Raw genomic sequence first — 112567 nt, 5'->3', positions numbered from 1 at the left:
CACCTCCGGCGATATCAGGATCGACGGGCGCGACATTGCCGGCCTGCATCCCTCCAAGCGCGACATCGCCATGGTGTTCCAGTCCTATGCGCTCTATCCGAACATGACGGTGGCGGGCAACATCGCCTTCGGCATGGAGATCCGCGGCGTACCCAAGGAGGAGCGTGCCAAGGCGATCGCCCAGGTCTCCGACATGCTGCAGATCGGGCATCTGCTCGACCGCAAGCCGAGCCAGCTGTCCGGCGGCCAGCGCCAGCGTGTCGCCATGGGCCGGGCGCTGGTGCGCAATCCGCAGGTCTTCCTGTTCGACGAGCCGCTCTCCAATCTCGATGCCAAGCTGCGGGTCGACATGCGCACCGAGATCAAGCGGCTGCATCAGCGCATGGGCACCACCTTCGTCTACGTCACCCACGACCAGATCGAAGCGATGACGCTGGCGACCAAGATCGCCGTGCTCAAGGACGGCGTGCTGCAGCAGTTCGGCACGCCGGCCGAGATCTATAACAGCCCTTCCAACATCTTCGTCGCCGACTTCATGGGATCGCCGGCGATGAACCTGCTCAACGCCACCGTCGAGAACGGCGCCGGCGGCCTGGAAGTCTCGCTGGAGCGGCCGAATGCCGCCCCGCTCCGATTGCCTGTCATCTCGGGCAATGACGGCCTGACCGCCTATACCGGCAGACAGGTGATCTTCGGCATCCGGCCGGAAGCGCTGACCGATCCCGATGGCGCCGACCGCAAGGCGCGTTCGCTGACCGAAGGCGATTGCCTGATCGAGGTGGTCGAACCCGCCGGCTCCGACACCTTCGCCGTCACCAAGCTCGGCGGCAAATCCGTCGTCGCCCGCCTGCGCGCCGATACCGGCATCGCTCCAGGAAAAAACACCCGCCTGGCCTTCAATCTCGATAAGGCCGTGTTCTTCGATCCCGAAACACAGGCGCGCATCGCGTGAGGGCCAGGTGCTAACATGAGCGGTTCACCTGACATCGTCATCATCGGTTCAGGCGTCGGCGGCGCCACGGTTGCGGCCGGCCTGGCCGTGACCGGCGCGCAGATATTGATCCTCGAAGCCGGCGATCAGATTGCCGACCTTCCGGTCAATCGCGACCAACGCGCGATCTTCCAGCGGGGACATTTTCGACCGAAGGAAACCTGGTACGAGGCGAGCGGCAAGGGGTTCAATCCCGGCAACTACTACAATGTCGGCGGGAATTCGAAGTTCTATGGCGCCGTGCTGTCTCGCTATCGCAGCCAAGATTTCGCAGTCATCGAACACCGCGAGGGAGTGTCGCCGGCCTGGCCGTTTCCGTATGAAGTGCTGGAGCCGTGGTACTGCCAGGCCGAACGCATGTATCAGGTTCGCGGCCGCCTGGGGGAAGATCCCACCGAACCGCACCACTCGGCTTCCTACGAGTACCCGCCCGTCCCGGACGAGGCGCCGATTGCCGATATCAGGGCGCGCCTCAAGCAGAAAGGCCTGCATCCTTTTTCCCTGCCGCTCGGCCTGGATCTTGACGCCTGGCTCTCCAAAGCACGCACGCCATGGGATGCGCATCCAAACGCCCGCGACGGCAAGATGGATGCCGAAACTGCAGCACTCGCAGTAGCGCTGAGACACGAGAACGTGCGGCTCGAAACCAATGCGCGTGTGACGAGGCTCGACACGGGAGCGGGGAGCCGGATCGACCGGGTGACGTACATCAAGGACGGGGAGACGCTGACTGTTTCGCCTGAGATCGTGATCCTTTCTGCCGGGGCGGTGCAGTCGTCAGTGCTTTTGCTGCGCTCGAAAAACGACCGCTTCCCAAGGGGTCTGGCGAATTCTTCCGACCAGGTCGGCCGCAACTTCATGAACCACAATGCCTCCGCGGTGATAGCGGTCTCGCCGCGGTTCAGGAACACCTCCATCTACCAGAAGACGTTTGCCTTCAACGACTTCTACCTTTCCGACGGGGAGGGAGGGCCGCCCCTCGGCAACGTCCAGCTCCTGGGGCGCATCTCCGAGAGAGTTCTCAAGGGCTCTCTGCCCCAGGCTCCGGAATGGCTTCTGCGCTTCATCACCGGCCATGCAATCGACTTCTATGCGATGAGCGAGGACGTTCCCAATCCCGAAAGCCGAGTCATGGTGGATGGAGATCGGATTATTCTCCAATGGCAACGAACCAACTGGGACGCCCATCTCGCACTTGTCGCCAAGCTGAAGGGGATTCTGAAGTCGATCGGATTTCCGATCGTGCTGGCGAGGCCGTTCGACAAACGTACGCCCTCGCATCAGTGCGGAACGATCCGCATCGGAAACGATCCCGCGACTGCGCCGCTGAACGCGTACTGCCGTTCGTATGATCATGAAAATCTCTTCGTCGTCGACGCCAGTTTCCTCCCGACCTCGGCCGCGGTGAATCCTGCGCTCACCATCGCCGCCCAAGCGCTGAGGGTGGCAGATCATATCGCGTCAAGGGACTTTGCAGGCATGACACAGGCGCTGGCGGTCGCCAGGCCGGATGCAACAGGACAGTAAAATGGGTTTCGACTATATCATCACCGGCGCCGGCCCTGCAGGATGCGTGCTTGCAAATCGGCTGAGCGAAGATCCTGATGTCAGCGTACTCCTGCTCGAAGCGGGTGGAGGCGACTGGAACCCTCTTTTTCACATGCCCGCGGGCTTCGCCAAGATGACCAAAGGCGTCGCCAGCTGGGGATGGGAAACCGTTCCCCAGAAACACATGAAAGGCCGGGTGCTTCGCTATACGCAGGCGAAAGTCATTGGTGGCGGCTCGTCCATCAACGCACAGCTCTACACGCGTGGAAACGCGGTGGATTATGACCTTTGGGCTCGTGAAGACGGCTGTGAGGGCTGGGACTATCGTTCGATCCTTCCTTATTTCAAACGTGCGGAGGACAACCAGCGCTTCGCCGACGACTACCACTCCTATGGCGGTCCGCTCGGCGTCTCGATGCCGGCTGCGCCGCTGCCGATCTGCGACGCCTATATCCGTGCAGGGCAGGAGCTCGGCATTCCCTACAATCACGACTTCAACGGACGCCAACAGGCAGGCGTGGGATTTTATCAGCTGACGCAGCGCAACCGCCGCCGGTCGTCGGCATCGCTCGCCTATCTCTCGCCGATCAAGGACCGGAAGAACCTGACGGTCCGAACGAGCACGCGCGTCGCGCGTATTATCGTGGAGGGAGCCCGTGCGACAGGCGTCGAGATCGTGACCTCGCACGGCCAGGAGATCGTGCGCGCCGACCGCGAAGTATTGGTTTCCTCCGGCGCCATCGGATCACCGAAGCTGCTTTTGCAGTCCGGCATAGGACCGGCCGACCATCTCAAGTCGGTGGGCGTCAAGGTGCTCCACGATCTGCCGGGTGTCGGCGGCAACCTCCAGGATCACCTGGATCTTTTCGTCATTGCCGAATGCACGGGCGATCACACTTATGATGGCGTCGCAAAATTCCACCGGACACTTTGGGCCGGGATCCAATATGTCCTGTTCCGCACCGGTCCTGTCGCCTCGTCGCTCTTCGAGACCGGCGGCTTCTGGTATGCCGATCCTGAAGCCCGTTCTCCTGATATCCAGTTTCACCTCGGCCTGGGTTCGGGCATCGAAGCCGGCGTCGAACGGCTCAAGAATGCGGGCGTGACGCTTAACTCCGCCTATCTGCATCCGCGCTCGCGGGGCACGGTACGTCTGTCATCCTCGGACCCAGCTGCCGCTCCATTGATCGACCCCAACTACTGGTCCGATCCCCACGACAGGACGATGTCCCTGGAAGGGCTGAAGCTCGCTCGCGAGATCATGCAGCAGGCGGCGCTGAAGCCCTATGTCATGGCCGAAAGGCTTCCCGGACCGAAGATCATGACCGACGAACAGCTTTTCGACTACGGCTGCGCCAACGCAAAGACCGACCATCATCCGGTCGGCACCTGCAAGATGGGGAGAGGACCCGACGCGGTTGTCGGGCTTGATCTCAAAGTCCATGGCTTGGAAGGCCTCAGGGTCTGCGACTCATCCGTCATGCCGCGCGTGCCGTCATGCAATACCAACGCGCCGACGATCATGGTCGGCGAAAAAGGCTCGGACCTCATTCGGGGCTTGCCGGCACTTTCCCCCACCATCTTCGCCTACGAACGTAACGATGCGAGGCCTCGGGCCCGCGTCGAAATCCGGTAAGCCGTATCGAGAGGAGAGACGACAATGTCTGAAGTCAGAGTTGCAGTGCTTGGCGCCTCGGGCTGGATGGGAAAGGTCCACACGATGGCCTATCAGACCTTTCCGTACTTCTTCGGAGTGTCGGACGGAACGGCACGGATCGTCGCTCTCGTCGAAGGTCCCTCGAAGGCAGGCGGGGATCTTTCCCACAGGGCGCCGGGTGCAAGAATTCTTCAGGATTGGAATCTCGCGGTCGCTGATCCGGATGTCGATCTGATCGATATCTGCCTGCCTGACCACCTTCACTATCAGGTGGCCAAGGCGGCCTTGCTGGCCGGCAAACATGTCTATTGCGAGAAGCCATTGGCAAACACCGCCGCCGAGGCGCGGGAACTGGCCGACATCGCCCGGGCGAAGGGTGTCATTACCCGCGTCGGACACGCCTTTCCTCGAAATCCCGTCCATGATCTGGCGAAAGACATCATTCAATCCGGCGAAATCGGCGAGATCAAGCTGTTCCGCGGCTGCCAGCACGTCGACATGTATGGCGATCCGAGCGCGCCCTTCATGTGGCGCGCCGATGGAAAGCTTGCACCGACCGGGATCGTCGGTGATACCGGCTCGCACATCTTCAGCTTCATGGATTTCCTGGTCGGCCGCGTCAGTTCCCTGATCGCCGACAATCTCATCGTGACGCCGCGCCGGCCTGTCGTTGAGGGCCTTGCCTATGGCGAGCAGGTGAAACTGACAGGCAACGAGGCCTGGGCTGATATCACCAATCCCGATGCGACGAACCTGCTATGCCGGTTCGAGAACGGCGCCGGCGGGATCGTCGATTTCAGCCGTGTCGCGACCGGCCGCAAGTTCATGCAGACCTACGAAATTTATGGAACGAAAGGCAGCATAGCCTATAACTATGACGAGATAAACCGGCTGCGCTTCTACTCCAACGAAGACCGGACGGGGCGGCGCGGCTTTCGCGAGATCGACGTGGGTCCTGAGAACCCCACCTTCCGGGCTTTCCTTCCTCTGCCGAATTTCGGCCTGGGCTACAATGAAAGCAAGATCATCGAGGTGGCCGAGGTGATCCGCTCGATCGTTGCAAACAGGCCGATGTGGCCGACATTCGATACAGGCCATCACATCTGCCAGATTGTCGACGCATGCATGGAGTCCTCCCGGCAAAGGCGCTGGGTCGACATCCCGCTGGGTTGAACGCCGATGACCATAGACGTTCCGCAGGAAATTCTTGACGCACTGACCGATGTCGACATGCCGCGGCTCCCAACCGAGCCCGGCCCTTCGGACGTGGTCCGGCTCGCCGGCGTCGAGGCGCCGATCTATCGAGCCGGTTGCGTCGTCGTCGGATCCGGCGCGGCGGGTCTGCGTGCGGCGGTGGAAATGAAGCGGCGTGGCGACGACGTCATCATTATCAGCCAAAGCGCGTGGGGTGGAACCTCGGCCTGTTCTGGATCGGACAAGCAGACCCTTCACACGGCAAATACGGCGGACCAGGGCGACAACTACAGGGCAATGGCCCGAGCCATCCGCAGCGGCGGCGCCATGGATGAGGACACGGCCTATGTCGAGGCGGTGGGCTCGTCCCGGATGATGGCGTCGCTCCAGTTCTTAGGTCTGCCGCTGCCTCAGGATCCGCTTGGCGGGACGCTCAGATATCAGACCGACCATGACGAGGTCGGCCGCGCCACCAGTTGCGGTCCGCGCACCTCGCGCCTGATGGTTAAGGTGTTGGCCGAGGAGGCGATCCGGCTCGGAGTGCCGTTTTACAACCAGACCACCGCGGTAAAGATCCTCACCGAGGGCGCTGGCGCTGACCGCCACGTCGTCGGCATTCTCGCCATGCGCGCTACCGACCGTACGGAGGAGAACCCGCTCGGCATCGCGCTGTTCGTCACCGGCGTGATCGTGCTCGCCGCCGGCGGCCCGGGCGAACTCTACCGCGACAGCGTTTATCCCAACGGTTGCTTCGGCTCTCTCGGATTGGCGCTGGAGGCAGGCGTCGAGCTCGTCAACCTGACCGAAAGTCAGTTTGGCATCGGAACACGCAGGGAAGGGTTTCCCTGGAACCTGTCCGGCACCTACGTTCAAGCGATCCCGCATATCTACTCGGTCGATTCCGAAGGCGCCGAACACCATTTCCTGGCAGAATACTATCGCAGCACCCAGGAGCTGGCGTCGAACATCTTCCGCAAGGGCTATCAGTGGCCATTTCACGCGACGCGCATGCTCGACTTCGGCTCAAGCCTGGTCGACCTTGCCATCTCCCGCGAAACCGCCGCAGGGCGGCGCGTCTTCATGGACTTCAATCGCAATCCCCTATCCGTGCCGGGCGACCTGCCGTTCAGCCTGGAAAGACTGGATGAAGACGTCCGCGACTATCTCGGCAAGGCCGGCGCCGACCAGGACATGCCGATCGATCGATTGAAGCATATGAACCCGCTCGCGATCGAACTCTATCGCCGCTACAAGATCGACATTGCCGAGGAGCCGCTGGAATTCGCCGTCAACAACCAGCACATGAACGGCGGCATCATGGTCGACACCTGGGGCCGCAGCAGTCTCGGCGGCTGTTACGCGGTCGGAGAGGCAGCGGGCACACACGGCGTGACGAGGCCGGGTGGAGCAGCGCTCAATGCCGGGCAGGTCTTCGGTACCCGCGCGGCAGAGCACATCAGCGCGACCTGCAGGGCAAAGCGGTACCCCACGGGGGACATAACCGGTACAGCAGAGGCAGGTATCGCCGACCTCCTTGCCGTCCTTCGGACCGAGAGCCCGCTCACCGTCAAATCGATCCGTTCGCAAGTGCAGGCACGAATGAGCGACAAGGCCGGCATCCTCTGCGATCAGGAAAGTGTCAGCGGTGCCCTGATTGAAGCACGCAAGCTGAATGCTGAAATTCGCGCTAACGGCGTCGCCTACGGTCGAGCAGCGGAGGCGGTTCGCGGCGTGCAATGGCGGCATATGGCGCTTGCTTCGGAAGCCGTGCTCAGCGCGCTTGATTTCTTCATTCGCAACGGCGGCGGCAGCCGTGGCGCGCGAGCGATATGCCATGCGGAGGGCGAATCTCTTCCGCTGGCGAACTCAGGGCCGTTACAGGACTATCGCTTCCGAAAGGAACGCCAAGCGCACCGGGAACAGCAGATTATCGTGCGGCTCGATGGCAATGAGATCACGCTTTCCACACGTCCGAACCGCAGCTTTGACGAGAGCGCCAGATCCTTCTTCGAGCGGGACTGGCCGGCCTGGTTGACCGGCCGCATCTACGACCGCGGCACGGATGGATAAGGCTCCGCATCGCCCTCGCGGCGTGTGTTGATCAATCGGGATTCGGCACCGGCGGCGGAACACGGATGCGTTCGGTCTCGTCAGAACCTTCGGCGACGGCTTCCTCGCTTTTGCGCACGTTTCGCGGCGGGTTCTTTCCTTCGACCGGCTTCGGCGACAACTGGTCGTCGGCCTGGATTTCGTCGGTGTTCAGGTAGTTCTTGCTTTCGCCCATAGCGGTTACTTCCGGTTGGAGAATTGCGGGGCAGGGATGCGGTCCTTCCGGTCGGCGCGGCCTGTTTCCGGATCGGTATCGGTGACACCGTCGCCCGCCTCGCGGCTGCTGCCCATGCTGATTGGCGGCTTACGCTGGTCATCGACATTGGCCTCGGGCAATTCGTCGTCCTGAGTGTCCTCATTCAGTGACTTCGGCGGAAGCTTTGCGGAATTGGGGATGGAATTCGTAGGCATTGGACAATCTCCTTTACCAGCTAACTCCGACCGACATTGCAGGTTCCCTGGTTCCTCTGAGATCGACATCGCGGCTTACAGATCTGCTCCAGCTGCGGAAAAGTCGAGCTCGATCATGACGGGCGCGTGGTCGCTCGTATGCGCCCAGCTGCGGGGCTTTCTCCTGACGGTTGCCGATCGAAGCAACGGCGCGACTGCCGGACTGAGCAGGAAGTGGTCGATCCGAAGCCCTGCATCCCGTTCGAAGCTGTTCCGCCAGTATTTCCAGAAGGTGTAGATGTGCTCTCCCGGATGCAGATGTCTGACGGCATCGGTCCAGCCCTGAGCGACGAGATGAGCATAGGCTTTGCGCACTTCCGGCCTGAAGAGGGCGTCGTCCAACCAGCGCTCAGGCTTGTAGACGTCGATCTCCGTCGGCATGACGTTGAAATCGCCGGCCAGGATCGAAGGTACATCGAGCTCCAGGAGTTCGGCGGCGTACTCCTGCAGACGGCGGAACCAGCGCAGCTTGTAATCGAACTTTGCGCCCGGAAACGGATTGCCGTTGGGAAGATACAGGCATCCGATCAGGATGCCGTCGACGGCAGCTTCGACATACCGGCTGTGGGTATCGTCAGGATCACCAGGAAGACCGCGACGCGTCAGTATCGGTGTCTTACCCTTCGCCAGGATGGCCACCCCGTTCCAGGATCTCTGTCCGTGCCAGATGGCGCCGTAACCGGCTCGTTCGATCTCCTTTCGCGGAAACCTGGCATCGTCTGTCTTCAGTTCCTGGAGGCAGACCACATCAGGGGCGTCCTCCTTGAGCCAGCGCAGCAGGATTTCCAGCCGCCCGTTGATGCCGTTGACATTGTAGGTTGCGATTTTCATGAGCCCCCCGGAAGCCCGGGCGATGCCGGGCAACATCTAAAAGCGCTCCTGAGTTTCCTCCTCAGGGAGTCCCCGTCCGCAATCGGCCCATTTTAGGCGGCTCTCCACACCATAGTGTCCCGCCGGGTTGATTTTCTCCGGGCGGTCGAGCGAGCCGACGGTCACCCGGATCAGTTCGTCGCCATCGTACTGAAGATAGAGTGGTGTTCCGCACTTGCCGCAGAAGCCGCGCGTGGCGATCGGCGACGATCGGTACGATTTGGGCGTACCGGCCGTCCAGGCAAGGTCGTCGATCCTCGCCTGGACCAGGACCGCGAAAGGGCCTCCGGTCGCCTTCTTGCACATGTCACAGTGGCAGTAACCCGAATGCGGCGGATCACCGGCGAATTCGTACCGGCAGGATCCGCAAAGACAGCCGCCAGTCCATCGCGCTGCCATGGCTGGCTCCTCAACGCGTCGCGCCAAAGACGAAGGCGATACCGGCGACGATCGCCGCGGCCGTCAGCGGCTGCCGGCGTATGCGATCCTCGAGATCATGGACGAATGTGCGGGCTTCGGCCTTTGCCAGGCGAGCCGATCCAGACGCAAGTTCCGATGCGGACTCAGCGACGCGGCTTGCTTCTCTCTGAAGAGATCGCATTCCTTGGCGATCGACACCGGAGGCGTCGGAGGAGCGGGCAGTGTCGCCCGTCGAGTTCAGAGCTTGATCGACAAATGGATATTGCTCGTCCAGTCTGGCGGGATCCGGCTCCCGCTTCACACGCTCAGCCGCTTCGACGTCGCTGCGGCCGGCGGGAATAGAAGTGTGAGTGGCAGACACCGGGTCGGACGCAGGAAAAGTATCCTCAATTGCTTTGTCGAGTTCGCCTTTTCGCGCCTGCTTCCGCTGCTCTGCCTGTTCTTTTCGCATGGACTGGACTGCGGGGGATTCGTTCGGGTTTGCCATGGAAGTTTCCTCTGTTGCACCTTGAACAAACAAAGCGGCGAAAAGCGGAGAAGTTCCATAGAATGCTTCCGCGCTTAACAGCGATGCACGAACAGCCCCTCGCCGAGGTGCGCTTGAGGTGCCACCATGCGACATTTTTCCGATGACAAGCATTACAATCGGCGAGCGGCGGACCAAAGTCTTGCCGCACCTACTACCTAGGTCGGTTGCATTCTTTACTCGGAACAGCGAAAAGTCTCATACGTCGTATTGCATGGGAAGCGGCAACGAACGGACGAACGAGGCTATGGCATGAGTATCCGGAAACGCGATTTTCTGAGATTGGGCGGCAGTGCGGCCGTCGCTCTCATCGCTGTTGCATCACCAGTCAGTTTGAATTTCGGCGGTTCCCTTCCTGTTCTGGCGGCGGACTTTGCGCAGGCAAAGGACGGCAACAACGGGAATGGCAACGGTAATGGTGGAGGGAATGGCAACGGCGGCGGTAATGGCAATGGCAACGGGGGAGGGAATGGCAATGGTGGCGGCAGCGGCAATAGTGGTTCCGGGAACGGCAATGGTGGAAATTCCGCCGGTGGTGGATCGTCTTCCTCTAGCACAGGATCGTCAGCAAGATCGGGCGCGAGAGCGACAGCGGCGTCCGATGGCTCCATCGACGTCCGCCATTCGAACGGCATCACTGAAACCCTGCAACGCGGTCGCTACGTTATGAAGGACTCGAAGGGCCGGACGATCATCAGTCGACAAGCAACGGCAAACGATGCCCGCCGGATGAGCCGCTTTCTTCGCTGACGCCTGATAGGCGGGTGATAATCCGTCTCAGCGCCGTTCGCGCCACTGTAGAGCCGCTTCGGTCCGGTTTGAGGCGCCGAGCTTGCTCAGAATTTGGGTCATATGGTGCTTCACAGTCTTTTCCTGCAGGTTGAGACGCAAGCCGATATGCTTGTTTGACAGGCCTTGAGCGACAAGATCCATCACTTCGCGTTCCCGTGGCGTCAGGCTGCTTTTGTCGGAGGTTCCGCCATTCAAGGAATTCTCCATGACTTTCGCCGACATCGTCGGCGAGATATATCGCGAGCCACGCAGGACGGTTTGGATTGCTTCGGCCAGGCCACGTGAACCAACACCTTTCAGAACATAGCCCATCGCGCCCCGTTGCAGAGCTCCCAGTAAAGTGTCCACCTCCTCGGATACAGTCAACATCAGCACTTTCGTTGTGGGGCTACGCGCCAGGACGTCACTGATTGCAGAAAGCCCGCCGCCGGGCATCGAGACATCGAGGAGCATAATGTCGGGGTGGTTGTCTGAAGCGATCATCGCCGCATCATCGCTGCTGGCCCCCTCGCCAACGACGATAAAGCCGCTGATTTCGGATAGGCTGCGCGTTACACCCTCGCGAAAAAGCGGATGATCATCCACGACGCCGATGGTGATTGATGTCATTCCTACTCTCCCACTTCCATTGGCTCAAAGATCATGGTCACGGTCGTTCCTCCTTCGCCTGTCTTGATGTCGAAGGAACCTCCCAGGCTGTCGACGCGCTCGCGCAAACCCACGAGGCCGAGGCTCGTTGGCCTCACCTCGGTCGGATCGAAGCCGTCGCCGTGATCGCTGACCTCGACACGGACATGACCCTTGTGCGAGACGGCTCTGACAGCCTGCTGAACGCCGCCGCCGTGGCGATAGGCGTTGTTCAAGGCTTCCTGAACGAAGCGATAGATACAGATCTTCACCGCTGGAGGAAGTTCCGGTCCGTCCTCCTCGATAACAGTTTCGACAGGTGTTTCGGTCTTGTGTTGATGCGCTTCGACGACCCGCGTGACGATCTCGGTGATCGAGGATTTTTCGATGTGCGGAAGCACCAGTCCTCTGCAGATATTGCGGATCTCCGTCATCGCTTCGGCAAGGCTCGAGCGTATCCAGGCAAGTTCCTTCTCACGCGTTTCGGGCTGGGTGGACGCATTGATCAACACGTCGCTGTCCAGGCGCAATGAGGCATAGGCTATGTGCTGGGCCGGACCGTCATGCAGATCGGCACCGATGCTGCGCAAGTATGTTTCGTTCAGCGCTGCCGCACGCTGGGAGGCGCGCTGCAGGCGCCGCTGAAGTCCGCGGTTTTCCGCCAGCAGCGCAGACAGTTCGGTGACCCGTTCTTTGAGATCTTTGCGCTGCGCCTCGATCGTGCGGCTACCCCGGAACACCAGAACGGAGAGAACAAGGAAAAAGGTCGCCGTGAGGGCGGCGACGGCGCCCCAGCTCCGGAGCCTTGCACGCGCCAGACTATCGCCCAGGCCTTCGGCTGTCTCGTAGAACTCAAGAACGGCGACCGCCTGTCCGGACCACGGCTGAAGCACCGGGTTATAGATCTCCATCAGCGGCTTGCCGAGCGCGCGCTCTGTGTCGCTTTCCGGATCGCTGGCGATTTCATAACGCGCGACGAGAGACCCTGCGAATGCCCTCTGCAGCTTGTCGCTGACCGCAAACTTCCTGCCCACCAGCTCCTTCTCGTTCGAATAGAGGATGGTGCCGTCGCTCCGCCACAGCTTGAACGAAACAAGGCGTTTGCCGAGTGCACCCTGACCGAGCGTCTCATCCAGAGCCTGAGCACTCGCTTCATCAAGCAATGACTCGGTTTGCATATCGGGAAGGAGCGGCGCGATCACGCTGTCCACATAAAGCGCTGTCGCCGCGCCCGAATTGTGGATGACGGTCTCCTCTATGAGGTGGCTCACGAAAAAGCCCACCACGAACATGGCGGCAATCGAAATGAGCCCACCCGCGATGAAGAACTGGGAGGCGAGTGAGCGGGCATTCCAGCGGCGAAGCCAATTCATTTTGATACCGATAATAGACTTGCCGATGAACCTACCGCGTCTTCAGAGTTTTCCAAACAGCGTCAGGGCAAATTCCTCGTGTCGAACACCTCGGCGCCTCTTATGCTCTGGGTCAACCCGACGGTATCGCCGGACATGGCTGCGCCGAAAACGTAGAGAAGGGCAGCCAGAACGACAACAAGTGCGAAGACGGACGCGTTGCAAGCGTCATTCACTCGGGATCTATGACTCTGGGGCATGTCGGATCTCCTTGGTCTCTTTCGAAACGGAGCGATCCCGATGCGCGTTCCACTCCAGGGACTTCGGTCGGACAGGGCTGGGACCAAGGTCTGACGCCCATAGACATCAACGGATTCAGTCATATTTCACGATCGACAGACCAAGGTTTGGAGGCTTGTACGTGACGATTTCCGCAGATATCGAAGGCGGCATCAGCGCCGAATCTGCCGTTTTTCCCGCGCCGTTCGAGGAAGACGTTGCCGACTTTTACCAGGCCTTTCTCGTGCCCATACTCTTCGAGCCTTATGCGTCGGAGATGGCGATCGTCGCTGAACGATTGAAACCATGCAGCGTTCTCGAGGTTGCTGCGGGGACCGGCGCCTTGACACGCGCTTTGCGGGCGACACTCGATCATGCAACGGAACTCGTTGCCACCGACCTCAGCCAGGCGATGATCGACGTCGGCGCACCATCGTTGACGATGTCGCGGACTCACTGGATGCACGCCGACGCGCAAAATCTCCCTTTCGCGCCTTCGATGTTCGATCTCGTCGTCTGCCAGTTCGGGGTGATGTTCTTTCCGGATAAGCTGAAGGCCTATGGTGAGGCTGCAAGAGTGTTGCGGAGCGGCGGTCGTTTCCTGTTTGCGACCTGGGATTCGCTTTCTGCTAACGACTTCGCGAGATATGTGGACGAGTGCCTGGCAGGCCTATTTCGGTCTGACCCGCCGGACTTTTTAAGTCGCCTGCCATATTCCTATTTCGACCCTCATACGATCAAGGCGCATATGTCTTCGGCTGGATTTGATTCGGTTTCCTGCGATCGGATCGAGTTGACCTCCGTCGCGGCCGCGCACGACGTCGCTGCAGCCTTCTGTCAAGGCACTCCGCTCAGGGGAGAGATCGAAAAGCGGGCGCCGGGGCGCATTCTGGAGATCGTCGACGAAGTGGCCGAGCAACTGGAATCGCGCCACGGAGTGCGTCCGTGCGGCGGCATGAGTGCATTGGTTGTCGTCGGCCGTGTGTCATAATTCTCGTCAGCGTACGGCGGCAATCATGCGGTTCCTCCATATTTGAATGTCCAAAAGTTCCTGCCCACCGAGATATGACGGCTCACCGCGGTCAGCTTGTGCGTTGCGCGTAGGAAGGCTCGCGCATGGCTCGGATGACGTGCCGTTCTATCTCCGAGCAGGTCTCGTCATATTCCCGCACCAGGTTCGAATTGAACCGATGCCGTCGAACTGCGTCACGCGCTTCGACGGCCATCTGGTAGGCTTCGAAGAGCTCGAGCTGCCACGGGTCGCGGGTTTCCATGATCAGCTTGCGCATCTGCGGCAGGCGCATCGCCAGGCGCCTGCGTCCCGCCTCCCGACGGTTGGATCGTGCCATCTCCTTCAGTCTCCTCAATGCCCGCGACGACAGGGCCTTCGATCCGCAATTAGCGCCGGCGACCGATATTGAAATGGGTTTTAGGACCAAAGGCCGAGGCCATCGGACTGAGGTCCGGGGCGTGGAACGACCCTGCCTCCAGCTAGTTGGTTTTGCAGCGGTCACGAAGGCCGCCTCGAAACAGAAGGAGGAGAAAATGCTCTCCAAGCTTATCGTCGGTGCGGCCACTGCCGCGAGCCTCATGTCGGGCGTCGCATTCGCCCAGTCCTCGACCGTTAATGGTGCGGCGGGTGGCGCGGTTACCGGTGCGATCGTCGGTGGCCCCGTCGGTGCTGCTGTCGGTGGCGTTGCCGGCGCCGTTGTTGGCACGGCGATCGATCCGCCGCCGCAAAAGGTCGTCACCTATGTCCGCGAGGCTCCAGCACCATCGGCGCGCGTGGTCGTGAAGGAGAAGATTGTCGTCGGCCAGCCCCTGCCGGAGACGGTCGTCGTGACGCCTATTCCGGATGACCCGACCTATGCTTATGCGGTGGTCAATGATGAACGTGTCATCGTCGAACCGTCGTCCCGCAAGGTGATCCAGGTCATCAAGTGACCTGATGCGACGCAGCCACTGCCGCGTCATTGCTCCGCAAATCATCTTAAAACCTGAGAAGCGCCGCACGACAGACGGAAGCGCCGTCGTGCGGCCAAAAAAGCAGAGAGATTGTTATGAAGACCAAGACACTCGCAGTGCTGATGACGGCACTCTCGATCGGCGTTTCGCCGGTCGGTATCATGGCCGCCTCGGCGCAGGATGCACCAATCCTTCCCAAGAAGGGTGCTGCCCAAAACAACCAGTCCAGCGGTGGTGCGACCCAGCAACCGGATGCGGGGGGCGCCACCTCCTCGGGTGGCGCAGGAGCATCGAGTAGCCAGGATGCGCAGCAGCAACCTTCCGGCTCCGACGGAAACTCGTCGGGGGCGTCGACCGGAACCTCCACGGATGGCTCCTCGGGTCAGACGACAACTCAGCCCGGTGCCAAGACGCAGTCCGGAAGCTCGACCGAAACCGGCTCCGGTGCCGCAGGCACGGACACCTCCGACGGAAGCCCGGATGCTTCGACGTCTTCCAAGTCGGGGCAGTCCTCGACGGAAAGCCAGAAGCCTGCCGGCAGCGAGGACACCGGCACATCGACCGGCTCCAGCGAGACCCAGAAGTCTGGCGACGCGAAGTCTTCCAGCGGCTCGACTGAGACCCAGTCGAACAGCAAGACCAACAACACATCCGTCGACAGCAGCACTCAGAAAACCACGAAGACCGAGACGAACAACACGACCAACGTGAACATCTCCGTCGAGCAGCAGACGGAAATCCGTACCGTTGTGAAAGAAGTTCACGTCGAGCCGGTTCGGGAGGTGGACTTCACGGTTTCGGTCGGCACGACCATTCCGAAGAAGATCAGGCTCGAGCCGCTGCCGCCGCGGATCGTGGAGATCGTACCGCAGTACAAGGCCTACCGCTTCTTCCTCCTCGCGGACGGCCGGATCGTCATCGTCGATCCCTCTGCATTCACAATCGTCTACATCATCTCGGCATAACGGCCGGTGCCCGGCAGCGACCGCCGCCGCCGGGGCCGAGGAGAGGGAACATGATCTATTCCGAAGAGAAATCTGCAGGTTTGGCCGTGCCGCTGATCGCCATCCTGCTGGCGATCGCCGGCATTGTCGCTGTGCTTGTCGCCACCGGCGGCCGACATGATAGCACCGCCGGCCGCGTCTGGGTCCCGCAGGCTCAACAGCAGGGGTCAGGACAATGAAAGCCATCGCATCCGTCGTCTTTGGAATCTTGAGCTCGGTCGGGGCCTGCATGGCTGCCGCATCTGTCGCGTCCTACGTCGTCGCGGACTCAGAACCTCATGCCTTCAAAGACCTGACGTCGCGCGATCTGTGGACGACGACACCGGTGAAAATCGATATCCGGCAGCAGCACTACGAGCGAATTCCGCCTCTCTACTCCAGCTACGTCACCGAGGCGCCTGCTATCACGACCTCCAGGGCGAAGCCGGTTTCCGATCGCCCGTCAACAGCCGAACTCCAGACACCGCAGCCAAAGCTTTCCGCCGAGCACCTTGCCTGGTGCGCGCAACGCTACCGTTCCTTCGACCCTGCGACCAATAGCTATCGATCCTATAGCGGCGGGATCCGCGAGTGCTCTTCGCCGTTCCAGAAGATCGTCGCCGAAGCCGATGAGGGCGTCGCCACGAAGGTGAATGCACAGGCGGCGGCTCGGTGCGCTGCTCGCTACAGGTCGTATCGTCCGCAGGACAATACTTATCAACCATGGGAAGGACCAAGGCGCAGCTGCGGCACTTCAGATCTCGTCGCAACGAGCGACTAACCGATCGGCTGTGGTGGCGAAGAAAGTACTGAACCGCACCGATATGGTCACTCAGACCAAAGTCCATGTTGGAAACGCTGTGGTTGTGATAACGGGTTGCATTCGAACGTCGGAGATCGGGGATGGCGACGACGCTGATAACGGAAATCCAGCAGGCGCAGACAAGGCTTCCGTTCTTGAGCAGGGCGGACCGTGGCGCTCTTATCGTTCGCATCCTGCGCGAGCTGAAGACGCATAGGCAGCAGGTCCTCGGTCATGTCCCGGCCGAGCGCTGCGTTTGGATCGACACGCTGATTGAGTCCGTGTCCTTGACGATATCGGAAATCGCCGCCATGCAGGACGCCGAGTTCAATCGAGTCTTGAGCGAGTTCGAAAAGCTTATGGCGACGCTCGATGGAATTTCGCATGCGGAGAAGCGGTCAAAGATAATTCATTGAGAGGGTCACCGATGGGCGTTCAATTTAACGCCCCACCGAAAGCGATCCCTGCGCGTCAGCGTTCCCTGCTCAAAGGGCGCCCAAGAAAAGCAAGATGGCTATCAAGCTCGATGGCGCAGGGCGTCCACGAGCGCCACGAAAGCCGGAGAGGACTGCCTTCTGCTGGGGTAGTATAGATGGTAGCCATCCCAGTGTGGGGAAAAGGCCTCCAGCACGCGTCTCAGACGGCCTTCCGCAATATGAGGTAGCGCGACGTCTTCCGGTACGTATGCCAGGCCAAGTCCGTCCAGCGCCGCTTCCACACTCTGATAGGAGTTATTGAAGGCAAGCTGTCCCTCCACCCTGATCCTGATCTCTTTCCCGTTGTCTTCGAACTCCCATGCCCAGAAGCCGCCATATGTGGGCAGGCGCTCGTTGATACAGTTATGGCGGACGAGGTCCTGCGGATGCTCCGGAACCCCATTGCCGTCGAAATATGAGGGCGTGCCGACGACGGCAAAAGGGAAATCAGGCCCGATACGTGTTGAGATCATGTCTTTCGCCACCTGCTCTCCCATCCGGACGCCGCCGTCGAAGCGCTCGGTCACGATGTCAGACAGCCCGTTCTCGCGTATCAGCTCCACCTTGATGTCAGGGTTGTTCGGTAGGAAGCGCTGGAGTTTCGGCCAGATGATCCATTTGATCGCGTGATCGGATGCCGTGATGCGAATGTTCCCCGCGGGCCTGTCCCGGAGCTCTGTGAGAGCGTCGAGTTGAGCATCGATCTCGTCGAAATGCGGTCCCACGCCTTGGAACAACCGCTCCCCGGCCTCGGTGAGCGAAACGGCCCGCGTGGTACGGGTCAGCAGCCGGATTCCAAGCCGCGTCTCGAGCTGGCGGACAACGTGGCTGAGCGCCGATTGAGACACGCCCAATTTCGCAGCCGCTCGCGTAAAGTTCTTCTCTCGGGCGACCGCCAGAAAAGCCAGCAGGTCATTGACGCTCTCGCGCGGCATTCACGAGCTCCTTCGGATCAAATGGCCGTTGTACTGAATTTGCTGAGGCTGGACATTGAAATCATCGTGAACACCCGCCTGGCTCTGTTCGCACTGGAACAAGTTGCGCCGCTGGCCATTTGTCGTCCATGAAAACAGCCCTGCCGATGTCGCTGCTCGCTCTGGCCTTCTCCGTTGGCGGTGCCGCCGCGCGGGAACTCCGACCCGAAGAAATCAATACTGCGTCGATTGCGTCCATCGGGACTGAGAAATCTGGGCCGGGAGATCCAGACCCGGCGATCGTTCGCCTTCAAGTCCTGCTCGACCGTGCAGGCTCATCTCCCGGCGTGATCGATGGCCTCTCGGGCGAAAACGTCGACAAGGCCGTGGCCGGCTTCGAGGCGATGAACAATCTTCCTGTCGATGGGAGGCTGGATCCAGAGGTCGCCTCCCGCCTGGAAGGCAATGCCCCGATCGTTGAGAGTTATGTCGTCTCGGCCGAGGATGCCGCGGGTCTCGTTGACAAGATCCCTGAAGATTATGGCGAGAAGGCAAAGATGCAAAGCTTGGGATATACGAGCGTTGCCGAGAAACTGTCCGAGCGGTTCCACATGGGTATCGATCTCGTGCATGCGCTCAACCCGGCTTCGCAGTTTGCTCCTGGCGACACGGTGTGGGTGGTGAACCCGGGTCTTCCAAAGGAAGGAAAGGTCAAGAGGATCGAGGCTGACAGGAAGACGGGGCAGGTGCTCGCCTATGCCGCGGATGGATCGCTGCTTGCAGTCTATCCCGCAACGATCGGAAGCGAAGACAATCCGGCGCCGTCAGGCAAGCACAAGGTCAAGGGCGTCGCGAGAATGCCAGTCTACAGATATGATCCGAAGCGCAACTTCAAGCAGGGAAAGAACAACAAGGTCCTGACGATCCCGAAAGGGCCGAACGGTCCTGTCGGGACGGTCTGGATCGACCTGACCGAACCGACCTATGGAATACATGGGACACCGGAGCCGAAGCTTATCGACAAGGTGGGATCGCATGGCTGCGTGCGGCTGACGAATTGGGATGTCGAAGAGCTGGCTAGCATGGTCAAGCCAGGCGTCATGGTGGACTTCGTCAAAGGCAGTTCCGCGGCTCCGAAGTGAACGGAATATATTTCTATTCCGATCCCTTCTCGGGTTTGCTGCCGATTGGATGTCGGGCTCTTCCCGGCATCCCGGCCGTCTGTCAGACCACAAACTAATGCAGAGATCCCACGCCGATATCGAGCTTCGCCGCCATGTTCACCAGATGCGGTAACGTTCGGGCGTTCATCTTCCTCATGACCTGACCGCGATGAGCCTTCACTGTGATCTCGCTGATGTTCAATTTGAACGCCACCTGCTTGTTCAGTAGCCCCTCGGCGACGAACTTCATGACTTCCCGCTCTCGCGGCGTAAGCGTCCGGTAGTTTCCCTCGAGGCGACCTATCTCCATGGTGGCTTGAATGGCCGCATCAATCTTTTCCGTGAGAGCGTTCAAGTCGAACGGCTGTGGTATGAAGCTGACATGAAATTTCGTTGCATTCACGGTCATCGCCTGACCGCCATGGCCGGTGAGGACGATCACCGGGCAACGGGTTGCATGCGCACATATTAGATGTGTCAGATCAGACGCGGTGAGGTCAGGCAGCCTCGCGTCAAGAACAACGCAACCTAGAAAGTCCGCCTCTGGGCATGTCAGAAATTCCGTTCCTGATTTATAAAGGTGCGGCCGCCAACCCTGTAAGCAGATGTTTGCGTTCAAAGCCGAAGAGATAGTATCGTCGTCACTCAAGATGACGACGATTGCGTCTTCCGGTGAGAATTTCTGCGCTTTGCGCGTTGTGGCATGCGGGTGGTTACCAGTGTACATTGCCATTCTCCTTTAAATTGTATCGAGAATCTGTGGGCAAAGATCATTAGAAATGAATTGTACTTGCGTCCGACTGTTGATTGTCGCGATCGCTGCTGAGATTTCTTTTAGTGGATAGCGATTCAAAATGGCACTTAAGTGCTATGAGAGATTCTGAAAAAATCTGAATCGCTGCTTTGGTACGCGGCCCCGTGCCCTTGGAATAAGGGGCGTTTCTATGGTTTTATGGTCCTAAATACCATTGCCTGGAGAGAGTGCTTTGGGACAGATCGAGCTAGGCCTTTTCGAGTTCTGCGGTTGGGAGCTTGACCTCGCTAAGCGAGAGCTGCGTGCCATGGGAGCGCCAGTACCCATCGGCAGTCGGGCCTTTGAAATTCTGGAAACACTCGTGGTTTCGGAAGGCGATATCGTATCCAAAGACGACCTTATGAAGCGCGTTTGGCCCGGACTCGTCGTCGAAGACAATACGATCCAAGTTCACATATCGGCAATTCGTAAGGCGCTCGGAAAAGATAGGAATTTGCTGAAGACCATTTCTGGTCGAGGCTATCGTATCCTCGGCGAGTGGACGTGCCATCGTAAATCAGCACACGCGCCGGCGCCGACGCCTCCCATCCACCCGCGATCAACTCGGAATTCGTTTTTTACAAATATTCCGGCCTCGATGTCTGATTTGGTAGGCCGCGAGACGACGATTACCCAAGTCCTGAACCTGACTTCTGCCTACCGAGTTGTTACGCTGACCGGTCCCGGCGGTATCGGAAAGACCGTGCTTGCGTCAGAAATCGCCCGCCGTTTGCTGCCATCGCTGGATGGCGACGCCTTCTTCGTAGAACTTGTATCCCTGTCGGATCCAAGCCTTGTTCCCACAACGCTAGCTCAAACCCTCGATTTGCATCTTCAGGGAGACGACATTTCCGCAGAGCTGGTGGCGCGCGCCATCGGAACGAGGAAGATGTTGTTGGTGATCGACAACTGCGAACACGTCATCGACGCAGCCGCCTCAATGGTCGAGGCGATCGTGCGCGCTTGCCAAAACGTATCGGTGCTCGCGACAAGCCGAGAGCTTCTCCGTATCGAGGGTGAATTCGCTTACCGCGTGCCCCCGCTCGAGGTTCCGGCGAGCGAGGATCTCGGCAACGCTCTGGAACATAGTGCAGTCCAGCTCTTCATCGCCCGCACCCGGGCCTTGCTATGGGATTTTTCGCCAAGCGAGGAAAGGCTGTCTGCCATCGCGACGATATGTCGGCATCTCGATGGAATTCCGCTCGCCATCGAATTTGCCGCCGCCCGCGCTGCGACCCTCGGTCTCCAACAGATCGCCGGCCGACTGGACGATCGCTTTGTCCTGCTGACCGGCGGACGTAGGACAGCTCTGCCTCGTCATCAGACACTCCGCGCGGCGCTGGACTGGAGCTATGAATTGCTGCCGGAAGCCGAACGCCAGCTGCTTTGCAGTTTGGCGATCTTCCCGGCCGGCTTTACGCTAGATGCCGCCGTGGCGGTGAGTGGGGAAACCGAGGCGGAAACGGCTCTCGCTATTTCTAATCTCGTCTCGAAGTCGCTGGTGACATTCGAAGGGGCCGAAACAGGTCCTCGTTGGCGTCTCCTCGAAACCGTGCGCGTCTACGCGCGCGAAAAACTCGGGGTCCGCGACCACTACCAACGCGCCATGCGTCGGCTGGCGAAGTACTTTCTGTCGTTCTTTCGGCCGTTTTCAGAGGAGCGCCATCTTCAGGCTGCGATCGAAGAAATTGGTCGCTATCGCCGGGAGATCGACAATCTGCGTGCCGCGTTGAGATGGGCTCTCTCGCCCGATGGGGACGGAATTCTGGGCGTAGGCTCGCCGCCGCCGCGAGCGACTTCTGGACTGCCATGTCGCTGGTTTCCGAGGCGGGCGACTGGGCGGAAAAGGCGCTCGAACAGATCGGCGAGGAGAGCGGAAGCCGCACGGAGATGGTCTTGCGATGCGCTCTCGGATTCGCGCTGATTTACACCCAAGGCATGAGCCATCGCGGCAGGGACCTGCTGACCGGTGCCTTGTCGCTGGCAAAGGCATTCGATGACTTTGATTACCAGCAGCGCGTGACATGCGCACTTTGGCTGTTCTCCGCCCGATCGATGGAATTGGAAGACGCGCTGGTGTTTGCGCGTGAATACGAGCAAGTCGTCAAGGGACGAGACATACAGTCCCGGGCTACGGCCGCATGGCTCGTGGGAATCCCTCAAACCTATCAGGCGGAGCACCAGGAAGCTGGCGAGCGGCTTGATTGGGCGGCGAGGCATTTCCCCTTCGACAATCGCCGCAAAAATATGCTGAGGCTCGGGGCCGACGTTCGGACGTCCTCCATGGCCCATAACACGGTGAACCTGATCTCACGCGGTCAGTTGGACGCGGCGGTTCGAACGGCTGAGGAGTCGATCCGGGAAGCACGCGAAACAAGGCAGCCATTCGTCTTATGTGTTGCTCTCGCATGGTCGGCTGCCTTCGTTTCACTAAGCCTTGACGAAGTGCATCGAGCCAAGGAATACGGCGAAGAGTTGCTCGACCATGCATTGCAGCATGGCCTGCGTCCTTTTCACGCGGTTGGCCTATGCGTGAAGGGAAGCCTGGCGGTTCGATCGGGCGATCCAAGGAGTGGCATCGACGCGATTCGATCCGGCATTGGTGAAATGCGTGAAGCCGCGTACCTGCTCTTTTATCCCTTTTTCTTATGCGAGCTTGCGTCTGCGTTGCAGACGGCCGGTCGTTTTAATGAGGCGCTTCAGGAAATCGGAAATGCCCTGCATTTTTCAGAGCAAAAAGGCTACCGGTGGATGGTGCCCGAGATTTTGAGAAGGAAGGGCGAGATATTAGCCGCCCAGAACATCAGCGACGCCTCTGATGTCCAAAACTTGTACCAACAGGCAATGCAGCAGGCCTCCGCGCAAGGCGGAATTTACTGGCAAATTTCGGCAGGCATCAGCCTGGTCGAATTCCTTGATCGCAATGATGGACGCGGATCGGCTCGCAATATCCTCCTTCCGATCTACCAGCAGTTCACGGAAGGATTTTCCAGCGTCAAACTGTCACGAGCAAAGATGCTGATCGACGGTCTGGGCTGAAACGAAGGCCGAAAATCGCTGCACGGCAGTCCCTACGTCGCAACCGAAATCAAATGTGGCCCACGTCCACGTTCAACACATGGAGCAAGGCCGCCGGAAAACCGGCGACCAGGCACGCGTCTGAAATGCCTTTACGTTCTGACTGAACGGAACGCAGTCCGGAGCTCTTCGCAGAACACCGTCGTCTGCTCCCAAGCTGCGAAGTGCCCGCCCTTCGCGAGCCTGTTGTAGTGTATCAGGTTCGGGTAGGCCCGCTCCGTCCAGCTCCGGGGCGCCGCATAGATTTCGTCGGGAAATACGCTGACCGCCACCGGAATCTTGACATTCTTCACAGCGAAGAATTCAAGCTTGTTCTCCCAGTAAAGGCGTGCCGACGAGACGGCCGTGTTCGTGAGCCAGTAGAGGGTCACATTGTCAAGGATATCCTCTCGTGTCAGGCCTTCCGTCTCGCCGTCGAAGACGCGGGCAATCAGCTCGTAGCTCCGGATGTCGTGATCGATCATCCACGCGGCAAGGCCAACGGGTGAATCCGCAATGCCGACCAAGGTCTGCGGGCGGTTTGCCATTTCGATCGCGTAGCCGAGGCCATGCTTGTAGAAGTCATCGAGCTGGTTGTAGGCGTGTTCCTCGTCGGCCGACAGTCCTGCAGGCTTGGTGCCTCCCGGCCGCAGCGCGGCGGCGATGTCGTCCGGAACGGTGGCCGGCATATTGACGTGGATCCCGGCCAGTTCCGGCGGGGCGATCAATGCCATCTGCTCAGTCACGGCGTCGCCCCAGTCGCCGCCCTGAGCGACATATTTCGAGTAGCCGAGGCGTTTCATGAGTTCGATCCAGGCATGCGCGATCCGGATGGGATCCCAGCCTTTCTCGGTTGGCCTTCCGGAGAAGCCATAGCCAGGGATCGAAGGAATGACGACGTCGAAAGCATCTGACGCGGAGCCGCCGTGTGCAGTCGGATTGGTAAGGGGTTCGATAATCTTCATCTGCTCGATGATCGACCCCGGCCATCCATGTGTCACGATGATGGGCAGGGCGCCGTCGCGCTTGGCTTTCACATGGATGAAGTGGATGTCGACGCCGTCGATCTTGGTCGTGAACTGGGGCAGGGCGTTCAGCCTCGCCTCGACCTTTCGCCAGTCATAGTCCTTTGCCCAATACCTTGCGAGCTTTTCGATGGTCGCGGATTGAACGCCCTGGGTATTGTCATCGACGATCTCGCGATCCGGAAAGCGCGTTGCTTCGATGCGGCGGCGGAGATCGTCGAGTTGGGCATCGGTCGCCTTGTATTTGAAGGGACGAATTTCCTCGCCACCGGCTTTGGCCAGGGCGATCGAGGCTGGAAGGACGCTGAGCGCGCCGGCGGCAGCGGCGGTTGCCAAAAGAGTGCGGCGAGTGACTGAGGATGAGATGGATGACATGGGTGTCTCCTGGGTTCAGAATTTCGACGCGCCAAAGCTCTCATGTGCGGAGGCGAGGTTCTATTGCACCAAGGTGTCGCCGATACCATGGGATCGGTTCCGCATGTGGATGGCAAACGCCTCTTAGAGATTGTCGAACAGGTCGATATTGACGAGAGCAATCAGGCCCGCTCGCTTGAAGCAGCAGGGTCTCCCTTGTCTCTAGGTGCAAAGGTGATCAGGGGTGTCGTGGCTTCAGGGCCTGCTCGCTCTGTCGAGCCAAACCAAATCGACTGATCGAGGTCGCAGAGTTGATGTTCCCTTGGAATTTGCAGAACGGGCCGCCATCATCGAAGATGGCGGCCCGGTCAGGATTCGATCGCGACAGCTGAATGCGGCCGGCGGCCTTTCCTGTGCGCAGCGCCGGAAGCTCTCTTCATGGCACATGCCGGCCGTGCAAAATGGAGCCGTCAATCGGGCAGCGGCCGTCCTGAGCGCTCGGCGATCATGTATTGCGCATACCAGTCCGGCCAGTTCTCATCATGATTGCCGCCGGTGCGTTTCTCATGTTCGCCATGGGCAGCAGCGGCGCGGCGCAAGGCGCTCGCAAGGTCGCTCTCCGATGAAAATGCCGCGCCGGTGGCGGCGATGCGGCCCGGCAGCCTGGCCGTCACCTCCTGGAAGAGCCAGCCGTTTCCATCGGGGTCGCTGAACGATGCAAAAGATGAGTAACTGCCGCGAGTTGGATGCGGTCCGGCAAGACGACCCTCGTCGTCCTGATGATGGAAAACGCCGCCGACATCATGAAAGATACCGCTCATTGCAGCGCCTCGGGCGGCCAGCGCCGCATGAGCCGTCTCAATGTCGGAAACGATGAGATGAAGGCCTTGCGCTGAACCCGGCTTGGCGGAGGTGACGCCACTGCCGAAGATGACAGAGCACGGGGAGCCAGGCGGTGTCACCTGAACCACCCGGAAACCGTTCGCGCCGGAAACGTCGGCGTCCAGCCTCCAGCCAAGCCCGGTGTAGAAGGCCTTTGCTCGATCGACGTCGGAAACCGGAATAACCACGACTTCGAGCTTCATGTCGACGTCATGCACCTTCTCTGCGGCAGTCCTATTGCGTTCCTGGATAGACATTTTCAATTTCCCGTAATGAGCGTGATGGGCATTGCCCGTGACGCTGCGGACGATGCGCCAGCCCCGTGCGGCCGTCCATTGTCCCATGGTGTCGGTTCGATTGTTGCGGCGATAATCCGCGATGGTCGATGAAGACCGCGCCGGACGCCTGTGACGCCCGCACGCAAAAACGCCTCCGTTTGTCCGACAGAGCAGACCAAGACCCTTTGTTCACCCCTAAGGCGTGCGCTCGCCCCCGGCGGAATGTGTCCGCAGAGGGCCGCTTTGGCGCCTCGCAACGCGCTTGTTACGCTGCAAGCGCTTCAACAAGATCGCTCGTATTCACGATGGCGCTGGCGTAATTGGGCATGTTGATTTCCAACGCCGCATGCATCATCTCGTCCGAGTAGTCCGCAACGGCGTCCCTCACCACCGTGACGTCGTAGCCGAGTTCGGCGGCAAAGCGGACCGTGGCTTCGATGCAGGTGTGAGCAACCAGTCCGATGACGATGATCCTCTCGATCCCGTGCCGCTTCAGCTGCAAATCGAGATCGGTGTTGGCAAATCCGCTTGAGCACCAGTGTTCGGACGCAACGATCTCGCCTTTGGCCGGAACGAATTCGGCACGGAATTCTCCGCCCCAGGTCCCGGATTCGAAACTTCGGCGGTGCCACGCCGCGCGCTGGATCGGCGCCACGAATTTCCAGTTCTCATAATCGCCTTCTCGGTACCGGTGATGCATGGCGAAAAAGATGGGAAGCTTTGCAGCGCGCGCTGCGGTCAAGACCTCCTGCATATGTGGCACGCAGTTGTTCGCTTCCGCCACCTCCTTGATCCGAGGCCAGATCTTTCCGCCCTCAGAGATAAAGTCGTTATAGGGGTCGACCACCACCAGGCCGGTGTTGTTTGGATCGTATGACAGGGATTTCATGGTGCTCTCCGTGCGGCAACTAGATTTAGACGGTCAGCTATTGCGGAGCGCGGCGCGCTCGATATTCGCGGCGAAGAGCGGCGTCTCGCCCTTATTGTGAGCGATGGACATCGGCTGGCGCTGCGTCCGGAAGATGTCGAATGGAATCCCCTGGCGGTCGAGGAAGGTGAGCATCTCGTCCGTCGCATAGGACCTGACGCGGTTGGTGAGCTCGCATCTCGCCTCGTCGATCCGCTTGGCGCTCAACTCCCAGGTCACGTGGATGGTCGTGCGCCCCGACGGGGTGAAAACGTCCGAGTGGGAGTCGAGGATCAGGTGATCCTTCTCACCGAGCGTCTCGACGTAATGCTGGACCATCAGGCTGCCGCCGATGGTCTCGACATTGATCGACATCCGTCTGCCGTCCGGCGCCGTGGTGAAGCCGGCGGCGATGTGGGCTGGAGAGCATTCCTGGTAGTCCTTCTCGGGCAATGTGAAGCACCAACGGGGGATGTCGATCTTCTCGATCGGCGCATTGATGATGGCGGAAAAGCTTGAATCGACGATCTGGTTCTCAACGCTGTGCATGTCATCTCTCCATTGTTCATCGTGATGGGCGGGCTGGCACGACAAGGCGTGCAATCCCGCGTAGTGGATTCTGTGTCGTCACAGGGAAACCGTTACCGAATATTGTGGTAGGCGCCGTGCGACTTGCTGGTTCACACGGGGCGCCTCTTCAGCCTACTTATCGGCCAAAGTCTGCGTGTAATGGCCGAGCCTCGACTCGATGTCTGGGTTCGTCTGCAGGCCCATCTCCATCAACCGGCCGATGTTCTTTTGCGCCACGGGACGCTGGACCGAGGAAATGAAGGCGTCCCAGCCGGCACCGATTTCCGGGTCGGTCGGCAGGCTGGCGAAATCGACCAGCCGTTTCGTATCCGCGATGGCTCCCCGGTCAAATCCGGAGATGCGCGCTGCAAGCGAGTCGACGAAGGGATCGAGCTTGTCGTCTGCGAACGAACGGTTCACGTAACCATATTGCTCGGCCAGTTCGCCGTTGATGTCGTCGGATCCGAGCAGGACTTCAAGCGCGCGCCCTCGGCCCATCAGCCTGGGAAGCCGTGCCATAGGACCGCCGCCCGGCACGAAGCCGGCGCCGACCTCCCATTGTGACAGAATGGCCTTTTCCCGGCTCGCAAAACGCATGTCGCTTGCCAGGGCGAGCTCGCTTCCGACCCCGGTGGCGCGCCCACGGATCAAGGCGATCGATACGACCGGCGCCTTGCTCAATCGCACCAGCATGTCGGGAAGCGGATGAAGACCCGTGCGCCCTGAGGGAAGGCTCGTCGACTCCTCCAGAGGCGGCGTGAAATTGTAGTGAGTCAGAAAGAAGCCCGGCACGTTGCTGTCGAACACGACGACCCTGAGGTTCGGATCAGTCTCGATGTCGGCGATAATCTTCTCGAGCTGCGGAATGGTCTCCGGACCGAAAATATTGAACGGAGGGTTGTCGAATGTCACCCGCCAATAGGCCGGCGTCCGCTTGTCCACTTTGATCTGGGATTCGTGTGCCGTTTCGGACCCGGGCTTTGATTGTACCGTGCTGTCCGGCTTGACCGGCGACTGGCCGGAGAGCGCAAGTGCTGGCAGCATCGGGACCGCAGCGGCTGTCAGAAACGTGGATGACGCGGCGACGACGGCGAGAGCAAGCCGGGACCGCAACCTTTTCGATGATGTGGGTGTCATGATTGTCTCCATGTCTGGGCTTGGTCAGCGAAATCCTTCGCTAGGGCTCGATTTCAAGAATGAGTTCGATTTCGACGGGCATTCCGAGCGGGATGCTGGGGACGCCCAGAACGATGCGCGGCGGAATCCTTTCCGCTCCGAAGATGTCGAGCAGAAGCTCGGAGGCGCCGTCTGCCACCTTCGGATGTTCGCGGAACGTGTCGGATGTCGCGATATAGACGCCGAGCTTGGAAATGCGACGAACGGAGTTCAACGATCCCAGCTGCGACCTCGCGGCCGCGATACCGCTGAGGCAGGCGGTGCGCGCGGCATCATAGCCTTGCAGGGTCGACAGCTCCTCGCCGACCCGCCCGAAGTAGACGGGATCATGGCCAATCACCGGAAGCATGCCGCTCAGGAACAGCAGCGGCCCTGACTGGATCGCCTCGACATAGGCGCCGAAAGGCGTCGGCGGGGGAGGCAGCACGATCCCCAGTTCCAGCAGGCGCTCCTCCGGGTCGCGGCCTACCATTTTCCCAAATGTGCGCCGTTGTCGACGTGCAGCACCTCCCCGGTGATATTCGCTGACTCGGTCAGATACACGACGCCGTCGACGATCTCCTGGACGGCCGTGATCTTTCCCATCGGCGAAAGCGACTTGAGATAATCTTTTGGGTTCGTCGCATGCAGCGGCGTATCGACCACACCTGGCGACACCGCATTGATCCGGATGTTATCCCTGGCGAATTCGAGCGCCAGGCTCTTGGTGATGGCATTGAGGCCGCCTTTCGTGATCATAGGCACGGACGCCGTCACACCGGCGATGGGATGATCCGTCAGCGACGACGTGATGGTGACGACGCTTCCTCCCGACTTCTGACGAAGCATCTGCCTGACAGCGCACTTGGTGAAGTGAAGGAAGCCTTCGACATTGGTGGCTGTGAGGCGCCGAAAGTCATCGATCGTGTAGTCGAGGAAGGGCTTGGTGACGAAGATGCCGGCGTTGTTGACCAGCGCGTCGATCGACCCGAATCGCTCGACGGCCCGCTGCGCCACACGCTCGGCGGTCTCCGGATCGGCGACATCGCCGTCGATCAACGCCAGCCTGTCATTGCGCTCGAACGCGGTCGTCTCGCTGACGCGTCTCGATGTCCCGACGACATTGTATCCCTTATCGAGGAAGGTCTTCACGAGGCCGGCGCCAATCCCTTGGGATGCGCCGGTGATCACCACTGTCTTGTGCAGGCTCATTTCCGCCTCCGTTATTGGTACGCACCGACCAGCCGCCCACCACCAATGGCCGGGCGCTACCTCGATCGCGAATTGTGTGTTGATCCGGCCTTCAGCCGGGAACGGTTTCGACATCTCCGTTGCCGTTCTGTCAGGAACATCTCGCCAAAAACGGTTGCCGCCTATTGTACGAAGGTGTCGCCGATACCTTTGGGTCGGATGGCGGGACCGAGCGTTGATCACCGGAGGAAGCCGAATCCGCGCGTTGGCGACACCATCGTCTAATGGAATCCGCTTTTTCCTTTCCGCATCCTCAGCAAGCCGGCTCGAGCCGGCGCTTCTTTAAAACCAAGCGGAAAGAGGTTCTGACATGCAGACGCATCTCCGAGAGATAACGGGAAACGAGGCGAAGACCGGCGACGGTCCTCTAGACGCGCTGATCGAGTTCTACAGGGCGTTCAACGCTGCCGACATGACGGCGCTGGAAGCCGTCTGGGTCGAGGGCGACGCTCCGAGCATGGACAATCCCATCGGCGGAATCCGACGTGGCTGGGGCGCGATTGCCGAGGGGTATTCCAGGCTTTTCGAAGGTCAGGCGAAGGTGCAGGTGGTATTCCACGACTTCACCAGCCAGGGCGGAGAAGACTGGCACCTCTTTGTCGGCCGCGAAAGAGGCCGATGCGAGACACCCGAGGAGAGGCTCGATGTCGCCTTTCGCACGACACGCTGGTTCGTTCGAACGAACGACGCCTGGCGACAACTCCACCACCACGGTTCCGTCGAAGACCCCGAGATGCTTGCAGACTACCAACGTTTGATTTTTGGGGGCAGGGCGAAAGGCAGCCAATACCAAGGTATCGCCGATACCAAGGTGTAACTGTGGTGCGAGCGGAAACTTGCCATACTTCTCCTCACGCAGCCGGTTCCGACTGCAGTCGAACAAGAAGGAGCGACAGATGAAGATCCTGATGGTGTTTACGTCCCATGACATTCTTGGCAGCACCGGCCGAAAGACGGGCTTCTGGCTCGAAGAAGGAGCTGCGCCCTATTATGTCTTTCGCGATGCCGGCGTTGAACTCGTCCTCGCCTCGCCCAAGGGCGGCCAGCCGCCGGTCGACCCGAAGAGCGATCTGCCGGAAAACCAGACGGAGGCGATGACTCGCTTCAAGCAGGACGCAGCGGCGCAGAAGGATTTCGCCAGCACCTTGAAGCTGGCGGACATGCGCTCGGAGGATTTCGACGCGGTGTTCTATCCGGGCGGCCACGGACCGATGTGGGATCTGGTCGACAACCCGGATTCGATCTCCCTGATCGAATCCTTCTACAATTCCGGCAAGCCGGTTGCCGCCGTCTGTCATGCACCTGCCGTGCTGCATCGGGTGACATATAAGGGCGCGCCGATCGTCAAGGGAAAACGCGTCACAGGGTTTGCGAACAGCGAAGAGGAAGAGGTTCAGCTCACCGACGTCGTGCCGTTCCTGGTCGAAGATGAATTGAAACGGCTCGGCGGACTTTATGAAAAAGCGCCGAACTGGCAGAGCTTTGCTATCACGGACGGGCGGTTGATCACCGGACAGAACCCGGCTTCTTCAACTGCCGGTGCGCAAGCCCTGGTCAAACTGCTTGCGGACCGGCCTGCTGTCGATTCGAGCGCCGCATAAGTCACAGCCGGGTGGCCAGCTGACAAACTCAGTATGCGTGGTCGCAAACGGGAGCGCCTGCGGATAGGCCGTGCCGCCCGCATGATCAGTTCGCTTGAGTCTTGTATGCGGCATCTTGCCGAACTGAAGCGACTCCCTTTACCGCACGAAGCGCATCGAGCGCGTCAGGATTGACACTACCGTTGACAATCATGAAGCGCTCGTGGCTTTGCACCTGTTCGAGGCCTTGCGACTTCAAGTCGCCGACGACCTCTCCCAAACTGCGGGCCTCGTTTTTGTCGATCCGAATGGTAACTTCAATCTTATCGGTCGTCATACCTCGCCGCTTCCTCTTGCCTGGAGCAGACCCTTGCCAACATCCCTAGCACGCGAAGATAGAGGCTTTGTAAGCTGAATCAAGCGCGCCCATAGCGCCCATCCGCGAAACTTCGGATCGGACTGAGCAATAAGAGCCGCAACGCCGGCGACATGTGGGGTCGCCATGCTGGTACCATCCCATCGGTCATACTTGTCATCGGGCAAGCTCGAAAATATATCGACGCCAGGAGCGGCAATGTCCACTTCCTGACCAGGATTCAAACCGCCGCATGAGAACGACGCCGGCGCGAAGGAGCGATCCACGGCGCCAACTCCGAGGATCGTGGACGCGTTCGCCGGAGAACCAACTGGGTTAATCTGTTGAGGACGGGAACTTTCGTTCCCGGCAGCGGCAACAACTAAGGTTCCTGCGTCTAAACATACCTGCCCAATTTGCTCGTAGTCGTCACTCGGCGCATCTCCAATTTGCGTTGCAGCGCCTAACGACATCGAAATAACATGGCAACCTTCATCCAGCGCCCATTCCATGCCGGCAATGATCGACCGGTCAGTACCGAAGCCGTCGTCGCCCAGCACCTTTCCAGCGTAGATTTCCGCCTCATGGGCGATACCGTAGCGTGGGCCGCTGGTCGGTCGCAACGGACCGCATGCCGTGCCGATGCAATGCGTTCCGTGACCGTGAACGTCGCCATCGGAACTACGTGTCGCAAAGAGTTTCTTGGTGACGGAACGGCCGACAAAATCCTGATGAGTTTCGTCAAATCCGGTATCCAGTACCGCCACCTTGATGCCGGCCCCGCTCAGCTCACCTTCGATAGCCCTGACAGCCTGCAGTCCCCAGGTGTTGCTGGTCTCTTCAAAGGCTGCCCGGGCCACAAGCCCCTCTGCTCCCTGCCTGCCCAATAAGCGATCGACCAGTTCGTTCACAGCGTCACGATAGCCGAGCAGGTAGTCACGGTCCAAATGGGTTGCAACGCCGCCCACCGTTGCCTGTGCGAGGCCTGGCCGCTTCGTCAGCGGGCCGCCGAGGGCGCGATAGGATCGCTCCGGCCGAGCAGCGCTGACGACCTTCCGCTGCATGGCATTTTGCAACATGGGCTTCAGTCTCTCGCCGTCCCGGCGCACAATTGCGATTCCGAAACGTTCAAAGTACTGAACATCAGCGCCATCGAAATCATTTGGCACCGCCACGGCGCTGCGAAAATCCTTGGACGACGCGACGCGGAAGCCGCCTTTTTCGAGTTGCTGTACACCCTCGCTCCTTGCTTTGGGTGTAAATCGCACCACCATGCCAAGACCCGATGTGCCGTCGCCCGGTGCGTTGACCCTGCCTCGCGTTGATTTCGCCATGATACCAACTCTCCCCCATCTTTCACGGTTTCAAAGCAATACAAAAGCCGCAAGATTGACGCGGCATACCCGTTAATCGAGCCGACACTCGCGTTCGGGACAGGTAGATCAATGCGGATTGACCAGATGTTTTTTCCGCTGTTTTGCCGCGAGAACACAAAGCTTCGCCGACTGAAAATTGGAGCGTTCGGCAAGCAAGCATAATAAATTGTACCTTGTAGGTCGATTTCGGGATGTACTTCCCCTGGCCGAAATCTCGGCGGCAAATATACATCTTATTGTTGAGTTGGCAAATGAAAATTCTAGTGGTCGTTCGTCAGTGTTTCATTGCTTTTCAGGTGGCCTATACTTCTGCATCTCCTCCCCATTGGTTTTCTTCGTTATTTTTGTGCCTGACAATACAAGGTGCGCTGAATCCGCACAGATATCGACTGGGTTTACGGGTAATTTACCAACTTTAAGATGAATAATAGCCCAATATGATTAGTTGACTTCGCGTTCTAGGTGTATGAATTATCCCGCGGGCTGGAAAACGGAGGGTGTTGCTAATGGCAATCGTTTTTCAATCGCACGGGGGTGCGGAGAAAAAACGTGCGGCTCCAGGGCCGAGCGTTCGGGCCGGGCGGCCAGCGACGGGTGACGTCGCGGTCGATGAAGAAGCTGACTTCGGTTATTTCGTACCGCCATTGGATGCGCCAGAGAATTACCTTCCCAACACGGCGGAGACGCTTGGGGAGCTCGATGAACTCGGCGAAATGATGATCGATGTTGTCGCGACGCCGACGAGCGAGGATCCGACGGAAGATTCCACGCTCCCGCCTGTGTTCACATATTGGGGACAATTCCTGGATCACGAGCTAACGGCCCGAACTGATCGCGAAGGGGCGATCTCGAGCATGGTCAACGCTCACCCGCCTGTCGCCTCGTCGACAGTGGAGAGCCAGTTCAGGAATGCTCGCTCGCCCCGCTTCGATCTGGATAGTGTCTACGGCGGATCGGCCGTCGGCGAGGGGATCGATGCAGATGTTGTCAAAGTGATCTCCGGCCTTCGCCACCCCACGCTGAAAAACAAAATGCGGGTCGGGACAGCCGTCGATCCGGGGCCGCTTCCAGACAACCTCGACGAACATCGCGACCTTCCTCGTTATGGCCAGGTCCAGTCCTCTGTCCGGGAGGCGGCTTTACGTCTGGCTGAGGCCGCCATGACTCCCGAGGCGTTTCATAAATTCTCTGATACCTTGCCCCAGCGGGCGATAATCGGGGACAATCGCAACGATGAAAATCTCGTCGTCGCGCAGTTCCATCTGAGCTTTCTCCGGTTCCATAATAAGGCCGTCGACTATCTCGCATCGCATGACACGGGCTGGATCGCCGATTTCAGCTCAGCCCAGGCTCTGACAAGACTTCATTACCAATGGTTGATTGTAGAAGGATACCTCAAAGGCGTTTGCGATCCGGTTGTAGTGGACCGCGTCGTCGAGGATCGGGCATCTCATTTCTTCAAATTCAGAGCCGAGTTCGATGCCCGGAGGCAGAATACCCGGCTCGGCAATGCTCTGCCGTTGGAGTTCTCCACCGCAGCCTATCGGTTCGGTCATTCCATGGTCAGAGCCTTCTATGACTACAACAAGAACTTTGGGCGGCCGGGCACCGGTTTTCTGAAGCGCGCCACCTTGCAGTTGCTATTCGAATTCACTGGCGGCGGCGGCAGGCTGGATGACGAGAAGAAGCTGCCTAAGAACTGGATAATCGACTGGACGCGCTTTACCGGAGCTGATCCCCATGATGCGGGCGATGGGGAGCCGGCCCGTCTTGCCAGGAGGATCGATACGGAACTTGCTCCGCCATTGCATACGCTGTTCAAGGAGGGGGAGGACCAGGCCGACCAACAGCTTAAGGAGTTGTTCAAGAACCTGGCAAGGCGGAACCTTCGTCGGGGCTACAATCTCAGGCTCCCGACGGGTCAGGCTTTACACAAGCATCTCAAACAAATTGGCGCGGTGCAGTCCTCGCCGATCCAAGATGTCTCAGCGCTGTTTGCCGCGAAGCCCGATCTGAAGAACTTCCTCGCCGGTACTGCATCGCGTTTCCACGAGCGTACACCGCTCTGGTTCTACATTCTGGCTGAAGCCGAGGCTGCAGGCGGAAACCGGTTGGGCGAAGTCGGGAGCTGTCTCGTGGCGTCGACCTTCGTGGGCGTGCTGCTGGCGGATCCGGACTCGGCTCTTTCGCGTGGGTTCACGCCCAATCAGAGCCCTCTCAAGATGCCGGACAACTCGCCGATCGACTCGATCGTCAAGTGGATGCGGTTCGCGGCGGTCATGCAGTAGTACTCGCAAGGCTGTTGCCTCGCCGCACCGCGGCGAGGCAAACCACCCTATCATCGGCGATTTACGAAGCCTTGGCTTCGAAAGCGGGGGCGAAATCACCCAGCGATTTTGCCTTGAGGATGGTGGCCTCGATATCCTGCTCCACGATCGCTTCAAGATCGGCGAAGCTGTCGATGACATAGTAGATCGGCTGGAGGATATCGATCCGGTAGGGCGTCCGGAGCACGCTCAGCAGATCGAACGGCCGGAATTCGCAAGCCTTGCCTTCCATCGCCGCCTTCGCTTCGCTGGGCGATGAGACGATGCCCGCGCCGAAGCAGCGGCGTCCCTGCGGCGTATTGATCAGGCCGAATTCGACGGTGAACCAGAAGATCCGGAACAGGTGCCATGAATAGCCCTTGCCGAGGCGGACGGCGGTTTCGCCGAAATGCCGGACGAAATTGGCATAGCTCTGGTTGGTGAGCATGGGGCAATGGCCGAAGACCTCGTGGAACAGGTCCGGTTCCTCGATATAGTCGATATGCTCGCGACGGCGCAGGAAGGTTGCGAGCGGGAATTTGCCTTGCGACAGAAGTTCATAAAAGCGCGAGGGCGGAATGAGCGCCGGCACCCCTTCGACGCCAAAGCCGGTGGTCTCGTTCAGGCGTCTGTTCACATCGAGAAGCTGAGGCACTTTGTCGGGCTTGAGCCCCAGCATTTTGACGCCGTCCAGATATTCGCGGCAGGCCATGTCGGAAAGCAGCGTCATCTGACGCCGGTAGAGTTCACCCCAGATCGCATCTTCATCCGGGGTGTAGTCGTACAAACCATCCGGGCCGGGCAGTTTGGCGGTGTAGCTGCTTTCCTTGGTCATGTGCTGATCCTCCCGAGCAGGGCGCTTTTCCTGCCATTATGATCCGAGTTTGGAGGATTTTCTTTTCTTTCATGCTGGCTGTCGCCATAATGGTGGCAAATCTTCCCGAAAGTAGCGCCAAAAATGAAAGAACCTGAGAATTTTCGCCGCAAGCTTCTGCAGCTCGTCCAGGCCGACGGCAGCCTGTCGCTGGCCGACCTGGCGGAAAAGGCCGGCATGTCGCAGAGCTCGGCCTGGCGGAAAATCCAGGAGCTGGAAGCCGACGGCGTCATTCGCAAGCGTGTGACATTGCTCGATCCTGGAAAACTCGATCTCAAGCTCTGCGTGATCGCGCATGTGACGCTGGAGGATCACCACGAAGAGGCGGTCGCGTCTTTCGCTTCGATGGTGCTGGAGCGGCCGGAGATCATGGAGTGCTACGCCTTGTCCGGCGCCTTCGACTACATGCTGAAGATAAGGGCAAGCGACGTGGAAAGCTACGAAGCCTTCATGACCCGCTATCTCATGCGCAACCCGCATGTGCGCACCGTCGTCTCGAGCTTTGTGCTGCGCGAGCTGAAATTCTCGACCGAACTGCCGATCTAAAGCAATTCCAGGAAAAGTGTGAAGCGGTTTTCCGTCCGGAACTGCGTAAAAGGGTGATGTGACGTTTATCGCCGAACGAGGCAGCGGAATCATCGCGTTCTGTCGCCATGTCAGTGACCCGGCATCAGCACTGGAAAGCCTTCAAATGTCTTCAGCGTATCGAGAACGATCGACGTCTTCACGTGCTGCACCGACTCGTGCGGCAACAGAACGTCGTTGACGAATTTGGAGAGGTCGGCGAGCCCGCGGGTCGCCACCGTCAGGTGATAATCCATTTCACCGGTTAGCGCATAGGCTTCGAGAACTTCCGGCAGTCCGTTGATCAGCTGGGAAAATCGGCGGGCGTTGTCTCTGTTGTGGGTCGCAAGCGTCACGGAAATGACCACCAGCATATCGAGACCCAGCTTCTGCCGATCGAGGTAAGCCCGGTAGCTGCGGATATATCCTTCAGCCTCCAGTCTCGTTCGCCGGCGCGAGCATTGCGACGGTGAAAGCGCGATCCGTTCGCCCAGCTCGTTGTTCGTCAGCCTGCCGTCTTTTTGAAGTTCCTGAAGCAGGCGCAAATCCAATTTGTCGAGCGGCTCATCCATTGCACGAAATCTCCAAAACACTCACGGATCGTGCATAATCTCTTCCTGAAGCATAAAGAATGCAAGAACTTTGCACGCGTTTTGGGCCACACTTTGCATATCAAATGCAATCTCCTCTGGAGGAAAGAAAATGGGTCCTTTTCCGCATGATGCGCCGCCCTCGGAAATCACCGCCGACAATCCGGCCGGCACCGACGGCTTCGAATTCGTCGAATTCGCCCATCCCGAGCCCGAGACGCTGCGCGAGCTCTTCACGCGCATGGGCTATGTTGCCGTCGCCAGGCACAAGACGAAAGACATCACCGTCTGGCGCCAGGGTGACATCAACTACGTCCTCAACGCCGAACCCGGCAGTCATGCCGCGCGTTTCGTCGCAAATCATGGTCCCTGCGCCCCGTCGATGGCATGGCGCGTCGTCGACGCCCAGCACGCCTTCGACCACGCCGTGTCAAAAGGCGCTGTTCCCTATGAAGGGGACGACAAGATGCTCGACGTCCAGGCGATTGTCGGCATTGGCGGCTCGCTGCTCTATTTCGTCGAGACCTATGGTGCCAAGGGATCGGCTTACGATGCCGAGTTCGATTGGCTCGGCGAGCGCAACCCGCATCCCCAGGGGATCGGCTTCTATTATCTCGACCATCTGACGCACAATGTCTTTCGCGGCAACATGGACAAGTGGTGGGATTTTTACCGCAACCTGTTCAATTTCAAGCAGATCCACTTCTTCGATATCGATGGGCGCATCACCGGTCTGGTGAGCCGCGCCATCACCTCGCCCTGTGGCAAGATCCGTATTCCGCTGAATGAATCGAAGGACGACACCAGCCAGATCGAGGAATATCTGAGGAAGTACAAGGGCGAGGGCATCCAGCATATCGCCGTTGGAACAGAAGACATCTACGACGCCACCGACAGGCTTGCCGAAAACGGCCTGCGCTTCATGCCGGGTCCGCCGGAGACCTATTACGACATGTCCTATGAACGCGTGAACGGCCATAGTGAACCTGTCGAACGCATGAAGAAACACGGCATCCTCATCGATGGCGAAGGTGTGGTGAATGGCGGCATGACGAAAATCCTGCTGCAGATCTTCTCCAAGACCGTCATCGGCCCAATCTTCTTCGAGTTCATCCAGCGCAAGGGCGACGAAGGCTTCGGTGAAGGCAACTTCCGAGCTCTTTTCGAGTCGATCGAGGCCGATCAGATCAAGCGTGGTGTCATCGGGACTGCAGCGGAGTAAACTCACTAGCGCCGCGCATCTGTCGGACGCGCGGCGCTGGAGTGTTCGGGGAGGAGTGAGCATGGACCAGACATCGATCCAGACGTCGGATGGTGAAGCCGCGACAGCAAACACGCTGAAATACATGCCGGGGTTCGGCAATGACTTCGAAACCGAGTCGCTCCCCGGCGCCTTGCCGCAGGGCCAGAACAGCCCGCAGAAGTGCAACTACGGTCTTTATGCGGAGCAGCTTTCCGGCTCGCCGTTCACCGCGCCACGCGGGACCAACGAAAGGTCTTGGCTTTACCGCATCCGTCCGAGCGTGCGTCATACCCGCCGCTTCTCCAACGCGTCCTATCCGCTCTGGAAAACCGCGCCTTGCCTTGACGAACATTCGCTTCCGCTCGGCCAGCTTCGTTGGGATCCCATCCCGGCACCCTCGGAGAGACTGACATTCCTCGAAGGGGTGCGGACCATCACCACGGCAGGCGACGCCACCACCCAGGTGGGCATGTCAGCCCATGCCTATGTCTTCAATGAGGACATGGTCGACGATTACTTCTTCAATGCCGATGGTGAATTGCTGATCGTGCCGCAACTCGGCGCCATCAGAGTGTTCACCGAAATGGGCATCATGGATGTCGAGCCCCTGGAAATATGCCTCATCCCCCGCGGCATGATGTTCAAGATTCTCAAGGGCGGCGAGCAGACAGTCTGGCGTGGCTACATCTGCGAGAACTACAGCGCGAAATTCACGCTGCCGGACCGCGGGCCGATCGGCGCCAACTGCCTGGCAAACCCGCGCGACTTCAAGACGCCCGTTGCCGCTTTCGAAGAAAAGGAAACGCCGTGCCGCGTGCATGTGAAGTGGTGCGGAAAATTCTATGTCACCGATATCGGCCATTCGCCGCTGGATGTGGTAGCCTGGCATGGCAACTATGCCCCGTTCAAATACGATCTGCGGACCTTTTCACCGGTCGGCGCCATTCGCTTCGATCATCCCGATCCATCGATCTTTTCGGTGCTGACCGCGCCGACCGAAGATGCGGGTACGGCGAATGTCGATTTCGTGATCTTTCCGCCGCGCTGGCTGGTCGCCGAGCACACCTTCCGTCCGCCCTGGTACCACCGCAACATCATGAGCGAATTCATGGGGCTGATCCACGGCCAGTATGATGCCAAGGAGGAGGGCTTCGTGCCGGGCGGCATGAGCCTGCACAACATGATGCTTCCCCACGGGCCGGACGCGCTCGCCTTCGAAAAGGCATCCAATACCGAGCTCAAACCCGTGAAGCTCGATCACACCATGGCCTTCATGTTCGAGACCAGGTACCCGCAGCAACTGACGAAATACGCAGCCGAGCTCGAAACGCTGCAGGATGATTACCTCGAGTGCTGGGATGGCCTGGAACGCAAGTTCGACGGAACCCCTGGTATCAAGTGAGGGGCATCAAGTGATGCATCAAGTGAAGTCCTCCGGCACGGAATTTCGGACATGAAACTTGCAACGTTAAAAGACTCCACGCGGGACGGCCGGCTCGTCGTCGTTTCCCGCGACCTGACCCGCTGTTCCGAGGTCGGTCATATCGCCCGCACATTGCAGGCGGCGCTCGATGACTGGGAGCATGTGGCTCCGAGGCTCGCGCTCATTGCTGAAGGCGTCGAGACGGGCGCTCAGCCGACGATCCGGTTTCACGAACATGACGCAACGTCACCTTTGCCGCGAGCCTACCAATGGGCCGACGGTTCCGCCTACGTCAACCATGTCGAACTGGTGCGCAAGGCACGCGGCGCCGAGATGCCGGCGAGCTTCTGGACCGATCCGCTGATCTATCAGGGCGGTTCGGACGCTTTCCTCGCGCCGCGTGACCCGATCGTCATGGCCGACGAGGCTTACGGGATCGACATGGAGGGCGAGGTCGCCGTCATCACTGGCGACGTGGCCATGGGGGCCAGCCCGGAAGCGGCGCGCGGCGCCATCCGCCTGGTGATGCTCGTCAACGACGTGTCGCTGCGCGGTCTGATCCCGGGCGAACTGGCCAAGGGATTTGGTTTCTTCCAGTCGAAGCCGGCATCGGCATTTTCTCCGGTCGCCGTGACGCCGGACGAGTTTGGAGATGCCTGGGACGGCGGCAAGCTGCATCTTCCGCTGCTCGTGAGCCTGAACGGCAAGCCGTTCGGCAAACCCAACGCCGGCATCGACATGACGTTCGATTTTGGCCAGTTGATCGCCCATGCCGCCAAAACCCGCAATCTCGCGGCCGGCACGATCATCGGCTCGGGGACAGTGTCCAACAAGCGGGACGGCGGCCCGGGCAGGCCGGTGGAAGAGGGAGGAGACGGCTACTCCTGCATCGCCGAAATCAGGATGATCGAGGCCATCGACACCGGATCGCCGAAGACACCGTTCATGAAGTTCGGGGATCAGGTGCGCATCGAGATGAAGGATCATGCCGGCCATTCGATTTTCGGGGCGATCGAGCAGACGGTCGAGAAATACAACGGAGCCGACCCGCAATGAACGAGGTCGTTCTCTACGACTACTGGCGATCATCGGCGAGCTATCGCGTCCGCATCGCGCTCAATCTCTTGGGCGTCGACTACAGAACTGTGCCTATCAATCTGTTGGACGGCGCGCACAAGACGCCGGAATATCTGGCCCTCAACCCGCAGGGGCTCGTGCCGACATTGGTCATCGACCGGAAGACACTGACCCAGTCGCTGGCAATCATCGAATATCTTGCCGAGACTCGGCCGGAATGCAGATTGCTGCCACCTGACATTGCCGATCGCCAGAAAATCCGCACCCTTGCCTATGCGGTCGCCATGGACATCCATCCGATCTGCAACATGCATGTCGTGTCGCATCTGATGTCCATGACGGATAAGCCCGATGCTCGCGAGGAATGGATGAAGCATTTCATTACCGACGGACTGCGCAAACTGGAAGCCATGATCGGCAAAGCCGATGGCGCATTCAGCTTTGGGGACGCGCCGACGATGGCGGACCTCTGTCTCGTTCCCCAGCTCTACAACGCCCGCCGCTGGGGCGTTGAGTTGACCGCTTTCAAGCGCATCGTTGACATCGACGCCAGATGCGCAGACCTGCCGGCCTTCCAGGCGGCGCATCCCGACCGTGGGAGACCGTAGCGACAGACGGCTCGTATCCGGCCGCGCGCACGGCATCTTTCAATGCAAGCAGCGACACCGTACCTGCCGTGTAGCGGATCGTGACCTGCCGTGTAGCGGATCGTGGCCTTCCCGGTCGCCAGGTTGACGGATACGTCGACGACGCCTGCGGTACCACTTTCAAAGCACACTCGACGCGGGAGACGCACGAGACGCACGACATGCCCTCGATAGGCACCTCCAGCGTCTCGATACTGGAATCGTAGCCTGCGCCTTTCGATGGCTTGCAGGACGGCGGCCGCGTACACCGTGTCCTTGAACGTCACGGTCGCGCATTCCCGCGAGGTTCACCGACGCAGTGTTGACGCCAGGCACGGCGTGAATCGCCCGTTCACTGTGGAGACGCATGACGCGCACGACATGCCCTCGATCCCGAACTCCGTCGGAATGGGTGATGCGGTCGATTTTTCGATCTTGGATATGGCAGTCATGGACGATCCCTTGTGACTGCACACATAGGTAATCCTTCCCATGATGGGCAGTTCAAGGGCTCGTGTTGACAAGGAGCTTCAAAAATTGCTTTGGAAACGAACGCGAGCGAAAATGCGGCGTTGCTAGGATCAAATCTTCGGGCCATGGAGAGCGATGTGAGGCAGCGAGAGAATTTAGCGACTGCACCGGCTACCGTTGCGTTCATAGACATCGCGGGATTCAGCGCGATTGCGGACATCTATGGAGACGCAGCCGCGCTCGACGTGCTTGAGGTATTCGAGGGCATGGTCCGCGCCGCCCTCAGCGGCTATGATCCGCCGATCAAATGGATCGGCGACGAGGCGATGCTATCATTTCCTGAACCGGATACGGCGATCCAGGTACTCGGACCGCTGCTGCAGGCCTGCCGTAAGGAGCCGCGACTGCCGCTCACTCGGACCGGGCTGAACCACGGGCCGGTCGTCCGCAGGGCCGGCGATCTCTTTGGATCGACGGTCAATGTTGCGGCACGAATCGCAGCGCTCGCTGCACCCGGCCAATTGCTCGCGACCCAGCCCGTTGCCGAGGCGGCCGTCGCCAGAGGCATCCTGGTACGGGACCTCGGAATGGTGGCAATTAGATCGGTGGCGGGGGAAGTCCCTCTCTATGAGATCGAGCTTGCTCCATCTGCTGACCCAGCGTGGATCGATCCCGTATGCAAGATGCATGCACCGTACTCGTCCTACAGGCGGGCCGCCCCCGACGGGCCGTGGTTTTGCTCGCCGCAGTGCGAAGAAGCGTATCGACGGTCGCCTCAGACCTATGAGGTTCCGCGCTGACGGTTTGAAACCCCGGCGCGGAAACTTGCTAACGCTGGCGCTCCGTTCCGAAATCAAACTTGTTTGAAACTGGACGGATAGCCGGCCTTCTCAATGGCGGTTATGATCGCGGCGGGATCGCTCCTGGTTTCAACCTTGGCAGTCCTGGTCCCAAGATCGATGCTGGCGGAGGCTTCCGGGATCGGCAGTCTTGATCGCCTTCTCCACGGTGCTTGCGCAGTGGCTGCAGGTCATGTCGTGGATTTCGAATTCGTACATCGTAGTCTCCAAATAGTTTGACCGCCCGGATATGGGGCTTCCAACCATGGGAAGGTCAAGTCCCATTCCGCACGAAAGAAATTCTCCGTTTGGACAGCTCCCGATACAGCGCTTCCGGCGACACGCCGATGTCGTCCGCCAGCGCCTTCCACTCTCCTTTCGACGGCAGCCCGCCATCGTTCCAAGCAAGCCAGGATTCAAGACGAGCGGCGACGGTCTTCAGACTGGCAATCTCCGCGCGCTTCCTTGTCTGCTGTAGCTGATTGGAAAGGTAGGACGCCCAGCCTTCGGCGAAGTCCGAATTGCTGCGCAGCGCGCGTCTGATCAATTGGACTGGCACCGAGGTCGCGCTCACGTCGGCCACCGCGACGGCGTCGCAATGGTAGACGCTGGAGAAGACCGAGGCTTCCGCGAGGATCACTCCCGACGACGCCCGCTGCAGCACCGCAATGTTTCCGTTGGCCTGATGCCGAACGAGATGAACGACGCCCACCTCCACGAGATACAGGCTTTCCACGTCGTCGCCTTGGTTGAAGAGATCCTGGCCTGCGCCGAAAGTCTTTCTTCTGGTCGAGAGGCCGCGAATGTAATCCATGAGGGTGTCGGACATGATTTCGATCATGTCCGACACGTGGACGACAAGCAATGGTGGCGGTTACATTCTCAACTGGAACGTAATCGATGAAATCCCTACTCGTCGGCATTACATTCGCCGTTCTCTCGACACAGGCCTCGGCCGAGGGAGCGCATCACGCGACATCCCCTATGCGCAGGAGGCGGCGCGGGATATCAAATCCTTGTCGGAAACGGATGTCGACGAACTGACCAGAGGGGGTGGTTGGGGCTTTGCGAAGCCGGCGGAGCTCAACGGCTACCCCGGTCCTTCGCATGTGCTTCAGATGAAGGACCGACTAGGCCTAACGGACGATCAGCTCCTGAAAGTGCAGGAGGCTTTCGACCTCATGCAGGCTCGGGCGTCGGAAGAGGGGAAGGTTTTCGTCGAGATCGAGCGGAAGCTCGACGCAGCGTTCAGGAGCAGGGCCATTACAGAATCCGAACTTCGCGACTTGGTCGCCACTGCCGAGGCGAGCCGATCACGGCTGAGGTTCATTCACCTTGCGGCGCATCTCGAGGTGACTCAGCTTCTCGACGCCGGCCAGATCGCCGCCTACGGCAAAGAGCGCGGCTATTCGAAATAGCCGTCAGGCGGAAGCAGGCGCGACGGCACACGGCTTTTAGCCACGCAGGAGCGCGTGACGAACGATGGCTGCGAGGAAGGCGACGACGGCCGCCGCGATCACCGTGGCCTGGCGGTTGGCCCCTCCAAGTCACGAGAGCGCATCCTTCATTTCCCGCGAAAACGAAGCCGTCGAACAACAGTGATCTTGGAACAGGCACGGTTCTCGGTCCCGGACACGACCGGCTCCCACGGGAAGACGTCGGCCATTTAAACATGCGGCCGACGTCCCTCGCCTAAAGGTCAAAGCTTGTTGCTAAAAAGCATAGCTTTAATCAAGCCTATCGTTACATCTCCGAAACATACGGTTTAATTTTGGTCTGAGTTTCTATTCCTGACGATGCAGATCGATGTTTTCTTTGTATTTCATCCCGCTCTGGCGCTAGGCGTCGAGCGGGAATTTTAACTGCGTCAATTAGATGGCTGCCGGTCAAAATGACTGGCTGCCTACAGGTTTCTCACGTGAGCCTACTCAGCTGCACCCGCTCGTAGCACCACACGTGTCGCACTTCTCGCAGGTGCCATTCCGCACCATCGTGAAGTTCTGGCACTCCGAGCACATGTTGCCGGTATAGCCCTGCATGATCGAGCGTTGGCGGCGTTCGGCTTCGCGCTTCTTGGCTTCGGATTTTGCCGTTGCCGCGTCAGCTGCTGCCTTGTCTGAGAACAAGGCCGTTGCGTCGCTGGTGAGTTCCTCGGTCACCTCTTCGGCGATCTCTTCCGCCAGTTCCTTGGCGCGCTCCTCGTAATCGCGCTTGAAGGCGACGATTTCGGAGGTGGCTATGGCGACCGTCGGCTCCAGCTTGCGGGCAGCCGCACCGGCAAAAGCGGTCACGGTGCCGGTGGAAGCGGCGCGGGCAGGGGCGGCGGTGGCCGCACCCTTGGGTTCGCCTGCCTGGCGTTCGCCGCCGGTGCCGGGCACCAGCGTTGGCTTGTAGCCGCGGGTCCAGCCGGTGGAGAGCAGGTTGGTCTTGCCTTCCTGGATGCCCTTGCCGAGTGCCGTGTTCGAGAAATCCGACGTATCGACATGCGCCAGGTCATGGCGGCCGAGATAAGAGACGGCAAGTTCGCGGAAGACATAGTCGAGGATCGACGTGGCGTTCTTGATCGCGTCATTGCCGATGACCATGCCGGCCGGCTCGAACTTGGTGAAGGTGAAGGCCTCGACATATTCCTCGAGCGGCACGCCATATTGCAGGCCGAGCGAGATGGCGATGGCGAAATTGTTCATCATCGCACGGAAGGCAGCGCCTTCCTTGTGCATGTCGATGAAGATCTCGCCGATGCGGCCGTCGCCGAATTCGCCGGTCCGCAGATAGACCTTATGTCCGCCGACGGCGGCCTTCTGGGTATAGCCCTGGCGGCGGTTCGGCAGCTTCTCACGTTCGCGCGAAACTCGTTCGACCACCCGCTCGATGATCTTTTCGGTGATGGTGACGGCCTGGGCGGCCAGCGGCGCCTGCAGCAGTTCCTCCAGCGCATCCTCGTCGTCCTCGTCTTCGATCAGCGAGGAATTCAGCGGCTGCGACAGTTTCGAGCCGTCGCGATAAAGCGCGTTGGCCTTGAGGCCAAGCTTCCAGGAGAGCATGTAGGCGTTCTTGCAATCCTCGACGGTCGCCTCGTTCGGCATGTTGATCGTCTTGGAAATCGCGCCTGAGATGAAGGGCTGGGCAGCCGCCATCATCCGGATATGGCTTTCCACCGAGAGGTAGCGCTTGCCGATCTTGCCGCAGGGATTGGCGCAATCGAAGACCGGCAGGTGCTCATTCTTGAGGAAGGGCGCGCCTTCCAGCGTCATCGCACCGCAGACATGGATGTTGGCGGCTTCGATGTCCTTCTTCGAGAAGCCGATATGGTCGAGCAGGCTGAAGCTCATGTCGCCGAGCTGTTCGTCGGAAACCTTCAGCGTCTCCTTCAGGAAGTCGGCGCCGAGCGTCCACTGGTTGAAGACGAACTTGATGTCGAAAGCGCTCTTCAGCGCGGCGTTGACGGCTTCCACCTTCTCGTCGGTGAAGCCCTTGGTCTTCAGCGTCGACGGATTGATGGCCGGTGCCTGGTTCAGGTTGCCGTGGCCGACGGCATAGGCCTCGATCTCGGCGATCTGGCTTTCCGAATAGCCGAGCGTGCGCAGCGCGTCGGGCACGGCGCGGTTGATGATCTTGAAATAGCCGCCGCCGGCGAGCTTCTTGAACTTAACGAGGGCGAAGTCGGGCTCGATGCCTGTCGTGTCGCAATCCATGACGAGACCGATCGTGCCGGTGGGCGCGATGACCGAGACCTGGGCATTGCGATAGCCATGCTGTTCACCGAGCTCGAGCGCCTTGTCCCAGGCCGATTTGGCGTGGGCGACGAGATCCTGGTCCGGGTTTTCCGAATGGATCAGCGCGACCGGGTTGATCGACAGCGCCTCATAGCCGGAGCTCTCGCCATGCGCGGCACGGCGATGGTTGCGAATGACCTTGAGCATGCTCTCGCGGTTCGGCGCGAAGTTCGGGAACGGACCGAGCTCGGCAGCCATTTCGGCCGAGGTCGCGTAGCAGATGCCGGTCATGATCGCGGTCAGCGAACCGGCAATGGCGCGGGCTTCAGCGGAGTCGTAGGGAATGCCTGTCGACATCAGCAGGCCGCCGATATTGGCGTAGCCGAGGCCGAGCGTGCGGTATTCGTAGGAGAGTTCGGCGATGCGCTTCGACGGGAACTGCGCCATCATGACCGAGACTTCGAGCACGACGGTCCAGAGGCGAACCGCATGTTCGTAATCGGCGATGTTGATGCGCTTGGTGGCCTTGTCCTTGAACTGCAGCAGGTTCAGCGAGGCAAGGTTGCAGGCGGTGTCGTCGAGGAACATATATTCCGAGCACGGGTTCGAGCCGCGGATCGGGCCGCCGGCCGGCGAAGTGTGCCAGTCGTTCATCGTCGTGTTGAAGTGAATGCCGGGATCGGCCGAGGCCCAGGCAGCGTAGGAAATGGTTTCCCAGAGATCGCGGGCCTTCAGCGTCTTCATCACCCGGCCGTCCTTGCGGGCGGTCAGGTTCCATTCGCCGTCATTCTCGACGGCGCGCAGGAAGTCGTCCTTGATCGAGACGGAGTTGTTGGAGTTCTGGCCGGATACCGTGAGGTAGGCTTCCGAATCCCAATCCGTGTCGTAGGTCTTGAATTGGAGGTCCTTATAGCCCTGGCGGGCGAACTGGATGACGCGTTGGACGTAGTTCTCGGGAACCTGGTCCTTCTTGGCGGCGCGGATTTCGCGCTTCAGGGCAGGGTTCTTGTTGGGGTCGTAACAATCGCCATTGTCGCCGCCTTCGCAATTGAAGCAGGCCTTCATGATCGCCTTGAGATGCTTGGCGACAACCTTCGAGCCGGTGACGAGAGCCGCGACCTTCTGCTCTTCCTTGACCTTCCAGTTGATGTATTCCTCGATATCCGGATGGTCGATGTCGACGACCACCATCTTGGCGGCGCGTCGCGTCGTGCCGCCCGATTTGATGGCGCCGGCGGCACGGTCGCCGATCTTCAGGAAGCTCATCAGGCCGGAGGAGCGGCCGCCGCCGGAAAGCTTTTCGCCTTCGCCGCGCAGCATCGAGAAGTTGGAGCCGGTGCCGGAGCCGTATTTGAACAGGCGCGCTTCACGCACCCAGAGGTCCATGATGCCGCCTTCATTGACGAGATCGTCCTCGACCGACTGGATGAAGCAGGCATGCGGCTGCGGGTGTTCGTAGGCCGACTTGGACTTGGTCAGCTTGCCGGTGAAGGGATCGACGTAGAAATGGCCCTGGCCGGGGCCGTCAATGCCGTAGGCCCAGTGCAGGCCGGTGTTGAACCACTGCGGCGAGTTCGGGGCGACGCGCTGGGTGGCGAGCATATAGGCAAGCTCGTCCTTGAAGGCCGAGGCATCTTCCTCGGAGGAGAAATAGCCGCCCTTCCAGCCCCAATAGGTCCAGGTGCCGGCAAGACGGTCGAAGACCTGGCGCGCATCGATTTCCGAGCCGGTCTGCTCGTCCTTCGGCAGGTTCTTCAGCGCAGCATCGTCGGGAACGGAGCGCCACAGGAAGGAAGGAACATCGTTTTCCTCGACCTTTTTCAGCCGTGTGGGAACGCCGGCCTTGCGGAAATACTTCTGCGCCAGCACGTCGGTCGCGACCTGGGAGAACTGCGCGGGAACATCGATATTCTCGAGGCGGAACACGACCGAACCGTCAGGGTTCTTGATCTCGCTCGTCGCCTTGCGGAATTCGATATCCGCATAGGCGCCTTGGCCGGCCTTCGTGAAACGACGTTCGATGCGCATTGTCTTGACCTCGCGTTGGCGCCCGGTCCCCACGACCTCAGGCGCAAAATTCCTATCCGGCGGCACTTTGTCGTCGCGCAGCCAGTCTCGTTTCCGTATTGTGACAGGGGTGTCATCCGGAGATGTCCTTCCTGTATCTTGTGGTGATGGTGGCTGCAAACGCTAAATATAGTATTAACAGCTTATTATCGCCAGTCCCAATGTCACTATTTTTGGAGGCTGAAAACCGCGCAAAAATCCTGTCGGGCCTGAACCGCTCCCGGTCCATCGCCCTGATTCCGCGTCCTAATTTTCAATAGGGAACCGGGCTCGTTACCTCCGGTCCTGTCGCCGCCGCAACATCAGAAGCAGTAAAGTTTGAAACAGCTGATTCCGTCAAGGGCTGGCTTTTAATTGATTGCTAACCACAACATGTTGTGGATGCGCCTGTGGAGATTGGGGAAAGCCGGGGAGCGCTGATATTACAATGGCTTGCAGGCGTTGCCGGCTAAGGAAAACCATGGAACGGCAAAAAAGCATCCTGCGGCAAATCTTGTGATGGCATTTCCGGCGCAAATGGGCATGCCGATTCGCCGGGTAAAATCCGCACTCCTAAAGCGCGTCCTTATCGCAAAACCACAAACTTTTGCGCGACATGCTGTTAGAGCGCATCGATGGCGATCGTGACGATGGCGACACCGATCGGCCTGTTCTCTTCGTCCATGACGACGAAGCTCGCCTGCGTCTCGAGATTTTGGCTGGATTCATTGCGTTCCGCCCGATCGATGAAGATCTCGCGGGAGCCGTTGGCGAAGGTTCTGAGATATTTCTCCTCGTCGCCCTGCCAATAGTCGGCGGTGATGGTGCTCTGCCCGACATTCAGTCCGTGCGAATCCGTGACGAAAAATTCGAGAACCGCGCCCTGCGAGGCGTTCTGTTTTTCCCTCAGGTAATGCGACACGGTTTTGTCGAGCAGCAGCTTGACCATCTGCAGTTGGTGCTGATTAACCTCCGACCGATAGGTCTCATCGAGCACCAGCATATCCATTTCGCTGACATTGCCGAATTTCGCGTTCTGCTCGGCAATGGCTTTCAGCACCAACGGCGTTTCCACTATGGGCCGGATCCGTTTCTCGACATAGTCCCGCACGAGGGGAATGTAGGCAGGCTCAGCGCGGATAGGCGCCAGCGGCAACAGAAAGGCCGCCAGCCCGACGGTCACAACCGCTCCTATATGCCCCCACCGCGCCATCTTGCTTCCCTATACCGTATTGTTCGCTGCGCGCTTTAAGTGCAATTTGACACGATTCGCAGCTACTTACAGCGCCGCGCGTCTTCTTTAGACGCGCTAAGGACCCTGTAACACTTTGAATTGCTGCGTAATTTTATCCTTAAATCGATTCCGATTTAAGGAATTATGCAGTGTTTATGCGAATAAGATAAAATAGATGTGCAGATCCCGATAGCGGATTCAGCAAACCTCGCCGACAAAATCTGGAACAATTTCAAGTGGTAAACACGAGGGTGGCGCGCTTTGATTGGTGGCGATCAGCCGGCACCCTTGGCGATCGGCTCCTGATAGGTGAAGCCCATGTCCCACGGGAAGTAGATCCAGGTATCCTGGCTCACCTCGGTGATGAAGGTGTCGACGGTCGGCACGCCTTTCGGCTTGGCGTAGACGCAGGCGAAATGTGCTCTCGGCAGCATGGTGCGCACCTGTGCGGCGGTCTTACCGGTGTCTGTCAGATCATCGACGACCAGCACGGTTTCGCCGCCATTCTCCATAAGTTCGGGCGCTATTCCCTTGAGCAGCACCATGTCGCCCTGGTTCACATAGTCATGATAGGAAGCGACGCAGACGGTCTCGATCAGCCGGATGTTCAGTTCGCGCGAGATGATCGCGGCCGGAACGAGGCCCCCGCGGGTGATGCAGACGATCGCCTTGAACGTCTGATTCAAGCCGGCAAGCCGCCAGGCAAGGGCGCGCGCATCGCGGTGGAACTGATCCCAGGAAACGGGAAAGGCTTTATCGGGAAGGGACATCGGGCTGCTCCGCGGCATGAAAAACGACACGCCGTTTGCCGGCGACCGGATGGGCTTGAAGCGGCGATTGGCAAAACGCAAATCGCGCAGCCGGAACTGCGCGAGATGGGCCGAGGCTCGAAGCTGTCATCGGTCGCCGCAATTAGCGGGATTTGCCGGCAAAAGGCAAGAGCAGCCCATCAACGCGATAACAGGGTCAGCGCCGTCATCGATTGCAGCAAGGTCTTCGTCGTGCCGCCGAAGATCATCTGCCAGAGCCAGGAATGCGTATAGGCGCCCATGACGAGAAGATCGATACTGTTGTCCGAAAGCCGGTTCTCGATGACATGGGACGCGCTTTTGTCCACACTTTGAGCCGTCGAAAGCGTCGTCTTCACGCCATGACGCGCCAGCGTCGCGGCGATGTCGGCGCCGGCGGTCAGCGGCGATTGCAGCGCCGTGTCGGCCGGATCGACCGAAAAGATCTCCACCTCGTCAGCCGCCTTCAGAATCGGCAGCGCGTCGAAGGTCGCGCGCGCCGCCTCTTTCGATCCGTTCCAGGCGATCAGCACGCGCTTGATCGGCTTCGGCTGGCGAATGATATAGGGGATCATCAGCACCGGCCGGCCGGTTTCGAAAAGGAAACTGTCGACGTCGACGTGGCTGTCGGAAGGTCTGGCCGGGTCGGCCTGCGAGGCGATCAGGAGGTCGGCGCTGCGCGCACTTTCGATCAGCGGTGCGGAGCCGTATCCTGTTGATGTGGCAAAGCTGCGCCATTCGAAGGAGGCGCCAGCCGCCTCCGCTTTCGCCCTGAAGATGCGCTCGACGGCAATCGTTTCGCTATGCGCCATGTCCTGCAGCGCCTGCACGGCAACGGGATCGGGGATTTCCATCGGCGCCACCAGCGGCACGGCGGAGATGATTTCGGCATGCAAGCCGATCACATGGGCGCCGCTTTCAGCGGCGATGGCAAAGGCGAAATCGGCAACCGCGCCGCTATTGTCCGATGTATCGAGAATGGCGAGAATGGTTTTGTAAGACATATCAATTCTCCTTGCGCTGAAATGGTTTGCGCGAGGGAAGGAATGCGCCGGACCGTTCTCCTGTTCCTTGAGCGGGATCAAGGATGGGCTTTGAGTTCCGGCGTTGCCCTCAAGCCTCGGCGGAATGGTTTTCGGCGATATCCTTCCTTTGGCGGATGGCGTCGATCATCGCCTGCACCTCGGCGCCGGCCGCATCGATTGCCGCCTGCGAGCGGCCGCGTACGACGATCTCGGTCGAAAATTTCTGGCCGATATAGCGCGGGTAGGAACCTATGCTGGTGTCCGGATGTGCCTTCTGGATCGCGGTCAAGGGCGTGCCGATCTCGCCTTCGCCGTAAGGGCAGGCGATAGCGAGCGAAAGCACCGGCGTGCCGGTTCGAAGCATCGGCAGCACATTGTCGACCATCGCCTGGAAGACCTGCGGCACGCCGGCCATCACATGGACATTGCCGATGATGAAGCCTGGCGCGGTCGAGACCGGATTGGCGATATGCACAGCCCCTCGCGGCATACGCGCCATGCGCTGGCGCGCCTCGGTGAATTCCATCTCGCGGCGCCGGTACATCTCGGCAAGCAGCGTCATTGCCGCTTCGTCGTATTCGCAGGGCACGCCGAACGCCTTGGAAATGGCGTCGGCGGTGATGTCGTCATGCGTCGGCCCGATGCCGCCTGAGGTGAAGACGTAATCATATTTGCCGCGAAGCGCGTTCAGCGCCTCGACGATCGCCTCCTCGTCGTCGGCGACGATGCGCACCTCCTTGAGATCGATGCCGGAAAGCGTCAGCAAATCGGCGAGATGGCCGATATTTTTATCCTTGGTGCGGCCGGAGAGAAGTTCGTCGCCGATGGCGAGCATGGCGGCGGTGACGACGATGTCTTGGCTCATGGGATGTTCCGTGATGTGAGGCTGGGGAATAGGTAGCGCCGTTCGCTCGCTTTGCAAACACCAGAGCATGATGCCGAAAAGTGCAGTCGGTTTTCGGACGACATCATGCGCTAACTCTTTAACTCGGGCGATGCGTCATTTTTGCCGAAATGAAAACCGCAAGCGAATTTTCGTCTCCGGGTGGTGAACACTGAGTCCTTGAGGGCAGGGCTGTGTTCGCCCAGGCGCGCTGATAGAAATCGCGTCGGGCACGAAATTCAACCCGATGTTTCAAGGAAGATAGAAGATGGCGAAGGTTCTCGTCCTTTATTATTCGGCTTACGGCCATATCGAAACCATGGCCTATGCGGTCGCCGAAGGCGCGAAGTCGGCCGGCGCCGAGGTCACCGTCAAGCGCGTTCCGGAACTGGTTCCGGAAGACGTCGCCAAGGCTTCCTATTACAAGGTCGACCAGGCGGCTCCGATCGCCACCGTCGACGAACTGGCGGACTATGACGCGATCATTGTCGGCGCCGGCACCCGCTTCGGCACGGTCGCCTCGCAGATGCGCAATTTCTGGGATCAGACGGGTGGCCTCTGGTTCGCCGGCAAACTCGTCGGCAAGCTCGGTTCGGTCTTCACCTCTTCGGCCACCCAGCATGGCGGCCAGGAATCAACCATCCTCGGCTTCATCCCGACCTTCCTGCACCAGGGCATGGTCGTTGCCGGCCTGCCTTATGCCTTCCAGGGCCAGATGGGCACCGAGGAAGTCAAGGGCGGCTCGCCTTACGGCGCTTCCACCATCACCAACGGCGACGGCTCGCGCCAGCCTTCCGAGATCGAGCTGGAAGGCGCGAAATACCAGGGCGCCCACGTCGCCAAGCTGGCTGCCAAGCTCGCCTGATCTTTGACGCTGAAATCATGAAGGCGCGGCGGGTATGGGGCTCGCCGCGCCTTTTCTTGCCGCCCGACTGGCCGGGCGACTGGCTGCTCTCTTCGGCTCGCCGAGTCGAAGCTCACAGATCGAAGGCTGGTGCGGACGGCGGGGGTCGAACCCGCATAGCCTAAGCCGAGGGATTTTCTTACCGCTACGGCTTTCGCCGCCGCCTTTCGGCGTTTGTGGTCTGGACTATACCTTCACCCTAGCGTTTGCCTTAGGTGCTGCCCGTCTAGTCTCTACACCTTCCCCTGGCGGGGCTTGGCTCGGGATTGCCATCTGACAGGTTTCCCCGACTTTGAGCAGTTCTACAGCCAGCGTTTCCGCCGGTGCACTCAATTTTGTTTAAGTCCCTTGTGTCTACCGATTCCACCACGTCCGCGTGGTTCCCTCTGCTAACAAAGAGAGACGGTATTCTCAACTGCTATCCACCGGTTGTTGAAGGTATTTGCAGCATGATCAGGGAAATAAGGCCATCCAACGATCTCGGCACAGCCCATCACGCAAATTGCCGTAGATCCCGAGAGTTGTTCGTCACCATCGCTTTTGATGCGGATGGCATCGCAATTTTTCTGGTATAAAATATGATTTTATCATACTTTATAAGAAGCCAAGGAAATTGGATGACGATGCGAAACGCGGAAAAGGTGACCATTACCCTCACGGCCGATATGCTGCGGAGCGTTCGCGATACGGTCGAGGCCGGTGAATTTGCGACCACGAGTGAGGCGATGCGGGATGCGGTGCGGGTGTGGCAACGCCTGCGGCTCGAGGATGCCGAACGCCTCAACGCGATGCGAGCTCGTATTCGCCGTTCCCTTGATGATCCGCGCCCGAGTTTGACAGCAGAAGAGGCGGAAGTGGAAATGGACCGCTTCATGAAAGGTCAGGAAAAAGCGTCCCGCAATGCGGCGCGCTAAGGTCATCTATCGGCCTGAGGCACTGAGCGACCTTTGCCAAATTTATATCGACGTTGCCGATATGAGTCGAAGCCACGTCATTGCCAATGGCTTCGTGAAGCGCCTCATGGCGAGGTGCCACAAAATCGGCGATGCACCGAACGGCGGTCGTCCTCGGGATGATCTGGCGCCCGGCTTGCGAACGGTACCGTTTGAGCATTCCGCCGTGATCGCCTATCACGTCACCGACGCGGTTGAGATCGTCAATGTGTTCTACGGCGGCAGAGACTATGAGGCCCTGTTTCGGGCGCGCGATGACGAGGATGAATCCTAACGGGCTTTGGAACGGTCTCGGCTCGAGCCATTCTTCCAGCGCCTTGGCGTCGGTATCCGAGAAGTCGAAGGGGTTGCCCCTGCTCGATGCGGTAGTGGCGGTGGCTTTAAAATTTCGGCCTTGGCTGTACCGGTTCGCCTCCGTCGCCCGCACCACTTTCATAATCCTGTTCGAATATGCCCGTATTGAATCTGCTTGTATATTGTGCATAAAAGCAAGTTATCGCTTGACAAAGGAATTTCCGGCGTAACGATTGCGCCGCGACAGTTGAGTAAGGGTTGTCTTGTGGGAGTAAGACGATGGTTTACGATTGGAGTGGGACTAAGGTTCGGCGCATCCGCATCTTCAAGACCAGTGTCGCACTTGTTCTGGGGACTGCGATAGCCGCGATACCGCTGTTCTTCTGGGCAATGCATTTGCGCGGTTTCTAGAGCGTCCTTAGCGCGTCTAAGAAGACGCGCTAAGGACGCTCTATTACTTTCGATCCCTGGGCAGATCCCGAATTCGATTTTCGGGATTATGTACGGTTCCTGATAGTGATCATCGCTCCGTGAGCGGAAGCGTGTCTGGCGCTTTGGTCTCGCGCCACCTGTTGATCAGCCAGCCAGCCAGCAGCCCGAGGGCTGCGCCGGCGGCCTTGATGCCGGCATCGTGCAGGCGTGGATGGCGTGTTGGTGTGAGATACTGCAGATATTCGATGGCGACTGCACCGGCAATCAGCAGCACCGCCACCATCTTCCACTGTTTGGGATAGGCGAGAGCGAAGGCGAGGCCAACGAGAACATAGGCGCCCCCGCGGTCGGTGTCGACCGTCGTGACCGTTTCCGGCCTCAGCCCGATTGGCGAAATCGTGACGAAGAGGATGAGGGCGAGCAGCAGCCAGGCGAGCGGCCTTGCAAATTTGAAGATCATCATGGCTTGATATTAGTGGCCTGCATTTTCATTGACAGTAAAAATCAGTTTATCTGCCGTCAATTTTACGATTGGCTTAAGAAAGACTTTCCCGGTCGGGAACCGGAAATGGCCGAAACGGGCTTTCTTTTGCCGGTCGGCCTATGCCATAGCGGCGATGGCTAATCATGAGAATGGACCACGCCCGTGACGAGACTTGATGTCGAAAGCGCCGAAGAGGCAATGCGCAGCCTGTTTCCGGCAACGCCGCTGCAGCTCAATGATCATCTGTCGGCGCGCTACGGGGCCGATATCTGGCTGAAGCGCGAGGATCTGTCGCCGGTGCGTTCCTACAAGATCCGCGGCGCCTTCAATTTCTTCCGCAAGGCGATCGGGCAGGGGGCCGCCGGCAAGACCTTCGTCTGCGCCTCGGCCGGCAACCACGCCCAGGGCTTTGCTTTCGTCTGCCGCCATTTCGGCGTTCCGGGCGTCGTCTTCATGCCGGTGACGACACCGCAGCAGAAGATCGACAAAACCCGCATGTTCGGCGCCGAATTCATCACCATCCGGCTGTTCGGCGACTTCTTCGACCAGTGCTACCAGGCCGCCCGCGAACATGTGGAGGCGGTCGGTGGCGTCATGGTGCCGCCCTTCGACCACGCCGACATCATCGAGGGCCAGGCAACCGTCGCCGCCGAAATCATGCAGCAGTTGCCGGAAGGAACCGTGCCCGACATGGTCGTCCTGCCGGTTGGCGGCGGCGGACTGGCCGCCGGCATTACCGGTTATCTCGACGGCACCGTGCCGAAATCTGCTTTCGTCTTCACCGAGCCCGCCGGCGCGCCGAGCCTTAAGCGCAGCATCGAGGCGGGCAAGGTCACGACGCTTGCCAAGGTCGACAATTTCGTCGATGGCGCTGCCGTCGCCCGCATCGGCGACCTGAATTTTGCGGCTCTTCGCGATTTCCCGGCAAGCCAAGTGCAACTGATGCCGGAGAACGCCATCTGCGTCACCATTCAGGAGATGCTGAATGTCGAGGGCGTCGTGCTGGAGCCGGCCGGTGCCTTGTCGCTGACGGCGATCGCCGCGATGGACGGCCAGGCGATCCGCGGCAAGACCATCGTCGCCGTCGTCTCCGGCGGCAATTTCGATTTCGAGCGTCTGCCTGACGTAAAGGAAAGAGCCATGCGTTACGCAGGGCTGAAGAAATACTTCATCCTGCGGCTCGCCCAGCGCCCGGGCGCGCTTCGGGATTTCCTCAATCTGCTCGGCCCCGACGACGATATCGCCCGTTTCGAATATCTGAAGAAATCGGCGCGTAACTTCGGCTCGATCCTGATTGGCATCGAAACCAAGGCGCCGGAGAACTTCGCCCGGCTGATCGGAAATTTCGAAGCAGCCGGCATGGGTTACGAGGATATCACCGAAAACGAGATCCTCGCCAATCTGATCATTTGACTTGGCGACAGCGATATCGCCGTGCTAAAGGCGGAGCATGGCTTCGTTCATTTCAAATATCTTTTCGATGTTCTCTGGCGGCGGCAAACCGGCTGCGGAGGCGGCAGGCCCTTCCGGCGAGCCGCAGCTTTACGGCGATTGCACGATCTATGCCGAGCCGCGCAAGGAAGGCGGTCAGTATCGTCTTGCCGGCCGGATCGAAAAGAAGATTGGCGACGAGGTGCTGGTGCGCAATTTCATCCGCGCCGATCTGTTTTCCTCCTCCGATGACGCGATCGAATGCACCGTGCGCAAAGCGCAGCAGATTATCGATCAGCATGGTTCGTCGCTCTTTGGCGACGGCGAGAAGCTTCGTCAGGTCTGAATCGGGATCGGGGCATAGGTCCTTGATACCGGCTGCAACTATTCCTGTGTGTGACCCGTGTGCCCTCCGGTGCGAGCCTTCTCACTCACGCAATCTTAAAGGATTGCGGTGAAAGGTATCGCCTGCAGGATTTGCAGGACACCCCCGTGTTTGACTGTTTCGGACGATTGACCAAAGGATTCGCTGTCGCGATCGCCGCGCCAGCAGGAGGCCGAACGTCCGGAGCCGAGGTCTCATAATGGAGACACTCAACCTCGCTCTCTTCGTCGTCGAAGCCATCGCCTATTTCGTGCTGATGGTGACGCTTCTGCATTTCCGTCACCGGCTTGGTCTCGGGGTTTTCCTGACGGCGCTCGGCGTCATGCATTTCATGGAGACCTATCTGGCGGCGGTCTTCTATGTCTCGCTGCCGTTCGGGGATGTGTCGCCGGGCTCATCCGTCTTCTTCTCCGGCAAGCTGATGATGATCCTGATGCTTTACCTGCAGGAGGATGCCGCGACGGTGCGCCAGCCGATCTACGGCCTGTTTCTCGGCAACCTGCTCACCGTCGGCATCGCCTGGGTGCTGCAGCTGCACCAGCCGCTGCAGATGTCGACGAACCACACGCCCGACGTCGATTTCCTCAAGGAGATGGGCTGGCTGATGGTCTGGGGCACGGCGCTGCTCTATGTCGATTCGCTCGGCATCATCCTGCTTTACGAAAAACTCGGCGATTTCTTCCGCCGCCGCGTCGTCCTGCGTTTCCTGATTTCGGGCTTCGTGCTGCTGACCTTCGACCAGATCGGCTTCTTCGCCGCGCTGCATTATTTTCTGGATGTGCCGATCGCCGCATTCTGGGGCGGGTGGAAGGCGAAAATGCTTGCCGTCTGCCTCTACGCGGCGATGTTCGCATTCTATGAATATCGAATTCGCCGCGGCGGAGCAGCCGGGTCCGCACGTTCGATCAGCGACGTGTTCGGCGACCTGACGTTCCGCGAGCGCTACAACGATCTTCTGGAACGCACCGGCCGCGATATGCTCACCGGCGTCTATGATCGGACGCGCATGGAGGTTGAAGCGCCGCTGATGCTGCGCGAGGCGCTGAAGCAGGGGCTATACGCCACCGTTCTCATTCTCGACGCCGATCACTTCAAGGATGTCAACGACGGCTACGGCCATCTCCAGGGCGACGAGGTGCTGAAGGCGATCGCCGCCCGATTGGGCACGACGTTGCGTTCGAGCGACCGCGTCTTCCGCTTCGGCGGCGAGGAATTCGTTGCCGTCTGCCCGGGCACCGACCACGAGGAAGGTTTGCTGCTTGCCGAGCGCCTGCGCTGGACGATCGCAACCAGCGTCAAGACGCCGGATGACAGGCCGGTCACGGTCAGTATCGGCGTTGCGACCGCCGACGAGGACGGCGTTGATTTCACCGCCGTGCTGACGGCTGCCGACGGCAGGCTCTACGCAGCCAAGAAGAGCGGCCGCAACTGCGTCGTCGGCCGCTCTGTTGTCAAGCTCAGCTGAAACTCATTCAGGCAGCGCGGAAGATCTTGGCGCCGGATGGCGCGCTCGTCATGCCGCCGTCGACGGCGATCTCGATCCCGGTGACATTGGCCGCATCATCCGAGGCCAGATAGAGCGCCGCCTTGGCGATTTCGTCGGCTTCGCTCATGCGGCCGAGCGGGCTCATGCCGCCGATGCGCGCTTCGAGCGCCGACATCGCGTCTTCCGTCTGGGCCATCGGCGACCAGATCGGCGTCTTGGTGCCGCCGGGCGTTACCTGATTGACGCGGATGCCGCGCGGCGCGAGCTCGGATGCCATATTGCGCGTCATCGCCCGGACCGCCGCCTTGGTCGCCGCATAGGCCGCCCAGGTCATTGGCGAGCAAGGCAGCGGGAGCGGACGAAGGAGAAAGGCGGCGCAAGGCGATCATGGCCTTCGCGATGATGGCCGGCGGCGTCGGCCTTGCCAGGATTTCCTCCGACGAGGAACTCTCGGCCGAAATCCTGGCGACGGTGCGGGATTTTGTCGCCGATATCGACAAATGAAATGCGGCCGGCGAAGGGCCGGCCGTTGCGTGAAGCGTTAGGAGCCGATCAGGCGGCCAGCGCGATTTCCTGGACGCGCGACTTGGCGGCGTCGATCGCCTTTTCGGCAGCTTCCGGACCAAAGGCCAGGCCTTCGACATAGATCGTCTCGATATCGCTGATGCCGAGGAAGCCGAGAACCGACTTCAGATACGGCACGGCATGGTTCAGGGGAGCGGCCGGGCCCTGCGAGTAGACGCCGCCCGAGGCGAGCACGACATAAACCTTCTTGCCGGTTGCCAGGCCGACCGGGCCGCTTTCCGTGTACTTGAAGGTCAGGCCGGCGCGGGCGACGTTGTCGATCCATGTCTTCAGCGACGAATAGATGTTGAAATTGATGAGGCCGGTGCTGATGACGATCGTGTCGGCTGCGAGCAGCTCGTTGACAAGCTCGTCGGAGGTTTTGACGGCTGCCGTTTCCTCAGCGGTGCGGGCTTCGGCCGGCTTGCGGATCGCGCCGGTGAAGAGGTCATCGATATGCGGCAGCGGGTTGGCGGCCAGGTCGCGGCGAACGACGACGCTGCCCGGATTCTGGCTCTTCAGCTTTTCAGCGAGATCGACGGCGATCGGCGTCGAGAGTGATTCGGCGCGCGGGCTGGACGTCAGAAGAAGGATGGACGACATGGTGCATTTCCTTTCGAATGGGATTTGACGGCCCTTTGGGAGGTGAGCCGCAGTCTCGATGAGGAAAATAGGTCTGGCCTGCTATCGAAAAAACGGTGATAATGTCGATCGAAACCATCGATGGAATGGATAGAAGATGCTGCCAAACCCCACTCTGGACCAATTGCAGGTGTTTCTGACCGTTGCCGAGACCGGCAGCTTCTCGGCCGCTTCGCGGGCGCTGAACCGTGCACAGTCGGTCGTGAGCTATACGATCGCCAATCTAGAGGCGCAGCTCGAAGTACCCCTTTTCGAGCGTTCCGGCGCGCGTCAGCCGAAGCTGACGGAGGCGGGCAAGGCGATGCTTGAGGATGCGCGACGCATTCTGGGCGACCTGCAAGTCATGCGGGCGCGCGTCAAGAGCCTGAGGGAAGGGCTCGAAGCGGAGGTTTCCGTCGCCATCAGCGTCATGGTGCCTTCGCGAGCCCTGGTGGACGTCCTCCGCGAATTCCGCGAGATGTTTCCATCCGTTTCTTTAAGCCTCAATGTCGGCGAGCTCGGAATGGTCATGGATCTCGTCCTCAGCGGCAAGGCGACGATCGGGATTGGCGGCGCGGTCGTCAAGCAGGACGATTCGATTGTCACGGAGCGTATCGGTCATTCCTTCATGTTGCCGGTTGCCGCGCATAACCACCCGCTTGCCGGAATCGGCCGGCCGCTGACGCTCGGCGACGTGCGCGAGGAAGTGCAACTCGTCGTCACCGATGCGTCGGGACGGACGAAGGGGCGCGATTTCAACGTTCTCTCCTACAAGACATGGCGCGTCAGCGATATTGCGACGAAGCACCAGCTCATCACGGCCGGCCTTGGCTGGGGCGGCCTTCCGGCTTCCGTGATTCATGACGATCTGACGAGCGGCAGGCTCGTTCATCTCGATCTGGATGCCTACGAACAGGGGGAGTATCCCATATATTCGGTGCGCCAACTCGCCAACCCGCCCGGACCTGCCGCCACCTGGATGATCGAAGCGTTCCGCACGCGGCTTTCCGCCTGCCCGAGCCAAGCCGATTTCCATGCTCAGATAGCGGAACTCCAGGAAGCTGGTACGGCGCTCGCGGCCGAATGACGAAGGCGCGGGTGCCGCGCCTTCGCTGATATTGTCTTCCGCTTAAAGAACCAGCCTGAATTTTGAGAAACCGTCGGCCCCTTCGCCGGCATCCTCGATCTTGACGCTCTTGACCTCGGCGAGGAACTGTTTCGCCTTCGGGCCGCTTTCGAAGGTCACGGTCGTACCGGGGAGCGGCTTGAAGGTCCAGTTTGCGTCGGCAGACGGATTGATCGTGCCTTGATCATGGACATAGCGGACGATGACGTCGCGGTTGGTATCCGGCGCCTGGAAGATCACCTTGTCCGCGGTTATCTCAGGGAAATTGCCGCCGCCGCCGGCGCGGTAGTTATTCGAGACGACGACGAACTTCTGGGCCGGGTCGATCGGCTTGCCGTTGAAGGCGAGGTTCTGGATGCGGTTGGCGTCCGGATTGATCGGCTTGCCGGACGAATCATACTTCGGCGGCTGCGACAGGTCGATCTGGTAGGTCACCCCGTCGATGACGTCGAAATTGTAGGACGGAAAATCATTGTTGAGCAGCGCCGCATCCTTCGAGCCGGCCCCGATGTGGTTGAACATGCCGGCCGACATTTCGAGCCAGTTCTTCACCTGGGCGCCGGTAATGGCAACGGCCCGCACTGTGTTCGGGTAAAGATAGAGGTCGGCGACGTTCTTGATGGCGATATCGCCGGCCGGAACATCGGTATAGTAGTCGGCGCCGCCGCGACCGCCGGCCTTGAAGGGGGCCGCCGCCGAAAGCACCGACAGATCCTTGAACTCGGTGTCGGCGAGCATCTGCTTGATGTACCAGGTCTGGGCTTGGCTGACGACCTGTACCGAGGGATCGTCGGCAACCAGCGCGAAGTAGGAGTAGAGCGGTGCGGAGGTTTTGCCGACCGGGGTGCGGACATAGGCAAGCGTCGCCTCATGCTCGGCCTTGGCGGCGTCGACCACTTCCTTCTTGTCGGCGTAGTCGGCAACCACCTTCTTCTTGTCGTCGCGATGGAAGATCGGCCGTGCTTCCGAGGTGAAATCGACGATCTTCCAGCTATTGCCGTCCTTTTCGAGCAGCAGGTCGATAAGGCCGAGATGTGAGCCCCAGAAGCCGGCCATCACGGCGGGCTTGCCGTGCAGCGTGCCCTTGACGGGGTCGGCATTGGCCACACCGTCCCAGCTCTTCGGGCCGGGGAAGACGAGGTGCTGGTGGCCGGTGAAGATCGCGTCGATCCCGTCGACGGCGGCGAGATGCAGCGAGGCGTTCTCCATCTTTTCGGACGGTGCGCTGCCGTCGATGCCGGAATGCGAGAGCGCAATGACGATATCGGCGCCGGCTTCCTTCATGGCGGGAACCCAGGCCTTGGCGGCCTCGACGATGTCGCGCGTCTGTGCCTTGCCTTCGAGGTTCTTGATGTCCCAGAGCATGATCTGCGGCGGTACGAAGCCGATGAAGCCGATCTTGACGGGGCTCTCATTGCCGGCGCCATCCTTGATCTGCTTTTCGACGATGATGTAGGGCTTGAAGAAGAGATCGTCCTGCTTCGGGTCCGAGGCGAGCTGGCCCTTGGTCAGGTTGGCGCAGACGAAGGGGAAGTTCGCGCCTGCTAGGACCTTGAACATGAAGTCGAGGCCGTAGTTGAACTCGTGATTGCCGAGCGTGCCGACCGTATAGCCGAGCGTGTTCATCGCCTTGATCACCGGATGGACGTCGCCGTCCTTCATGCCGTGCTGATAGGCCATGTAATCGCCCATCGGATTGCCCTGCAGCACGTCGCCATTGTCGATCAGCAGCGAGTTGACGGCCTCTGCGCGGATCGCGTCGATAATCGTCCCGGTGCGCGACAGGCCCATCGTGTCATTCGGCTTGTCGGCATAATAGTCATAGGGGAAGACGTTGACGTGAATGTCGGTCGTTTCCATCAGCCTGAGATGGGCCTGGTTGGCGCTGGCGCGCGCGCTGAAAGGGTGCAGCAGCACCAGGGCGGAAGTGGCGGCGAGGCCGCCGAGCAGGGAACGGCGGCTCATCGCGCCAACATCGAAAATGGAAGACATGGAAATTCTCCTAATAGCGATCATGCATCGTCCGGCCCGTCAGAATTAGGACGATTTGCCGAGGAGTACACCGTGAAAATGACAGAACGGCAAAACAATCCAGCGGGAAAGCGGCATGGTCGTGAAATGCAATTTATGGTACAGTGGTAATAGCTGGAACCATTGGGGAGATGGCATTATGAACAAGGTCGTTATCGCTTTGGTCGGAGGTTTCGGAGGCATCGCACCCAGTCTGGTCGACAAGGCGCAGGCGCTCTACAGCGGCGATGTGGAGAAATGGCTGACGACGACGGCAAACCCTTGGATCTCGGTTGCCTGCGCGCTTGCAGCCATCGTCGTCTTCTTCATTATCGGCGGCGCTATCGCCCTGATCTATCGCGAACAGCAGTTGCAGAAGGCGCTTCTTCTTGGCATCGGCGCACCGGCTCTCATCATGGCCGCTGCACAGGGGAGTGCAGCCAACCCGAGGCCGATCGAGGTCAGCTCGGCCGCCAGCCTGTTCGGCATCGTCGGCGTCGCCCATGCTCAGGACGGCACTCGCTCCCTGCCGCCGCGGGTCGAGTTGAAGGTCAATCCCGGCTGGACGCAGGGCGAATGCCAGACCTGCGATATCAAGTTCCTCGGCGGAGACGGCCAGATCATATCAAGCGAGCCGCTCTCCAGCAGCCAGGCGCCCGGCGCGGTCAACGTGCCGCTCGGCACGGAAACTATCCTGCTGTCCGGCGCCAACGCCAATACCGCCACCGTCGACGTCAGGGACCTCGGCAGGCTGCCGCAGACGCAAGGTTCGGTCACCCTCGACGTCAACGTCAACCGCAGCTACTGGAACGATCTCAGCCGCTCCTTCGGCGCAAAAGCGGTGCAGCCTTACGACTTCAGCGTCGACGTTGCCAAATGAGGCATCCGGTTAGCGCCTGATATGGCCAGCGGGCGGGTCGCCAGCACGGGCCGCACTTCCTTATGGAAAAAGCGGAAATAGGAGGAGATTTGCGCCCGCGCGTTCGAATTCACGTCGAACTGGATGCCGACGCGGCCATTGTGCTTCCAGCGGATGATGCCTTCAAGCAGCCCGAGGTTTTCGGCCTCGATGCGTACCTTGCTGCCGGAAGCGGCATGGAGCGGCCCCTTCATCTCCAGGGCGGCACCGGTCAGCGATAGGTCGAGGAAGCGGGCATCGACCTGGCTGTTCAGGTATTTGACATGGCCGAACACGCGGCAGTTTTTCCGATCAGTCTTCCGGGCCGTGATTTTCAAGTTGCGGGTCATACTGTCTCCTTTGGTATAGCGAGGGAGCATAGCGCCGGAAAATTGAAATGGTTTTAGGGGCTTGGCTAAAATTGCAGTGAAACATCAATTGGCGGCAGTGGCCCTGCTTCCGACCACATGCTCGCGCCAGACCGTGAAAATGCCGGCGGCAACCACAATGATCGAACCGATGATCGTGTTGAGACTGAGCGTTTCGTCATAGACCGCCATGCCGATGACCGAGGCGTAGACAAGTGACAGATAGGTCAGCGGCTGGACGGCGGCGGCATCGAGAACATCATAGGCGCGGATCAGGAAATAATGGCTGGAAATGCTGGTGACGCAGACGAGCGCCATCCAGCCCCAGTCACCCGGCGACATCCAGCTCCAGTAGAACGGTCCGATGAGCGTCATGGTGACGCCGCCGACGACGCCGGTATAGAAGAAGCTGGTCATCGACGAATCGTCGCGGCTGACCAGACGAGTGGCGATAACGTAGAAGGCGAAGTTGAAGCAGGAAATGACGGCGAGAAGCAGTTTCACGTCGAAAAATTCGCCTTCCGGCTTCAGGATCAGCAGCACCCCGAAAAGTCCGGCGCCGATCGCCGCCCACCGCCGCCAGCCGACCCGCTCGCCGAGGATCGGCATCGCCAGCAGCGCGATCAGGATCGGCGTCGCGGAAAAGATCGCCTGTGAACGGGCAAGACCGATCATCGCAAAACAGGTGATGGCCAGTACCACCTGGACCGCAAGCAGCACGCCGCGGGTCACCTGCAGGAGAGGGCGTTTGGTGCGGGCCGTCGCCTTGATGCCGCCGCGCATCTTCGAGGCGAGGATAATCGTGAAAAGCGCAAAGGCCCAGTAGCGGATCATCGTCACGAAGATTGGCGGATAAGCCGTCGCCAGATGTTTCGAGATGGCATCCTGCAGGGAGAATATGGTGATCGCCAGCAGCGCGAAAATATAGCCTTGGGTCTTCGATGTCATGATTTGCCATTACGCAGAAGTCTAAGGTGTTACAGCGTCCTCTGCGCGTCTGAAAAGACGTGCGGCGCTGTAGTGGGGAAACGCCTGCGCGCATCGCAAGTCTGGGCAGGCTTTCGGCAAAGATGCAAGGCCTCAAAGGCCGACATTCGGCTTGTCGATGATTTCTCTGAGCGCGAAGCTCGAATTGATCTTGACGACGTGGGGCAGGGCCGACAGCCAGTCGCGGTGGATGCGCTCATAGTCCTCGAGGTCGCGGGCGGCGACGCGCAAGATATAGTCGTATTCGCCCGACATCAGGTAGCAGACGAGCACGTTCGGGCAGAGCTTCACCGCTGCCTCGAATTCCGCCAGCGTCTTGGCGAACTGGCCGGAGAGTGAGATATGCACGATGGCGATCATCTTGTAGTCGAGCGCCTTGTGTGAAAGCCGCGCATGGTAGCCGCCGATGACGCCGCTTCTTTCCAAGATGTCGAGCCGGCGCGAACAGGCCGAAGGCGACAATCCGATCCTTTCGGCAAGCTCGGCATTGGTGATGCGGGCGTTTGCCTGCAATGCCCGGAGAATCGCAAGATCGATGGTGTCGAGATCGGCCATTCGAAGAACCTTCGAAGAAAGATAGGAGAAGCGCAATAATCGCCGAAAAATTGCGTCTTCGCAAATCGTCTTTGCAAGGACATTTCACCGCCTTGATGGTTGGATTCCTCATCTGAAAAAATCCGCGGCCGCGGAGATAAAATGAGAGGAACGCGCATGCGTGTCGGTTGCCCGAAGGAAATCAAGAATCATGAATATCGCGTCGGCCTGACGCCGGCTTCGGTGCGCGAATATGTAGCCCACGGCCACGAGGTTTGGGTGGAGACCAAGGCGGGCGTCGGCATCGGCGCTGATGATGCCGCCTATGCCGCGGCTGGCGCCAAGATCGCCGCCTCCGCCAAAGATATCTTCGAAAAGTGCGACATGATCGCCAAGGTGAAGGAGCCGCAGCCCGCCGAATGGGCGCAGCTCCGTGACGGCCAGCTTCTCTACACCTATCTGCACTTGGCGCCGGATCCCGAACAGACCAAAGGCCTCATCGCCTCCGGCGTCACCGCGATCGCCTATGAGACGGTGACCGACGAACGCGGTGGCCTGCCGTTGCTGGCGCCGATGTCGGAGGTCGCCGGACGCCTGTCGATCCAGGCAGGAGCGACCGCCCTGCAGAAGGCCAATGGCGGCCTCGGCGTCCTGCTCGGCGGCGTGCCCGGCGTGCTGCCGGCCAAGGTCGCGGTTATCGGCGGCGGCGTCGTCGGCCTGCATGCTGCCAGGATGGCTGCCGGCCTTGGCGCCGATGTCAGCATCCTCGACAAGTCGCTGCCGCGGCTGCGCCAGCTCGACGATATCTTCGCAGGCCGCATCCACACGCGTTATTCCAGCATCCAGGCGCTGGAGGAGGAAGTCTTCTCGGCCGATCTCATTATCGGCGCCGTACTGATCCCCGGCGCTGCCGCTCCGAAACTCGTCACCCGCGAGATGCTGTCCGGCATGAAGAAGGGCTCCGTCATCGTTGACGTCGCCATCGACCAGGGCGGCTGCTTCGAGACCTCGCATGCGACGACCCATTCCGATCCGACCTATGAAGTCGACGGCGTCGTGCATTATTGCGTTGCCAACATGCCGGGCGCCGTGCCGGTCACCTCGGCGCACGCGCTGAACAATGCCACATTGGTTCATGGCCTGGCGCTTGCCGATCGCGGCCTGCGCGCCATCGCCGAAGACAGGCATCTGAGGAACGGCCTCAACGTCCACAAAGGCCGCATCACCAGCAAACCGGTCGCCGACGCGCTGGGCTACGAAGCCTTTGCGCCGGAAAGCGTGCTGAACGTAGCGTAAGCTATACTCTAGGTTAGGCGCCGGTCTCCACCAGGGCCGGCGCCTTTACCTTGTCGATTCGGCATTGGAAGCAGTTGTTGCGCGCGGAGCGCACATGCACATAGGCGATATCAGATCGTCCCAGCAGTTCTTCGCCATAGGCTGGAATATCGCCGATAGCAGTCACCGCGCCGGTGCCGTAGACGATGCGGTCATTTTCGTTATAGCCGCGGACGATGAAGTCACGGCTCGTCGTCAGCACCGGCGGCATGATCTCTTCGGCGGCATAGCGTGCACAAGGTTGCTTGTGCAGGAAGACCGGGCCGGTTTCGGCATAGGGCTGCAGCTCGGGGAAGGGCCGGTAGGCGAAGACCAGCAACGCCTCGCCCGCATCGATATTTTCGAGGCAATGGCGGCAGGGATGACCGGGACCATCGGAAACGATCGTCTCGGGCAGCCTGTCATAGGCGTCGCGGCCGCCGTTCCAGAGGTATTCGGCGTCGGTCGTCGGCATGGCGACAAAACGAATGGCGGTCATGGCAAATCTCCTTTGTGATTGCCATGATTTGCACCTGGACGAACGCGCAAGCCACCCGTTTCTTGCCTGCATCTGGATATGAGATCGCCGAAAAGCGAAAAGCGGCGTATCTTCTGTCCGTACTCTGTAAGGCGAAAGGAAAAACCCTTGGCCGACGTTGATCTCGCGCTGCTGGCGCAACAGAATGTGGAAATACTGGAAGAGCTGAGAGCCCTGCGGCGGGAAGTGGCGGAACTGAAGGAGCAATCGGGGCGCACGCTCGATTTCGAGCGCCGCAACGATCCGCGCCGCCCGAACAGCCTGACGCAGCGTTAATCAGCTCTGCTTACGTCAGGAAGGCATCCGTCAGCTTTTCCGCGCAATCTCCAGAAGCTCCTTGTCGCTGAGCGGCCGGACGATGCCGGTGCCGGTCGAAACGGGGGAGAAGCCGTACATCTGGTAGAGCTGCAGCGCACGCGGATGGTCGAGATTGTTGGTGGTGGTGGTGACTCGTTTGGGATTGAGCGACCAGATAGCATAGAGCGCCTGCAGCAGGAACCATTTGCCGATGCCGAGACCGAGTGCATGTTCGATCAGGCCGAAATGGCTGAGCTCGATCATATCCTCGTCTTCGCAGAAATATTCGTAGAAGCCGGCCGGCGCACCGTTCACGTAGAGAACGCTGATATTGTTGCGCTTGTCGTTCAGCGTTTCGGCAAGCTGCTCGTCGCTCATGCGCAACCGGTCCACCCATTGCCAGCGCGCGCCCACCTGCCGGTAGAGATAGCGGTAGAAGGGCAATGGGATCTCGGGAGCGCGCATGATCGCCGTCTGGATATTGACGGGCACCGGCATGCTCGCCTTCGGCGGCGCCGTCATTTCGAGCCGGGTGATGTGAGCTTTCAGCGAAGCGGGTGCCTTTCCCATGGCGATCAGACTTTGGCCTGCGTCGGCGGACCGGTGACGATGGGCGTATCGTCACGGCTGCCCCATTCGCTCCACGACCCGTCATAAAGCTTATTGTCGTTGTGGCCGAGCGATTCCAGCGCCAGCGTGATGATCGCGGCGGTGATTCCCGAGCCGCAGGAGGTGACGACAGGCTTTGAAAGATCGATACCGGCATCCTCGATCGTCTGCCTGAGTTCCGGCAGCGACTTGAAACGGCCCTGGCTGGCGAAGACGCCGGAGGGCAGGTTGCGGGCGCCAGGCATATGGCCGGAGCGCATGCCGGCACGCGGCTCGGGTTCGACGGCGGCGAAGCGGCCGGCGCTGCGGGCATCGGCGATCTGCATCGCGCCACTGGAGACGATATCGCGCATCGTATCGAACGTCACCACGCGGCTTTCGTCGAAGTCAGGCGTGAAGGTCGCCGGCGCAGGATTGGGCGCTTCGGCTTCAAGCGGACGGCCTTCTGCCTTCCAGCCGTCGAGACCGCCATCGAGCACGAAGACATTTTTCGCGCCCATCACCCGGAACAGCCACCAGACGCGCGGCGAGGCGAACAGGCCGATTCCGTCATAGACGACGATCCGATCATTCTTGCTGATGCCGAGCCGGCCGACTTCGGCGGCGAAATAATCGGGCGAGGGGATCGTGTGCGGCAGCGACGTTGAATGGTCGGCGATCTTGTCTTGGTCGAAGCGGATAGCGCCGGGAATATGGCCGGCTGCATATTCGGCATCGGCATCGCGCTTCTGCGCGGGCAGATAGAAGGAAGCGTCCAGCACGCGCAGGTCAGCTTTGCCGAGCTCGGACTGCAGCCAGTCGGCCGAAACGACGAAACGGCTCTTGGTCTCACTCATTATGGTCTCCCTTGATGGTCAGGCTTCGTCGCCGGGCGTGCCGAAGCGGATGCGGAAGCGCCGGTTCTCTTTGCCCTTCTTCTCGATTTTGGCGATATGGATCCGGCCGACTTCCTGAGTCTCGGAGACATGTGTGCCGCCGCAGGGTTGGCTGTCAATCGAGGAGTTCTTGCCGATGCAGACGAGGCTGACGCGCCCGAGCCCCATCGGCGGGCGCACGTTCTTCGATTTGACGATATCGGGGTTGGCCACAAGCTCTTCGTCGGTGATCCATTGCAGAGTGACCGGATGGTTCTGCTCGACCAGTTCCATCAGCTTGGCCGTCACCTCGTCCTTGTCGATCGTCTCGATCATGTCGAAGTCGACGCGGCTTTCCTCCTCGCCGACCGCAGCCCCGGTGATCGGATAGGAGCAGACGACGGAAAGCAGGTGGCAGGCCGTGTGCATGCGCATCAGCCTGTAGCGGCGCGGCCAGTCGACATGCAGCACCAGCGTCTCTCCGACCACAGGCCGTGGCTCACTTTCGAGTGGCACATGGATGATGACATCCTTGCTTGGACCATGCTTCGTCTGGCCGAGCGCGATCTTGGTGCCGTCGGCGCGTTCGAGCAGCCCGGTGTCACCAGGCTGGCCACCTGATGTCGCATAGAAGCAGGTCTGGTCCAGTTCGATGCCCCCGTCTTCGTGAACGGCGGTGACGATCGCCTCGCATGTCGAGAGATAGAAGTCGTCACGATAGAGGGCATTGACGGGCATGGGGTCTCACACGGGCTCGTAGGGAACGTGGATATCGGGCGACTTGGCCATCCAGCCCGGAACGGGCAGTCCCTTCGACGTCAGGAAATCCGGGTTGAAGAGTTTTGACTGATAGCGGTTGCCGTAATCGCAGAGGATCGTCACCACCGTGTGACCAGGTCCGAGATCCCGGGCGAGGTTGACCGCGCCGGCAATGTTGATCGCCGTCGATCCGCCGAGGCAGAGGCCCTCGGTCTCGACGAGGTCGAAGAGATAAGGAAGCGCTTCGGCATCGGGGATCCGATAGGCATAGTCAGGCGTGAAGCCCTCGAGATTAGCGGTGATACGGCCCTGGCCAATGCCCTCGGTGATCGAGGATCCCTCGGATTTCAGCGCGCCGTTCTGGTAGAATTCATAGAGTGCGGCGCCATCGGGATCGGCGATGCCGATCTTGACGTCTGCGTTGAAGGCCTTGAGGCCGGCAGCCACGCCTGCCAGCGTACCGCCGGAGCCGACCGAGCAGATGAAGCCGTCGACCTTGCCGTCGGTGTCTTGCCATATTTCTTTTGCCGTCGTTTCGACATGCGCCTGGCGGTTGGCGACGTTGTCGAACTGGTTTGCCCAGATCGCCCCGTTCGGCTCGGTCTTCGCCAGCTGTTCTGCCAGCCGCCCGGACACCTTCACGTAGTTGTTCGGGTTCTTGTAGGGAACGGCGGGCACTTCGACGAGTTCGGCGCCGAGCAGCTTCAGCGCGTCTTTCTTTTCCTGGCTCTGCGTTTCCGGGATGACGATGACGGTGCGATAACCGAGCGCCTTGGCGACCAGCGTCAGCCCGATGCCGGTATTGCCGGCCGTACCCTCGACGATGACGCCGCCCGGACGAAGCAACCCCTTCCGCTCTGCGTAGCGGATGATGTAGAGCGCGGCGCGATCCTTAACCGACTGGCCGGGGTTGAGGAACTCCGCCTTGCCGAGAATGGTGCAGCCGGTCATCTCTGAGGCGCCCTTGAGTTTGATCAGGGGCGTGTTGCCGATGGCGTCGAGGACGGAGGGGTGGAAGGTCATGGAATCTGCCTCTATTCGAACTCTTACTTTAGGAACGGTCTTTTCCCTTCACAAGGCTGAGTTGGCAAGAAATGCTATTCCACACCTCTGTCGGCCGCGATAAAATTTGGCTTTCCTCCTCCGAAATGACGCATGGCCCGCAATCCCGCCGTGTGAGGGGTGATCCGAAGATTGACTTTCCCCGTACGGATGACGACAAAGCGAAAACGGAGCGCGGCAACAGGGCGTGACCGAAACCGACATGGTTCATGAGCAGATCGACACGATCGATGCATTGATGGCGCATTATGTCGCCGGCTCCTTGCCCGAGCCGGCGCGTGTGCTGGTGCAGTCTCATCTCGAAATGAAACCGGACAATCGCAGCCTGGTGAACAGCCTCGAGCTGCTGGCCGCGGAGGCCCTGGAAAACGCGCCTGAAGCGGCTATTGCCGATCGCGACGCGCGGCTTGCGGCAATCTTTTCCTCTGCGTCTCCCGTCCCGGCGCCACGGACGGCCGCACGGCCGGAAAACGCGCTGTTTCCGCAAGCGTTGCGCGCCCTCTTGGGCTTCGAGGCCGAAGATGTCCCCTGGCGCCGTCGGTTGCCCGGTTTTAAGGAATATTCGCTCGACATGGACAGCTGCGAGGTCAGCCTGATGTGGATCCGGCCGGGCCGCGCCTTGCCGGCGCACACCCACAAAGGCATGGAGCTGATTCTCATTCTCGACGGCGCCTTCAACGATGAACGCGGTCGTTTCGGTCCCGGTGATATCTCCATTGCCGACGATACGGTCGACCACCGGCCGGTCGCCGAAAAGGACAGGCCGTGCATCGCCTTTGCCGTCTCGGACGGACCGGTCAAGCTCACCGGATCCTTCCGCCAGATGATCGGCGACCTGATCGGCTGAAAGCAGCCACAATAATGTGATAGAGCCGTAAATCCGGAGGGGTTGAGGAACTTCCGGACCTGTTTTCGCATTTGATCAGGCAGCCCGGAGGAACATGTCATGCGTGATTTCATTGCCCATCCCGAACATGGAATCGTCTGGATTTCGGGTGCGAGCTCGGGCATCGGCCGGGCGCTTGCACTGAGGCTCGCCGGCGAAGGATACAAGGTCGCCGTGACGGCCAGAAGCCACGAAAAGCTGGTCGAACTGCAAGCCGAAGCGAATGGCCTCTCGGGCAGTATCATTGTGCTCGACGGCGACGTCACCGATGCCGAGGACATGGAACATGTCATGGCCTCCATCGAATATGAGCACGGCACGCTCGCCATGGCGATCCTCAATGCCGGCGTCTACCTGCCGGTCCATGCCGAGGATTTGAACCGCACCGATTTCGAGAAGAGCTTTGCCGTCAATCTTTCTGGCGTGGTCAACTGTCTGCTGCCGGCGATCCGCCATATGAAGGCGAAGGGGCAGGGACAGATCGCCATCGTTTCCTCCGTCACCGGCTATGGCGGCCTGCCGACGGGGGCTGCCTATGGCGCTACCAAGGCGGCGCTGATCAATATGGCCGAAAGCCTGAAATTCGATCTCGACAAGATGGGCATCCGCATCCAGCTCGTCTGCCCGGGCTTCGTCGATACGCCGGCAACGAGGAAGAATGCCTTTCCGATGCGGGCTTTGGTGTCGGTCGAGGAGGCCGCTCGGGAGATTGCCGCTGGGTTGAAATCGCAGGCCTTCGAGATCACGTTTCCGAGGCGCTTCACCACCATGCTGAAGCTCGCGCGCCTGCTCCCCTATAGCGTTTATTTCACGCTGGTGAACCGCGTGACCGGCTGGCGGGAGCGGCCGCCGTCGGCTGGTCGCCACCCGGTGACACCGCATGCGGCGGAATGATCAACGGCGCGAGAACACGACCTGGCGCACATCGATATTGCGGGCACGGAAGCCGGCCTCGCAATAGAACAGATAGAATTCCCAAAGCCGCTTGAAGCGCTCGTCGAAGCCCATCGGGCGGATGCGTTCCCAGACCGACCAGAAACGCTCGCGCCATTCGGCGAGCGTGCGGGCGTAGTCGAGCCCAAACCCGAAATCCTTGACCAGCGACAGATCGACCTTGCCGGCAAGTTCGGCGAGATGATTGCGCGTCGGCAGCATGCCGCCGGGAAAGACGTATTTCTGGATGAAGTCGGGGTTGCTGCGATACTGGTCGAAGGATTCCGGCCGGATGGTGATGATCTGCAGGCCAGCCTTGCCGCCCGGCTTCAGACACTGCCGGAGTTTGGAGAAATAGGACGGCCAGTATTTTTCGCCGACCGCTTCGAACATCTCGATCGAGACGATCCGGTCGTAGAGCCCTGCTTCATCGCGGTAGTCCTGGAAACGGAATTCCACGCGGTCATCGAGGCCGGCCTTGTGGATGCGCGCCTCGGCGAAGGCAAGCTGCTCGCGGCTGATCGTCAGCCCCGTCACCTTGCAGTTCAGCTCGCTTGCGGCAAATTCGGCAAAACCACCCCAGCCGCAGCCGATCTCCAGCACATGATCGCCAGGCCCGATGCCGGTCGCCTCGGCAAGCGCGCGGTATTTGGCGTTCTGGGCCGATTGCAGATCGTTGGCGCCTGTGGAATAGAGCGCCGAGGAATAGGTCATGCTCGGATCGAGCCATTCTCTGTAGAAATCGTTGCCGAGATCGTAATGGGCGGAAATGTTGCGCTTCGAGCCCGTCTTGGTATTGGCGTTCATCCAATGGCGGACGCGTTCGAAGAGCCGGCTGACGCCGCCTTTGCCGTGCGCATAGCTGTGCGCGGCCTCGCCGTTGACGAGGAAGAGTTCAAGGAAGGCGGTGATGTCGGGGCTGTCCCAATCGCCGTCCATATAGGTTTCGGCGACCCCGATCGTGCCGCTCGTCAACGCCCGATAGGCAAGGTTCCAATTGTTGAGGCTGAGCGCCGCCTTCGGCCCGGGCTGCTTGCCCTCGATCAGCAGCCTGCGGCCGTCGGGGAGGGTGAGGGCGAGCGAACCGTGCTGCATGCGCAGAAGTCCGCGGAGCGCCAGCTTCGCCTTGAAGGGCAGACCCTTCACCAGACGGGATATGTTTTCCCCCGTCAGCGTCACCGCGTCACGGGCCAGCAGATTCCAGTCCTGCGCCTTGCTCATCTCTCCTCCTCCAGCATTTTTTGCCGGTTCGGGACGACGATACATCCGCGACGATGTACTCGGGCGGCCTCCGGCCATTGCATGAAAGGCTACCGCATAACTCCTGAAATCGGAACCGATTTGAGGATAAGATTTTGCAGCAGTTGAAAGTGCTGCAACATCGCTTTGCGCGTGTGAAAAACGCGCGTGCTGATATGTCATTCCGCCACGTGTGCAAGCGGGCGGGGCGGCCGGACGCCGACTTCAGGCGGAGGCGCCGGACGCCTGGCGTGGCGTGAGCTTTCAGCCGCAATTCACGGGATGATCGGCCGCCCGGAGAGATGGGCTGCGTTGAGAGCCTCGTTGTCGTCAAGGGACGCAAATCCTTGCGAAACCAAAGGATAACCGGTTTTGCCGCGTCCCTTGCCAATGAAGCGTTCCCTGACTGTGTTCTTCAACCTGCCACGGATGTACGGAACGCCCCGATCAAAAATTTCATTGCGAACGAAAAGCTTTCATCGCTGCCATGACATGGATAAGGCCGGCGTGAACCGGCCTTTTCCGGGAGCGGAGAACCGCCTGCTTAGTTGTCGTATTCGCGGCACGCTTCGCTGATCGAGGCACCGCTCTGGCCGCCGCGCGTGTCGACGCCGGACATCTGTCGCGGCATGCCGGGGCATTCCATCGTCTGCGGGCGGCCGATGCTCTGTGTCGTCGTCGGATCGACCGGCGAGACGGGTACCGGACGAATGCCGTTGTCATCGTTAGTGTAATCGGATGAATAGGTGCCGGAACCGGGATCGGTCGAGCCGCCATTCGTTGGCCCGATCGGACTCGGGTTAGACTGGGCAAAAGCCGACGACGCCATGCCGATCGCGAGCAGCGAAGCGGCAATAAGGGATCTAGACATGGGATATCCTCCTTGGATTTTCATCTTGGATGACCCTGGGGTAACTGCCTGATGGAACCATTGTTCCGAAATTTGCAAAAAACCTGGCGGACCCTACGGCTGATCCCACGTGGTTACGCATAAACCTTAACGGTCGAAGCCGCTGGATCGGCGCGCTTACCTGCCGTAGTTGCATGATGAAACGCTAAAAACTTGCAGCACGAGGCCGCTATGTTCGTTTCTCCGCGCGAGGCCGCAGATCTCGGTCTTCAGATTGCGCTTTCACTCGCCTTGACGGCAAGCGGGATGGCGATTGCGTCCTCTGCACTGAGCGGCGAGAAGGGCCGTATCTCCGCGATTGACCCCTCGCTCTGGACCGCCGCTCCCGTGCGCGTCGATGTCACCACGCAGACCTACCTGCGTGCCGACGCTCCAGCCGGGCTGGAACTCGCCGGCACCGAGGATGATCTGTGCCACGATCCGATCGGTCTCCGGCTTTCCTGCGACCTGATCACCACCACTGCCAGCACGGCCTTCTAGCCGGTGGGCTATCCGGAGGCCGCAGACGGAGGGAAAGGGGCAGGCGGTTACTTCAGCGCGAAAGGCTGGCGGCCGATGCCTGAACAGGCAGGATCGTCGATGCCTTGATGTCCTTCAGCACAAACATCGTGTGCATCTCTTTGATGCCGGGCAGACGACGGATTACCGTCATGGCGAATTCGGCGTAGCTGTCGAGATCAGCCGCGACCACCTGCAGCAGGAAATCAGCCTCGCCGGCGATGGAATAGCAGGCGATGACCGCCTCCAGCTCACCAACCTCGCGCTCGAACCGCTCGGCTTCGTCATGCGAATGCGTGTCGATCTGGACACGCACGAAAGCCAGGACGCCGAGGCCGACGGCGCGGCGATCGACGACAGCCTGATAGCCGCGGATGACGCCTGCCTCTTCCAGCTTTTTTACCCTGCGCCAGCAAGGCGAGGTCGACATTCCCACGCGTTCGGCAAGCTCCTGATTGGTGAGCCGCCCATCGCCCTGTAGCGCCTTCAATATGCGGATATCTCCCGGCTCAAATTCCATGATCGGTATGTCCTTTCGAGTTTTATCGATTAACGGGAAGATCTTACCTGATTTGGAGGCGAGATGTCAGGAATAGGCAGGACATTTCTCTGCCTTTCGATAGGTTGAGGACTTCGAACAGAGAAGGAGCGGACGGATGATGGTTGAGGATTGGCGTGTCGCGGTGATTGTCGAACCGGGGCTGCCAGTTGGCGAACTCGCCAATACTGTTGCGGTGCTGTCGATCGGCCTTGGTGCTGCGGCACCCGCGCTTGCCGGTGCGCGGCTGACCGATCATGCCGGTCGGGCATTTCATGTCAGTGCCAATAAGCCGGTTCCGGTGCTACAGGCCGCGGCGACCGATTTGAGATCACTTCTGCTGAAGGCGCTGCCGGCCCCTGAAGGTGCGCTGGTCGTGCCATTCCCGCGTTTTGCCCGCGCGCTGCACTTTTATGCCGATTACGAGGCTTCGATGCCCGAACGCGACCTCTCTTCGGAAATTATCGACGGCGTCGGGCTCGCCGGCCCGGCGAAATGGATCCGCTCGCTGACCGGCTCGCTAAAGCTGCTTCGTTGATCCGTTTGGCCGGGCGTGCGGATAGGCTCGTCCTGGGAAAGCTTGCAAAAGGCCATGATTTGCCGTTTGATCGAACGATACGACGACCATCCGACACTCCTCCTTAAAAGGATCCGCCTTTGTCCCTGCCGATGCCCCGCGGCTTCGAGAAGCCCTATGCCGCCTTCCTGTTCGATATGGACGGCACCATCCTCAATTCGATCCGTGCGGCCGAGCGTGTATGGAGCGACTGGGCGAGGCGTCAGGGGCTCGATGTCGCCACCTTTTTACCGAAGATGCATGGATCGCGCGGCATTGACACGATCACCCGGCTGAACCTGCCTGGAGTCGATCCCGAACATGAATCGAAGCTGGTGACCGAGGCCGAGATCGCCGATGTCAGCGACGTTGTGGCCATTCCCGGCGCCGCGACCTTTCTGAGTTCACTGCCCCCGGATCGCTGGGCGATCGTCACCTCCTCGCCATTACGCCTTGCTCACCGGCGGCTGGAGGCAGCAGGCTTGCCGGTGCCGAGATTCATGGTGACGGCGGAGGACGTGAAGGTCGGAAAACCCGACCCGCAATGTTATATTCTCGGCGCCGAGCGCCTCGGCGTCAGCACGCAGGATTGCCTGGTGTTCGAGGATGTCGCAGCCGGCATTACCGCCGGCGAGGCGGCGGGTGCCGATGTCATGGTCATCACGGCAACACATCACCAAAAGATGGAGACGCCGCACCCGACGCTTTCATCCTATGACGAGATCTCGGTCCGCATGTCCTCCGATCACAGGATGCTGATCGTCCCGAACGCGGCCTGACAGTGCTCCGGCTGCGTCCTGCTTGCTTTTGTGCGGTTCACTCCGCGGCTGCGGCAAGACAGCGATCGATGATGCTGCCGATTTCGCTGCGGCAGGAGCCGCAATTGGTTCCAGCGCTGGTTTCTTTGCCGACCGCCTCGACGCTGTGACATCCGCCGCGCACGGCAGCCGCAATCTGGTTGACCCCGACACTGAAGCAGGAGCAGACGGTAGCGCCTGGATCCGGCCTGCCTGCGCCGGGACGACCCGCAACGAGCGCAAAGCGTTTCCTGAGGTCGCCATGCGAGGCGGAGAGCTGCGAGATCGCCCAGTTGCGCGCGACGGCAACGGGCTCGCGTGCCAGAAACAGCGCCGCAAGCAGGACCTCGCCATCGAAGAAGGCGAGCCTGAGGTCGCCGGATTGCCGGTCGGCATAACCAAGCGGTTCGATCTCGGCCGGAATGGCGAAAACCGCCCGGCACCAGGCCGTCCAGTCTTCGACGGTTTCGCCGAAGGCAAGCTCAAGCCGCCAGCCGCCGGCGGCTTTTGCCAGCGCCCAATAGGCGGCGTCGGGCGTAGCGGGTTTTGTGGCGGAGACGGCGAAACCGTAATGGGTGGCGCGGAAGGGCCGGACGGCGACGGCAACGTTCTTCGACGCCGGTTGACCGGAAATGGGGTCGGTTACCGGCGCGACCACGGCGTCGATGCGCGCTCTTGCGGCGAACTGGTCGTTCCAGTGCATCGGCGCAAAGATGCCGCCGCGCGCCTGGCGATCGGTCACCAGCGCCCGCACGATTGCCTTGCCGTGCGGGCTGTCGATCTCGACGAGGCCGGCGCTTGATATACCGGTCTCGATCGCGTCGCGCGGATGGATTTCGGCAAAGGGTTCGGCGATATGGGCGGAAAGCCGCGCGCTCTTTCCTGTTCGCGTCATCGTGTGCCACTGGTCGCGGATGCGCCCGGTATTCAGCGTGAAGGGGTACTCGGCATTGGTGCGATCGGTTGCGGGCGGTTTGACCGCGACGAAGCGCGCCTTGCGATCGGGATGGAAGAAACCGCCTTCGGCGAAGAAGCGGGTGATGCTCGGTTCTGTCCCTGCCGCCTGCGGCCACTGGAAGGGCGACAGTTCGTCATAGGCCCCGCCGCTCATGCCGGCGCGCGCGCCGATGTCGAAATCGCGGCTGCCGTTATTTTCGAAGGCGGAAAGCGCGGCGTGTTCGGCGAAAATTGCGGCCGGCGCGTCAAAATCGAAGGCGGCGGCAAATCCCATGCGGCGTCCGATCTCCGCAAGCTGCCACCAGTCGGCCCTTGCATCGCCGGGGATATCAAGAAACGATCGTTGCCTTGAAATGCGCCGTTCGGAATTGGTGACGGTGCCATCCTTCTCGCCCCAGCCGAGCGAGGGCAGAAGCACATTTGCGTGCCGGGTCGTATCCGTCTCTTTCAGGATGTCCGACACGACGACGAAGGGACAGGCGGCGATCGCGTTTTCGACACTGTCGGCATCCGGCATCGAGACGACGGGATTGGTCGCCATGATCCAGAGCGCCTTGATGCGTCCGTCGGCCACGGCTTGGAACATGTCGACCGCCTTCAGGCCGGGCTTTGCGGCGATGACGGGCGAGTCCCAGAAGCGCTGCACGCGGTCCCGATCTTCGGTGTTCTCGATCGCCATATGGGCGGCAAGCATATTGGCGAGACCGCCGACCTCGCGTCCGCCCATGGCATTCGGCTGGCCGGTCAGCGAAAACGGTCCCATGCCGGGACGGCCGATGCGGCCGGTCGCCAGGTGGCAGTTGAGAATGGCATTGACCTTGTCGGTGCCGGAGGAGGATTGGTTGACGCCCTGGCTGTAGCAGGTCACGACCTTCGGCGTCGTCTCGAACAGCCGGAAGAACTCCCTGATCTGCATGGCGGGCAGGCCGGTCCGTTCCAGGAGATCGTTGATATCGAGCGCGGCGGCCGCCGCAAAAGCGTCGCCGAAACCATCTGTATGGGCGCCGATATAATTCTGGTCGATTGCCGGACTGGTCGCCAGATGGGCAAGCAGTCCCATGAATAGCGCAACGTCGCCATCAGGACGGATGGCGAGATGCAGGTCGGCGATGTCGCAGGTCATCGTCCGTCGCGGATCGATGACGACGATCCGCATGTTTGGCCGCGCCATCTTTGCGGCGGCAAGCCGTTGGTAGATGACCGGATGACACCAGGCGAGGTTGGAGCCGGTCAGGACCACCAGATCCGCAAGTTCGATATCCTCATAGGTCCCGGGCACCGTATCGGCGCCGAAGGCGCGGCGATGCCCCGCCACGGAGGAGGACATGCAGAGCCTTGAATTGGTGTCGATATTGCCGGAGCCGATGAAGCCCTTCATCAGCTTGTTGGCGACATAGTAATCCTCGGTCAGCAACTGGCCGGAGACGTAGAAGGCAACGGAATCGGGCCCGTATTCGGCGATCGTTTCAGAAAAACGGCGGGCGACCAGATCAAGAGCCTCGTCCCAGCCGCTCCGTTCGCCTTCGATCTCGGGATAGAGAAGCCGGCCATCGAGATCGATGGTTTCGGCAAGGGCTGAACCCTTCGAGCAGAGCCGGCCGAAATTCGACGGATGCTCGGGATCTCCTTTGACGCTGACTGCGCCTGCCTCGTCGACCGTGGCGATAACGCCGCAGCCGACACCGCAGTAGGGACAGGTGGTCTTGACCTCAGCCGCCATCTATTCCGCCGCCATCATCAGGCTTTCCAGAGCGATGAACAGCCTGCCGTCTTCGTTCAGCACCTGTATCGTCCGGACCTCGCCTTCGTCGGCGCCGAGCGCCTTGCCTGTTTCCAGCGAGATAACCCAGTTGTGCAGCGGGCAGGTGACTGACTTGGCGTGGACGATGCCTTGGGAGAGCGGGCCGCCCTTATGCGGGCAGTGATCCTCGATGGCGAAGACCTCGTTTTCGGCCGTGCGGAAGACGGCGATCTTGCCCTGCGGCGTCTTCACGCAGCGCGCGCCGCGCAGCGGGATGTCGGAGATGTCACCGATTGCGATCCAGTTCATGTCCATCTCCTTATTCTGCAGCCTGCGGATAGCCGATCGTCGCCATCGGCTTGAACTCATGCTTGTCCTTACCGGAAACACGCTCCGACCAGGGATCGACCTGGGCAAATTTCTGCGAGAAGACGAAGCGGTCGTAATAGGCTTTGCGCTTTTCGGCATCGCCCATGATCTGACGGCGGATTTCATCCAGGCCGACGCGCTTGGCCCATTTGTAGATGCGCTCGAGGTAGCGGGCCTGCTCGCGGTACATCTGCGTCAGGGCCACGATATGCTCCAACGCCTCGTCCTCGGTCCGCACAAGCCCTAGAACCTCCGTGCCCTTGATGTCGAGACCGGCCGCACCGGCGAAATGGATCTCGAAACCGGAATCCACGCAGATCACGCCGATGTCCTTGCAGGTTGCTTCCGCGCAGTTGCGCGGGCAGCCGGAGACGGCCATCTTCAACTTGGCCGGCGTCCAGGAGCCCCACATGAACCTTTCGATCCGGATGCCGAGGCCGGTGGAATCCTGCGTGCCGAAGCGACACCAGTCCGACCCCACACAGGTCTTCACGGTGCGCAGGCCCTTGGCATAAGCCTGGCCGGAGACGAAGCCGGCCTTGCCGAGATCGGCCCAGACGGCGGGCAGGTCTTCCTTCTCGATGCCGAGCAGGTCGATGCGCTGGCCGCCGGTGACCTTCACCATCGGGATCTCGAACTTGTCGACGACATCGGCGATTGCGCGCAGCTCGTTCGAATTGGTGACGCCGCCCCACATGCGCGGAACGACGGAGTAGGTGCCGTCCTTCTGGATGTTGGCATGCACGCGCTCATTGATGAAACGCGACTGGTAGTCGTCGGCATATTCGTCCGGCCAATCGCAGACCAGGTAATAGTTGAGCGCCGGGCGACATTTGGCGCAGCCGCAGGAAGTCTTCCACTCGAGCTCCTGCATGACGGCAGGGATGCTCTTCAGACCCTTGGCCTTGATCAGCCGGCGAACGTCGTCATGGCCGAGTTCGGTGCAGGTGCACATCGGCTGGACCGCAGTCGGATTGTAGCTGTCGCCGAGTGTCAGCGCCATGAGTTGTTCGACGAGGCCGGTGCAGGAACCGCACGAGGCGGATGCCTTCGTGTGGGCGCGTACGTCGTCGAGCGACGTCAGCCCCTTGCCTGAAATCGTCGAAGTGATCTTGCCCTTGCATACGCCGTTGCAGCCACAAATCTCCGCGTCATCCGGCAAGGCTGCAACGGCCGCCATAGGGTCCAGCGGCGACCCTCCCTGATAGGCCTGTCCGAAGATCAGCGTCTCGCGCATCTCCGAAATATCGGTTGCCTTCTTCTTCAGGTCATTGAACCAGGCACCATCGGCGGTTTCACCGTAAAGCACGGTGCCGATAATCTTATTGTCCTTGAGCACCAGACGCTTGTAGACGCCGGCGCTGGCATCGCGCAGCACGATCTCCTCGCGGTCGTCGCCGTCGGCGAAATCGCCGAGCGAATAAAGCTCGATGCCGGTGACCTTGAGCTTGGTCGGCGTATCCGCATGAACGAAGGCGGGCGAGCGATCGCCGGAAAGATGCGAGGCGGCAATACGGGCCATTTCATAGAGCGGCGCAACGAGGCCATAGACCATGCCGCCCACCTCGGCGCATTCGCCGAGCGCGAGAATATCGCCATCCGAGGTCTGCATGCCGGCATCGACGACGATGCCGCGATTGACCGCAATGCCGGCGTCCTTCGCCAAACCCACACTCGGACGGATGCCGACGGCCATCACGACCAACGTTGCCGGGATGATACGGCCGTCGTCAAGCTCGATGCCCTCGACCTTGCCATTGCCGACGATCGCCTTGGTATTTGCCTTGCAGATGACCTTGATGCCGCGTTCCTCGACTGCCTTCTGCAGCAGGTAACCGGCGGCGGGGTCGAGCTGGCGCTCCATCAGCGTCGGCATGACGTGCAGTACGGTGACGTCCATGCCGCGCTGGGCAAGACCGGCCGCTGCTTCCAGGCCAAGCAGTCCGCCGCCGATGACGACGGCCTTTTCGCGCGACTGGGCGGCAAGCAGCATCGCCTGCACGTCGTCGAGATCGCGATAGGTGATGACGCCGGGCAGATCCTTGCCGGGAACGGGGATGATGAAGGGCACGGACCCAGTTGCGATCACCAGCTTGTCGTAGCTTTCGGTGACGCCGTGGTCGGAGGTGACGGTCTTGGCGGCACGATCGATGTTGACGATCTTGTGGCCCTTGTAGAGCATGATGCCGTGCTTGATATACCAGCCATCGCCGTGAATGATGATCTGCTCGTAGTCCTTTTCTCCGGAGAGAACCGGCGACAGCATGATGCGGTCGTAATTGACGCGCGGCTCGGCATTGAAGATCGTAACTTCATAGCGTCCGGGCGCCTGCTCGAAGAGGTGCTCCAGCATGCGCCCGGGCGCCATGCCATTGCCGATGATGACAAGTTTTTCGGTCATATTTCCAGGTCCTTAGATCAGGTTGCAGCCACGGGCGCCGAGTGCCCTTGGCGCGACAGTTGCTTTACGGACAGGTGCATCCAGATGAGAGAGATCACGACGATCGCAAAGAGCAGCAGGAAACAGCTGGACCAGAGGCCGGTCATGTCCTTGAGGAGGCCAAAGGCAATCGGAAGGATGAACCCGCCAAGGCCGCCCATCATCCCGACGACGCCGCCGACTGCGCCGACGTTGTCGGGGTAGTAGGCCGGGATGTGCTTGTAGACCGCAGCCTTGCCGAGGCTCATGAAGAAGCCGAGCACGAAGATGACGACGATGAAGATGAAGGGGGTGATACCAAACGCCGGACCCGTCCCGGACGCGTCGGCGGCCGGCAGCGAGAGGATGAGGGTGGCGACGGCCGAAACGGCAAACATCGTATACATCACGCTGCGCGCACCCTTCTTATCCGACAGCACGCCGCCGAAGGCGCGGAAGATGCTGCCCGGGATGGAGTAGGCCGCGGCGATCATCCCGGCCGTCTCCAGGTTGAAGCCGTAGACGCCGACCAGGTAGCGCGGCAGCCACAGCGACAGGGCGACGAAGCCGCCGAAGGCGAAGAAATAGTAGAGCGAGAAGCGCCAGACCTGAACGTTCTGAAGCGGCGCGAATTCCTCGACGAAACTCTTGGTGGCAACGCGGCGTTCGCGGCGGAGACGGAAGGCCGGATCATCGGTCGTGGTGAACCAGAAGACGATTGCCATCAGCGCCAGTCCGACGGCCCAGATCTCCGCAACCGCCTGCCAGCCCCATGCGATCAGCACGAAGGGGGCTGCGAATTTGGTTACGGCCGCGCCGACATTGCCGGCACCGAAGATGCCGAGTGCGGTTCCCTGCTTCTCCGCCGGGAAAAAAGGCGAGACATAGGCGACGCCGACTGCAAAGGAGCCGCCAGCGAGGCCGACGCCGAGGCCGGCGATCAACATCTGCGTATAGGTCTGGGCGTAAGAGAGCAGAAAGGTCGCCAATGCGGCGGCCAGCATGGTGAGGGTGTAAACGAGACGGCCGCCGTAACGCCCCGTCCAGATGCCAAGAACGATGCGCACAAGCGAACCGGTGAGCACGGGGGTGCCGACCAGCAATCCGAACTCGGCCTCGTTCAGGCCGAGATCCTGCTTGATGCGAATGCCGATGATCGCGAAGATCGTCCAGACCGCAAAACAGAGGGTGAAGGCTACAGTGGAGATCCACAATGCCTTGGCTGGTTCGCCGGCGGACATGGGCTGTGATTTCTCGATGACAGACATAACTTCTCCGAGGCCCGACAAGGTCGTGCCAATCCATCGCTGAGGGTTGAAACAAAAAAGCCGCTGGTCAGGACGCGCATACACGAGGTGCGCGAAATATCCTGATCAGCGGCTTTGCTGGTGGCGCCCGCCGTTGGACGCCGAATTCTTAGGCCTTCTGGCCCATTTGCCTGAAGGCAATCCGTTGGCCAGATTGCTCAAGCTAAAACCTATCTCTTCAATCTGAAGAGCAATCTCTGTGTCTACCGTGAGCGTCTACCGCGCGCTCATTCTGCGCTGATCGTCATTGACCGGTGCTATTAAAGACGATGCAAACTGCGTGCCAGTTTGGCTGCCTGCGTTCAAGTCACTGAATGCAAAAGACATTTATGAAACGTGCCGCCTGCTTGTTTTTCGGGCCGCCACCCGCTGATGCAAATATTTTGTGCGCTTGACATGAGGCGGGCAGATGCTTGCTGGTGTTTTGTGCAGGCCGGCATCGGTTAGACCTCGTCGTCGCAAACGAAGGCGAGGGCGCTTTTGACTGCAAAACCTGCGACATAGTCCGGCAGCCTCGCCGGGTCGAAGACGTGGCCGTCCATGAAACGGTCGCCCTCGGCACTGCCTTCGATCCGGATATCGGCATCTTCGGGTGCGTTGTCGTCACCGAGAGCAGCGCGATAGAGATCCGGGCGGTAGGCGGATGCTGCGGCCCTTGCCATGTTAAGGCTGATCTCGGCCTGTCCCCAGCGGATCATTTGGCTGTAGATCCACAGCGCCTGGCTTGGCCGGGGATAATTGGCGAAGCCGGAATGGAACATGAAATAATCGGCGATGATGCGGCGGTTACCCTTTGCGTCGAGGCTGAATTCGCCGGCGAGCACACGGCGAATGATTTCGACGGGGGCAGCGATATAGCGCGGGTCGGCAAGAGCCGCCGCCAGCGCGTCGTGATTTTCCGGCTGGTCGCACCACTGGGCTGCCGCATCGAGCGCCACGATCAGCCTGGAAACGGTTTCCGGATGGCTTTCCGCCCAGTCCGGCCGCATACCGATCACCTTTTCCGGTGCCGACGGCCAGATATCCTGTTTGGCGGCGACGATGCGGCCGACGCCGCGCTCTGAAGCAACCATGTTCCACGGCGCGCCGACGCAGAAACCGTCGATCGCACCGGCTGCCAGCGCATCCGAAGTCATGGGCGGCGGCACGACGATGAGCTTGACATCCCTGTCGGGATCGATGCCGCCAGCTGCCAGCCAGTAGCGGAATTCGTAATTATGCGAGGAGAAGGGGTAGGTGACCCCGAAAGTCGGCAGCGGCTCGCCGCGGGACTTCATTACCGCCAATGTTTTTGCCAGGGCGCGGGCATTGTCGAGCGCGCTTGCCGTTTCCGGCAATCCCACGTCATTCCGCATCCTGTCGAAGAGCCGCGTCGACAGCGTGATCGCGTTGCCGCCGCGCCCCAGCGAAAACGGCGTGATCGTCGGTGAGGGATTGGAGCCGAGACCGAGCATGGAGGCGACGGGCATCGGCGACAGCATATGGGCAATGTCGAACTGGCGGAATGCCAGGCGGTCGCGCACATTCGCCCAGGAGACGTCCTTGACGAGATCGAGCGTCAGGCCTTCCTTCCGCGCGAAGCCAAATTCTGCCGCCACAATCAGCACCGATGCATCGACGAGCGGAATGAAACCGGCCCGCAGCACTTTCGGTCCTTCGTTGTTCACCCGCACGGGCGAGGGCAGCTCGCCGCCGGAATTGGAGGTCGTTGTCATCATATCCACTCCGGTTTCCTCCGGAAATTCATCAGCTCGACCATTACATCAACAGCCCCGCGGCAGTGACGACGCTCTGGGCGATTTCCGACATCTTCTTCTTTTCGTTCATCGCTGTCTGGCGCAGCAGGGCGAAAGCCTCTTCCTCCGACAGGCCGCGCATCTTCATCAATATGCCCTTGGCGCGCTCGACCAGCTTGCGTTCCTCAAGCGCGGAGCGGGCATCGGCAAGCTCCCGCCGTAGCCGGTTGAAGGCATTGAAGCGGCTGACAGCCATGTCGAGGATCGGTTTGACGCGTTCCTTCTTCAGTCCGTCGACGATATAGGCCGAGACGCCGGCATCGACGGCAGCCTCGATCGAGGCCGTGTCGGACCGGTCGACGAACATGGCGATCGGGCGGCTGACGGTGCGAGTCAGCTGGAACAGATGCTCCATCATGTCGCGGTTGGGATTTTCGATATCGATGATGATCACGTCGGGCATCAGCGTTTCGATGATTCGCGCGATGCCGTTGACCTCATGCACGACGGTGACGCGCGTATGCCCTGCCTCGCGCAGGCCTTCTTCGATGATGGAGGCGCGAATGGCATTTTCGTCGATCACCAGAATTGTCAGATCGAGATGCGTCATGGCTATATTCATGACGCAGTGCAGCAAATTTGGCAAGCGCGCCAGCCTGAAAAGTGTGCAAAAACTAAGTATGCATAATATATGATCAGATTGCCGTGCTTTCGCGCGGAATCAAGGCAAAGCCGAGGTCGATCTGCTCGGCCCTCGATACCACGGAGGAATTCAACGCGGCAAGCACCCTTTCGGCCGCGAGTTTTCCGGTTTCGAAACGCCGGGTCGCGATCGAGGAGAGGGAGGGTGCGGCGCAGGCGGCGAATTCCAGGTCGTGAAATCCGATGATCGAGATGTCATCGGGCACACGGATGCCGCGTTTGCGGCATTCCTGCATGGCCCCGAGCGCCAGATTGTCGTCAGTGCAGAAGATCGCCTCGGGCACGTCGCCACGTTCATGCGTCATGGCGAAGAGGTCGGAGCCGAGTGCCACGTAGCTATGGCGTGGCCTCTCGGCGATGATCTCCAGATTCGGCAGCTCCGCCTCCTGCATCGCCAGCCGGTAGCCGTCGAAACGCGACTGGGCGCGGTGGTCGAGATTGCCGGTCAGGAAGGCGATCCGGCGGAAACCCCGTTCGATCAGGTGCTGCGTCGCCGTCTGCCCGGCATGCTCCTGCGACATGCCGATGTTAAGGTCGATCGGGTTTGGAGAAAGCTCGAAGGTCTCGACAACGGGCAGACGAGCCTGAGCGAGAAGCTGACGCGAGAGCGGCGTGTGATGAGTGCCGGCGATGATGATCGCCTCCACCCTTTGCCCGAGTAATGCCTTGATGGCGTTTTCCTCCTCGATCTCGGAATAGCGGCTGTTGACGACGATCACCTGGAAGCCGGCGGCGACCAGCACCTCGTGAAGCGCAAACAGATATTCCGCGAAGATAACGTTGTAGAGGGTCGGAACGATGACGCCGATCGCATGCGTGCGCGAGGAAGCGAGGCGGCTCGCGGCAATATTCGGCACGTAGCCGAGTTCCTTGACGGCGGCATCGACGCGCAGCCGCAGGCCTGGCGAGACCGCATCGGGCTTGCGCAGCACCCTCGAAACCGTGATCGGGCTGACGCCGGCAAGATTTGCCACGTCATCAAGTGTTATCCGCCGCATGCAAGTCCCGCCATTCGTCCCACAATATTGATTCTAATATTCTTCAAAAATAGAGAATATTTGCTCATTCCTGTAGTTTACAGCGCTAGCAGATACGATTTGACAGCGCTGTCAACTATGTTAACCTAAAATTGTACCGGAAAGGGACGGGGTGGAGCCTTCCGGGACCAAGTATGCAAATCAAAGCATAGGAGAGGCGGCTCGGTCCGCCTGAGGAGGAGAACATTCATGCTTAAGGTGAAAGAAGCCAAATTGGCTCGCATTGCCGCGTTTTCCGTATCCGCGCTTGCCCTGCTCTGCGGCGCGGCCAGCGCGGAACCGAAGGTCGTGTCCGGCCCGGCCGCCGAGCCCGGCTGCATGGTGCCGTGGGCAGCCGACACACAGTTCCTGCAATATTCGAAGAAGGACGGCCCCTATCGCATCGCGCTCGCCAACGGCTATATCGCCAACACCTGGCGTATCCAGATGGTGCAGACGGCCAAGGCCTACGCCGCCCAGCCCGATGTCGCGGCCAAGCTGAAGGAGTTCAAGGTCGTTTCCACAGGCGAGGATGTGCCGGCGCAGATTTCCGCCATCAACAACTTCATCGATGCCGGTTATGATGCCATCGTCGTCAACGCGCAGAACCCGACCGCCTTCGGGCCGGTGATCAAGCGCGCCAAAGAGGCCGGGGTCGTCCTCGTCGCTTTCGACAATATCCTGGACACCAAGGACGCTATCAATGTCAACGTCGACCAGAAGGGGCTCGGCGTCCTCTGGGCCGACTGGCTGGTGAAGCATCTGCCGAACGGCGGCAAGGTGCTGGAAGTGCGTGGCGTCGCCGGCACCTCGGTCGATACGGATCGCCACAACGGCATCCACGAAACCCTGGACGCTTCGGGCAAGAAGTTCACGGTAACCGAGGTCGTCGGAAAATGGGATGACGGCGTTGCACAGAAGGCAACCGCTGACGCGATCGCCACCAACGGCCCGTTCGACGGCATCACTGCCCAGGGCGGCGATACCGGCGTCGTTCAGGCGATGATCGATGCCAAACATCCCTTCGTGCCCTTCGGCGGTGAGACGGAAAATGGCTTCCGCAAATTCTGCGCTGCCCATGCCGCCGACGGCCTGAAGTGCTCGTCCGCCGGCACCGGCCCGGCCCAGGTCGCCGTCGCCATCAAGACGGCGATTGCAGCCCTTGAGGGTCAGGTCGTGCCGCAGGCCGTCAAGCTGCCGACCGCGGTTGTTTCGGATCCTGATTTCAAGGAAGGCGAGGATTATTATCCCACCCAGTCCGACAACTTCTTCGTCGGCAATTCCTTCCCCACCTGCGGCATTAATTTCAGCGCTCAGGAAATCATGGGGCAGTCCAAAGAGAACCAATAGCAGCCGTCCTCCGGATCTGATTGCGGGTGTTCGCACCCGCAATCTCGAAGGTGATAGACCGAATGGAGGCTGGATGCATGACCTTGCCCGAACCGCTTTTCCGCATGGAAGGCATATCGAAACGCTATGGCGGTGCCGTCGCGCTTAAGGATGCCGATATCGCCATCCGGCCGGGCGCGATCCATGCCGTCCTCGGCGAGAACGGCGCCGGCAAATCAACGCTGATCAAGATCATGGCGGGCGTCGTGGCGCCTGATGAAGGACGCATGCTGCTCGACGGTAAGGAGATCGCCTTTGCCTCGCCGGCCGCCGCCAATGCGGCGGGCATCGTCTGCGTTTTCCAGGAGCTTTCGCTGATCCCCGACCTCTCGGTCGCCGACAACATCGTCATCAGCAATCCACCGCTGAAATTCGGCATGATAGACCGGCGCAGGCAGCGGCGGATCGCCGAGGAAGCGTTGGCGCGCGCCGGCGCCTCCGACATTCATCCGTCCGCCTTGGTCAAGGACCTCCCTCTGTCCCGACGGCAAATGGTCGAGATCGCCAAGGCGCTTGCCCGCAAGCCGCGGCTGATGATCCTCGACGAGGCGACCTCGGCGCTGACGCAGTCGGATGTCGAAAAGGTCTTCGCCGTGCTGAAGCGCCTGCGCGCCGAGGGAATGGCGCTAATCTACATCTCCCACCGCATGCACGAGATCGCCCAGCTGGCGGATGAGTGCACGGTCTTCCGCAACGGCCGCAGCATCGAATCCTATCCGGCCGGCACGAAGACCGACCAGCAGGTGGTGGAGCTGATGATTGGCCGCGAATACAGCAATGTCTTTCCGCCGAAACCGGCGCATCGCGGAGAGGTAAAGCCGGTCCTTTCCTGCCGCGACCTTTCCTGGGGCGATAGGCTTTCTGGCATCACCTTCGATATCAAGGCCGGCGAGATCATCGGCGTCGGCGGCCTGGACGGGCAGGGACAGCGCGAATTGCTGCTGGCCCTCTTCGGCGTGCTGCGCGATGTGAAGGGTGAAGTCGTAATCGACGGCAGGCCGGTGACGCTGAAAAGTCCCCGTGATGCCAAGTCCGGCGGCATATCCATGGCGCTGATCCCCGAGGATCGGAAGACCGAAGGGCTGATGCTGCCGATGACCGTGCGCGAGAACCTGTCGATTGCAGCCCTCGACCGCGTCTCGCGCAACGGCGTCATCGACCGGGCGGCCGAGCGTCGCGAGATCGACGACCTGTTCAAGCTGTTGGCGATCAAGGCCGCGACGATCGACATGCCCGTCGCCGCCTTGTCCGGCGGCAACCAGCAGAAGGTGGTTATCGCCAAATGGCTGATGAACCGGCCGCGCATCATCCTGCTCAACGATCCGACACGCGGCATCGATGTCGGCACCAAGCAGGAAATCTATCTGTTGCTGCGCAAGCTTGCCGATGCGGGAGCGGCGATCATCTTCTATTCGACAGACTACGACGAACTGATCGGCTGCTGCGACCGCGTGCTCGTCATGTATGACGGCAGCATCATTCGCGAGCTCGAAGGCGCCGAGATCAACGAGCACGAGCTGATCGGCGCCGCTCTCAACATCGCCGGCGACCACGCAGCGCAAAGGATTGCCCCATGAACAAGCATGCTTCCGGCGACCGGCGGTTCTGGTATGCGCAGCAGAAGGGAACGCTGTTTGCCGCACTCCTCTTCGTCGCCATGTTCGCCCTCTACGTCTCGAACCACCCGGCGGGCTTCACGCCCAACGTCGTGCAGACGGCTTCGAACAAGGCGACGCTGCTTGCCTTCGTCGCCATGGCGCAATGCCTGGTCGTCATCACCGCCGGCATCGATCTCTCGGCCGGCATGGTTCTGGTCCTCTGCAATTGCCTCGCCTCCTGGCTGGTCGTCGGCACGCCGCTGCAGACGGGAACTGGCATCGTCGTGGTGCTGCTCGCCGGGCTGGGCTGCGGCATGCTGAACGGGCTCATCATCATCTTCGGCCGGCTGCAGCCGATCGTGGCGACGATCGCGACCAGCGCGATCTTCTATGGGCTGGCGCTGTTGCTGCGACCGACGCCCGGCGGCTCGGTCAACGAGGATTTGGCCGATGCCTTCACCTCGAAGCTCTTTGGGATCGTTCCGGCAAGCCTCGTGGTTCTCCTCGCCATCATTCTCGTCATCTGGGTTCCGTTCAGCCGCTCGGCGATCGGCAGGGCGGCCTATGCGGTGGGTTCGGCCGAGAACGCCGCCTATATGTCGGCAATGCCGGTCAAGCGGGCGAAATTCACCGCCTATGCATTGGCGGGACTACTTTCGGCGATCGGCGGGCTCTATCTCACCTTTTTCTCCTATACCGGCGAAGCGGCGTTTGCGAGCGGCAACGCCTACACGCTCTATTCGATCGCGGCGGTGGTGCTCGGCGGCGTTTCCCTTGCGGGGGGCAAGGGAAGCGCCGTCGGCGCTGTCTTCGGAGCCCTGGCCTTTCGCACGATCGGCGACCTGCTCTTCGTCTTCGATTTCGATCCGCTTTGGCAGCCGCTGTTCCAGGGCGTGGTGTTGATGCTGGCGATCAGTATCGGCTGCATCGGGCTTGCCAGGGTCCGCAATCGGCTGGAGTGGTTTCAATGAGCGAGGAAGCGTCCCTCATGCGGCAGCTTCGAGTGCCCACACGCCTGCGCGGTATCGATCCGGCGGTCGCAACCGCCTTCGGATGCATCATCCTGCTTCTGTTCGCCGGATCGATCTATTCGCCGAATTTCCTGTCGCCGGATTATCTGCTGCAGCAGCTGAAGGTGGCCTCGTTCCTCGGCGTCATCGCCACCGGCATGATGGCGGTCATCCTGCTCGGCCAGATCGACCTTTCGGTGCCATGGGTCGTGACGACAGGTGCGATGATGGCCTGCGCCGCGACCGCTTACGGTACGACCGGCTCGGTTCTGGCGATCCCCTTCGGCATTTTCTGCGGCGCTGCGATCGGTCTCGTCAACGGCCTGGCGGTCGCCTATCTCCGCATTCCCTCGATGATCATCACGCTGGCGACCAATGCCGTCGCGCAAGGGCTGATGGTCGTCTACACCGGCGGCTTCTCCCCGCAGGATTCGGCCACGCCGGCCATGCGGTTCCTGGCCACCGGCTACACCATTCCGGGACTTCCGAACGGCGTTCTCGTCTGGCTCTGCGTCGGCTTGGCTGCGGTCTTCATGTTGACGCGCACGACCTTCGGCCGATCCCTTTACGCCATCGGAAACCGCGAGCGCGCCGCTTACATGTCCGGTATCGACACGCGCCGGATCACGCTTCTGGCCTTCGTCATCTCAGGAGGGTTGAGCGCGCTCGGCGGCGTTCTGTTGGCAGGTTATGCGTCGAAGGCATCGCAGTCCATGGGCGACGCCTATCTGCTGCCGTCGATCGCGGCCGTCGTTCTCGGTGGCACGCATGTGCTCGGCGGCAAGGGTTCCTACCTCGGAACGGTGGCGGGCGTCATCCTGATCACGCTGCTGCAATCCATCCTCTCGGTGATGCAGATCGAGGAGGCCGGCCGCCAGCTCATCTACGGCGCCGTCATCATCGGCATGCTCCTGCTCTATGGCCGCCAGAAGCCGGCCTGATCGGCCGTTGTCGATACTTTCATGTTATCCAGCATCCGCTGCTTGAGGAAACCTATCGTTTCGGCGAAAAGGAGCTGCCGCGGCTCGATGTCACCAGGGAAGTCAGAAGGTACGTTTTGTGGCCACCAGCGAATTTCATCCGATCGAACGGACTGCTCTGGATGACGGGCCTGCCGCGCGCGCCTTGAGGGTGGTCGAAGCGGTTCTCGGCATTGCCGCGGCAGTCGTTCTCGCGGTGCTGCTCTTCATGGTGCTCGCCACAGTCTGCCTACGTTATTTCTTCAACGCCGGCTTCATCGGCGCCGAGGATCTCGGTATCTGGCTGCATGTGGGCCTGATCGCGCTCGGCGCGCCGCTCAGCCTCAACAGCGCGCTTGCCATGCGCTTCGACGTCTTCGTCAAGATGCTGCCCGAAAGCCTGCAGAAGGTGACGGCCATCGGCGCCGATGTCTTCACCGTGCTTTCGGCACTGGTCCTGAGCTTCGGCGGCAGAGAGATCATGACGATGCTTGGCGGCGTCTCGCCGACGCTCGGCGTGCCGGAATGGATCCGCTTCGGCTTCCTCGGCACCAGTGGCGCGCTGATCCTCGTCGTGCTGCTTCTGCAGCGCATCGCCGAAGGCAGGATCCTGCCGGTTTTGCTCTCGCTTGCCGTCGGTGTCGTGCTCTATGCCGGCATTCAGCATGTCGCGCTCGATCTCGACTGGCCGCCGAGCATTTTTCTCGGACTGATCGCCGCGGTCGGTCTCTTGCTTGCTGCGCCGCTGCCGCACGCCTTTCTTGCCGCGGCCTATGTCGTCATCGCCTTCGGCAGCAGCCTGCCGGAGCCGGCCATCGTCTCCGCGACCGTCACCGGCATCTCGAAATTCCTGCTGCTCGCCATTCCCTTCTTCCTGCTCGCCGGCGGTCTTCTCACTGTCTCCGGCGTCGCCAACCAGCTCGTGCGTTTCGCCGCCGCCATGGTCGGTCATCGCCGGGCCGGGCTGGCGCAGACGACGCTGTTGACCAGCGTCCTCTTTTCCGGCGCCTCCGGTTCGTCGGTCGCAAATGCCGCCTTCGGCGCATCGACCTTCCAGCCCGAGCTGGTCAAACACGGCTACCCTCCGGCGCAGGCAGCGGCAATCATCGCCTCGACATCGGTTCTCGACAATGTCATCCCGCCGTCGATCGCATTTCTCATCCTTGCGACCGCGACCAATCTCTCCGTCGGCTCGCTGCTCGTCGGCGGCTTCTTTGCCGGCGGGTTGATGGCCATATGCCTGGCGGTCGCAATCCATCTGACGGTCAGCGAACAGGTGCCGTTGCCACGCGCAAACGCGAGGCAGCGCTGGCAATCGGCGGTCCAGGCAATCCCGGCCTTCGGACTCGGCGTCATCGTCGTCGTCGGCATCCGCATCGGCATCGTCACGACCACGGAAGCCGCCGCTCTTGCTGCTTTCTACACGCTGCTGCTCGGCATCGGCGCGCGCCTCGGCGTTCTCTCGCTCTATGCCGCCTTTCGCCAGGCAGCAGTCGAAGCGGCGGCGATCGGCCTTCTGATCGGCACGGCCGGCCCCTTTGCCTTTTTGCTGGCGGTCGACGACGTGTCCGGACTGATCTCGCACCTGACGACGGCGCTCGGCGGCAGCGCGCTTGCGGTCATCCTGCTGTCGAACGTCATCCTGCTGGTGATCGGCCTCGTTCTGGATATCGGCGCTGCGATCCTGCTCTTCGGCCCGATCCTGCTGCCGGCAGCGGTCGCCGCCGGCATCGATCCCATTCAGTTCGGGGTGATCATCGTCGTCAACCTGATGATCCATGGACTGACACCGCCGCTCGGCATGCTGATCTTCGTCGTCAGCGGCGTCACGCGCATTCCCGCCTCAGAGCTCTTTCGGGCGGTGGTTCCCTATCTGCTCGCTCTCCTGGTCTCGCTCGCAATCCTCTGCGCCTGGGCCATCATCTTCTCGTAAACAGGACAACCCCATGGACAATTTCAACCGACGCAATTTCCTGAAGACCGCAGCTCTCGCTGGAACGGCGCTTGCAGCGCCCGCCATCGTCCGCACCGCCGCCGCCCGCACGACGACGATCACGATCGCCTCGCTGCTCGGCGACGACAAGCCGGAAACGAAGATCTGGGTGAAGATCGGCGAATTGGTCGAAGCGAAGCTTCCCGGCCAGTTCAAGTTCAATATCGTCAGGAACGGCGCGCTCGGCGGCGAGAAGGAAGTGGCCGAAGGCGTGCGCCTCGGCTCCATCCAGGCCAGTCTTTCCACGGTCTCGTCGCTCTCCGGATGGGCGCCGGAACTGCAGATCCTCGATCTGCCCTTCCTCTTCCGCGATGCCGACCATGTCCGCAGGACCGTCGCCGGCGATGTCGGCGCCGATCTCAAACAGAAACTGCAGGCGCAGAATTTCGTCGTCGGTGATTTCATTAACTACGGCGCCCGCCATCTCCTGACCAAGGAACCGGTGACGCGGCCGGAGCAGCTCAAGGGCAAGCGCATTCGCGTCATCCAGAGCCCGCTGCACACCAAGCTCTGGAGCGCATTCGGCACGACGCCGATCGGCATTCCGATCACCGAGACCTATAATGCGCTCGCAACCGGCGTCGCCGACGCGATGGATCTGACCAAGTCGGCCTATGCCGGCTTCAAGCTCTATGAGGTCGTGCCCGATATGACCGAGACCGGGCACATCTGGGCATCCGGCGTCGTCTATTATGCCTCGACCTTCTGGGCCGGCCTCAGCGACGAGCAGAAGGCGGTGTTCCAGCAGGCTTCCAGCGAGGGGGCTGCCTATTTCAACCAGCTGATCGTCGACGACGAATCCAAATCCGTCGAGACCGCACTTGCCAACGGCGGAAAGCTCTTGAAGCCGGAAGCCTTCGACGAATGGCAGAAGGGCGCAAAGGGTGTGTGGGACGATTTCGCGCCTATTGTCGGCGGCATCGACAGGATCAAATCGATCCAGGCCGCCTGAGCAAGCGGCGGGCGGTTCTCCTGCAGCTTTGAACGGGGACCGATGGAAAAGCCATCGGTCTCTTCATCGCGCGCACTTGCCGGAAAAATAATGCCGAAGCAGGCCGGAAATCGAAAGAGCATGCCTTCGGTGATCGTGGTATATGACTTACTGAAAATCCTGGGATGGGAAGTTTTTTACCTTCAGCCGGCGCGATCCTGATGACCGCAATCTTGCGACCGCTTCCGGCGGACGGATCCCATGGCCTCGATTTGGGATGAACAACATTTAACACAAGGCTTTGGAGGGCCGACCATGAGCTTACGCATCAACGACATTGCCCCCGATTTTACCGCCGACACCACACAGGGACCGATCAGCTTTCACGATTGGATCGGCAACGGCTGGGCCGTCCTGTTCTCGCATCCGAAGAATTTCACGCCGGTTTGCACGACCGAGCTCGGCGCCATGGCTGGCCTGGCCGGGGAATTTTCCAAGCGTGGCGCCAAGATCATCGGCATCTCCGTCGATCCTGTGGAAAGCCATGCCAAGTGGAAGAACGACATCAAGACCGCCACCGGCTTCGACGTCGAATATCCGCTGATCGGTGACAAGGACCTCAAGGTCGCCAAGCTCTACGACATGCTGCCGGCCGGCGCCGGCGAGAGCTCGGAAGGCCGCACGCCTGCCGACAATGCGACGGTGCGTTCGGTCTTCATCATCGGTCCCGATAAGAAGATCAAGCTGATCCTGACCTATCCGATGACGACGGGCCGCAATTTCAATGAGATCCTGCGCGCCATCGATTCCATCCAGCTGACGGCCAAGCACCAGGTGGCCACACCGGCGAACTGGAACCAGGGCGAGGACGTTATCATCACCGCCGCGGTTTCCAACGAAGACGCGATCACGCGTTTCGGCTCCTTCGATACGGTTCTGCCCTATCTCAGGAAGACCAAGCAGCCAACGGCTTGATTGCTGCTTTCAAGCTGTTCCTCGAGCCGCCGCGGCCATCTGGCCCGGCGGCTTTTTCGTGTTCGCATTCAGGAGGAACGTCACACAGTTCGTTGCATCATTTCGAGTGCGAATATGGAAATGGGGAAGCTTCGCTCCTTGATCGATGTTATTGAGAAATCAGCGTCGCGATGGAAGTTCGAACCTGCTGAGATCCGATGATAGGGCGAAAGCGTCAAACCGGCATAGGGAGGAGAGCGGGGAGGGCCATGCTTTCGCTCTGTCTTCCGTTTTCTCAAGCGGACACGATCATGGCCCAGCCGGAAGGAAGCGCCGGGCCTCCGGCCTGCTTGTATGCGGGGCCTTCGGCATCGGGATCGGGCGAGACGCTTTGCATCCGTAAGGACAGTTTCAACCGCGACCTTTGCGCTGCGATCGAGCATTTCGCCAGCGCCAATCAATTGCCAGCGGATTATTTCGCCCGTCTCATCTGGCGAGAAAGCACCTTTCGCCCTGATGCCGTCAGCTTCAAGGGAGCGCAGGGGATTGCGCAGTTCATGCCCGGAACGGCGAAACTGCGCGGTCTCGAAGACAGCTACCAGGTTTTGGAAGCGCTGCGGAAATCGGCGCAGTATCTCGACGAATTGCGCAATCGTTTCGGCAATCTCGGCCTTGCCGCCGCCGCCTATAATGCCGGTGAAAACGGCCTTGCGACTTACCTTGCGTCAGGAAGATTACCTTACGAGACGCGTAGCTACGTGCTGGCGATCACCGCGCATACGGTCGAGGAATGGAAGGATAACCCACCGGAAGATGCGGCCGCCCCGCTCGACAAGGACAAGTCCTTCCTCGATGGTTGCGTGGCGCTTGCGGAGAGACGGACGTTGAAGGACACACCCTGGCGTCAGGAGGGTGAATGGGCGCCCTGGGGCGTCCAGCTTGCGGCGAATGCGAATGTCGCGGTCGCCCGGCGCATGTTTCTCGATGCTATGCAGGATCTGCCCGCGCCCCTGAATGCGGAGCAGCCGCTGATCCTGCGCCAGCGCGATCGCAGCTTCGGTTTTCGGCCGCGTTATGCTGTCCGCATCGGCCGGCAGACGCGCATGGAAGCCAACGACCTCTGCAACCAGATCCGCAAGCACGGCGGCACCTGTCTTGTTTTCAAGAATCGATAGCGGGCCTGGTTGAGCCGACTTGATCACGAAAAGTCTGCTTGCAGGATCACCTGAGCGCGGCATATTCAACACGGACATGCCAAGGGAGGAACGATGATGCGGGTTTTGGTAATCGGAGCAACGGGCCATGTCGGAACCTATCTCGTTCCCCGTCTGGTGGAAGCCGGTCACGACGTCGTCACGATCAGCCGCGGCACGGCAAAGCCCTATACGGCAAACCACGCCTGGGCTGCCGTCGATCAGCGTCAGATGGATCGGGCAGCCATGGAACTGACGGGTGATTTCGGCGCGGCCGTACGTGCATTGAAAGCCGACATCGTCATCGACATGATCTGCTTCTCGCTGGAAAGTGCCGAGCATCTGGTGACGGCGCTGTCGGGGCATATCGGTCACTTCCTGCATACCGGCACGATCTGGACGCATGGCCATTCGACGGTGGTACCCACGCTAGAGGAGACGCCGAAATTTCCCTTCGGCGACTATGGGACGCAGAAGGCGGCAATCGAAACCTATCTGCTGCAGCAGGCAAGGCTTCACGGATTTCCGGCAACCATAGTCCATCCCGGGCACATTGTCGGTCCCGGTTGGACGCCGCTCAATCCGGCCGGCAATTTCAACCTGCAGGTCTTTTCAACCCTTGCCCGCGGAGAGACCCTGGCGCTGCCCCACTTCGGCTTGGAGACCGTTCATCACATCCATGCCGATGACGTGGCGGCGATGTTCATGGATGCGATCGCCAACTGGAATGCGTCGACCGGCGAAAGTTTCCACGCGGTTTCGGAGCAGGCATTGACCCTTCGCGGTTATGCTGAATCCATGTCTCGCTGGTTCGGGCACGAGCCGAAGCTCAGCTTCGCCCCATTCGACGCCTGGGCCGAAAGTCAGACGGCTGAGGATGCGAAGGCGACCTGGGAACATATTGCCCGTAGCCCGAATTGTTCGATCGCAAAAGCCGGACGCCTGCTGGGTTACACTCCGAGATACACGTCCCTGCAGGCGGTGCAGGAATCGGTGGGTTGGCTGGTCGAACAGGGGCGGATCGAGACCTGATCCGCCAGCGCCGCGCAGCGGCCGGCTGCTCTTGTTTTACGCAATTTCCGGACGGAAAACCGCTTCGCACTTTTCCTGAAATTGCTCTAACGGATCAGGATTGCCCTGAAATCATTGACGTTGGTTCCGGTCGGGCCGGTTTCGAAGAGATCGCTGGTGGCCGCAAAGCCCGAATAGCTGTTATTGCCGTCGAGCAGCCGGCGCGGATCGAGCCCGGCGGCGTGCAGGCGCCTCACCGTGCCGCCATCGGCAAAGGCGCCGGCATTATCCTCCGAGCCGTCGATCCCGTCGGTGTCGGCGGCGAGGACATGAATGCCCTCCTGTCCGTCGATCGCAAGCGCCATGGCGAGCGCGAATTCGCCGTTGCGTCCGCCCTTGCCACCCTTGGCTCTCAGCGTCACCGTCGTCTCGCCGCCGGAAAGGATGACGACCGGCTTGGAAAACGGCCTGTTCTGGCCCAACACCTCGCGGGCGATGGCCGCATGCACCAGCGCCACGTCACGCGATTCCCCCTCGATCGCATCTGAAAGGATAGCCGGCTCGATTCCCTGCGATTTTGCCTGGGCGGCAGCTGCCTCCAGCGAAACGCCGGCGGAGGCGATGATGTGATGCGCGTGCCGCAAAAACACCGGATCGTCCGGCCGCGGTGCATCGGCTTTCGGCGAGTTCAGATGGTCGAGTGCTGCCTGCGGCAGCTGCAATCCGTATTGCCTGATGATGTCGAGCGCATCGTGCCGTGTCGAACCATCAGGCACCGTCGGTCCGGAGGCGACATGAGCCGGGTTGTCGCCGGGAATGTCGGAGACGATCAGGCTGATGACCCTCGCTTTGGTCGCTGCTGCAAGTCTGCCGCCCTTGATGGTGGAGAGATGCTTGCGCACGACATTCATCGCCGAAATCGGCGCGCCCGAGGCAAGCAGCATTTGGTTGAGCGCAATCTCGTCTTCGAGGGTCAGCCCGTCCGGCGGGGCGGGCAGCAGCGCCGAGCCGCCGCCGCAGATCAGCGCGATCACCAGATCGTCTTCCGTCAGCCCGTTCACCGTCTCCGTCAGCCGCTTTGCGGCGGCAAGGCCAGCCACATCCGGCACCGGATGCGCTGCCTCGAGGATTTCGATGCCGCGTGTCTCGCAGCCATAGCCGTAACGGGTGACCACCACACCTTCGAGCGGTCCGTCCCAGACGCTTTCGAGCGCCCGCGCCATTTGCGCCGCGCCCTTGCCGGCGCCGATCACCACGGTCCTGCCCTTCGGCCTTTCAGGCAGACGCGCCTTGATGCCGGTCAGCGGATCGGCGGCGCGAACCGCCGCGTCAAACAGGCCTTTCAGGAAATCGCGGGGAGCGGTTATCGTCATCGGTGGTCTCTGCTGCCTCGGTGTCGATGGTGATGTGGGGCGCTTTGCGCTTGCTGCACCATAGCCTACTGCATAATGCAGCAATTCAAAGTGTTGCAGCCTCCTTTGCTGCTCCCGAAAAGCTACGCGGCGCGGTACATTCGCGTCAGTCGGCGAGGGCGGCCAGGATGCGGACCCAGGATCGTATGCCTTTATGAAAGCTGGAGAGATCGTATTTTTCGTTCGGGCTGTGGACGCGGTTGTCGAAGCGGGCGAAGCCGACCAGGACGGCATCGCATCCGAGCCGGCGTTTGAATTCGCCGATGATGGGGATCGAGCCTCCCGTGCCGGCAAGGGCCGCTTCGCATTGCCATTCCGTCGAAAGCGCCTGAAGCGTTCTGGTGAGAAACGGACTGTCGATCGGCATGACGGTTGCCGGCGAAAGCCCGTAATCCTTGAAGCTAACCGAACAATCCTGAGGGATACGTGCGCGCACGTGCCGCTGGAAGGCATCGCGGATCGCCTGAGGATCCTGTCCTTCAACCAGGCGAAACGAAATCTTGGCGCTTGCATTCGCCGGAATGACCGTCTTGAAGCCTTCGCCTGTATAACCGCCGCTCATGCCGTTGATCTCGCAGCTCGGCCGCGCCCAGATCTGTTCGAGGACGGAACGGCCTGCCTCGCCGGCCGGATCTCTGAGGCCGATATCACCGAGAAAGGCCTCCTCGTCGAAGGGCAGCCTTTTCCACAGCGCCTTGATGGCGTCCGGCAGCTCTTTCACGCCATCATAAAAACCCTCGACCGCGACGCCGCCATCGGCTCGCCGCAGGCTCGAAACGACGTCTGACAGCACCTGCAGCGGATTGCGCGCGGCATTGCCAAACATGCCGGAATGCAGGTCTTGATCGGCGCAGGTGACTTCGATTTCCGTACTGAAGATACCGCGCAGCATCGTCGTGACGGCAGGCGTTTCGCGATCCCACATATCCGTGTCGCAGACGAAAACCGCATCGGCCTTCAACTCGTCCGCCGTGGCATCCAGAAAGGGTGCGAGGCTCGGGCTGCCGGCCTCTTCCTCGCCCTCGAACAGCACGCTCACCTGCACCGGCAGTTTACCCGTGACGCTCTTCCAGGCGCGGCAGGCTTCGACGAAGGTCATCAATTGCCCCTTGTCGTCGGAAGCGCCGCGCGCGACGATCGCGGTATCGCCATTCGCCAAGGCTTCCATGCGCGGCTCGAACGGATCGCTCGTCCACAGCGCCAGCGGATCGACCGGCTGGACATCGTAATGGCCGTAAAACAGCAGATGCGGTCCGGACGCCGCCTTTTCATGGGCGACGACCATCGGATGGCCGGTCGTTTTGCGCACCGATGCTTCGAAGCCGATGGCAGCCAGATCCCGGCTCAGCCATTCGCCAGCAGCCCGGCAGTGATCACGATAGGCCGGGTCGGTCGAGACGCTCGGAATGCGGATCAGCTCGAAAAGCCGCGCCAGACTGTCATCAAGGCTCCGGTCCACGTAGGCAAGAACGGCATCGATGTCGTGATGGATGATACTGGTCATCGTCTCTCCTCAGCGTTTCAATCTTCCGGATCGAGAATGCAGCATTGCTCTGCTACAGGCGTCAACACGGCGGACGCCCCTGTTTCCAGCGGATCGGACAACGCCCCATTGGCGGTGATCTCTCCAGCTGATGTCATGCATTTGTACTGATAGGCCCGGCCGAGATAGGTGCGCGTGCCGAGCACGGCCGCGATGCCATCGCCATCACGGCTGACAGAAAGACCGTCTGCGCGGCAGGCCAGGACAAAGTCGTCCTTGATCGGCCCGAATGTTTCCTGCGACAGCTGCAGCCGCGCTCCACCGGTCGTCTCGGCCACCACAAGCGCGCCGTTGCGCTCAGCCACCTTCATACGGATCAGGTTCTCGAAGCCCACAAAACGGGCGACGAAGGCATTGGCCGGCTGGCGATACAGCACCTCAGGCGCGTCGAGCTGCATGATGCGCCCCGCATTCATGATCGCCACCCTGTCGGAGATCGAGAATGCCTCCTCCTGGTCATGGGTGACGTAAAGTGACGTCGTGCCGTTGGCGCGCTGGAGCTGTCTGATTTCGACGCGCATGTCGATCCTGAGCTTTGCATCCAGGTTGGAAAGCGGCTCGTCGAACATCAGAAGCGGCGGCTCAATGACCAGTGCCCGGGCGAGCGCCACGCGCTGTTTCTGGCCGCCCGACAGGGCCGACGGCAGGCGGTCGGCGAAGGCCGAAAGGCCGACGCGGTCCAGCATGGCCATCGTTCTTTTCGCCCGTTCCTGCTGGGGAACACGACGCTGCCTCAGGCCGAAGGCAACATTGTCCTGGACGCTCAGATGCGGAAAAAGCGCGTAGTTCTGAAAAACCAGGCCGATGTCGCGCGCATGCGCGGGAAGTCCGGTCAGGTCGCGCTCGCCGAGCTTGATGCTGCCGCTGCTCGGCTGCAAAAAGCCGGCCACGAGGCGCAATGTCGTCGTCTTGCCGCAGCCGCTGGAGCCGAGCAGGGACACCAGCTCTCCGGCCATGACTGAGATCGACAGGTCCTTCAGCACCTGGGTGCTGCCGTAATGGGCGGAGATGGAATCGATGGTGAGGGATACGGTCAAGAGCTTCTACTTTGTCAGGAAGGTGAGGCCGAGCGTGGCCTCGACGACGGCCATGACGCCGACTGTCACGAACATCAGCAGCACCGAGACCGATGCGATCGTCGGATCGAAGAACTGTTCCATATGCGCAAGGATCTGGATCGGCAGCGTCGAGATACCCGGCCCGGTCAGAAAGACCGAAACCGACACGTCGTTGATCGATGTGATGAAGGCGAGGATGAAGGCGGCAATGACGCCGGCGCGGATATTCGGCAGGACCACGGTCAGGAAGGTCTTCAATGGCGGGCAGCCGAGGCTGATCGCCGCCTCTTCGACGGAAAAATCGAAGGCCGCCAGGCTGGCGCCGACGACACGCACCGAATAGGGCAGGATCAGCAGTGCATGGCCGACCAGCAGGCTGATGAAGATCGGCAGCCCGAGGCCGATCGTGACGGATTTCATCAGCGAAAATCCGAAGACGATCTCCGGCACCAGGATCGGCAGCACGAAAATGGTGGAAAGCCAGCGCGGCAATTCCACCCGGTAGCGGTTGATCGCATAGGCGGCCGGGACGCCGATCAGCAGCGACAGCGCCGTGCCGAGAAAAGCGACCTGCAGGCTGGTGATCGCGGTCGTGCGGAAGGCCTCGATTTCGAAGATATTGACGAACCACCGCAATGTCAGGCCCTGCGGCGGGAAGGTCAGATAGGTCGTGTCGCTGACGGCCGCACCGATGATGATGACGAGCGGTGCGAGCAGGAAGAAGAAAACGCAGGCCGCGAAGGCGGCGAGGATCGGGTGAACGCGCCTGTCCATCACACCGCCATCGGATTGAGCCGGCGTGCGATGCGGCTCATGATCAGGACGACACTGAGCGTCAGCACCACCATGATGGCGGCGATCGTCGATGCGCCGACCCAGTCGAAAGTCACCATGGCGCGCTGATAGAGGAAGGTCCCCATCATCATCTGCTTTTCTCCGCCGAGCAGTTGCGGTGTCGCATAGGAAGTGAAGCTGCCGGTGAAGACCAGGACCGCGCCGACGATGAGGCCGGGTGTCGCGAGCGGCAGGATCACCTGAAAGAATGTCATCAGCGGCCTTGCGCCGAGCGAGGCGGAGGCATCGATCAGATCGCGCGGGATGCCTTCAAGCACGCCGACCAGTGTCAGGATCATCAGGGGAACGAAGAGATAGACCATGGCGACGATCACCGAGCCTTCGGTATAGAGCATCGAAAGCGGCTCACTGAGGATGCCGGTCGAGATCAGCATCGTGTTCAGGATACCGTTCTTCCCGAGAATGATCAGCCATGCGAAGGATCGGACGACGACACCCGTCAGCAGCGGAAAGACCGCTGCGACGATCATGATGCTCTTTGCGCGACCGGGCATCTGCGCGATCACATAGGCGGTGATGAAACCGACGGTGAGTGAAATCGCTGTCGTAATCAGGGCGATTTCCAGCGTCCGATAAAGAACCGCCCGCCGAAAGCCGCTGCTGAAGAATGTCACATAGGGCGCAAACACGCCCTTCGGCTCGGCAAACGTCGCAGCGATGGTGATGGCGACGGGAACGATGAGAAGCACAACGACGGCAATCGTCGCCGGCATCGTCAATCCCCATCTGGCAAAATGCTTCATCTTAAAACTCGTGACATGTCCGGATATCAGGAGCGCCGCATCTCGGATTCGGATGTGCGGCGCTTCCAGGTCTGGCCCAGGTCTAGCCCAGGACTGGCAATGAACCGGTCTCAGGCCAGGATATCGCGCAGCTTACTGACCGAAGACTTCGTTCCAGCGATCGATCCAGTCGGCCTTGGCAGCGTTCATCTTGGCATAGTCGATGCGGGTGAGGCCTGCCACCATATCCGCGCCATAGGTCCAGATCTTCGCCTGGTCCGGCGTCAGGCTGACCTTTGTCGAGATCGGCGCATCGACGCCTTGTTCGGCTTCAGCCTGCTGGACTTCTTTGGACAGGATGAAGTTGATGAACTGATGGGCGAGTTCGACATTTTCCGAACCCTTCGGGATGTTCACGGTGTTCAGCGTGGCGATATCGCCGTCCTTGAGCTTGGCCCATGTCATCGTCGGAACGGCCGCCTGCATCGATGCCAAGGTAAAGTCCTGGGCCAGCGCAACACGCACTTCGCCTGTTGATATCAGGTTCACCAGCTCCGAGCCGGTGTTGTAGTTCTTGACGACATTGGGCTTCAGCGCCTCGATTTCCGAGAAGGCCTTGTCGGTGTCCTCATAGGCATCTGCGCCGCCATGCTTGCCGGCTTCCAGAACGACCAGCGGGCCGGCAGTGGTGGTGATGCCGGGCAGGGAGACGGAGCTTTTCAGATCGTCGCGCCACAGGTCGCCCCAGGCAGTGATCGGCGGATTGACCTTGGCGGAATCATAGACGATGCCGACGCGACCGATCGTGTAGGCGGGGCCGTATTTGCCTTGAGGCGCCTTGCCCAGCTCGTAGATATCCGCGAGGTTGGGGATCTTCGACGCATCGATCTCCTGGAACAATCCCTGTTCAATGCCGAGCTGCGAGAAGCTGTCGGTGAGATAGATGACATCGACGCCCTTGCCATCGCGCAGTTTCAGCTTGTTGAGCCGGTCGGCATTGTTGCCGGTCTCGAACACGATCTCGCAGCCGCAGATCTTCTTGAAAGGCGTGATGATGTTCGCATTCATCTTCTCGCCGTTATAGCCCCACCAGGAGATAGTCAGCGTCTTCGATTGCGCATGGGCCGCAGCGGTGCTGCCGACGGCGGCGAGCAGCGCAAGAGACAGGAACCGGGCAAAACGTCTGGCCTTCATGAGCAATGTCCTTCTGTGAAAAGCGGCGTTGGCAATCGGGATCATACCCCCAGGAATTGAGGGATACTATTTTTTGATCTGCCAGGCCGCAAGCTCAATAATTGAGCAAATACGCTCTTGTCCGAGGAATTTTCGAAGGCCGGAGCATCGCTTTACACATCGGCGTGTGGTCTTTACGGTCCGGCGGTTCCAGCTTCTCACGGGCATTCCATTCATGGCCACTTCGCGCACTGCTCTTCCCGACGATTTGCTGATCAACGCGTCCGACGAGGTTCTGACGCGCCAGGATCTCGTGCTGACGGCGCTGGGACGCCGGCCCGCCGACAGGTTGCTGCGCGTGGGCAGGTTGCTCGATGTCCATACGAGGACATGGCTTGACGATCAGGAGATCGTCATCAAGGGCCACCGTATCGCTTATGTCGGCCCCGCCGGCAGCTACGAAGGCGAGGTGAGCGAGCGGTTCGCCGAGCCCGATCTTGCGGCCGTGCCGGGCTTCGGCGAGGCGCACAAACATATCGAAAGCTCCCATCTGACGCCGGAATGGGAGGCGGCTTTGGTGATGCCGCATGGCGTGACCTGGACATGCGAGGCGAGCCACGAATTTTCCAATGTCAACGGCGCCCGCAATCTGGAATTCTGGCTGGAAGCGCGCCGGCGCGGATCGCCAATGAAAATCTTTCCCCTGCCTGGCTCCGCCGTCCCTCCGACCGCCTATGAATGGGGTGGCGGCTGGTTCGGCTACGATGAGCAGAAGGCCTTCCTTTCCGAAAGCCTGATGGTCGCCGGGCTCGATGAGGTCATGGACTGGCCGTCCATATCCGATCCCGGCAATCCTTCCTACGATCGGCTGTGGGGCATGATCGGCGCGACCTTCGAGCAGCGCGGCGTGGTCGAAGGCCACGGTGCCGGACTGCGCGACATGGCCTCGATCAATGCCTTTGCCGCGGCGGGTCTAGCCTCCGATCACGAAGGCTGGTTTCTCGATGAAATCTGGCAGAAACTCCTCCACGGCCTTTTCATCGAGCTCAGGCCGCATTCCCTGCCGGAGGTCATCCGCGGGCTGATCGACAGGGGGCTGACGGACTGGTCGCAGATCGCTCTGGTGACCGACGACCGCAGTGCCTCGGACACACTGAAAATCGGTGCGACCGACCACAATGTCCGGCTTGCCATCGAAAACGGCCTTGCGCCGGAGACCGCCATCCAGTGCGTCACCCTCAATCCGGCACGCCATATGCGGCTGACGCCTTGGGTCGGATCGATCGCGCCGGGCCGTTTCGCCGATATCGTTCTTCTCAGCGACGTCGACAGCCTGTCGATCGAAAAAGTGTGGGCGGACGGGCGTCCTGTGTCCGAGGGCGCGACATTCATCGGCGTGCGCCCTCAAATCGACTGGCCGCAATGGGCGACGCGGACCGTGAAAATAGACCGGACGGTCACGGCTGACGATTTCCGCATCGAGGCGCCGCCGAACCGGACCACGGTCAACGCAGCACTTTTGCGGCCGTTTCACTGGCACGACGATTTCATCACCATGGAATTGCCGGTGGAAGAGGGCGCCGTGCAGCGGGATCCCGCACGCAATGTCACCAAATTCTCGATTGTCGACCGGTTTTCCGGGGAGGCCAAGATCTCCAGGATTTTCTGGCTGGGCACCGGACCGCGCACGCCGGAGACGGCGCTCGCCTCCACGCTCGGGCACGACAAGCACAATATCTGGACGGTCGGCTCATCGGATGAGGCGATGGCGATATCAGTCAATGCCTTGAACGAGCAGCAGGGCGGCTGGGTGCTGGTATCCGCCGGCAAGATTCTCGCCCGCGTCCACTACGAGGTCGGCGGCCTGATGACGGCGCGTTCGGCCGAAGTGCTCGATGCAGAGATGCAGGCTCTTTATGCCGCCGGCGCCGGGATCGACTGGATGTACGAGCCGACTTTTTCGCCTCGATGGTGGCCGGGATTTCCCGAACGCCTGTCGTTTGCGACGCTGACCTGCTCGCCTTGGCGCTGGGTCCTGGTCGCGCCCTCGGAGCTGGCGCCGGAGGGGTTCGTGAACGTGCTCACCGGCAAAACCCATCCGATTGTCTGGTGACATTGCGGCCCGCTAAATTTCCACCTGATTGATCTTCTTACCGCAGCAATAGAAAGCATTAACCATAGTCCCGTAGACAACGAACAGGATCAAAGGAACCTGTGTTCGATGGCTACTGAAATGACCCGCCGGCCTGCCGGCGCCAATGAAGGCAAGATTATTGCCTTTCCCGCTGGAATCGGAACTGCCAATGTCGAGCGCTGCGCTCGCGAACTCGGCCGGCGGCACGGCGCAGATGCGATAGAATTCTGGAAGGCCGAATGCCGCAGGCTTGCCGATCAGCTTCTGGCCGCAGGGATGCCGGAGAGCGATGTCGGTCAGCGGGTGCTGCAGTTTCAGCAAGATGTCCAGAGCGAACTCGTCTTCAGCCACCAAAACGGACCACTGCCCAAGTCTCAAAACCGATAGCGCCGATCTCGCGGGTTCTGACGGCCGTCGTATGCCTTGCGACTATCGCAGCAGTCCGGCGGACCGAAGGGCGTCTTCAATGATTTTCTGAATGCTGCCACGGTCGCTGTCCGCGCCGAATGGGCCTGCGACGTTTTCCGGTTGCGAAGCAAAGGCTTTTGCATCGCGCCGTTTTTCAAATGAGGGGACCAGACCCCAGGACCTGGCAATTTCGACGGTCGATGAAATTCCGACGTCAAGCATGAAGGGGCCGCTTGCTCCGTAGCCGGTGCCGACATCGAGCGGCGTGCCGTGATCCATCCCGGCAATCGTATAGAGCTCGATCACGTCGACACCGTGAGCATCGGTCCAGACCTTTCGCTGGTGTCTTCCGATATCTTCGACGCGGCCCGGCGATGCGTCGACACCGTGGATATTTTTCCATTGCTCCACGATCGCATTCGCATTGGATGGCACGACGGTTCTGTCTGCGGTTCCCTGCCAGAGTGATAATGTCGGCCACGGGCCTTTGTGCCCTGAGGCGTTTCTCAATCGCAGTTCAAGCTCTTTGCCAGTCGGACTGCCATGGCCGCGCATTCGGTCGAACGCCTCGGGAATGGTTGCTGCACTTGCATATGGCAGGCCTGCGATGATTGCGCCGCCTGCAAAAACCTCAGGATAGGTGGCGAGCATGGCTGCGGCCATGGCGCCGCCGGCCGAAAGCCCGGTCACGAACACGCGCGCCGTCGATACCGTGTTCCGCAACGACCTTTGCGATCATCCGGCGAATGGAAAAGACCTCGCCGTGATCCCGGCTTATGTCCTCTGGGTTAAACCAATTGAAGCAGAGGTTTGGATTGTTTGCCCGTCGTTGCTCGGGAAGCAGCAGCGCGAAGCCATAGTCCTCGGCCAATCGCGACCACCCGGACCCAATATCATATCCGGCGGCGGTCTGGGTGCAGCCGTGCAGGACAACCACAAGGGCCATGTCTTTCCCGCGCTTCGACGGCAAATAGATGTAGCCCCCCAAAGCGCCCGGGTTTGAGCCAAATGCGTCCAAGGCGACGAGATCGGGATTGTCCTGCGAGGGTCGGGCGCGAAGGGTTCCTCGCAGCGCAGCAAGGCGTGCGAGGGTGTCTGACATAGATCTCATTGAAAGTCTCCGCCAATCAGCAGCCGGGACGGCGGTGATGCTGAACTAAACGCGTCAGTCTACGAAAAGGTTGCTGCGCTGCACAATGTTTTCTGGCGCGTTTTTGGTTGGGCGGGCCACTTCTCCTGAGTGAACCAGCTAAGCTATTCAGATATCTTATTTCTTTTGCCCGGCAGGGGGAACATCCGTGAAGGTACGGGTTATCAGCGACAATCTTCTCCGCGGGCAGCGAAGGAAGAAGCGTCGGACCTCTTGATTGACCTCGGCGGCGCGAGGAACTTCGGCCCGTATGTAGAGTTGATGTTGTCGATTGACAGCATTGCGACCCAACGAGGCTTTACAGATGTCGAACAAATCCAACTTCTTCTCTTCCTTTGCGACCACCGTCGCCGATCTCTCGGGAAAGCCGTTCACCTTTGTCGCGGCTTTGGCGCTGGTGCTTGTCTGGGCGGTTTCCGGCCCTTTTTTCGGCTATTCAGAGACCTGGCAACTTGTGATCAACACCACTACCACCATCATTACCTTCTTGATGGTATTTGTGTTGCAGAACAGCCAGAACCGTGACGGAAAGGCTCTGCAGGCCAAACTTGACGAACTCATCCTGACGAGCCAGGCGGCCAATAAGTTTGTCGGCATCGAAAAGTTGGATGAGGGCGAACTCAGGGAAATGAGCAAGACCCTTGCCGAGAAAGCAGAATGCGTCGAGGACAAAGCGGATGAGAAATCTGCCGCAGAGGCAGCGTCCGTCTAGGACATGTCGCGCAAAACTGTGCAGCAGTTTTGCGATAACGACACGCGTAACAGTAAAGATCTGAAGCGCGAGGAGCGAATCTAAAAGATTGCGACGCGCTTTAGGTCGAGGTCTCTGAGGTTTGGCCGTGGTGTAGCTGGCGCATTCCCTCTATCGCGTCGGCATCTTTCTTCTCAGCCGCAATCCAGTGGTTTCCTGCTTCGCTCGATCGGATCAGTTCGTCGAGTTTGGCATGGAGCGCCGTCATGTCCCGGTTTTGGGAGTGCTGCACCAGCAGCAAGATAAAAAATATGATGAGGGTACCCACCATATTGGTCAGCAAAAACCACTGCCTTGGGAAGGAAAAGCTGAGACCCACTGCCGCCCAAATGGCTGCGAACGCGATCAGCGTGACAGGAACCACACGATGGCCTGCCCACAAGACGACCAAATCAGAGATCTGTCGAAAGTGCGAGCGCATACGGCTCTCCACAGCGCGGAAAACTGGAGATGGAGCAGCTTCCATCACCTCAGCTCAATAAATAGGGCACCGCAAACGACATAAAACCCGCGTATCCGCGGGTTTTATTCGACGACTAGCCCCTCGTGTCGTTATGGCGACGAGACGTCAATTCAATTTGACCGATGGCTCCCGGCCCCAGACACGCAGTTTGCCAAGCGCCTTGATAAAAGCCGGAACGTCTTTCGCTGCTGCGAGCGCCATCACGCCCTCATCCAGTGGATCGGCAATTCCGGCCTTCTGCATGAGTGGCAGCGCTGTTTCCACGTAACCGATGTACTTGCAGTGTACGAAGGCGTCCGCCACGAAATCGCGGGCCGTTGCCTCCTTCAGCAGATCGCCGGTTCCCTCGGCTGAGGGGAGGAGGGCGACGGCGTCGTAAAGTACCGAAGGTCCGCCGTCGATCATCTGATGCGCCTCGATCCAATTGCCGTCCGAGAGCGTCACGCCGCCGATCTTCGGCGCGATCACCTCGAACGCTGCCTTCTGCTCGGTGATTTCGGCAAGCAACGACTTGAAGATCGCGGCGTCGGTGCCATCGCTGACAAGAATGCCGAGCTTGCGTCCTTCGAACCGCTTGGGACCGCGCTCGACGATGCTGAGCGCCGGCGACGGCTCGAGATCCTGCCGCGTCGGCATGGCCGCATCGGCAGGCTTCGGCATCGATTTGAAGCCGAGGGCGTGGCCGACCTTGCTGGCGAGCGTCTCGTCGATGTTAAAGAGATGCGAGACCATGCGCTCACGAATGACCGGCGTTTCGACTTTGCTCAGTTCGAAGATCAGCGCCGCGGCGATATGGCGTTGCTCCGGCGGAGTCTGGCTGATGTAGAACTGCCGAGCCTGGCTGTAATGATCGGCAAAGCTTTCCGGGCGCAGCCGAACCTTGGCACCCTGTTCTTCGGCCGGGAAGTGCCGGTAGCCCTGAACCGGCGATTCCCGCGGCCCCTGATTCCACGAGTTCGGCTGGTAATTGACGCGCCCGACGGGATTGCGCATCGCCATGTGGCCATCCTGCTGGAAATTGTGGAAGGGACACTTCGGCGCGTTGATCGGCAGATGGGTGAAATTCGGACCGCCCAGACGTTTCAGCTGTGTGTCGAGATAGGAGAAGTTTCGTCCCTGCAGCAGCGGATCATTGCTGAAGTCGATGCCGGGGGGAACGTTCTGCGTCATGAACGCGACCTGCTCGGTCTCTGCAAAAAAGTTCTCTGGCATTCGGTCGAGGACGAGACGGCCGATCGGTTTGACCGGAAGAATCTCCTCGGGAATGATCTTTGTCGGGTCGAGGATGTCGAAGTCGAACGTATCGGCGAAATCCTGATCGAAAAGCTGCACGCAGAGTTCCCATTCGGGGAAGTTTCCCGACTGGATCGACTGCCAGAGGTCGCGGCGATGGAAGTCTGGATCCGCACCATTGATCTTGACTGCTTCGTTCCAGGCGACGGACTGCAGGCCAAGCTTCGGTTTCCAATGGAATTTGACGAAGGTCGATTCGTCCGCTGCATTGACGAAGCGGAAGGTGTGAACGCCGAAACCCTCCATGAAACGGAACGACCGCGGAATGGCGCGGTCCGACATCACCCACATGATCATGTGCATGCTTTCGGGTGTGAGGCTGATGAAGTCCCAGAAATTGTCATGCGCCGACTGCGCCTGCGGAAATTCCTTGTCGGGCTCCGGCTTTACGGAATGGATGACGTCGGGAAACTTGATCGCGTCCTGAATGAAGAAGACCGGGATGTTGTTGCCGACGAGGTCCCAATTCCCCTGCTGCGTATAGATCTTGACCGCGAAACCACGCACATCGCGCGCCAGATCGAAGGAACCCTTGCTACCGGCGACGGTCGAAAACCGAACGAAGGCCGGCGTCTTTTCGCCTGGCCGCTGGAAAAGATCGGCCCGGGTATAGGCGGCCAGCGATTCATATGTTTCGAAATAGCCAT

At 60.4% G+C, this 112567-nt stretch carries 107 protein-coding genes and 7 pseudogenes (2 of these 114 running past the window's edge); 53 read left to right on the top strand and 61 right to left on the bottom strand.

What is annotated here, in order from left to right; genetic code table 11:
- The 5 genes in view from BS630_RS36135 to BS630_RS36115 are tightly spaced (at most 24 nt apart) and all read left to right on the top strand, a layout consistent with a single transcriptional unit that may run on beyond the window.
- On the top strand, positions 1-952 hold the 3' portion of the coding sequence (locus BS630_RS36135; RefSeq protein WP_077981264.1) for an ABC transporter ATP-binding protein. The gene continues 164 nt to the left of window position 1, outside the view; the window shows 952 of its 1116 coding nt (coding positions 165-1116); the start codon falls outside the window, past its left edge; the stop codon is at positions 950-952.
- 15 nt (positions 953-967) lie between these two features.
- Positions 968-2518, top strand: coding sequence for a GMC oxidoreductase (locus tag BS630_RS36130; RefSeq protein WP_077981263.1), 1551 nt, complete (start codon positions 968-970; stop codon positions 2516-2518).
- 1 nt (position 2519) lies between these two features.
- Positions 2520-4175, top strand: a complete 1656-nt coding sequence (locus BS630_RS36125; protein WP_077981262.1) for a GMC family oxidoreductase — start codon at positions 2520-2522, stop codon at positions 4173-4175.
- 24 nt (positions 4176-4199) lie between these two features.
- Complete coding sequence (locus BS630_RS36120; protein ID WP_077981261.1) at positions 4200-5369, top strand: Gfo/Idh/MocA family protein; 1170 nt, start codon at positions 4200-4202, stop codon at positions 5367-5369.
- Positions 5370-5375: 6 nt separating this feature from the next.
- Positions 5376-7460, top strand: a complete 2085-nt coding sequence (locus tag BS630_RS36115) for an FAD-dependent oxidoreductase (protein WP_077981260.1) — start codon at positions 5376-5378, stop codon at positions 7458-7460.
- A gap of 31 nt (positions 7461-7491) precedes the next feature.
- Here the strand turns inward: BS630_RS36115 and BS630_RS36110 are convergent, their stop codons facing one another.
- The 5 genes from BS630_RS36110 to BS630_RS36090 form a co-directional block, all read right to left on the bottom strand.
- Positions 7492-7674, bottom strand: coding sequence for a hypothetical protein (locus BS630_RS36110; RefSeq protein WP_077981259.1), 183 nt, complete (start codon positions 7672-7674; stop codon positions 7492-7494).
- A 5-nt stretch (positions 7675-7679) separates the two neighbouring features.
- Positions 7680-7910, bottom strand: a complete 231-nt coding sequence (locus BS630_RS36105) for a hypothetical protein (RefSeq protein WP_077981258.1) — start codon at positions 7908-7910, stop codon at positions 7680-7682.
- 75 nt (positions 7911-7985) lie between these two features.
- A complete protein-coding gene (gene xth / locus BS630_RS36100; RefSeq protein ID WP_025394171.1) occupies positions 7986-8780 on the bottom strand; it encodes an exodeoxyribonuclease III in 795 nt (264 codons plus the stop codon).
- 36 nt (positions 8781-8816) lie between these two features.
- Complete coding sequence (locus BS630_RS36095) at positions 8817-9218, bottom strand: GFA family protein (protein WP_077981257.1); 402 nt, start codon at positions 9216-9218, stop codon at positions 8817-8819.
- Positions 9219-9228: 10 nt separating this feature from the next.
- The gene (locus tag BS630_RS36090; protein WP_025394173.1) at positions 9229-9726 is read right to left on the bottom strand and encodes a hypothetical protein; all 498 of its coding nucleotides are present in this window, start codon (positions 9724-9726) and stop codon (positions 9229-9231) included.
- A 291-nt stretch (positions 9727-10017) separates the two neighbouring features.
- On the opposite strand from BS630_RS36090, the gene BS630_RS36085 reads away from it, so the two are divergent.
- Complete coding sequence (locus BS630_RS36085; RefSeq protein ID WP_077981256.1) at positions 10018-10515, top strand: hypothetical protein; 498 nt, start codon at positions 10018-10020, stop codon at positions 10513-10515.
- Positions 10516-10542: 27 nt separating this feature from the next.
- Here BS630_RS36085 and BS630_RS36080 read toward each other — a convergent pair whose 3' ends face one another.
- From BS630_RS36080 to BS630_RS37615, 3 genes are all read right to left on the bottom strand, one after another.
- Positions 10543-11166 carry a response regulator gene (locus BS630_RS36080; RefSeq protein WP_017960074.1) on the bottom strand — a complete coding sequence of 208 codons (624 nt, stop codon included), beginning with the start codon at positions 11164-11166 and terminating at the stop codon, positions 10543-10545.
- Between the two features lie 2 nt (positions 11167-11168).
- A complete protein-coding gene (locus BS630_RS36075) occupies positions 11169-12557 on the bottom strand; it encodes a sensor histidine kinase (RefSeq protein ID WP_077981255.1) in 1389 nt (462 codons plus the stop codon).
- Between the two features lie 62 nt (positions 12558-12619).
- Positions 12620-12796 (bottom strand): hypothetical protein, encoded by a 177-nt coding sequence (locus BS630_RS37615; RefSeq protein ID WP_167378966.1) that lies wholly within the window; start codon positions 12794-12796, stop codon positions 12620-12622.
- Between the two features lie 161 nt (positions 12797-12957).
- On the opposite strand from BS630_RS37615, the gene BS630_RS36070 reads away from it, so the two are divergent.
- Positions 12958-13806, top strand: a complete 849-nt coding sequence (locus BS630_RS36070) for a class I SAM-dependent methyltransferase (protein ID WP_077981254.1) — start codon at positions 12958-12960, stop codon at positions 13804-13806.
- Positions 13807-13897: 91 nt separating this feature from the next.
- Here the strand turns inward: BS630_RS36070 and BS630_RS36065 are convergent, their stop codons facing one another.
- Positions 13898-14164: a hypothetical protein gene (locus BS630_RS36065; RefSeq protein ID WP_025394178.1), complete on the bottom strand. Its 267-nt coding sequence runs from the start codon at positions 14162-14164 to the stop codon at positions 13898-13900.
- A 196-nt stretch (positions 14165-14360) separates the two neighbouring features.
- Here BS630_RS36065 and BS630_RS36060 point away from each other — a divergent pair, with 196 nt between their 5' ends.
- The 5 genes from BS630_RS36060 to BS630_RS36045 all read left to right on the top strand — a co-directional run bounded on the left by BS630_RS36060 (position 14361) and on the right by BS630_RS36045 (position 16981).
- Complete coding sequence (locus tag BS630_RS36060; RefSeq protein WP_025394179.1) at positions 14361-14759, top strand: DUF1236 domain-containing protein; 399 nt, start codon at positions 14361-14363, stop codon at positions 14757-14759.
- Positions 14760-14875: 116 nt separating this feature from the next.
- Positions 14876-15745 carry a DUF1236 domain-containing protein gene (locus BS630_RS36055; protein WP_077981253.1) on the top strand — a complete coding sequence of 290 codons (870 nt, stop codon included), beginning with the start codon at positions 14876-14878 and terminating at the stop codon, positions 15743-15745.
- A gap of 50 nt (positions 15746-15795) precedes the next feature.
- Positions 15796-15963: a hypothetical protein gene (locus tag BS630_RS37610; protein ID WP_165503774.1), complete on the top strand. Its 168-nt coding sequence runs from the start codon at positions 15796-15798 to the stop codon at positions 15961-15963.
- Positions 15960-16544 (top strand): BA14K family protein, encoded by a 585-nt coding sequence (locus BS630_RS36050; RefSeq protein ID WP_077981252.1) that lies wholly within the window; start codon positions 15960-15962, stop codon positions 16542-16544. Before BS630_RS37610 ends, BS630_RS36050 begins: the two co-directional genes overlap by 4 nt.
- Before the next feature lie 122 nt (positions 16545-16666).
- Positions 16667-16981: a hypothetical protein gene (locus tag BS630_RS36045; protein WP_077981251.1), complete on the top strand. Its 315-nt coding sequence runs from the start codon at positions 16667-16669 to the stop codon at positions 16979-16981.
- Positions 16982-17082: 101 nt separating this feature from the next.
- Here BS630_RS36045 and BS630_RS36040 read toward each other — a convergent pair whose 3' ends face one another.
- The gene (locus BS630_RS36040) at positions 17083-17976 is read right to left on the bottom strand and encodes a LysR family transcriptional regulator (RefSeq protein ID WP_025394183.1); all 894 of its coding nucleotides are present in this window, start codon (positions 17974-17976) and stop codon (positions 17083-17085) included.
- A 119-nt stretch (positions 17977-18095) separates the two neighbouring features.
- Here BS630_RS36040 and BS630_RS36035 point away from each other — a divergent pair, with 119 nt between their 5' ends.
- Positions 18096-19097 carry a L,D-transpeptidase family protein gene (locus BS630_RS36035; protein WP_077981250.1) on the top strand — a complete coding sequence of 334 codons (1002 nt, stop codon included), beginning with the start codon at positions 18096-18098 and terminating at the stop codon, positions 19095-19097.
- Between the two features lie 94 nt (positions 19098-19191).
- Here the strand turns inward: BS630_RS36035 and BS630_RS36030 are convergent, their stop codons facing one another.
- Positions 19192-19845 carry a response regulator transcription factor gene (locus BS630_RS36030; protein ID WP_077981249.1) on the bottom strand — a complete coding sequence of 218 codons (654 nt, stop codon included), beginning with the start codon at positions 19843-19845 and terminating at the stop codon, positions 19192-19194.
- A gap of 259 nt (positions 19846-20104) precedes the next feature.
- On the opposite strand from BS630_RS36030, the pseudogene BS630_RS36025 reads away from it, so the two are divergent.
- Positions 20105-22950: pseudogene (locus BS630_RS36025) on the top strand (ATP-binding protein).
- Positions 22951-23081: 131 nt separating this feature from the next.
- On the opposite strand, the gene BS630_RS36020 reads toward BS630_RS36025, so the two are convergent.
- The 7 genes from BS630_RS36020 to BS630_RS35990 form a co-directional block, all read right to left on the bottom strand.
- Positions 23082-24368, bottom strand: coding sequence for an epoxide hydrolase family protein (locus BS630_RS36020; protein WP_077981248.1), 1287 nt, complete (start codon positions 24366-24368; stop codon positions 23082-23084).
- Between the two features lie 449 nt (positions 24369-24817).
- A complete protein-coding gene (locus BS630_RS36015; protein WP_077981247.1) occupies positions 24818-25486 on the bottom strand; it encodes a VOC family protein in 669 nt (222 codons plus the stop codon).
- 286 nt (positions 25487-25772) lie between these two features.
- Complete coding sequence (locus tag BS630_RS36010) at positions 25773-26396, bottom strand: cysteine hydrolase family protein (RefSeq protein WP_025394189.1); 624 nt, start codon at positions 26394-26396, stop codon at positions 25773-25775.
- Positions 26397-26429: 33 nt separating this feature from the next.
- The gene (locus tag BS630_RS36005; RefSeq protein WP_077981246.1) at positions 26430-26963 is read right to left on the bottom strand and encodes a hypothetical protein; all 534 of its coding nucleotides are present in this window, start codon (positions 26961-26963) and stop codon (positions 26430-26432) included.
- Positions 26964-27116: 153 nt separating this feature from the next.
- Positions 27117-28121, bottom strand: coding sequence for an enoyl-CoA hydratase/isomerase family protein (locus BS630_RS36000; RefSeq protein ID WP_077981245.1), 1005 nt, complete (start codon positions 28119-28121; stop codon positions 27117-27119).
- A gap of 40 nt (positions 28122-28161) precedes the next feature.
- A complete protein-coding gene (locus BS630_RS35995) occupies positions 28162-28632 on the bottom strand; it encodes a RidA family protein (protein ID WP_077981244.1) in 471 nt (156 codons plus the stop codon).
- Entirely contained in the window at positions 28626-29351 is a 726-nt protein-coding gene (locus tag BS630_RS35990; protein WP_077981243.1) for an SDR family NAD(P)-dependent oxidoreductase, read from the bottom strand. Before BS630_RS35990 ends, BS630_RS35995 begins: the two co-directional genes overlap by 7 nt.
- A 349-nt stretch (positions 29352-29700) precedes the next feature.
- Here BS630_RS35990 and BS630_RS35985 point away from each other — a divergent pair, with 349 nt between their 5' ends.
- Positions 29701-30207: a YybH family protein gene (locus BS630_RS35985; protein WP_077981242.1), complete on the top strand. Its 507-nt coding sequence runs from the start codon at positions 29701-29703 to the stop codon at positions 30205-30207.
- Positions 30208-30286: 79 nt separating this feature from the next.
- Positions 30287-30991, top strand: a complete 705-nt coding sequence (locus BS630_RS35980; RefSeq protein ID WP_077981241.1) for a type 1 glutamine amidotransferase domain-containing protein — start codon at positions 30287-30289, stop codon at positions 30989-30991.
- An 85-nt stretch (positions 30992-31076) separates the two neighbouring features.
- On the opposite strand, the gene BS630_RS35975 is transcribed toward BS630_RS35980, so the two are convergent.
- On the bottom strand, positions 31077-31307 hold the full coding sequence (locus BS630_RS35975) for a hypothetical protein (RefSeq protein WP_003547661.1): 231 nt from the start codon (positions 31305-31307) through the stop codon (positions 31077-31079).
- Positions 31304-32659 (bottom strand): S8 family peptidase, encoded by a 1356-nt coding sequence (locus tag BS630_RS35970; protein ID WP_077981240.1) that lies wholly within the window; start codon positions 32657-32659, stop codon positions 31304-31306. The genes BS630_RS35975 and BS630_RS35970 overlap by 4 nt, the downstream gene beginning before the upstream one ends.
- 548 nt (positions 32660-33207) lie before the next feature.
- On the opposite strand from BS630_RS35970, the gene BS630_RS35965 reads away from it, so the two are divergent.
- Positions 33208-34989 carry a peroxidase family protein gene (locus BS630_RS35965; RefSeq protein ID WP_077981239.1) on the top strand — a complete coding sequence of 594 codons (1782 nt, stop codon included), beginning with the start codon at positions 33208-33210 and terminating at the stop codon, positions 34987-34989.
- A 61-nt stretch (positions 34990-35050) separates the two neighbouring features.
- On the opposite strand, the gene BS630_RS35960 is transcribed toward BS630_RS35965, so the two are convergent.
- On the bottom strand, positions 35051-35842 hold the full coding sequence (locus tag BS630_RS35960; protein WP_072638740.1) for a phenylalanine 4-monooxygenase: 792 nt from the start codon (positions 35840-35842) through the stop codon (positions 35051-35053).
- Positions 35843-35965: 123 nt separating this feature from the next.
- Between BS630_RS35960 and BS630_RS35955 the strand changes: the two genes are divergently transcribed.
- Positions 35966-36427, top strand: coding sequence for an Lrp/AsnC family transcriptional regulator (locus tag BS630_RS35955; protein ID WP_077981238.1), 462 nt, complete (start codon positions 35966-35968; stop codon positions 36425-36427).
- 110 nt (positions 36428-36537) lie between these two features.
- Here BS630_RS35955 and BS630_RS35950 read toward each other — a convergent pair whose 3' ends face one another.
- The gene (locus tag BS630_RS35950) at positions 36538-37017 is read right to left on the bottom strand and encodes an Lrp/AsnC family transcriptional regulator (RefSeq protein ID WP_003558671.1); all 480 of its coding nucleotides are present in this window, start codon (positions 37015-37017) and stop codon (positions 36538-36540) included.
- A 130-nt stretch (positions 37018-37147) separates the two neighbouring features.
- Here BS630_RS35950 and hppD point away from each other — a divergent pair, with 130 nt between their 5' ends.
- The 4 genes from hppD (at position 37148) to maiA (ending at position 41386) form a co-directional block, all read left to right on the top strand.
- On the top strand, positions 37148-38257 hold the full coding sequence (hppD, locus tag BS630_RS35945) for a 4-hydroxyphenylpyruvate dioxygenase (RefSeq protein WP_077981237.1): 1110 nt from the start codon (positions 37148-37150) through the stop codon (positions 38255-38257).
- A gap of 61 nt (positions 38258-38318) precedes the next feature.
- Complete coding sequence (gene hmgA / locus BS630_RS35940) at positions 38319-39680, top strand: homogentisate 1,2-dioxygenase (protein ID WP_077981236.1); 1362 nt, start codon at positions 38319-38321, stop codon at positions 39678-39680.
- A 51-nt stretch (positions 39681-39731) separates the two neighbouring features.
- On the top strand, positions 39732-40757 hold the full coding sequence (locus tag BS630_RS35935) for a fumarylacetoacetate hydrolase family protein (RefSeq protein WP_077981235.1): 1026 nt from the start codon (positions 39732-39734) through the stop codon (positions 40755-40757).
- Positions 40754-41386, top strand: coding sequence for a maleylacetoacetate isomerase (gene maiA / locus BS630_RS35930; RefSeq protein ID WP_077981234.1), 633 nt, complete (start codon positions 40754-40756; stop codon positions 41384-41386). The genes BS630_RS35935 and maiA overlap by 4 nt, the downstream gene beginning before the upstream one ends.
- 10 nt (positions 41387-41396) lie before the next feature.
- Here maiA and BS630_RS38810 read toward each other — a convergent pair.
- Positions 41397-41856: pseudogene (locus tag BS630_RS38810) on the bottom strand (heavy-metal-associated domain-containing protein); the annotation flags it as partial.
- Positions 41857-42000: 144 nt separating this feature from the next.
- On the opposite strand from BS630_RS38810, the gene BS630_RS35920 reads away from it, so the two are divergent.
- Positions 42001-42675, top strand: coding sequence for an adenylate/guanylate cyclase domain-containing protein (locus BS630_RS35920; RefSeq protein WP_210283409.1), 675 nt, complete (start codon positions 42001-42003; stop codon positions 42673-42675).
- A 313-nt stretch (positions 42676-42988) separates the two neighbouring features.
- Here BS630_RS35920 and BS630_RS35910 read toward each other — a convergent pair whose 3' ends face one another.
- Positions 42989-43555 (bottom strand): Crp/Fnr family transcriptional regulator, encoded by a 567-nt coding sequence (locus tag BS630_RS35910; protein WP_231285330.1) that lies wholly within the window; start codon positions 43553-43555, stop codon positions 42989-42991.
- On the opposite strand from BS630_RS35910, the gene BS630_RS35905 reads away from it, so the two are divergent.
- Positions 43542-44132: a Spy/CpxP family protein refolding chaperone gene (locus tag BS630_RS35905; RefSeq protein ID WP_245310624.1), complete on the top strand. Its 591-nt coding sequence runs from the start codon at positions 43542-43544 to the stop codon at positions 44130-44132. The two genes, BS630_RS35910 and BS630_RS35905, sit on opposite strands and share 14 nt — an antisense overlap.
- 510 nt (positions 44133-44642) lie before the next feature.
- Here BS630_RS35905 and BS630_RS35900 read toward each other — a convergent pair.
- The 5 genes from BS630_RS35900 to BS630_RS35875 form a co-directional block, all read right to left on the bottom strand.
- Positions 44643-48458: a vitamin B12-dependent ribonucleotide reductase gene (locus tag BS630_RS35900; protein WP_077981287.1), complete on the bottom strand. Its 3816-nt coding sequence runs from the start codon at positions 48456-48458 to the stop codon at positions 44643-44645.
- A gap of 640 nt (positions 48459-49098) precedes the next feature.
- Complete coding sequence (locus BS630_RS35890; RefSeq protein ID WP_077981232.1) at positions 49099-49689, bottom strand: hypothetical protein; 591 nt, start codon at positions 49687-49689, stop codon at positions 49099-49101.
- A gap of 296 nt (positions 49690-49985) precedes the next feature.
- Positions 49986-50480, bottom strand: a complete 495-nt coding sequence (gene gpt, locus BS630_RS35885) for a xanthine phosphoribosyltransferase (protein WP_011651569.1) — start codon at positions 50478-50480, stop codon at positions 49986-49988.
- A gap of 179 nt (positions 50481-50659) precedes the next feature.
- Complete coding sequence (locus BS630_RS35880) at positions 50660-51502, bottom strand: universal stress protein (RefSeq protein ID WP_077981231.1); 843 nt, start codon at positions 51500-51502, stop codon at positions 50660-50662.
- Between the two features lie 109 nt (positions 51503-51611).
- Complete coding sequence (locus BS630_RS35875; protein WP_077981230.1) at positions 51612-52388, bottom strand: competence/damage-inducible protein A; 777 nt, start codon at positions 52386-52388, stop codon at positions 51612-51614.
- A gap of 286 nt (positions 52389-52674) precedes the next feature.
- On the opposite strand from BS630_RS35875, the gene wrbA reads away from it, so the two are divergent.
- The 3 genes from wrbA (at position 52675) to BS630_RS35860 (ending at position 54537) form a co-directional block, all read left to right on the top strand.
- A complete protein-coding gene (gene wrbA / locus BS630_RS35870) occupies positions 52675-53271 on the top strand; it encodes an NAD(P)H:quinone oxidoreductase type IV (protein ID WP_003538774.1) in 597 nt (198 codons plus the stop codon).
- Between the two features lie 662 nt (positions 53272-53933).
- A complete protein-coding gene (locus BS630_RS35865; protein WP_077981286.1) occupies positions 53934-54224 on the top strand; it encodes a ribbon-helix-helix domain-containing protein in 291 nt (96 codons plus the stop codon).
- Positions 54211-54537 (top strand): type II toxin-antitoxin system RelE/ParE family toxin, encoded by a 327-nt coding sequence (locus BS630_RS35860; protein WP_077981229.1) that lies wholly within the window; start codon positions 54211-54213, stop codon positions 54535-54537. Before BS630_RS35865 ends, BS630_RS35860 begins: the two co-directional genes overlap by 14 nt.
- 540 nt (positions 54538-55077) lie before the next feature.
- Here BS630_RS35860 and BS630_RS35855 read toward each other — a convergent pair.
- Positions 55078-55452, bottom strand: coding sequence for a VanZ family protein (locus BS630_RS35855; RefSeq protein ID WP_077981228.1), 375 nt, complete (start codon positions 55450-55452; stop codon positions 55078-55080).
- A gap of 183 nt (positions 55453-55635) precedes the next feature.
- On the opposite strand from BS630_RS35855, the gene ilvA reads away from it, so the two are divergent.
- From ilvA to BS630_RS35840, 3 genes are all read left to right on the top strand, one after another.
- The gene (gene ilvA, locus BS630_RS35850) at positions 55636-56886 is read left to right on the top strand and encodes a threonine ammonia-lyase (RefSeq protein WP_077981227.1); all 1251 of its coding nucleotides are present in this window, start codon (positions 55636-55638) and stop codon (positions 56884-56886) included.
- Positions 56887-56923: 37 nt separating this feature from the next.
- Positions 56924-57250 (top strand): HlyU family transcriptional regulator, encoded by a 327-nt coding sequence (locus BS630_RS35845; protein ID WP_077981226.1) that lies wholly within the window; start codon positions 56924-56926, stop codon positions 57248-57250.
- 235 nt (positions 57251-57485) lie between these two features.
- Positions 57486-58754, top strand: a complete 1269-nt coding sequence (locus BS630_RS35840; protein WP_077981225.1) for a GGDEF domain-containing protein — start codon at positions 57486-57488, stop codon at positions 58752-58754.
- 7 nt (positions 58755-58761) lie between these two features.
- On the opposite strand, the pseudogene BS630_RS35835 reads toward BS630_RS35840, so the two are convergent.
- Positions 58762-59103 (bottom strand): annotated as a pseudogene (locus BS630_RS35835) (SDR family oxidoreductase); the annotation flags it as partial.
- Between the two features lie 2 nt (positions 59104-59105).
- On the opposite strand from BS630_RS35835, the pseudogene BS630_RS35830 reads away from it, so the two are divergent.
- Positions 59106-59279, top strand: a pseudogene (locus BS630_RS35830) (TetR/AcrR family transcriptional regulator); the annotation flags it as partial.
- Between the two features lie 48 nt (positions 59280-59327).
- Here BS630_RS35830 and BS630_RS35825 read toward each other — a convergent pair.
- Positions 59328-59942 carry an FMN-dependent NADH-azoreductase gene (locus BS630_RS35825; RefSeq protein WP_077981224.1) on the bottom strand — a complete coding sequence of 205 codons (615 nt, stop codon included), beginning with the start codon at positions 59940-59942 and terminating at the stop codon, positions 59328-59330.
- A gap of 136 nt (positions 59943-60078) precedes the next feature.
- Here BS630_RS35825 and BS630_RS35820 point away from each other — a divergent pair, with 136 nt between their 5' ends.
- Complete coding sequence (locus BS630_RS35820; protein WP_077981223.1) at positions 60079-61047, top strand: LysR family transcriptional regulator; 969 nt, start codon at positions 60079-60081, stop codon at positions 61045-61047.
- Positions 61048-61089: 42 nt separating this feature from the next.
- Here the strand turns inward: BS630_RS35820 and BS630_RS35815 are convergent, their stop codons facing one another.
- Positions 61090-63078 (bottom strand): bifunctional 2',3'-cyclic-nucleotide 2'-phosphodiesterase/3'-nucleotidase, encoded by a 1989-nt coding sequence (locus BS630_RS35815; protein ID WP_077981222.1) that lies wholly within the window; start codon positions 63076-63078, stop codon positions 61090-61092.
- Positions 63079-63256: 178 nt separating this feature from the next.
- On the opposite strand from BS630_RS35815, the gene BS630_RS35810 reads away from it, so the two are divergent.
- A complete protein-coding gene (locus BS630_RS35810) occupies positions 63257-63976 on the top strand; it encodes a hypothetical protein (RefSeq protein ID WP_077981221.1) in 720 nt (239 codons plus the stop codon).
- Here the strand turns inward: BS630_RS35810 and BS630_RS35805 are convergent.
- The 3 genes from BS630_RS35805 to BS630_RS35795 form a co-directional block, all read right to left on the bottom strand.
- A complete protein-coding gene (locus tag BS630_RS35805) occupies positions 63946-64344 on the bottom strand; it encodes a PilZ domain-containing protein (protein ID WP_025394218.1) in 399 nt (132 codons plus the stop codon). The two genes, BS630_RS35810 and BS630_RS35805, sit on opposite strands and share 31 nt — an antisense overlap.
- Before the next feature lie 84 nt (positions 64345-64428).
- Positions 64429-65310 (bottom strand): DMT family transporter, encoded by an 882-nt coding sequence (locus tag BS630_RS35800; RefSeq protein WP_020049624.1) that lies wholly within the window; start codon positions 65308-65310, stop codon positions 64429-64431.
- A gap of 132 nt (positions 65311-65442) precedes the next feature.
- Complete coding sequence (locus tag BS630_RS35795) at positions 65443-65904, bottom strand: Lrp/AsnC family transcriptional regulator (protein WP_003538804.1); 462 nt, start codon at positions 65902-65904, stop codon at positions 65443-65445.
- A 156-nt stretch (positions 65905-66060) separates the two neighbouring features.
- On the opposite strand from BS630_RS35795, the gene ald reads away from it, so the two are divergent.
- Positions 66061-67179 carry an alanine dehydrogenase gene (ald, locus tag BS630_RS35790; RefSeq protein ID WP_077981220.1) on the top strand — a complete coding sequence of 373 codons (1119 nt, stop codon included), beginning with the start codon at positions 66061-66063 and terminating at the stop codon, positions 67177-67179.
- 13 nt (positions 67180-67192) lie between these two features.
- Here the strand turns inward: ald and BS630_RS35785 are convergent, their stop codons facing one another.
- Entirely contained in the window at positions 67193-67696 is a 504-nt protein-coding gene (locus tag BS630_RS35785; protein WP_077981219.1) for a DUF1203 domain-containing protein, read from the bottom strand.
- A gap of 78 nt (positions 67697-67774) precedes the next feature.
- Between BS630_RS35785 and BS630_RS37605 the strand changes: the two genes are divergently transcribed.
- Positions 67775-68011: a hypothetical protein gene (locus tag BS630_RS37605; RefSeq protein WP_077981218.1), complete on the top strand. Its 237-nt coding sequence runs from the start codon at positions 67775-67777 to the stop codon at positions 68009-68011.
- Positions 68012-68041: 30 nt separating this feature from the next.
- Here the strand turns inward: BS630_RS37605 and BS630_RS35775 are convergent, their stop codons facing one another.
- The 4 genes from BS630_RS35775 to BS630_RS35760 are packed head-to-tail and all read right to left on the bottom strand — an operon-like array spanning position 68042 to position 71277.
- The gene (locus BS630_RS35775; protein ID WP_012757173.1) at positions 68042-68602 is read right to left on the bottom strand and encodes a GNAT family N-acetyltransferase; all 561 of its coding nucleotides are present in this window, start codon (positions 68600-68602) and stop codon (positions 68042-68044) included.
- Positions 68603-68607: 5 nt separating this feature from the next.
- A complete protein-coding gene (gene sseA, locus BS630_RS35770; RefSeq protein ID WP_077981217.1) occupies positions 68608-69477 on the bottom strand; it encodes a 3-mercaptopyruvate sulfurtransferase in 870 nt (289 codons plus the stop codon).
- 18 nt (positions 69478-69495) lie between these two features.
- The gene (locus BS630_RS35765; protein WP_077981216.1) at positions 69496-70233 is read right to left on the bottom strand and encodes an alanyl-tRNA editing protein; all 738 of its coding nucleotides are present in this window, start codon (positions 70231-70233) and stop codon (positions 69496-69498) included.
- Between the two features lie 6 nt (positions 70234-70239).
- Complete coding sequence (locus tag BS630_RS35760) at positions 70240-71277, bottom strand: cysteine synthase A (protein ID WP_077981215.1); 1038 nt, start codon at positions 71275-71277, stop codon at positions 70240-70242.
- A gap of 226 nt (positions 71278-71503) precedes the next feature.
- On the opposite strand from BS630_RS35760, the gene BS630_RS35755 reads away from it, so the two are divergent.
- Together BS630_RS35755 and BS630_RS35750 are read left to right on the top strand one after the other, a co-directional pair.
- On the top strand, positions 71504-72163 hold the full coding sequence (locus BS630_RS35755; protein ID WP_170269138.1) for a ChrR family anti-sigma-E factor: 660 nt from the start codon (positions 71504-71506) through the stop codon (positions 72161-72163).
- Positions 72164-72262: 99 nt separating this feature from the next.
- Complete coding sequence (locus BS630_RS35750; RefSeq protein ID WP_077981214.1) at positions 72263-73096, top strand: SDR family NAD(P)-dependent oxidoreductase; 834 nt, start codon at positions 72263-72265, stop codon at positions 73094-73096.
- Here BS630_RS35750 and BS630_RS35745 read toward each other — a convergent pair whose 3' ends face one another.
- From BS630_RS35745 to BS630_RS35740, 3 genes and pseudogenes are all read right to left on the bottom strand, one after another.
- On the bottom strand, positions 73097-74356 hold the full coding sequence (locus BS630_RS35745; RefSeq protein WP_077981213.1) for an SAM-dependent methyltransferase: 1260 nt from the start codon (positions 74354-74356) through the stop codon (positions 73097-73099).
- Positions 74357-74652: 296 nt separating this feature from the next.
- Positions 74653-74765, bottom strand: a pseudogene (locus BS630_RS38805) (deoxyribodipyrimidine photo-lyase); the annotation flags it as partial.
- A gap of 153 nt (positions 74766-74918) precedes the next feature.
- Positions 74919-75245 (bottom strand): hypothetical protein, encoded by a 327-nt coding sequence (locus tag BS630_RS35740; RefSeq protein ID WP_025394228.1) that lies wholly within the window; start codon positions 75243-75245, stop codon positions 74919-74921.
- Positions 75246-75455: 210 nt separating this feature from the next.
- Between BS630_RS35740 and BS630_RS35735 the strand changes: the two genes are divergently transcribed.
- Positions 75456-75764, top strand: coding sequence for a hypothetical protein (locus tag BS630_RS35735; RefSeq protein WP_077981212.1), 309 nt, complete (start codon positions 75456-75458; stop codon positions 75762-75764).
- 52 nt (positions 75765-75816) lie between these two features.
- Here BS630_RS35735 and BS630_RS35730 read toward each other — a convergent pair whose 3' ends face one another.
- Complete coding sequence (locus BS630_RS35730) at positions 75817-76302, bottom strand: Lrp/AsnC family transcriptional regulator (protein ID WP_025394230.1); 486 nt, start codon at positions 76300-76302, stop codon at positions 75817-75819.
- Between the two features lie 136 nt (positions 76303-76438).
- Between BS630_RS35730 and BS630_RS35725 the strand changes: the two genes are divergently transcribed.
- Both BS630_RS35725 and BS630_RS35720 read left to right on the top strand, forming a co-directional pair.
- Positions 76439-76858 carry a DUF2000 domain-containing protein gene (locus tag BS630_RS35725; RefSeq protein ID WP_025394231.1) on the top strand — a complete coding sequence of 140 codons (420 nt, stop codon included), beginning with the start codon at positions 76439-76441 and terminating at the stop codon, positions 76856-76858.
- Positions 76859-76977: 119 nt separating this feature from the next.
- Positions 76978-77655, top strand: a complete 678-nt coding sequence (locus BS630_RS35720; protein ID WP_077981211.1) for an HAD family hydrolase — start codon at positions 76978-76980, stop codon at positions 77653-77655.
- A 37-nt stretch (positions 77656-77692) separates the two neighbouring features.
- Here BS630_RS35720 and BS630_RS35715 read toward each other — a convergent pair whose 3' ends face one another.
- The 7 genes from BS630_RS35715 to BS630_RS35685 form a co-directional block, all read right to left on the bottom strand.
- Positions 77693-80350 carry a nitrate reductase gene (locus BS630_RS35715; protein ID WP_077981210.1) on the bottom strand — a complete coding sequence of 886 codons (2658 nt, stop codon included), beginning with the start codon at positions 80348-80350 and terminating at the stop codon, positions 77693-77695.
- A complete protein-coding gene (nirD, locus tag BS630_RS35710) occupies positions 80351-80686 on the bottom strand; it encodes a nitrite reductase small subunit NirD (RefSeq protein ID WP_017960132.1) in 336 nt (111 codons plus the stop codon).
- 4 nt (positions 80687-80690) lie between these two features.
- On the bottom strand, positions 80691-83141 hold the full coding sequence (gene nirB / locus BS630_RS35705) for a nitrite reductase large subunit NirB (RefSeq protein WP_077981209.1): 2451 nt from the start codon (positions 83139-83141) through the stop codon (positions 80691-80693).
- A gap of 17 nt (positions 83142-83158) precedes the next feature.
- Positions 83159-84427, bottom strand: coding sequence for an MFS transporter (locus tag BS630_RS35700; protein ID WP_077981208.1), 1269 nt, complete (start codon positions 84425-84427; stop codon positions 83159-83161).
- Between the two features lie 482 nt (positions 84428-84909).
- Positions 84910-86190, bottom strand: coding sequence for a CmpA/NrtA family ABC transporter substrate-binding protein (locus tag BS630_RS35695; protein WP_183594529.1), 1281 nt, complete (start codon positions 86188-86190; stop codon positions 84910-84912).
- Between the two features lie 34 nt (positions 86191-86224).
- Positions 86225-86812, bottom strand: coding sequence for an ANTAR domain-containing response regulator (locus tag BS630_RS35690; protein WP_072638704.1), 588 nt, complete (start codon positions 86810-86812; stop codon positions 86225-86227).
- A gap of 85 nt (positions 86813-86897) precedes the next feature.
- Positions 86898-87902 carry a LacI family DNA-binding transcriptional regulator gene (locus BS630_RS35685; RefSeq protein WP_020049643.1) on the bottom strand — a complete coding sequence of 335 codons (1005 nt, stop codon included), beginning with the start codon at positions 87900-87902 and terminating at the stop codon, positions 86898-86900.
- A 228-nt stretch (positions 87903-88130) separates the two neighbouring features.
- Between BS630_RS35685 and BS630_RS35680 the strand changes: the two genes are divergently transcribed.
- The 10 genes and pseudogenes from BS630_RS35680 (at position 88131) to BS630_RS35635 (ending at position 98979) form a co-directional block, all read left to right on the top strand.
- Complete coding sequence (locus BS630_RS35680) at positions 88131-89270, top strand: sugar ABC transporter substrate-binding protein (protein ID WP_077981207.1); 1140 nt, start codon at positions 88131-88133, stop codon at positions 89268-89270.
- A 77-nt stretch (positions 89271-89347) separates the two neighbouring features.
- Positions 89348-90886, top strand: a complete 1539-nt coding sequence (locus BS630_RS35675) for a sugar ABC transporter ATP-binding protein (RefSeq protein WP_077981206.1) — start codon at positions 89348-89350, stop codon at positions 90884-90886.
- Positions 90883-91878: an ABC transporter permease gene (locus BS630_RS35670; protein WP_077981205.1), complete on the top strand. Its 996-nt coding sequence runs from the start codon at positions 90883-90885 to the stop codon at positions 91876-91878. The genes BS630_RS35675 and BS630_RS35670 overlap by 4 nt, the downstream gene beginning before the upstream one ends.
- Positions 91875-92858 (top strand): ABC transporter permease, encoded by a 984-nt coding sequence (locus BS630_RS35665; protein ID WP_020485987.1) that lies wholly within the window; start codon positions 91875-91877, stop codon positions 92856-92858. The genes BS630_RS35670 and BS630_RS35665 overlap by 4 nt, the downstream gene beginning before the upstream one ends.
- Before the next feature lie 3 nt (positions 92859-92861).
- Positions 92862-93046 (top strand): annotated as a pseudogene (locus tag BS630_RS38800) (hypothetical protein); the annotation flags it as partial.
- Positions 92977-94809 (top strand): TRAP transporter large permease, encoded by a 1833-nt coding sequence (locus BS630_RS35660; RefSeq protein ID WP_077981204.1) that lies wholly within the window; start codon positions 92977-92979, stop codon positions 94807-94809. The pseudogene BS630_RS38800 and the gene BS630_RS35660, both read left to right, overlap by 70 nt.
- 13 nt (positions 94810-94822) lie before the next feature.
- Positions 94823-95821 (top strand): TRAP transporter substrate-binding protein, encoded by a 999-nt coding sequence (locus BS630_RS35655; RefSeq protein WP_077981203.1) that lies wholly within the window; start codon positions 94823-94825, stop codon positions 95819-95821.
- Positions 95822-96115: 294 nt separating this feature from the next.
- Entirely contained in the window at positions 96116-96775 is a 660-nt protein-coding gene (locus BS630_RS35645) for a peroxiredoxin (protein ID WP_017964008.1), read from the top strand.
- A gap of 197 nt (positions 96776-96972) precedes the next feature.
- Positions 96973-97929: a lytic transglycosylase domain-containing protein gene (locus tag BS630_RS35640; RefSeq protein ID WP_077981202.1), complete on the top strand. Its 957-nt coding sequence runs from the start codon at positions 96973-96975 to the stop codon at positions 97927-97929.
- Between the two features lie 93 nt (positions 97930-98022).
- Positions 98023-98979 carry an NAD-dependent epimerase/dehydratase family protein gene (locus tag BS630_RS35635; RefSeq protein WP_183594527.1) on the top strand — a complete coding sequence of 319 codons (957 nt, stop codon included), beginning with the start codon at positions 98023-98025 and terminating at the stop codon, positions 98977-98979.
- An 86-nt stretch (positions 98980-99065) separates the two neighbouring features.
- Here the strand turns inward: BS630_RS35635 and BS630_RS35630 are convergent, their stop codons facing one another.
- The 6 genes from BS630_RS35630 to BS630_RS35605 form a co-directional block, all read right to left on the bottom strand.
- Complete coding sequence (locus BS630_RS35630) at positions 99066-100331, bottom strand: glycerate kinase type-2 family protein (protein WP_077981200.1); 1266 nt, start codon at positions 100329-100331, stop codon at positions 99066-99068.
- A 145-nt stretch (positions 100332-100476) separates the two neighbouring features.
- On the bottom strand, positions 100477-101874 hold the full coding sequence (locus tag BS630_RS35625) for a dipeptidase (RefSeq protein ID WP_077981199.1): 1398 nt from the start codon (positions 101872-101874) through the stop codon (positions 100477-100479).
- 17 nt (positions 101875-101891) lie between these two features.
- Positions 101892-102950, bottom strand: coding sequence for an ABC transporter ATP-binding protein (locus BS630_RS35620; protein WP_077981198.1), 1059 nt, complete (start codon positions 102948-102950; stop codon positions 101892-101894).
- 6 nt (positions 102951-102956) lie between these two features.
- Positions 102957-103748, bottom strand: coding sequence for an ABC transporter permease (locus tag BS630_RS35615; protein WP_017964016.1), 792 nt, complete (start codon positions 103746-103748; stop codon positions 102957-102959).
- Positions 103745-104569, bottom strand: coding sequence for an ABC transporter permease (locus BS630_RS35610; protein ID WP_077981197.1), 825 nt, complete (start codon positions 104567-104569; stop codon positions 103745-103747). Before BS630_RS35610 ends, BS630_RS35615 begins: the two co-directional genes overlap by 4 nt.
- Positions 104570-104701: 132 nt before the next feature.
- On the bottom strand, positions 104702-105742 hold the full coding sequence (locus BS630_RS35605) for an ABC transporter substrate-binding protein (RefSeq protein ID WP_077981196.1): 1041 nt from the start codon (positions 105740-105742) through the stop codon (positions 104702-104704).
- A gap of 73 nt (positions 105743-105815) precedes the next feature.
- Here BS630_RS35605 and BS630_RS35600 point away from each other — a divergent pair, with 73 nt between their 5' ends.
- Positions 105816-107834, top strand: a complete 2019-nt coding sequence (locus tag BS630_RS35600; RefSeq protein ID WP_077981195.1) for an adenine deaminase — start codon at positions 105816-105818, stop codon at positions 107832-107834.
- A gap of 108 nt (positions 107835-107942) precedes the next feature.
- The gene (locus BS630_RS35595; RefSeq protein WP_077981194.1) at positions 107943-108242 is read left to right on the top strand and encodes a DUF6074 family protein; all 300 of its coding nucleotides are present in this window, start codon (positions 107943-107945) and stop codon (positions 108240-108242) included.
- Positions 108243-108284: 42 nt separating this feature from the next.
- On the opposite strand, the pseudogene BS630_RS35590 reads toward BS630_RS35595, so the two are convergent.
- Positions 108285-109374 (bottom strand): annotated as a pseudogene (locus BS630_RS35590) (extracellular catalytic domain type 1 short-chain-length polyhydroxyalkanoate depolymerase).
- Positions 109375-109717: 343 nt separating this feature from the next.
- On the opposite strand from BS630_RS35590, the gene BS630_RS35585 reads away from it, so the two are divergent.
- On the top strand, positions 109718-110125 hold the full coding sequence (locus BS630_RS35585; RefSeq protein ID WP_025394249.1) for a low affinity iron permease family protein: 408 nt from the start codon (positions 109718-109720) through the stop codon (positions 110123-110125).
- 100 nt (positions 110126-110225) lie between these two features.
- On the opposite strand, the gene BS630_RS35580 is transcribed toward BS630_RS35585, so the two are convergent.
- Entirely contained in the window at positions 110226-110585 is a 360-nt protein-coding gene (locus tag BS630_RS35580) for a low affinity iron permease family protein (RefSeq protein WP_017960159.1), read from the bottom strand.
- Positions 110586-110732: 147 nt separating this feature from the next.
- A protein-coding gene (katE, locus tag BS630_RS35575; RefSeq protein ID WP_077981193.1) for a catalase crosses the window boundary here: on the bottom strand, positions 110733-112567 show its 3' portion. Its footprint extends 283 nt past the window's final position; 1835 of the gene's 2118 nt are visible here — the last part of the coding sequence; its start codon lies off the right edge, out of view — the gene reads right to left on this strand; the stop codon is at positions 110733-110735.

This window comes from Rhizobium laguerreae (assembly GCF_002008165.1).
In the GTDB taxonomy this organism is placed as follows: Bacteria; Pseudomonadota; Alphaproteobacteria; order Rhizobiales; family Rhizobiaceae; genus Rhizobium; species Rhizobium laguerreae.
This window is presented reverse-complemented; position numbering and strand designations above follow the sequence as displayed.

Coding starts and splice junctions, on each gene's coding strand:
- BS630_RS36130 (WP_077981263.1), top strand. CDS start 968: ATGAGCGGTTCACCTGACATCGTCATCATCGGTTCAGGCGTCGGCGGC.
- BS630_RS36125 (WP_077981262.1), top strand. CDS start 2,520: ATGGGTTTCGACTATATCATCACCGGCGCCGGCCCTGCAGGATGCGTG.
- BS630_RS36120 (WP_077981261.1), top strand. CDS start 4,200: ATGTCTGAAGTCAGAGTTGCAGTGCTTGGCGCCTCGGGCTGGATGGGA.
- BS630_RS36115 (WP_077981260.1), top strand. CDS start 5,376: ATGACCATAGACGTTCCGCAGGAAATTCTTGACGCACTGACCGATGTC.
- BS630_RS36110 (WP_077981259.1), bottom strand. CDS start 7,674: ATGGGCGAAAGCAAGAACTACCTGAACACCGACGAAATCCAGGCCGAC.
- BS630_RS36105 (WP_077981258.1), bottom strand. CDS start 7,910: ATGCCTACGAATTCCATCCCCAATTCCGCAAAGCTTCCGCCGAAGTCA.
- xth (WP_025394171.1), bottom strand. CDS start 8,780: ATGAAAATCGCAACCTACAATGTCAACGGCATCAACGGGCGGCTGGAA.
- BS630_RS36095 (WP_077981257.1), bottom strand. CDS start 9,218: ATGGCAGCGCGATGGACTGGCGGCTGTCTTTGCGGATCCTGCCGGTAC.
- BS630_RS36090 (WP_025394173.1), bottom strand. CDS start 9,726: ATGGCAAACCCGAACGAATCCCCCGCAGTCCAGTCCATGCGAAAAGAA.
- BS630_RS36085 (WP_077981256.1), top strand. CDS start 10,018: ATGAGTATCCGGAAACGCGATTTTCTGAGATTGGGCGGCAGTGCGGCC.
- BS630_RS36080 (WP_017960074.1), bottom strand. CDS start 11,166: ATGACATCAATCACCATCGGCGTCGTGGATGATCATCCGCTTTTTCGC.
- BS630_RS36075 (WP_077981255.1), bottom strand. CDS start 12,557: ATGAATTGGCTTCGCCGCTGGAATGCCCGCTCACTCGCCTCCCAGTTC.
- BS630_RS37615 (WP_167378966.1), bottom strand. CDS start 12,796: ATGCCCCAGAGTCATAGATCCCGAGTGAATGACGCTTGCAACGCGTCC.
- BS630_RS36065 (WP_025394178.1), bottom strand. CDS start 14,164: ATGGCACGATCCAACCGTCGGGAGGCGGGACGCAGGCGCCTGGCGATG.
- BS630_RS36060 (WP_025394179.1), top strand. CDS start 14,361: ATGCTCTCCAAGCTTATCGTCGGTGCGGCCACTGCCGCGAGCCTCATG.
- BS630_RS36055 (WP_077981253.1), top strand. CDS start 14,876: ATGAAGACCAAGACACTCGCAGTGCTGATGACGGCACTCTCGATCGGC.
- BS630_RS37610 (WP_165503774.1), top strand. CDS start 15,796: ATGATCTATTCCGAAGAGAAATCTGCAGGTTTGGCCGTGCCGCTGATC.
- BS630_RS36050 (WP_077981252.1), top strand. CDS start 15,960: ATGAAAGCCATCGCATCCGTCGTCTTTGGAATCTTGAGCTCGGTCGGG.
- BS630_RS36045 (WP_077981251.1), top strand. CDS start 16,667: ATGGCGACGACGCTGATAACGGAAATCCAGCAGGCGCAGACAAGGCTT.
- BS630_RS36040 (WP_025394183.1), bottom strand. CDS start 17,976: ATGCCGCGCGAGAGCGTCAATGACCTGCTGGCTTTTCTGGCGGTCGCC.
- BS630_RS36030 (WP_077981249.1), bottom strand. CDS start 19,845: ATGTACACTGGTAACCACCCGCATGCCACAACGCGCAAAGCGCAGAAA.
- BS630_RS36020 (WP_077981248.1), bottom strand. CDS start 24,368: ATGTCATCCATCTCATCCTCAGTCACTCGCCGCACTCTTTTGGCAACC.
- BS630_RS36015 (WP_077981247.1), bottom strand. CDS start 25,486: ATGTCTATCCAGGAACGCAATAGGACTGCCGCAGAGAAGGTGCATGAC.
- BS630_RS36010 (WP_025394189.1), bottom strand. CDS start 26,396: ATGAAATCCCTGTCATACGATCCAAACAACACCGGCCTGGTGGTGGTC.
- BS630_RS36005 (WP_077981246.1), bottom strand. CDS start 26,963: ATGCACAGCGTTGAGAACCAGATCGTCGATTCAAGCTTTTCCGCCATC.
- BS630_RS36000 (WP_077981245.1), bottom strand. CDS start 28,121: ATGACACCCACATCATCGAAAAGGTTGCGGTCCCGGCTTGCTCTCGCC.
- BS630_RS35995 (WP_077981244.1), bottom strand. CDS start 28,632: ATGGTAGGCCGCGACCCGGAGGAGCGCCTGCTGGAACTGGGGATCGTG.
- BS630_RS35990 (WP_077981243.1), bottom strand. CDS start 29,351: ATGAGCCTGCACAAGACAGTGGTGATCACCGGCGCATCCCAAGGGATT.
- BS630_RS35985 (WP_077981242.1), top strand. CDS start 29,701: ATGCAGACGCATCTCCGAGAGATAACGGGAAACGAGGCGAAGACCGGC.
- BS630_RS35980 (WP_077981241.1), top strand. CDS start 30,287: ATGAAGATCCTGATGGTGTTTACGTCCCATGACATTCTTGGCAGCACC.
- BS630_RS35975 (WP_003547661.1), bottom strand. CDS start 31,307: ATGACGACCGATAAGATTGAAGTTACCATTCGGATCGACAAAAACGAG.
- BS630_RS35970 (WP_077981240.1), bottom strand. CDS start 32,659: ATGGCGAAATCAACGCGAGGCAGGGTCAACGCACCGGGCGACGGCACA.
- BS630_RS35965 (WP_077981239.1), top strand. CDS start 33,208: ATGGCAATCGTTTTTCAATCGCACGGGGGTGCGGAGAAAAAACGTGCG.
- BS630_RS35960 (WP_072638740.1), bottom strand. CDS start 35,842: ATGACCAAGGAAAGCAGCTACACCGCCAAACTGCCCGGCCCGGATGGT.
- BS630_RS35955 (WP_077981238.1), top strand. CDS start 35,966: ATGAAAGAACCTGAGAATTTTCGCCGCAAGCTTCTGCAGCTCGTCCAG.
- BS630_RS35950 (WP_003558671.1), bottom strand. CDS start 37,017: ATGGATGAGCCGCTCGACAAATTGGATTTGCGCCTGCTTCAGGAACTT.
- hppD (WP_077981237.1), top strand. CDS start 37,148: ATGGGTCCTTTTCCGCATGATGCGCCGCCCTCGGAAATCACCGCCGAC.
- hmgA (WP_077981236.1), top strand. CDS start 38,319: ATGGACCAGACATCGATCCAGACGTCGGATGGTGAAGCCGCGACAGCA.
- BS630_RS35935 (WP_077981235.1), top strand. CDS start 39,732: ATGAAACTTGCAACGTTAAAAGACTCCACGCGGGACGGCCGGCTCGTC.
- maiA (WP_077981234.1), top strand. CDS start 40,754: ATGAACGAGGTCGTTCTCTACGACTACTGGCGATCATCGGCGAGCTAT.
- BS630_RS35920 (WP_210283409.1), top strand. CDS start 42,001: ATGGAGAGCGATGTGAGGCAGCGAGAGAATTTAGCGACTGCACCGGCT.
- BS630_RS35905 (WP_245310624.1), top strand. CDS start 43,542: ATGATTTCGATCATGTCCGACACGTGGACGACAAGCAATGGTGGCGGT.
- BS630_RS35910 (WP_231285330.1), bottom strand. CDS start 43,555: ATGATCGAAATCATGTCCGACACCCTCATGGATTACATTCGCGGCCTC.
- BS630_RS35900 (WP_077981287.1), bottom strand. CDS start 48,458: ATGCGCATCGAACGTCGTTTCACGAAGGCCGGCCAAGGCGCCTATGCG.
- BS630_RS35890 (WP_077981232.1), bottom strand. CDS start 49,689: ATGGCGCGGTGGGGGCATATAGGAGCGGTTGTGACCGTCGGGCTGGCG.
- gpt (WP_011651569.1), bottom strand. CDS start 50,480: ATGTCCCTTCCCGATAAAGCCTTTCCCGTTTCCTGGGATCAGTTCCAC.
- BS630_RS35880 (WP_077981231.1), bottom strand. CDS start 51,502: ATGTCTTACAAAACCATTCTCGCCATTCTCGATACATCGGACAATAGC.
- BS630_RS35875 (WP_077981230.1), bottom strand. CDS start 52,388: ATGAGCCAAGACATCGTCGTCACCGCCGCCATGCTCGCCATCGGCGAC.
- wrbA (WP_003538774.1), top strand. CDS start 52,675: ATGGCGAAGGTTCTCGTCCTTTATTATTCGGCTTACGGCCATATCGAA.
- BS630_RS35865 (WP_077981286.1), top strand. CDS start 53,934: ATGCGAAACGCGGAAAAGGTGACCATTACCCTCACGGCCGATATGCTG.
- BS630_RS35860 (WP_077981229.1), top strand. CDS start 54,211: ATGCGGCGCGCTAAGGTCATCTATCGGCCTGAGGCACTGAGCGACCTT.
- BS630_RS35855 (WP_077981228.1), bottom strand. CDS start 55,452: ATGATGATCTTCAAATTTGCAAGGCCGCTCGCCTGGCTGCTGCTCGCC.
- BS630_RS35845 (WP_077981226.1), top strand. CDS start 56,924: ATGGCTTCGTTCATTTCAAATATCTTTTCGATGTTCTCTGGCGGCGGC.
- BS630_RS35825 (WP_077981224.1), bottom strand. CDS start 59,942: ATGTCGTCCATCCTTCTTCTGACGTCCAGCCCGCGCGCCGAATCACTC.
- BS630_RS35820 (WP_077981223.1), top strand. CDS start 60,079: ATGCTGCCAAACCCCACTCTGGACCAATTGCAGGTGTTTCTGACCGTT.
- BS630_RS35815 (WP_077981222.1), bottom strand. CDS start 63,078: ATGTCTTCCATTTTCGATGTTGGCGCGATGAGCCGCCGTTCCCTGCTC.
- BS630_RS35810 (WP_077981221.1), top strand. CDS start 63,257: ATGAACAAGGTCGTTATCGCTTTGGTCGGAGGTTTCGGAGGCATCGCA.
- BS630_RS35805 (WP_025394218.1), bottom strand. CDS start 64,344: ATGACCCGCAACTTGAAAATCACGGCCCGGAAGACTGATCGGAAAAAC.
- BS630_RS35800 (WP_020049624.1), bottom strand. CDS start 65,310: ATGACATCGAAGACCCAAGGCTATATTTTCGCGCTGCTGGCGATCACC.
- BS630_RS35795 (WP_003538804.1), bottom strand. CDS start 65,904: ATGGCCGATCTCGACACCATCGATCTTGCGATTCTCCGGGCATTGCAG.
- ald (WP_077981220.1), top strand. CDS start 66,061: ATGCGTGTCGGTTGCCCGAAGGAAATCAAGAATCATGAATATCGCGTC.
- BS630_RS35785 (WP_077981219.1), bottom strand. CDS start 67,696: ATGACCGCCATTCGTTTTGTCGCCATGCCGACGACCGACGCCGAATAC.
- BS630_RS37605 (WP_077981218.1), top strand. CDS start 67,775: ATGAGATCGCCGAAAAGCGAAAAGCGGCGTATCTTCTGTCCGTACTCT.
- BS630_RS35775 (WP_012757173.1), bottom strand. CDS start 68,602: ATGGGAAAGGCACCCGCTTCGCTGAAAGCTCACATCACCCGGCTCGAA.
- sseA (WP_077981217.1), bottom strand. CDS start 69,477: ATGAGTGAGACCAAGAGCCGTTTCGTCGTTTCGGCCGACTGGCTGCAG.
- BS630_RS35765 (WP_077981216.1), bottom strand. CDS start 70,233: ATGCCCGTCAATGCCCTCTATCGTGACGACTTCTATCTCTCGACATGC.
- BS630_RS35760 (WP_077981215.1), bottom strand. CDS start 71,277: ATGACCTTCCACCCCTCCGTCCTCGACGCCATCGGCAACACGCCCCTG.
- BS630_RS35750 (WP_077981214.1), top strand. CDS start 72,263: ATGCGTGATTTCATTGCCCATCCCGAACATGGAATCGTCTGGATTTCG.
- BS630_RS35745 (WP_077981213.1), bottom strand. CDS start 74,356: ATGAGCAAGGCGCAGGACTGGAATCTGCTGGCCCGTGACGCGGTGACG.
- BS630_RS35740 (WP_025394228.1), bottom strand. CDS start 75,245: ATGTCTAGATCCCTTATTGCCGCTTCGCTGCTCGCGATCGGCATGGCG.
- BS630_RS35735 (WP_077981212.1), top strand. CDS start 75,456: ATGTTCGTTTCTCCGCGCGAGGCCGCAGATCTCGGTCTTCAGATTGCG.
- BS630_RS35730 (WP_025394230.1), bottom strand. CDS start 76,302: ATGGAATTTGAGCCGGGAGATATCCGCATATTGAAGGCGCTACAGGGC.
- BS630_RS35725 (WP_025394231.1), top strand. CDS start 76,439: ATGATGGTTGAGGATTGGCGTGTCGCGGTGATTGTCGAACCGGGGCTG.
- BS630_RS35715 (WP_077981210.1), bottom strand. CDS start 80,350: ATGGCGGCTGAGGTCAAGACCACCTGTCCCTACTGCGGTGTCGGCTGC.
- nirD (WP_017960132.1), bottom strand. CDS start 80,686: ATGGACATGAACTGGATCGCAATCGGTGACATCTCCGACATCCCGCTG.
- nirB (WP_077981209.1), bottom strand. CDS start 83,141: ATGACCGAAAAACTTGTCATCATCGGCAATGGCATGGCGCCCGGGCGC.
- BS630_RS35700 (WP_077981208.1), bottom strand. CDS start 84,427: ATGTCTGTCATCGAGAAATCACAGCCCATGTCCGCCGGCGAACCAGCC.
- BS630_RS35690 (WP_072638704.1), bottom strand. CDS start 86,812: ATGACGCATCTCGATCTGACAATTCTGGTGATCGACGAAAATGCCATT.
- BS630_RS35685 (WP_020049643.1), bottom strand. CDS start 87,902: ATGCGGCGGATAACACTTGATGACGTGGCAAATCTTGCCGGCGTCAGC.
- BS630_RS35680 (WP_077981207.1), top strand. CDS start 88,131: ATGCTTAAGGTGAAAGAAGCCAAATTGGCTCGCATTGCCGCGTTTTCC.
- BS630_RS35675 (WP_077981206.1), top strand. CDS start 89,348: ATGACCTTGCCCGAACCGCTTTTCCGCATGGAAGGCATATCGAAACGC.
- BS630_RS35670 (WP_077981205.1), top strand. CDS start 90,883: ATGAACAAGCATGCTTCCGGCGACCGGCGGTTCTGGTATGCGCAGCAG.
- BS630_RS35665 (WP_020485987.1), top strand. CDS start 91,875: ATGAGCGAGGAAGCGTCCCTCATGCGGCAGCTTCGAGTGCCCACACGC.
- BS630_RS35655 (WP_077981203.1), top strand. CDS start 94,823: ATGGACAATTTCAACCGACGCAATTTCCTGAAGACCGCAGCTCTCGCT.
- BS630_RS35645 (WP_017964008.1), top strand. CDS start 96,116: ATGAGCTTACGCATCAACGACATTGCCCCCGATTTTACCGCCGACACC.
- BS630_RS35640 (WP_077981202.1), top strand. CDS start 96,973: ATGATAGGGCGAAAGCGTCAAACCGGCATAGGGAGGAGAGCGGGGAGG.
- BS630_RS35635 (WP_183594527.1), top strand. CDS start 98,023: ATGATGCGGGTTTTGGTAATCGGAGCAACGGGCCATGTCGGAACCTAT.
- BS630_RS35630 (WP_077981200.1), bottom strand. CDS start 100,331: ATGACGATAACCGCTCCCCGCGATTTCCTGAAAGGCCTGTTTGACGCG.
- BS630_RS35625 (WP_077981199.1), bottom strand. CDS start 101,874: ATGACCAGTATCATCCATCACGACATCGATGCCGTTCTTGCCTACGTG.
- BS630_RS35610 (WP_077981197.1), bottom strand. CDS start 104,569: ATGAAGCATTTTGCCAGATGGGGATTGACGATGCCGGCGACGATTGCC.
- BS630_RS35605 (WP_077981196.1), bottom strand. CDS start 105,742: ATGAAGGCCAGACGTTTTGCCCGGTTCCTGTCTCTTGCGCTGCTCGCC.
- BS630_RS35595 (WP_077981194.1), top strand. CDS start 107,943: ATGGCTACTGAAATGACCCGCCGGCCTGCCGGCGCCAATGAAGGCAAG.
- BS630_RS35585 (WP_025394249.1), top strand. CDS start 109,718: ATGTCGAACAAATCCAACTTCTTCTCTTCCTTTGCGACCACCGTCGCC.
- BS630_RS35580 (WP_017960159.1), bottom strand. CDS start 110,585: ATGCGCTCGCACTTTCGACAGATCTCTGATTTGGTCGTCTTGTGGGCA.